Genomic DNA, 110,581 nt, shown 5'->3' with positions numbered 1-110,581 from the left:
CGGGACGGCTCCCGGCGCAGGGGCCCGGTGTGGTCGTCACCATCGAGGACGCGTCCGGCGGGCTCAAGGCGTCGCAGCTGTTCAACGTGCTCGAGGAGCTGCGCAACGCCGGGGCGGAGGTCGTCCAGGTCAACGAGGTTCGCCTCGTGACGTCCACCTGGTTCCGGGACGAGGACTCGGGCATCGTCGTGGACGGGACGCCGCTGGAGTCCCCGTACGAGTGGACGGTGATTGGCGACCCGGAGACGGTGGACCGCGCCCTGGAGATCCCCGGCGGCGCGCTCGCCACCGTGCGGACGGCGGGGGCGGACGCGACGACGGAGCGGCGCGACGAGGTGACCATCACCGCGGTGACCGATCCGCAGGAGCCGGAGTACGCGAAGCCGGAACGGTCGCAGGAATGACGTGTCCGGGCATGCCCGCCGTGCCGTTACCGGGCTTCCCGGTCCTGCCATGCACGGGGTAGGTTTGTCGGACCACGGCGCACGTCGGACGCACTGCCGGCCATCCGTGGGCACCGAACATCGGGTCCGCGTCGGTGACAGCGTCGCTCGACTCACCCGGCCCGACCTCACAGGAGGACTGATGACGGACCCCCGCGCTCTTCCGCCGCACCAGGCGGGTGTGGACACCACCGCGCACCTGGGGCGCGTGGGCGCGCCCGCGGAGGAGCAGTCGTTCCGGATCCCGCTGACGGCGGAGGAAGCGGCCGCCGTGGCGGCGCTCCCGCGTCACTCGGCGCTCCTCGTGGTGCAGTACGGGTCGGGAGCGGTGGGCGAGCGGTTCCTCCTCGACTCCGACCGTGCCGTGGCCGGTCGCAGCGAGCACGCGGACATCTTCCTCGACGACGTGACGGTGTCGCGCAAGCACGTCGAGTTCGCGCGCGAGGGCGACCGGTTCGTGGTGCGGGACATCGGCTCCCTCAACGGGACGTACGTCAACCGCGAGCGCATCGACTCGGTCCCGTTGGCCACGGGCGACGAGGTCCAGATCGGCAAGTTCCGCATGTCGTTCCACGCCAGCCCGCAGGCGCCGCGGGACCCGCAGGCGCCCGCTTCGTGACGGCGGCGCAGGCCGCGCACGGCGAGGAGCCGGCGGGCCAGCAGGCGCCCGAGCCCTGGCCGCAGGGGATCTCCCGCAGGGCGACGATGCGGATCTCCGACGTCCTGGCACAGCTCGGCCCGCAGTTCCCGTCGGTGTCGCACTCCAAGCTGCGCTTCCTCGAGGACCAGGGGCTCATCGACCCGGTGCGCACCCCGTCCGGTTACCGCCAGTACAGCCCGGCGGACGTCGAGCGGCTCCGCTTCGTCCTGACGGAGCAGCGGGACTCATACCTGCCGCTGAAGGTCATCAAGGAGCGCCTCGCCGAGATGGACGCGGGGGAGCCCGCGCCCGGCCCGGTGCCCCGCCTCGCCGAGGAGGGAGCTGCCCCGGAGGTCGCGCGGCGTCGTTGGACCGCAGAGACGGTCGCCGAGGCGACGGACACCACGGTGGAGTTCGTGCGGCAGCTCGTGTCGTCGGGCGTGCTGCAGGCTCGGGCGGGGAACCAGCTGGACGCCGGGGCACCCGACGTCGTGCGCATCGCGGCGCGCCTCGCCGAGCACGGCATCGAGCCGCGGCACCTGCGGTCGTTGCGGGCGTCGGCCGATCGGCACGTCGGGCTCGTGGACCAGCTCGTGGCGCCGTACCGCAGCCAGCAGACTCCTTCGGCGCGCGCACAGGGCGCCGAGCTGGCCGTGGAGGTCGGCGAGCTGCTCGCCCGGCTGCACACGACCTGGGTCCGACAGGGCTCCGGCGACCTGGTCTGAGATCGGCCGGCCTCCCGGGCGACGTGCGGAGCACCACCGTCGTACCGTGGATCGGTGGACCCCAACGAGGCGAGCGACGCACCGATGGTCCCGGTCGAGGTCCTCGGTGTGCGCCAGCAGCAGCACGATCAAGAGATCGTCGTGCTGCTTCTCGATGCCGCCGCCAACCTCGCCGTCCCGATCGTGATCGGGGCACGTGAGGCGTCGGCCATCGCGATGGCTCAGGCCGGCCTGGTGACCCCGCGCCCGATGACGCACGACCTGCTGCGCGACCTGCTGCGCGCCGTCGGGGTGGAGCTCGAGCAGGTCGAGATCGTCGCTCTGGACGGTGGGGTGTTCTTCGCCGAGCTGATCCTGTCCAACGGCACACGGCTCGACTCGAGGGCGTCCGACGCGATCGCCCTGGCCGTCCGGACCGACAGCCCTGTGCTGTGCTCGGCGGAGGTGGTGGCCGTCGCCGGCGTGGAGGTCGTCGACGTCGAGCAGCAGCAGGAGGTCGAACGGTTCCGGGACTTTCTCGACCACGTCACCGCCAACGACTTCACCGCGCCTGGCGGTCCGCACGAGCCCGGGACGCCGCCGAACGGGGGGCGGCCGGACGATGCACCCCCTTGACTCCCGGGGGCGTCGCTCCCGCGTCCGCGCCACGCCGACGACAACCCTCGACCTCAGGTCGAGGTCCGACTCGGTGACCGTGTGCGGAGAACCTTCAAGTCAAGGTCGACAGTTGAGTTGAGCGCGAGGGTGGGCTGGAGCGGCCTCGGACGGCGCGACACGCGGTCCCGTTCGGAGCCGACGTCGTTGACGACCCCCTGAGGGCGACCTAGCGTGGACTCGACATACCAGGAGGCACAGTGAACAGCAGTGGTGAGGCCAGCGTCCCCACAGGTGCCGTCGTGCCGCACGGCGCTCAAGGGCTCCTCTTCGGCGAGGACCTCACGGAACAGGACGCTGCGACCGGATACCGTGGCACCACCGCGTGCCGGGTCGCCGGCATCACGTACCGGCAGCTCGACTACTGGGCGCGTACGGGGCTGGTTGAGCCTTCCATCCGCCCTGCGACCGGTTCCGGGACGCACCGCCTCTACAGCTTCCGCGACATCCTCGTGCTCAAGGTCGTCAAGCGACTCCTCGACACGGGCGTCTCGCTGCACCAGATCCGCAGCGCCGTCACGCACCTCCGCGAACGGGGCGTGGACGACCTCGCGCAGATCACGCTCATGAGCGACGGAGCGTCGGTGTACGAGTGCACGTCTCCGGACGAGGTCGTCGACCTCGTGCAGGGCGGGCAGGGCGTGTTCGGCATCGCCGTCGGCCGCGTGTGGCGCGACATCGAGGGCACGCTGTCGTCGATGCCCACGGAGTCGCTGGAGGACGAGGAGCCGGCCTCGACGGAGGGTGACGAGCTCGCCGCTCGACGCGCCGCGCGCAACGCCGGCTGACCGACCGGAGCCGCCAGGTCAGAGGAGTGGGCGCAGCGGGGACATCAGCCGCTCGGCCACCTTGGACAGCGGGTGGCGGCGCCGCCACTCGGAGAGCGTGAGCTCACGGGAGTTGGACTCGTCCATCCGGAATGCGGCCTCGAGCTGGGCAGCGAGCCCCTCGTCGACCACCTCGAGGTTGATCTCATAGTTCCCGGTGAGGCTCAGCCGGTCGATGTTGGCCGTGCCGACCGTGCTCCACCGGCCGTCGATCGTGGCCGTCTTCGCGTGGATCATCGCGCCCTGGTAGAGGAAGATCCGCACCCCGCCGCGCAGCAGCGTGGAGTAGTGCCCGCGCGCGAGCCAGTCCGCGACCACGTGGTTGGACCGCTCCGGCACCAGCACGCGCACGTCGACGCCACGGGTCGCGGCGGCCAGGAGGGCCGCCTGGATGTCCTCGTCGGGGATGAAGTAGGCCTGCGTGATGTAGGCGTGCGAGCACGCTCGGTCGATCGCGTCGAGATAGATGCCGCGGATGGGGAAGACCAGCTCCGAGGGCGCGTTGCGGGCCGCCCGCAGACCGGGGAGCCACAGCACCGAGCCGACGTCCTGGAGCACGGGCAGGCGCGGGCCGCGCCAGCGGTTCCAGAAGTCGACGAACGCGTTGCGCAGCTCCCAGGCGGACGGGCCGGAGAGGCGCAGGTGCGTGTCGCGCCACTGCGTGGCGTACAGGGAGCCGATGTTGTACCCGCCCACGAACGCGACCTCGTCGTCGACCACGAGGATCTTGCGGTGGTCCCGGCCCGAGCGGCGTACGTCGAGCATGAGGAGCCCGGGTCGCATCGCGGGGAAGCGCAGCACGTGCACCCCGGCGGGCATGTCGTAGAAGCGCCGGGGGATCACCAGGTTCGCGAAGCCGTCGAAGACGACGTACACGGAGACGCCGCGTGCCGACGCCTCGGCGAGCGCCTGCTTGAACTCCTGGCCGACCTCGTCGTTCTTCCAGATGTACGTCTCGAGGAAGATCTCGCGCTCCGCCCCGCGGATGGCATCGAGCATCGCGGCGTACAGATCGGCGCCGTAGGTGTAGACCGTCGCGGTCGTGTCCCCGATCTGGGTGGACGCCGGAGGAGCCGTGGGGAACGCCGCGTCCAGGGGGTACTGGTGGCGGCGGAACCGCTCGAGCGCCATCACGGTCGCGGCCGCGGCCACCGGCACGGCGGCCGCGAGCACCGCTCCGCGGGTGGCGTAGCGGCGCAGGGCCGGCCAGTCGATCTGGAGTCGGACAGGGTTGCGGAGACGGGTGAGGCGTGACGGCACGAGGCTCACGGTATCCAGCGGCCTGGGGCAGCGCGCGCCGAACTGTCGGGCTCGTCACTGATGTCACCCGCGCCGATGAACCGCGCTGGGCGGGGATAGCCTCTCCGTGCAGCCCATACGATCACGAGGAGCACGTGGTGTCCACGATCCACTGGACCGAGACGAACACCCTCCGTTCCGCCCGCTGGCACTCCGAGAGCGAGATGCCGCCACCCCGCCAGGTCGTCGACGCGGACGACGAGATGAGAGCCGATGCTGCCTACCGTCTGGCCTGCGAAGGAACCGCCCTGCTGTGGCGGGGCGACTTCCACAACGCACGTCAGCTGCTGCAAGCGCTGGGCCGCCGCATCGACCGGAAGGCGTCCCGGCCAGGCGACAACCCGGCAGAGTCCTTCCACCTGCACCGCAGGGCACGCAGCCACCGTGCCCGCGTGCTCGGGATGCTCCTCGTCCGGTTGGAAGACGACTACAGCCTGAACCTGCGCAGAGCCCCGGATGTGCGCCAGGCGTGCACCGAGGCGTACGGAGCTTCGTCCGAGCCGATGGCGATCTCGCTCACAGAGCTGTTGGGCGTGATCGGAGCCCATCAGTGGCGCACGAAGGGCGTGGAGGTTCCCTTCCTCGACGCTCGCATCTACCCGCACTACGGCGTGTTCTCCCCGGTCAGGGGCGAGTACATCGACCTCGTCGCCCGGGCAGCGCTCCCGGCGCCGGCGGCCCGTGGGGGTCGCCGTGCCGCGTTCGACCTCGGGACGGGGACAGGAGTGCTCGCCGCCGTTCTGGCCCGGCGGGGCTTCGACCCCGTCGTTGCCACCGACATCAGCCCGCGTGCCCTGGCCTGCGCACGAGAGAATGTCCGCCGACTGCAGTACACCGGGCGCATCGATGTCGTGGGCCCCGACCTCTTTCCCGAAGGGCGCGCGGACCTCATCGTCTGCAACCCGCCCTGGCTTCCTGCCCGGCCCACCTCGGCTGTCGAGCAAGGTGTCTACGACCCGGGCAGCAGCATGCTCCGCAACTTCCTGGACGGGCTTACCGCGCACCTCGAACCGGGAGGTGAAGGATGGCTCGTCCTGTCGGACCTGGCCGAGCACCTCGGACTCAGGACGCGCGGCGAGCTGCTGGACGGCATCGAGGCAGCGGGCCTGCGGGTGGTGGACAAGTCCGACACCCGGCCGCGGCATCCGCGAGCGAGCGACACCACCGACCCCCTTCACGCTGCCCGCGCCGCGGAGGTCACCTCGCTCTGGCGTCTCGCCAGATCATAGGATTCAGCGGTCCTCGACGCTCGTGCCCGCGGCGAGCCCGGCCGAGAGCGGGTGGGACCGGATCGCGGCGGCGAGCTCGCCCTCGATGCGGTCCAGGTAGACCCCGGTGGTGGCGATGGAGCGGTGGCCGAGCAGCTCGGCGACCACCTTGACGTCCCAGCCCTCGGCCACGAGCAGGGTGGCGGTCGTGTGGCGCAGGGCGTGCGGCGTGGCCGGGCGGCGGTATGTGACGGGCATCCGGTCGACGGCGCGCGCCAGGAGGGCACGGATCGTCTGGGTGTCGACACGGCGGCCCCGCCAGGTGAGCAGGAGGGCGCGCTGCGCGTCGGGGTCGTCGGGCCGGCGTGCCGCGAGGCGGGGCCTGAGGTCGCGGAGGTAGTCCTCCAGGGACGCCGCCAGGGGCGGTGAGAGCGCCACCGTGCGGGTAGCGCCGCCCTTGCCGACGATGCGCCACCGCGTCTCCTCGGGCTCGCGGGTGAAGTCCGCGACATCGGCGCGGGCGAGCTCGGAGACCCTGGGCCCGAGGACGAGGAGGAGAGCGATCACGAGCCGGTCGCGCTGGGCCAGCGCCTGGTCGGCCCGCTGTCCGCGACGCGGCACACCGGACGACGCTCCGCCGGCCCCGATGGACGGCGCCGTCGTGGTCGCCTGCAGCAGAGCGCCGGCCGCGGACGCCGACAGCGCCGTGCGCTCGACGCGCAGGCGGTCCCGCGACCGGGCCGGCGGCGCCGCCCACTGCATCGGGTCGGCCTGCACCCAGCACTGACGGGCGGCGTGCGCGAAGAACCGGCTGACCGACTGCCGGAAGCGGTTGACCGTAGCGACCGACCGGCCCGGCGCGCCCTTCCGAGCGGGGTCGGCGAAGCGCAGGTCAGGACTGGACTGGTACCGCACGAGGGCGTCATCGACGTCGTCGCCCGTGATGTCGTCGAGGACGCGACCGCCCCCGACGAGGCGGGCGAGCTCGGCGATGTCGCGCTCGTAGCTGCGGGCGGTGGCGGGGGAGAGGACCCCCCGGATGCTCTCCACGCGGACCGTGGCGAGGTAGCGATCGACCGCCATGTCGACGCCGATGCGATCCAGCCGGGGCGGGGCAACCATCTCGTCCTCCTGCGCGCATGATCCTCCGCCGCTCCGCCATGTCCGCGCGCGCCGGTGACCTGCGGCGACGCTCGCCGCACGGCCCGGGACCAGGGTAGGCGCGGGTACCGACACGCCCTGTGCCCGTCAGAGGTCGAACAGCGTGGGCTGCTCGAGATGGACGCCCTCGATCTCGAGCATCCGCAGCTTGGTGCGGCGGCCGCCGCGGGCGGAGAACCCGCCCACCTGCCGGCCCGCCGCGAGCACCCGGTGGCACGGCACGACCGGCGGGAACGGGTTGCGCCCCATCGCCTGACCCACCGCCTGCGCCGCTCCGGGCGAGCCGAGGCGCGCCGCGACCTCGCCGTAGGTGAGGGTCGATCCGGGCGGGATGGTGCGGACCACCTCGTAGACGTGCCGGTCGAACTCGGGCACGCCGCTCATGTCCACCTCGAGCTCCGCCAGATCGCGGGTGCCGCCGTCGAGCAGCTCGACCACGGCGGCGACGCCCTGCGCGCCCGGGCCTGCGGGGGCGATCTCCTGGGCCTCGGGATGCCACCGGGCGACGGCGCGTCGCGCGTCGGCGGGCGAGCCCTGGGGGAGTGCCGACCCGACGACGACGGACGGCTCGCGCCAGACGAGGGCGCAGTGGCCGATCGAGGTGGGGAACACGCTGAACGTGAGCCCGGCGCGGGTGGTGGACATGTCGTCACGCTATGGCGGGGGACCGACACGCGGTGCCGGCAGCAGGGGTGCCTCGCAGTCGTGGTAGGCCGCGACGTCCGCGGGGCCGTTCGCGTGACCTCGGAGCACTGTCGTGAGACCACTGTGTTGTGCCATACACAATGGTTTGCGAGCAATGTCCGATTCAGCGTAGCGCAACCGGGCGGCCGATGCGAAGGCCCGCTGCACGCCGGCACTGCCACACCGGTCCGAGAGCTATCGGTTCGCGGAGCCATCGGTTCCCGAGCTATCGGCGGCGTGACGTCGACCGTCACGTCGATGTATATCCATCCGGCGGGGGACGCGCGGGCGACGTCGAGCGCCATCCAGCGCGCCGGGCGCCGGAGCGGCGTGAGCAGGACGTGACGACAGCTGTCGGCGGCAGCGCGTGCTGAGGTGTGAGCCGACGTGCGAGCCGGCGTCGTCAGCGATGCGTCGCCGTCCGTGACATCGGGCGACGCACGCCGGGCTGCGCAAGGCGTCGTCCCAAGGCGAAACGCGCGAGCCGCGAACTATGTGTGAGGGCGTCGCGACGGTGTGGTCGTGCGTCGGCGAGGGTGCACGATGGGCGATCACGAGGGGCCGCCCGGAGGAGGGCTACACGGCCGATCCTTTCGCCGTAATGACATAATGTGCATTATCGGCTGATAACTAGTGCGAGTCGCTCGTGTGAGAGCATTCGTCCCTACCGCCGTTAGCGCGCCTTCGCCCAGGTGACGAACTCTCCCTCAACCTCGTCGAAGAACAGACTCTTCGCGCGCGTGTAGTCGTCGTAATCGTCCTTGCCGGCGTTCTGCGCGGCGAGCCGCCTCTTGATCCCCTCGTACCGAGCACGAGCAGCGACATCCTCACGAAGCCAGTCTCGGAACCAGACCGTGTACAGGCCCCACGGCGAATCTGCGCGTCGCACGTGCAGGATCAGGTTCTGCTCGGGATGGACGTAGAGACGCTTCTCCCACACCTCCAGAGGAAGCCGATCGTCGTCACCGCGCGGCACGTCGGTGTACACCCCCGGCGAGTCGGGCCGCGCGCCATGTGCACGCACGAGGCCCAACGGTTGAAGCCGCTCCCTGAGCGACTCTTCCCCCGGTAGCGGATCGATCCGCACCTGGAGGTCCACGAAGGGCTTGGCCGCAAGGCCGGCGACTGACGTCGAGCCGATATGGTCAAGAGCTGCCGCGCCACCACCAGGCAGGTCACTCAACGCGTACGCGATCCGATCCAGCCAGCTCTCCGCTTGGGACGCCCACCGAGGATTATGTGGACGTAGTGCAGCAGGGTTTGCGTCGGTCACGAGCCGACCCTAGCGAGCCCACACTCGCACCTCATGAGCACGCACCTCTACCAGCTCACGCCAGTGCCTAGAGAGCGCGCTCAGGGCGCTAGGGCGCTAGGGCGCTACCGAGTGCAGGAACCGTCGTAGCTCGCGGGTGACGTCGTCCGGCGCCTCTACGGTGCTGGCATGCCCCGGTCCCGTCAGCACGACGAGCTCGGACCGCGGCACCTGCTCGTGGATCGCCTCGCCGACGGAGACCGGTGCCCGGACGTCGCCGGTGGCGTACAGGAGCAACGTCGGCACGTCGATCTCCGGCAGCACGTGGCGCTGGTCGTCATGGCTGGCACGCGCCATCGCCCGGAACCCGGCGGGGCGTGTCGCGCGGACGCTGTCGAGGAAGGCGGTCACCCGCTCCCCCGTCGCCGACGGCGAGAACATGGACGGCCCCAGTGCGGCCACGAGCTCGTCGGGCGGGAGCCGCGACGCCTCCAGCGAGCGAGCGAGCCTCCGGTCGGCCTCCTCGGCCCCGAGCGAGCCGACCCAGCCTGCGTACCCGCTCACCAGCGCGAGCGACGACGCGAGCTCGCGACGCCGGTGGAACACTGCCAGCACCAGGGCCGCACCGAACGACAGACCGACGAGATGCGCCCGTCCCACGCGGAGCTCCCGCAGCAGGCCGGCGAGACAGTCGGCGTAGGCGGCCATGTCGAATTCCTCTGGGACGTCCGACGACGCTCCCCCGCCCGGCGCGTCCCACGCGATCACGGTGAACTCGTCGCTGAGCGCGTCGATCTGCGCGCCCCACGTCGACCGTGCGTTCCCGACGAAGCCGTGGGTCAGCACCACCGCGGGGCCCGCCCCGGCGCGCTCGACAGCGATGCTCAGGCCACCGACGTCGACACGCATCCCCTCACCGTAGGTGCGACTCCCTGGACACACGTGTCGATGGTCCTGCGTATGGTCGGTTCGCGGCAGCTCTCTGCGATGGACGCAGCGCGGGGCCCGTGACCGGTACTACCTCAGTATGCCCGGGCTGAGTCACACCATCACCGTCGCCGCCCCGCCCGAGCGGGTCTGGGCGGTGGTGATCGACGTCGAGCGCGTCACGAACACCGCCACGTACCTGATCGAGCCGCAACCGACGGGAGCCGGCTCACTCTCGCCCTGACCATGTCCGGTCCACTGTCCGGGATCGTCTGGCGGCTGACGCGGACGCTGATGAACAGTGATGTCGGGACGGAGGCCGCCTCGATCAAGCGAGCTGCCGAGGCCCCGAGCGCCTAGCGATCGTCACGTCATCGCCCGGGCCTGGCGCGCCAGTGACCGGCGACCGGCCGGCCGTCACGGGTGTGCGCGGGGACCCAGGTGCCCCCGCCTGAGGCTGCCGCCCCGTCGGCTCGGTCAGCAGGTACCCCCTCGGGCCCCGGGGCACGCAAGGTGCGCGCGACGTCCTCGGCCCGGCGTGCCGTGCGGTCGACGAACTCGGCCGCGACGGCGTCGTCGATGAGGTCCCGCTCCCCCGCGACGGCGACTCGCCGCCGAGCTTCATCGCGAGGCGACCCTTGTACCTGATCTCGTCGGGCGGCCACAGGAGGCTCGCGCCGACCAGGTCGTACAGGGGTGCCAGGACGGTGCGTGCCCCGACGTGCAGGAGCGCCACGTTCTTCGCGTGCGCGTCGGTGCCGGCCGCCACCCAGTTGAAGACGACGGCCCGGGCGAAGTCGTCGCGCGAGCGGATGAGGTCGCGGCGGTCGACCGTCCGCGCGAGCAGGGCCGCGATCTCGCGGACGCCGGGGCCGCCGTCCGCCTCATACTTGGCGGAGCGCCACAGGCCGAGGGCCTGGCACAGGTCCTCCTGGTGCAGCCGCCGCACCTGGCCGTCCGCCGTCGGCAGCCGGTCGAACCGCTCCACGACGACCGCGGCCTGGTCCTCGAACCAGGCCGACTCCACGTGCGCGACCGGGAGGCCGAGGGCCCGCGCGGCGCGCATCGTGACGAGCTCCGCGGCGTCCGAGTGCGCGACGCCGTCGATCCCGATCTTGAAGATGTGCGTGCTCGCGGCGCGGCCGGTGGGCTGGTGCCACGCGCCGTCGGGGCCGCGGGTGAGGGCGAACTTGCCCTGCTGCCCACCGAGCGAGAATCGGCCGCCGTGCTGCTCGAACGCCCACGAGCTGTCGTCCGCGCGCAGCTCGCGCAGGTGTGCCGCGACCTCCGCCTCCCCCAGCCGCCGGCTGCCCGCGCCGTCGGCGGGCGCGTCGCCCTCGGGCAGCACCTGCACGGCGCCCGCGCAGTCGGCGCCCATGTGCCGGAGCAGGTTGAACGCGGTCGGGCGGCGCTCGTCGAACTGCGCGGCCCACCGAGCCCGCACGCCGTCGTTGTCCGGCAGGAGGTTGTCGATCCAGGGCATGACGACGTCGGGCCCGTGATGGGTCACGTGCCGCGGCATGCTGACTGACAGCGACGCCGCGGCGCGCAGGCCCTGGTACGCGGCCGCGTACTCGAGGGCGACGTCGCCGCCCCGTCGGCGCTCGAGCGTCCCGGCGCGGTGCCCGTCGAGCCAGACGTCGAGGCGGTCAGCGGTGCGATCAGTCACGCGCACGCCCCAGCACCGTCTCCAGCGCGTCGTCGGGCTCGTCCGGGACGACGTCGACGGCGAGGTCGACGGCCCGCAGCGCGTCCAGCATCAGGTCGAGCCTGGCGGTCGGCGCGCCCGCCTCCGCGGCGATGACCCACTGGCGCGAGACGTCGACGGCGGCCGCGAGCGCCGCCTGCGTCATCCCCTTGTCCCTGCGGGCGCGGCGCAGCAGCGCGCCGAGCTGCTCGGCGTTCGTGACGATCACGGCTCTCCCCTCCCCCGGGTTCCTGGCGCCTCCGGTGTGGCGTGCGCGGCGGATGTCAACGCCAGGCGACATTCCGTGCGATGTCAACGCTAAGTAACATCCCGCAAGATGTCAACGATCAGTGACATCTTCGTCCGTGGGCGGCAGGTCGCGCCTGCTTCCGCCCAGCCCTTCGAAGCTCGCGAGCGGGCCAGCCAGGACCCCGCCGTCCACCGGGAGGGTGGTGCCGGTGATCCAGGACGCGTCGTCGGAGGCGAGGAAGGCGATCGCGGCCGCGACGTCCTCGGGCTCCCCCACCCGGCCGAGCGGGTACAGCACCGCGAGCCGGTCCGGGCCGCCCTGCGGCTCCCAGACCCGGGTGCGGATGGTGCCCGGCGCGACCACGTTGATCCGCACCCCGCGCGGCCCCAGGCGCACCGCGAGGTTCTGCGCCAGCGATACCAGGCCCGCCTTCGCGGCGGAGTAGTCCTCGTCGCCGAAGGCCTGCAGCCCGTTCACCGAGCCGACCAGCACGATGGATCCGCCCCGCGGCAGGTGCGGGGCCGCGGCCCGGACGCAACGGGCCGGGCCGGCGAGGTTGAGGTCCACCCCGGCCGCCCAGTCCTCGTCGCTCATCCCCTCGAGGAGGCTGGGGTGGGGCCCGGTCCCACCGGCGACGCCGACCAGAACGTCGAGCCGGCCATGCCGGCGCACCGTCGTCGCGACGGCGGCCTCCACCGACGCGGTGTCCGTGATGTCGCACGCGACGGCCGAGACGCGGTCGTCGGGGCCGCCGGCGTCGGTCGACAACCCGGCTGCGACGCGCTGCGCCGCCTCGGTGTCGACGTCGGCCAGGACCACCGTGGCCCCCTCGGCGTGCAGCCGGCGCGCGGCGGCTGCCCCGATCCCGTGCCCGCCGCCGGTGATCAGCGCGACGCGCCCCTCGAACCGTCCCGTCATCGTTCTCCTCCTTGAGTGGGCCCAGGCTGCCCCGGCCGGTGCCGGCGACGCGTCGGAGCGTGCGATGGCGGCAACCTACCGAAGCCCCGGACGGCGGCGTCGCGCGCCGCGCTCACAGCCCGGACGCGAGGTCCCGCACCACGACGGCGGCCGGGCCCTCGACGGCGTGGCGGAACCCCGCGCCCGCCCACAGGTGCAGCCGGTCCGCGTCCCCCGCGGCGGCGGCGCGACGGCGCAGCTCGCGCGTCAGGTGGTGCACCTGGGGGTACCCGACGGGCGCCTCGTCGCCGTGCCGGGCGGCGAAGCCGTTGCGCAGCGACCGGGCCGGCCGGCCGGTGAAGGCGCGGGTGACGACGGTGCGGTCGTACCGGGGGTCGGCGAGGGCGGCGCGGTGCGTCGCCGAGGCGCCGGACTCGTCGGTGCGCAGCAGCAGCGTCCCGACGGCGACGGCCTGCGCGCCGGCCCGCAGCAGCCGGGCGACCGCCCCGGACCCGTCGACTCCCCCGGCGGCGACCACCGGCAGCGTCGTGCGCGCCAGGACGGCGGACACGACGTCGTGAGTCGCGTCGTCGCGCACGACCCGAGCGGGGTCCCAGGTACCGCTGTGCCCGCCCGCGTGCGGGCCCTGGACCACGAGGCCGTCGGCGCCGACCTCCTGCGCGGCGGCCACCTCCGCCGGCGTCGTCACCGTGACCAGGACGACGGAGCCCGCGGCCCGCAGCGCGGCGACCTCGGCCGCCGGCGGGAGCCCGAACGTGAACGAGACCACCGGCACGGGGTCGGCGCGCAGCAGGTCGAGCTTGGCCGCCCACGCGTCGTCGTCGTGGATCGGGGTCGGGTCGAGCGTGACGCCGTGCGCCGCGGCCTCGGGCGCGATCCGCCGGGCGTAGGCCGCGAGCGCCGCGGGGTCGGGGGTGGCGCGGTCGGGGACGAAGAGGTTGACGCCGAACGGGCGCCCGGTGGCCCGCGCGTGCTCGATGTGTGCGGCGAGCGCCTCGGGGGCCTGGTAGCCGCCGGCGAGGAAGGCGAAGGCCCCGGCGTCGGTGACGGCGTCCACGAGGTCGTCGGTGGTGGCGCCGCCGGCCATGGGTGCGGCGACGAGGGGCAGGTCGGCGTCGAGCAGCCGGACGGGGGTGGTGGGGGCCATGCACGGCATGGTGCCACCCGGGCTGGGCGGAGCGTCTCATCGGGCCCTCATGTGTGCCTGGCAGCCTGGGCGCGGTGACTGGTACACGGACACGGAGGGATGAGCGAAGCGGATGACGACGACGGTCACGACCCGGGTGCCACCGCGGACGGGGCGTGCCAAGTTCGTGCTGGTGGGCGGCGTCCCCGGCGCGGGCAAGAGCACGGCCCTGGTCCGGGTGGCCGCACGACGGCCGCAGGTCCGGTTGCTGGACAGCGAGACGGTGCGGCACGACCTGGCCTGTCGGCTGCCGCGGGGGGTGCCGTACGCCCTCTACCGGCCGCTGGTGCACGGGCGTCACCTGGTGCGGGTGGTGCGGGAGGTGGCGGCGGGTCCCCCGCGCAACGGCGGCGCTCGCGGCGTCGTGGTGGTGCACGACCCGGCGACGTCGCCGCTGCGGCGGTGGCTGTGGGCGCGTCTGGCGCGGCGGTGCGGGTGGCGGCCGGTGCTGGTGATGGTCGGTGCTGGTGATGGTCGGTGCTGGTGATGGTCGACGCGGGCCGGTCCGAGGCACTGTCGGGGCAGTCGGCGCGGGGCAGGGTGGTGCGGGCCCGGTCGTTCGCCCGGCACTGGGGCCGCTGGGAGTCGCAGCGCGGCCGGTTCGTCGCGGCGTCGGGCGGACCCGCGGAGGGGTGGGACGGGGTGCACGTGGTGGACCGGGGGTCGGCGGTGCGGGTCCTGGTGGCCCTGCTGGACCGGTGGCACGGCGGCGGGGCGGGCGACGTGCCCCGCTAGGGTCCGACCATGACGTCCTCGGATCGTCCTGGCGGGCAGCAGGGACCGGAGCGGGGCCTGGACCTGGCGCGGGTGGTCGCGCACGTGCGTGAGCGGGGGGACGGCGTGGTCTGCACGCTGGGGCCCGCGGGCGCGCCGCAGGCGGCGTACCTCGCCCTGGCGGTCACGGAGCGGGGCGAGCTCGTGTTCGACGCGCGGGCGTCGTCGCGGAAGGTGGCGAACCTGGCGCGGGACGCGCGCGTCGCGGTGGTGGTCGGCGGCGCGGACGGCACGACGCTGCAGGCCGAGGGGGTGGCGGACGTGCCGGACGGCGCGGAGCGTGCCCGCTGCGCCGACGCCTACCGGGCGGCCTTCCCGCAGTTCGCAGCCTCGCTGGCAGACCCGGGGATCGTCGTGGTGCGGGTAGTGCCGTCGTGGGCGCGGTGGGGCGACTTCCGGGCCTCTCCCCCGGTGCTGCTCGAGACGTCCGGTGCCGCGCTGTCCTGAGGCGGTTCAGCGCCAGCCGAGGGCGGGCGCCACGTGCTGCACGACGTTCTCCATCACGTGCGCGTTGTACTCGACGCCCAGCTGGTTGGGCACGGTGAGCAGCAGGGTGTCGGCGGCGGCGACGGCCTCGTCGCCGGCGAGGTCGGCCACGACGTCGTCCACCTCGTCGGCGTAGGTCTTGCCGAACCGGGCGCGCACCCCCTCGAGCACGCCGACCTGGTCGGTGCTGGCGGCCTCCATGCCGAAGTAGGCGCGGTCGCGGTCGTCGGTGATGGGGAAGATGCTCCGCGACACGGACACGCGCGGTTCCCACCCGTGGCCCGCGGCCGCCCAGGCGTCCCGGAAGCGTTGGATCTGCTCAGCCTGGAGCTGGTGGAACGGCACGCCGGTGTCCTCGGTGAGCAGGGTGGAGCTCATGAGGTTCATGCCCTGGGCGGCCGTCCACTCCGCGGTGGCGCGGCTGCCGGCGCCCCACCAGATCCGCTCGCGCAGCCCCTCGGAGTGCGGCTCGACCCGCAGCAGCCCGGGCGGGTTGGGAAACATGGGCCGGGGGCTGGGTTCGGCGAACCTCTCGCCATCGAGCAGCTCGAGGAACCGGGCGGTGTGCCGGCGCGCCATGTCGGCGTCGGTCTCCCCCGGCGCCGGCTCGTGGCCGAAGTGACGGAAGCCGTCGACCACCTGCTCGGGCGACCCGCGGCTGATGCCGAGCTGCAGACGCCCGCCGGCGATGAGGTCGGCGGCGCCGGCGTCCTCCGCCATGTACAGCGGGTTCTCGTAGCGCATGTCGATCACGGCCGTGCCGATCTCGATGCGGTGAGTGCGCGCGCCGACGGCGGCGAGCAGCGGGAACGGGGACGCGAGCTGGCGGGCGAAGTGGTGCACCCGGAAGTACGCGCCGTCGGCGCCGAGCTCCTCGGCCGCGACAGCGAGGTCGATCGACTGCAGCAGCGCGTCCGACGCGGAGCGGGTGGCCGACTGCGGGTGCGGCGTCCAGTGGCCGAAGGACAGGAATCCGAGGTGCTTCACGCCCTCAGTCAAGCCCACGGGGCACGGGCACGCGCGGCGGTCGAGGCTCCGGGCCGCCGAGGTCGGCCCAGAGATCGCACTGGTGGTCGGCCGCGAACGACGTCGGGCCGATCCCCGTCGTCGAGAGCCCGATCACCGTCTGCTCGGGGCCGAAGCGGGGCCAGCGCGGACGGTCGGGCCCGTTGACGTCGCCGGTGCGCGCGAACGCCGCCCAGTAGTCGATCATCGTCGCGGACAGCCTCTGTTGCGCGGGGCCGAGCGGCGGATATTGGTGTTCCCCGATGAGGGCCCACAGGTACGGCAGCTCGAGGCCGTGAAAGGCCCCCCGGGGGAACCCGTCCTCGGGCGCCGGGCCGGCGTCCTCGGCGAACTCGTACACGTGGACGGGCTGGTGGGGTGCGGCGGCCTGGGCCGTGCGCAGCACCGGGCACGCCCCGATCTGCGCGCCCCAGTCGCCGAGCACGGCCGCGAGCGCCAACGTGGGGCTGTCGTGGTCGGTGAGCGGGTAGCCGTCCAGGACGGCCCGGGCGTCGGTGCCGAAGGCGTCCGCCAGGAGGGCTCGGTAGCGCTCGGCGGTGAGGCCGGGCTCCCGGCCGTGGACGAAGACGCGCATCTCGTCGCGCGTGCCGCCCACGAGGAGCGGGACCCGGGCGGCGGCGCCCCGGCGGAGCGCGTCGAGGGGTTGCTGCGGGAGGAACGGCGTGCCCGCGACGGGGTTCCACGGGCGGTCGCCGGAGGCCTCGGTGAGCCCGTACCCGACGCCCGCGAGCGCCGTGACGAGGCCGGGCAGGCTGGTGCGGCGCAGGCACGCGGCGACGTCGTCCGCGGCGGCGCACCCGAGGTGCGCGACGGCGCGGTCGCCGAACTCGCGGGCGCGGGCGCGGTCCGGGACCGGGTTGGCGCAGGCGCCGCTCTGCACGATCGCCCGGTCGAAGAGCGACTTCGACGTCGGGGCGGCGAGCTGCGCGCAGACGGACCGTGCGCCGCCCGACTGCCCCGCGAGGGTGACGTTGCGGGGGTCGCCGCCGAAGCTCGCGGCGTTGTGCCGTACCCATCGCAGCGCGGCGGCCTGGTCCATGAGGCCGTAGTTGCCGCGGAGCGGGCCCAGCGCCTTCGTCGACAGGAACCCGAGCGCGCCGAGGCGGTAGTTCACGGTCACCACGACCAGGCCACCCTCGGTCGCGAGCCGTGCCCCGTCGAAGCGGGCCGCTCCGCCGGAGTCCAGGCCGCCGCCGTGCAGCCACACGAGCACGGGCAGGCGCTCGCCGTGGCGGGCGTGGGCGGGCGCGGTGACGTCGAGCACCAGGCAGTCCTCCTGCCCGAGGACGTCGCCCGGACCGCCCTCACCACGCTGGGGGCACAGCGGGCTCGGGGCGGTCGCGTCCCGCACGCCCGCCCAGTCCCGCGGTGGTGCCGGCGGCCGCCAGCGGCGCTCGCCGACGGGCGGGGCGGCGTACGGGACGCCCGAGTAGGTGACGTGGTCGCCGTCCGCGTGCCCGCGCAGCCACCCGGAGTCGACCCGCACGACGGCGGGGCTCGAGGGCGGTGCGGGCACGGTCTCGGAGGTGGACGGGGACGCGGGCTGGGACGCCGCGGTGACGATCAGGGCGAGGGCCGCGGCCAGGGCGTGCGAGGTCACCGCCTGCGCGCTCACGGTGGGGCTCATCGGCGCGCCCGCCGGTGGATGGTGACCAGCACCCCGTCCCCGTACGTGGTGGCCTCGACGAGGCGCCACGCGGTCTTGTCCGGGGTCGGCGGCCACAGGGTGCGCCCGTGCCCCAGGACGACGGGGAACGTCATCAGGTGGATCTCGTCGACGAGGTCGTGCGCCAGCAGGCCCTGCACGAGCCGGATGCTGCCGGGCACGGAGATCTCGCCGTCGACGTCCTGCCGCAGGTGGGTGACGGCGTCGACGAGGCCGCCCGACAGCACGGACGTCCCGGACCAGCGGGGATCGGTGAGGGTGCTCGAGACGACGTACTTCGGCATGCCGTTGTACTTGTCGGCGAGCTCGCCCTCGTACTGCGGCCAGGCCTCGGCGAACCCTTCGTAGGTGCGGCGCCCCAGCAGGAGGGCGGCGGCCCCCAGCGCCTCGGTCTCCTTGAAGCGTTCGCCGTCGGGCCCGCGGTCGGCCTCGAAGCTCCAGTCCGGGTACCGGAAGTCCTCGCCGCCCGGCGCCTCGACCACGCCGTCCAGCGAGATGAACTCGGTGACCACGACGCTGCCCATGTCAGGCCTCCTCGTGTCGGTGCTGGTCGTACCGGTGCTGGGTGGCGAAGGCGCGCAGCGCGGCGGCGAGCACCTCGGGCGTCGTGGTGTGGTCCTCGCCCGGCACGGGGCGCAGGGTCGCGGTGGGCAGGTGCGCGCTGATGGCGCGGGCGGCGGACGCGAGGAACGGCCAGGTGCCGGTGCCGTGCATGACCAGCACGGGCACCTCGACCCGGTCCCACAGGTCCGGGCGCAGCGGCCGGCCCGACATCACATCGGCGACGTGGCGGCCGTCGTAGGCGATGGTGGGTGCGACCGCTTCCAGCCCGGACCACGTCCCGGCGTCCTGCCGCACCTCGGCGACGGCCTCCGGCGGCAGGCCCACGGCCGCGGTCAGGAACAGCGCGACTGCGTCCCCGGGCCGTCCGGCGGCGACGGCGTCGTCCAGTCGCTCGACGTAGTCCGCGGGCAGCGGCGGCCGGTCGGCGTCGACCACGGCGTTCGGCTCGAACAGCGCGAGGCGCGCCACGGGGACGCCCGCCTGGGCGGCGTTGAGCGCGAGGTTGCCGCCGGAGGACCAGCCGAACACCGTGGTCGCCGGGCTGCCACCGGCGGCCTGGTCGATGACCGCCGCGAGGTCCTCGAGCTCCCGCTCGACGGCGTAGGGCCGCGCGTCACCGCTCTGCCCGCGACCGCGGCGGTCGTAGTTGATCACGAGGAACTCGTCGGCCAGCAGCTCGGCCGTCGCGGCGTTCTCGGGGGTGGTGGCGCGATGGGCGGTCGCGCCGTCGACGATGACGATCGGGTCGCCGGAGCCCCAGGTCGAACAGGCGATCGGGGTGCCGTCGGGCGACGTGACGGTGCTGGTGGTCATGCTGGTGGTCACGACAGTGCCTCCCGGGTAGGGCGCTCGCGGCGGGAACCGCGACGCGTCCACGCTAGGAAGACGTCGGCCGCTCCGGCTTGTACAGGAGCGACATGGCGTGGGGCACGCCGCGGGCGAGGTCCACCGCCGTGGCGCGAGGCCGCACGAGCTGCGTCGCGGTGCGGCCGATGAAGCGCCGCAGGGACCGCGCGAGGTGCGGTTGGTCGAAATACCCGAGCCGATGCACGACGTCCAGCGGCTCGGCTCCCTCCCGGAGCAGCACCGCGGCGGCGCGGGCTCGGTCGATCTGCCGGATCATGCCCTGCGTGAGCCCGGTCGTCGCGGCGACGCGGCGCTGGACGGACCGCGAGCCCACCCTTGCGACCCCGCCCCACACGACCTCGTCGACCAGCGGGTCCCGCACGAGCACGCCGGCCCGCACCAGCCGGTCGACGAACAGCTCGGCGTCGTCGGCCCGTGGGATCGGCCATTCCTCGCCCCGCAGGACGAAGCTGCCGGCCGTGACGTGCGGGCTCTCCAGCTCGCCGTCGACGAGGCCGGCGGCCGGCAGGTGCGGCATCGTCGTGCCGTGCGCGAACGTGATGCCGAACGAGTCCGACTCGCCCGAGATCCGCGCCGTCGTCGCCACGGTCTCGGGGCCACGGACCGCGGCGTGCATCGCCGGGCCGTCCCGCCAGAAGACCAGCTCCCACTGCGACGTCGCGACCGACGTCATGGTCCCGGCGCCCGACGTGCGCCCGCGCCAGACCCGCGCGACGTAGCGCGAGTCCGAACCGCGGTGAACGCTCTCGACCGGCATGTCGCTCCTTCGGCGAGCCCGACCCCAATGTAGCGACGCCCGCGAGCACCTGCCGCTCGCGGCGTGCGTCATTCTGGCACCGGCGGTGCTCCGGGGCGGCGACCTGCAAGAATCGCCCGGTGGACATCACCCCGCTGCCGAGCCTGGCCCACGACGTCGCCGGCGACGCCGGCGCCCCCGCCGTCCTGCTGGTGCACGCCGGCGTCGCCGACCGTCGCATGTGGGACGCCGTCGCGCCGTCCCTCGCCCACGCGTTCCACGTGATCCGCCCCGACCTGCGCGGCTACGGCGACTCGCCGCTCGCCCCCGGCACGTACACGAACGCCGGCGACCTGGCGGCCCTGCTGGACGCGCTCGACGTGCCCGATGCCGTCGTCGTGGGCGCGTCGTTCGGCGGCAAGGTCGCGCTCGAGCTCGCCACCGCGCACCCGGAGCGGGTGCGCGAGCTGGTGCTGCTGTGCCCTGCCGCCCCGGGCGTGCCGGACACGGCGGACTCCGACGCCTTCGACGCCGAGGAGGACCGGCTCCTGACGGTCGGCGACGTGGAGGGGGCGGTGCGGCTCAACGTGGACACGTGGCTCGGGCCGGACGCCGACGACGCGGCACGGGAGGCGCTCGCGGCCATGCAGCGCCGCGCGTTCGAGGTGCAGCTGGCGGCCGACGCGGCCGCGAGCGCCGACGGCCTGCCGGAGCCAGGACCGGATCCGGTCGAGGTCGGCGACGCCGAGCTCGTCGCGATCCACGTGCCGACGCTCGTCGTCGAGGGCGCGCACGACATGGACTTCCTGCGCGCGTGCGCCCGGCACGTCGCCGAGGCCGTGCCGGGGGCGGAGCTCACCCTGCTGGACTGGGCGGGGCACCTGCCGGTGCTCGAGCGCCCCGACGCCATCCTGGCGCTGCTGCTCGACGTCCTGCGCGACGACCCGACCGTGCACTCCCCCTGACCTGCCGCTGCCCGGTCAGTTCGCCAGTCAGCCCGCCAGCCACTGGTCGTACACGAGCTTGACGACGAGCGTCAGGACCACGAGGAGCAGCACGACGCGCACGAACCCGGCGCCGCGGGCCAGGGCGGTGCGCGCGCCCACGATGCCGCCGGCCACGTTCGCCACCGCCATCCCCGCACCGAGCAGCCACAGCACGTGCCCGAGGGCGCCGAACAGCGCGAGGGCCCCGAGGTCGCTGCCCAGGCTCACGACCTTCGCCATCGCCGAGCCGCGCAGGAAGTCGGTGCCGAGCGCCGTGACGAACAGGGCCACCAGCAGCACCCCGGTGCCGGAGCCCACCACCCCGCTGTAGAAGCCGACGGCCGACGCGCCGACGGCGAGCACGAGCGTCGCCCGCCACGCGGGGGCGGGCGCGCCGTGCCGGGCCCGGTGCCCCGACCTGCGCCCTGAACCGCGCGGGCTCTGGTCGCCCGCCCGGGTCACGACGGCCCACACCCCCACGGCGACGAGGGTGACGGCGACGACCAGCACGATGACGTCGCGGGGCAGGTGGGACGCGGTGGCGGCACCGACCAGGGCGGTCGGCAGCCCCAGGGCGGCCGCGGCCAACGCCCGGCGCCGGTCCAGGCCGACGCGGGAGACGTACGTGAGGGCGGCGCCCGAGGTGCCGGTGATCGCGACGAGCTTGTTGGTGCCGAGCACCGTGGCGACCGGGGCGGTAGGCAGCGCCAGCAGGAGCGCGGGCACCTGCACGAGACCACCTCCCCCGACGACGGCGTCGAGCCACCCGGCCCCGAAGGCGACGGCGATCAGCAGGCACACGGAGGCCGGGTCGACGTGCAGGCCCATGGAAGCTCCTCGTCCGGGGGCGGCATCAGGAGGCTCCGGCCGCCGTACACCGAACGAGAGGGTGAGAAGGACGGCGACGACACCGGCGGCCGCGAGATTCGACGAGGGCGCAAACACGGGTGAGTGATGCCGCGGGCGACTAGCGTGGGCGGTCGAGACGGGGGTGGTGGCGCCATGCTCACGATCGACCTCACGGCCGAGGACCTGACCCGGTTGCGTGCGCCCGCGCACCCGGACCCGATGTGGGACACGGTGCTGAGCCTCCACCTGCTGCAGAACCGGCAGAGCGCGCTGGCGTTCGACCCGTGGCGGCGTCGGGTGCGGGCGCAGCTCGCGGCGTCGGGCCTGACGAGGACGGTGGCGGCCCTGGCGCGGCTCGCGCCCTGGGCGTCGTACTTCCCGGACTTCCTCACCCCGCTCCCGATGGACGGGGACGACGACGGCCTCGAGGGGGCCGTCGAACGGGTGGCGAGCACGCCGAGGCGGCGCCTGACGCGGGAGCTGGCGCTCACGTTCCCGGCGGGTGCTCCGCCGTGGGTGCGCCGCATCGCGAGCGGCGAGGTGGAGGCGATGCGGTGGCTCGCGGGCGCGCTGCGCCGCTACCACGAGGTGGCGGTGGCCCCGTATGCGCGGGTGACGGGCGCCGCGGTGGCGGCGGACCAGCAGGCGCGCGATGCCGCGCTACGCCGGGGTGGCATGCATGGCCTCATGGGCACCTTCGACCCGATGCTGCGCCGCGACGACGAGGCGTGGGTGGGCTGGTACCCGGTGACGCGATCCATCTGCCTGGACGACCGGCCGCTCACGGTGCTGCCGTCGTTCTTCTGCGTGCTGGCGCCGGTGGTGCTGGCCGACGACGCCCTGGACCCCGTCCTGGTGTACCCGATCGACCCGGCGCCGGGGTGGCTGGCTTCGGCCAGGCTCGACCGGCTCGACCCGGTCGACCCGGTCGACCCGCACGAACGGCCGCCCGTGGCGCAGCTCATCGGCCCGACGCGCGCCCGGGTGCTGGAGGTGCTGGACCGCCGCCGTACCACGACCGAGCTCGCGACCGCGCTGGGAGTCACCCCGGCCACGGCGAGCCGGCACGCCACCGTGCTGCGCGAGTCGGGCCTGGTCTCCTCCCGGCGAGAGGGCAACCGGATGCTGCACGCCCGCACCCGGCTCGGGGACGCCCTGCTCACCGGCCAGCTGGGCTGACCCGGCCGTCGCATGCCCGGCGCCCGTACGCGCGGTCCGCCGCCTAGCATCGCCGACATGATCGACGCCGCAGCCCCCGGGACGCTCCTCGACCAGCGCTTCACGTGGCGGGGGCGCGACGTGGCCTGGACCTCGTTCGGCTCGGGCCCGCCCCTGGTCTTCTGCCACGGCACTCCCTGGTCGTCGTGGCTCTGGGAGCCCTACGCGCGCGCCCTCGCCGCCGAGCACACCGTGCACCTGTGGGACATGCCCGGCTACGGGGCGTCGTCCAAGCGCCCGGAGCACGCCGTCGACCTGGGGGTGCAGGGCGAGCTTTTCGCGGCGCTGCTGGAGCACTGGGGCCGGTCGTGGTCGATTCCGTCCGGTGCCTCGGACCCGACCGAGGAGCCGTCCCGCCCGCACGTCGTCGCGCACGACTACGGCGGGGCGGTGAGCCTGCGCGCGGCGCTGCTGCACGGCGCGCGGTACGCGTCGCTGTGCCTGGTGGACGTGGTGGCGCTGCGCCCGTGGGGATCGCCTTTCTTCACGCTGGTGCGCGAGCACCCCGACGTCCTCGCGCGGCTGCCGGCCGCGGTACACCGCGGCGCCCTGGAGGCGTACGTACGCTCCGCGGCGTACCGCGACCTGCGACCGGAGCACCTCGAGGCCCTCGTCACGCCCTGGACCGGCGAGGAGGGGCAGACGGCCTTCTACCGGCAGATCGCGCAGGCCGACGAGCGGTACACGGCCCAGGTCGAGCCCCTGCTCGGTGGCCTGGACGTGCCCACCCGCATCCTGTGGGGCGAGCAGGACACCTGGATCCCCGCGGACCGGGCGCAGCGGCTGGCCGACGCCCTGCCGCACGCGGAAGCGCGCCTGCTGCCCGGCGCCGGACACCTGGTGCAGCTCGACGCACCGGTCGCCCTCGCCGTCGAGCTGCAGCGCTGGCTGGGCGAGGTCCGCGAGCGCCGGGATGCCCGACACGGCTGAACCCGCCGGCAGATCGGAGGACGGTCTGAGCGCGTCAGTACCAGCTGGCGCGGGCGTGCTGGAAGATCAGGTTGGTCTCGGTCAGCGCCACGTCCGGGTCGGTGGACAGGTGCTCGATGACGAACTCGTTGAGGGCGTCGGAGTCGGCGGCGGCCACGTGCACGAAGAAATCGTGCGCCCCGCCCAGCAGGAAGACGTTCAGCACCCCGGGCAGCTCCGTGAGGCGCTGCAGGTAGGTGCTCAGCCGGGTGCGCGCGGCCCCGCGCATCTGCACCGCGATCATGGCCTGCAGCGGGTGGCCGGCGCGCGCCGGGTCGACGTCGGCGTGGAACCCCCGGATCACGCCCCGCTCGCGCAGTTGGCGTACCCGGGTCAGGCAGGTGGACGGGGCGATGCCTGCCTTCGCGGCCAGGGCGTTGTTCGGGATGCGCGCGTCCTCGGCGAGCGCCGCCAGGAGTCGTTGGTCGACGTCGTCGAGCCGATCGGCCAGCTCGCTCCGCCGGTCCAGCCCCCACGACCCGGCAGGGCGAACATCCTTCGGCCGCGGCTGGCCCGCACCGGGGTTTGCTGAGCCTCGTGTCGACATTCGTTCAATCTACCGAAGGATCTTCGAGATTGTGGCGTGGTGCCGAATCGCTGCCTCAAACTGATGGGGTGAGCGGGATCACACCCACGATCCCGTCGTCACGCATCCGGCTCCCGGCCCACGAGCCGCGAGCCACGGTCACGACCTACGGTCATGAGCTACGAAGGCGGACTTTTCCCATGCGCATCGGCGTCCCGACGGAAGTCAAGAACCACGAGTACCGGGTGGCGATCACGCCTGCCGGGGTGCACGAGCTCGCCGTGCGCGGGCACGAGGTCACCGTGCAGGCGGGCGCCGGCCTCGGGTCCGCGGTGACCGACGACGAGTACCGCGCCGCGGGCGCGAGCATCGTGGCGGACCCCGACGCGGTATGGGCGGGCGCGGACACCGTCCTCAAGGTGAAGGAGCCCGTCGCCGGGGAGTACCACCGGCTGCGCGCCGGGCTGGTGCTGTTCACGTACCTGCACCTCGCGGCCGACAAGGCGCTCACGGAGGAGCTGCTCGCCCGTGACGTCACCGCCGTCGCCTACGAGACCGTGCAGACCGCCGACGGACACCTGCCGCTCCTCGCCCCCATGTCGGAGGTCGCGGGCCGGCTCGCCCCGCAGGTGGGCGCCGCCACCCTGCTGCGGGCGGCCGGGGGCCGCGGCGTGCTGCTCGGCGGGGTTCCGGGTGTCCCGGCGGGGCACGTCGTGATCGTCGGTGCCGGCGTGTCCGGGATGAACGCCGCCCGGATCGCCGTCGGGCTGGGCGCCCGCGTCACCCTCCTGGACACCAGCGCGGACGCCCTCAAGGCCGCCGACCGCGAGCTCGGCGGGCGCGTGCAGACCCTCGCGTCGAACACGCTCACGCTCACCGAGGCCGTGCTGGAGGCCGACCTGGTGATCGGCGCCGTGCTCGTGCCCGGCGCCAAGGCACCCGTGCTCGTGCCCAACGACGTCGTGGCCCGCATGCGCCGGGGCGCCGTCCTCGTGGACATCGCGATCGACCAGGGCGGCTGCTTCGAGGACTCGCGCCCCACCACGCACGCCGAACCCACGTTCCGCGTGCACGACACGGTGTTCTACTGCGTGGCGAACATGCCCGGGGCCGTGCCCCGCACCTCCACCTACGCCCTGACCAACGCCACGCTCCCCTACGTCGTGGCGCTCGCGGACCTCGGCTGGCACGAGGCCCTGCGCCGCGACCCCGCGCTGGCGCGCGGGCTCAACGTCCACGCGGGGCACGTGACCAACTCAGCCGTCGCCGAGGCGCACTCTCTCGAGCCCGCGGACGCGGCCGCGCTGCTGTGACGACGCCGTCGGTCGAGCTCGTCGAGACCGCGTCCAGTGGGTTTCGACAGGCTCAACCGACGGGACGGCGGCGGGGCGGCAACGGGATCCGGTCGAGGTCGGCGGCGACCGTGACGTCGCCGCCGAACACCTCGCGGGCCTCGCGCTCGAAGGCCTCCGGCAGCTCCTCGGGTACGCGGTAGCGCTGGGAGAAGTGCGTCAGCACCAGGTGCCGCACGCCCGCCCGTGCGGCCACGATCGCGGCCTGCCGGCAGGTGAGGTGCGCCCAGCGGGTCGCGAGGTCGGCGTCCCGGTGCAAGAAGGTGGACTCGATCACGAGCAGGTCGACGCCGTCGGCCAGGGCCTCCACGGCATCGCACAGGCGGGTGTCCATGACGAAGGCGACCGACTGGCCGGCACGGGGCACGGATACGTCCTCGACGCGTACCGTGCGACCGTCGTCGAGCACGAGCGATCCCTCGCGCTGCAGGCGGCCCACCGCCGGCCCGGTCGGCACGCCCGCGGCCGCGAGCGCCCCGGGGTCCAGGGAGACGCCGTCGGGCTCGTCGAGCCGGTAGCCGACCGCGTCGACGCGGTGCTCCAGCGGGCGGGCCGTGAGCACGGGCGCGCCGGGTCCCGCGCCGCGCTCGCCGTCCACCCGGGGCAGGACGGCGGCCTCGGTGCCTCGCGAGTCGCCGGGGAAGGCGACCGGTTGGAGCGTCACGCGCTCGCGGTGGTCGTAGGCGCTGGCGTCCAGCAGGTGGCGCACCCACGGCTCGCCCGAGGCCGGGAACGAGATCGGCACCGTGTGGCGCACCTGGTCGCCGGACAGCCGCTGCGCCACCCCCGCGAGCCCGAGGGAGTGGTCGCCGTGCAGGTGCGTGATCGCGATGCGGGTGAGGTCGGTGGCGGACACGCCCGCCAGGGTCATCTGCCGCTGCGTGCCCTCGCCCGGGTCGAACAGGATCGCCGTCTCGCCGAAGAACAGCACGTACCCGTTGTGGTTGCGCGTGCGGGTGGGAACCATGCTCGCCGTGCCGAGCACGACGAGCTCGCGGCGGGACACCCGGGCGCCCGGATCAGCGGCCCAGGGCGCGGCCGACCGCCCGCACCAGCCCCGTGGTGACGTGCTGCGCGGGGCGCCACAGGTCGCGCTCGAAGACGGCGATGCGGCGGGCGGGCCCCCGGCGCAGGCGACCGGACAGGCGAGGGGCGGCCACGACGTCCGCGCCGCGCAGGCCCCCGCCGTGCGGGCCCGGCATGCCCGCGAGCGCGGACGGGCGGTACCGGGCGCCGGGGTTCCAGCGCTGGTCAGGTCGCACGCGCGGGTCGTCTGGCATGACGACATCGTGACGCCGACAGTGGGCGGGCGCAAGAGGGTGCGTCAGGCCCCGGGGAAGCCGTGCGGGTTGGCGGTCTGCCAGCGCCAGGTGTCGGCGCACATGTCGTCGATGGTCTTGGTGGCGCGCCACCCGAGCTCGGTCTGCGCGCGGGTCGGGTCGGCCCAGAAGGCGGCGAGGTCGCCGGCGCGCCGGGGGCCGATCTCGTAGGGCAGCTCGCGGCCGACGGCGCGCTCGAAGGCGTGCAGCATCTGAAGCACGGACGTACCGGTGCCCGTGCCGAGATTGAAGGCGCGCACCGGCTCGGTCATCGCGTCCAGGTGCTCCAGGGCGGCGACGTGGCCGGCGGCGAGGTCTTCGACGTGCAGGTAGTCGCGCTCGCAGGTGCCGTCCGCCGTCGGGTAGTCGTCGCCGAACACCGTGAGCTTCTCGCGCTTGCCGACGGCGACCTGGGCGAGGAACGGCATGAGGTTGTTCGGGATGCCCTGCGGGTCCTCGCCGATCTGCCCCGACGGGTGCGCGCCCACGGGGTTGAAGTACCGCAGCAGCGCGACCTTCCAGCCCTCGCTGATGTGCGCGACGTCGGACAGGATGCGCTCCACCATGACCTTGGTCTGCCCGTACGGGGAGGACGAGGAGAGGAACTCGTAGTCCTCCCGGTACGGCACCGGCGCCTTCTCGCCGTACACCGTGGCGGAGGAGGAGAACACGAACTTCGTCACCCCGTACCTGTTCATGGCGTCGACCAGGGCGAACGTCGTGTCCAGGTTGTTGCGGTAGTACTCCAGCGGCTTGGCGACGGACTCCCCCACCGCCTTGAAGCCGGCGAAGTGGATCACGGCGTCGATCTGCTCGTGCGCGAACAGGCGCTCGGTCTTGTCGACGTCGGTGAGGTCGAACGAGTGCACCGGGATGTGCGCGCCGGACAGCGACTCCAGGCGCCCGATCACGGTGGGCTTGCTGTTGGAGAAGTCGTCCACCACGACGACGTCGTGACCGGCGGCGACCAGGGCGAGGACCGTGTGCGAGCCGATGTAGCCGGCCCCACCGGAGACGAGAACGCGCATGGGCCCAGCCTAGGGCGTCGGCCGCCGTGCCCCGGCGGCGTCCCGAGCTCTGACCGAGCCCCCGTCGGGCACTCCGGAGGAACGGCGGAACGGTCAGCTGCCGCCGAGCAGCTCGGTGAAGCTGGGCGTGGCAGCGAACGGGTCCGCCGGGCCGTCGTTCTCCCGGCGTGCCACGCGCTGCGCCAGCTCGCGCCCGGCGCGCGCGATGCGGCGCGGCAGCCCGCCGTCGGCGCCCCGTCCTGAGCCTGCCGAAGGGTCGGCGCTCGCGGCCCAGTCGTCGGTGGCGGCGAACACGCTGGTGGGCACGACGTCGGTGCGCAGGTAGGTGAACAGGGGCCGCATCGCGTACTCGAGGGCCAGCGAGTGGCGGGCGGTGCCGCCGGTGGCGCCCAGCAGTACGGGCATACCTGTCAGGGAGTCGGGCTCGAGCACGTCGACGAACGACTTGAACAGCCCCGAGTACGCGGTGGTGAACACCGGGGAGACGGCGATGAGGCCGTCCGCCCCGGTCACGGCTTCGAGGGCGCGCGCGAGGTCGCCGGTCGGGAACCGGGTGAGCATCGCGTCGACGATCGCGTGGGCGACCTCGCGCAGCTCGACGGTCTCGACCCGCACCGTGTGCCCGGCGTCCTCGAGCTCCCGGACCGTGGCGTCCGCCAGCCGGTCGGCGAGCAACCGCGTCGAGGACGGCTGCGACAGCCCGGCCGAGACGACGGCGAGGGTGCGCTCGCCGCCGGTCCCTGCGGGGGTGAACGGGGTGGTCATGCGCGTGCCTCCTGCTGGGTGGTGCGTGCCGTGCTTGTAGTGGAGGGTCGGGTGCCCTCGGCAACGGTACCGGTATAGGGGTCGGCGGTGTCGCCGACGTGCGTCGCCCCGGCCTCGCCGGCGGTCCGCGCCGCGGCGACCCGCTCGGCGTGCGTCGGCGGGTTCAGCGGGACGTCGTCGGAGGGCCGCTTGGCCTCGACGATCTTGCGCAGCTCGGGCACGACCTCCTCGCCGAGGAGGTCGATCTGCTCGAGCACCGTCTTGAGCGGCAGGCCGGCGTGGTCCAGGAGGAACAGCTGGCGCTGGTAGTAGCCCACCTCGTCGACGAACGACGCGTACCGGTCGATGACCTGCTGCGGGGAGCCCACCGTGAGCGGGGTCTCGCGCGTGAAGTCCTCCATCGACGGGCCGTGCCCGTACACCGGGGCCTCGTCGAAGTACGGCCGGAACTCGTTCCAGGCGTCCTGGGACCGCTTGCGCATGAACACCTGGCCGCCGAGGCCCACGATCGCCTGGTCGGCCCGCCCGTGGCCGTAGTGCTCGAAGCGCTGGCGGTAGTAGCGCACCATCTGCCGGGTGTGGTGCATGGGCCAGAAGATGTTGTTGTGCAGGAACCCGTCGCCGTAGTAGGCGGCCTGGTCGGCGATCTCGGGGCTGCGGATCGAGCCGTGCCACACGAACGGGGGCACGCCGTCGAGCGGGCGCGGGGTGGAGGTGAAGCCCTGGAGCGGCGTGCGGAACTTGCCCTCCCAGTCCACGACCTCCTCGGTCCACAGGCGGCGTAGCAGCGCGTAGTTCTCGACCGCGAGCGGGATGCCCTGGCGGATGTCCTTGCCGAACCAGGGGTAGACGGGGCCGGTGTTGCCGCGGCCCATCATGAGGTCCATGCGGCCGTCCGAGATCACCTGGAGCATCGCGTACTCCTCGGCCAGGCGCACCGGGTCGTTGGTGGTGATGAGCGTGGTCGCCGTCGACAGGGTGATGTGCTTCGTGACGCCGGCGAGGTAGCCGAGCATCGTGGTGGGGCTCGAGGCGACGAACGGCGGGTTGTGGTGCTCCCCCGTGGCGAACACGTCGAGACCGGCCTCGTCGGCGTGCCGGGCGATGGTGAGCATGTTGCGCACCCGCTCGGTGTCGTCCGGCGTGTGGCCCGTGGTCGGGTCGGTGGTGACGTCGCTGACGGAGAAGATTCCGAACTGCACGGCTGCGCTCCCTGCTCGCTGAGGCTCGCGTCGACCTGGGACGCGCGGTCCATGCGCATGCATGTACATGCGGGTGAACGGCGCTACCCTCTATGTTGTTCCCGCTTGCTCCCCGGCGACCCGGCGGCGGGCGTGACGTCGCGCACAAAGGGCGCCCGCACGGGGTCTCAAGTTGCGCGCGGCGCGCCGACTGGCCAGCCTGAGGGGCAACTGACACGTCCACCGCTACCGCGCCGCCTCGCCCGGCGCCGGTGTGATCGTGCTTCACGGGACCTTCACGGTCCGCCGGAACAACGACCGACGGGTCCGCGTTGGACCCTCAGGCCCCTTCCCACCGACCCCCAGGAGGACGACATGCCCGACCGGTCCCTGCGCGGCATGAGCATCGGCAGCAAGAGCATGGAGTCTGACGAGGGCGTGGACTTCGCCCCGCGCTTCCAGGCTCACTACGACTGCCCCAACGGTCACACCATCATCCTGCCCTTCTCCACCGAGGCCGAGGTGCCCCCGGTGTGGGAGTGCCGGTGCGGCGAGGAGGCGCTCCTGCGCGACGCGGAGAAGCCCGAGCCGAAGGCCACCAAGCCGCAGCGCACCCACTGGGACATGCTGCTCGAGCGGCGCACCGTCTCCGAGCTCGAGGAGCTCCTCGACGAGCGTCTCGAGCTGCTGCGCGCCGGAAAGCTGCGCCGCAGCGCCTGACGCACTCCCCCAGCACGACGAAGGGCGGGTACCCCACCGGGTGCCCGCCCTTCGTGCGTCCTGCCGTCGTCCTGCCGTCATGCGTCCTGAGTGCCCGCGTCGGTCAGGCGGCCGAGCGACGGGAGCGGCGCTCCCGCACGCTCGCGACCACGCCGCCCGCCACGCCGCCCACGACGAGGACCACGGCCGCTGCGCCCACCGCCCAGCCCGGCCAGTACCCGGCCCGCACCGCCGGCGTGAGCTCCGTGCGCAGCGGCAGGTCCGCGACCAGGCGGTCCGGCGTGAACAGCTGGGTGCGGGCCACCAGCGTGCCGTCCGGCGCCACCACGCCGCTCACCCCCACCGTGGAGACCTGCACCGCCGCACGCCCGGTCGTGATCGCCTGCAGCCGCGTCATCGCGAGCTGCTGCGTCGACTCCGCCGTGTACCCGAACGAGGCGTTGTTGGTCGGCACCACCAGCACCTGCGCACCCCGCTGCACCGCGTCCCGCATGATCTCGTCGTACGCCACCTCGAAGCAGATCACCGTGCCCATCGGCACGGTGGTGGCGCCCGGCTCGCGGCCGATGTCCGCGCCGTCCACGGGCAGGTCGATCAGCGCCGGCTCGGTGCCGGCGATCATGTCCGTCGAGACCCGGTCCACCTGGGCGCTGAACAGCCGCACGAAGCCGCGGATCGGGATGTACTCGCCGAACGGCGCCGGGTGCTGCTTGGCGTAGCGTTCGGTCACGCCAAGCCCCGGCTCCCACAGCAGCGCCACGTTGTACCGGCCACCCGAGTCGGGGAACTCCTGCGCCCCCACCAGGACGGGCGCGCCCACCGAGCCGGCGGCCTCGTCGATCGCCGCCCCCACCTCGGGGTTGGTCTGGGGGTCCAGGTCGGAGCCGTTCTCCGGCCACAGCACGACGTCGACGCCGTCGTCCTCGCCGTCCCCGTACGTGCCGGCGGCCTGCTCGTCCGCGATCGCGAAGGTGCCCTGCAGGTGGTTGTTCAGCACCTCGGCACGGTTCGCGAACGCGCCGTCGCCCGGCTCCGACACGTTGCCCTGCACGGCCCCGGCACGCAGCACCCCTGCCTCCGCGGTGGCCGTCCCCGCGTCCACGACGGTGCCTACGTGCCCCGGGTCCTGCGCGTCGGTCACCTCGCGCGCCGCCGGGTCGTGCGCCAGCGGCAGCATCCCCGGCCCGGCCGCGAGCACGTACGCGGCCGCGACGAGCGCCACGGCGCTCGCGGCCCTGCGCGCCCGGGCGCCGTCGGGCCGGCGCGCGCCGAGCAGCCTGCCCAGGGCCAGGGCGAGCAGCACGCCGGTCACCGCGATGAGCAGCGAGACGAGCGTGGTGCCGCCCAGCCAGGCCGCGCGCCCGGTCGGGGCGCCGGCCACCGTCCAGGCGAGCCGCCCCCACGGGAAGCCGCCGAACGGGAACTCCGAGCGCCACTGCTCGACGGCGGCGAACAGGACGCCGAACACGACCGCCTGCGTCGCCGCGTTCCGCCGCACCCAGCGCCAGCGCCGCGCCCACGTCCACAGGGCGCCGAAGCCGGCGAGGAACGCGGCCTCGAGCGCTGCGAGCACGATCCACGGGAGCGTGTCCGTGGCGAAGTTGGCCCACCAGATGTGCGGCAGCCAGAACGTCAGCCCGGCGACCAGGCCCACGAGCGCGTTCCACCCGGCCGCACGACGGCCGTCGCGGCGCAGCGCCGCGAACAGCAGGCCGACGCCCACGAACGCGAGCGGCCAGGCGCCGACGTCGGGGAACGACGCCCACAGCGCGACCCCCGCGGCGACGGCGAGGAGCAGGGTCGCGGGTCGGCTCGCCCAGCGGCCGACACCCGGGCTCGCCACCCGTACGGAGGCATCGGGGCCCTGGTCGGAAGATCCCTCGAGGGGAGTCGAGCTCACGTGCAACACCCCCGCAGGGTACGTGACCCCCGGCCCCTACAGCATCGGGGGTACGGTCGCGATCAGGCGAGCGCGTCGTGCAGCACGACGCCGTCACGCACGGTCTGCAGGCACTCCGGCTCGGCCTCGCCGGGCGACAGGTCGGGCAGCAGGGGCTGCCCGGCGCGCGCCTCGGGGTTCCACTGGGACAGGCGCCCTGCGGCGGCCTGGACGGCGAGCCGGTCCGCGCGCCACACGGCGAGGTGCGCCGGGGCCCCGATCCGCAGCTCCCCCGCGCCCGTGTGGTCGAGGCCGGCCAGCCGCCAGCCGCCGCGGGTGTGCGCGCGGAAGGCGGCGCGGGCGCCGATGCGCTGCGTGGCGTCCTCGTGCGTGAGGGTGGCGCGCACGGCCTGCCACGGGTCGAACGGGGTGACGGGCGTGTCCGAGCCGAACGCCAGCGGGACCCCGGCGCCGGCCAGGTCCGCGAACGGCGACAGCGTCGAGGCGCGGCCAGGGCCGAGGCGGGCCGCGTACATGCCGTGGCTGCCGCCGAACGCGGAGTCGAACGCCGGCTGCACCGACAGCGCCACCCCGTACAGCAGCAGCGCGGCCAGGGCCGAGGCGTCGACGAACAGGGCGTGCTCGATGCGGTGGTGACCCGAGCGCAGCAGGCTCGGCCCGTGCGCCTCGGCGGCCAGCTCGAGGCCGCGCACCACCTCGTCCATCGCGCGGTCCCCGATGACGTGGAACCCGCCCTGGGTGCCGGCCGCGGAGCACGCGGCGAGGTGGTCGGCGATCTCCTCGCCGCCCAGGAACAGCCGGCCGGCGGGGTCGGCCCCGGTGGGGCCGGCGAGGACGTCCGCGTACGGGTGGCGCAGGGCGGCCGTCCGCGAGCCGATCGACCCGTCGGCGCACAGGTCGCCCCCGATGCCGGTGAGGAAGGGCAGCTCGGCCAGCATCTGGCGGGCGTCGTCCGCGGTGGCGCACAGCTCGCCGCGGTACGCGACCACGTGCGGCAGGCCCCCGGAAGCCTGTGCGGTGAGCTCCACGAGCTCGCGCAGGCCCTCGCGGGTGTCCATGTTGGGCTCGCTCATCTCGTGCACGCCGACGATCCCGCGCGCGGCGGCGTCCGCCAGGGCGCGCCGGTAGGCGCGGGTGCGGCGGGCCGGCGAGACCTGCCGCACGACGGCCGTAGCCGTGTGGTGTGCGTCGGCCATGACCGTGCCCGAGGGGTCCCAGCCGGGCGCACGGTCGATGCCGGCGGAGCGGGCAAAGGATCCGGACACGACGGCCGAGTGGCCGTCCACCCGCGCGGCGTAGACCGGGCGCCCGCCGCAGGCGGCGTCGAGCTCGTCAGCCGTGGGGGCGCGGCGCTCCGGCCAGGACTGCTCGTCCCACCCGAACGCCAGCAGCACCTCCTCGCCGCCGGGGTCCGCGGCGGCCAGCTCCCGTGCCCCGCGGGCCAGGGCGCCGAGCGCGGCGGCCAGGGACGTCACGCCCGCTGCAGCCGTGAGGTCCACGGACTCGGCCGCAAGCCCGGTCTCGAGCAGGTGGACGTGCGCGTCGACGAAACCGGGGGCTACCAGGGCGCCGTCGAGGTCGATCACGCGGTCGGCACGCGCGGCGAGCCCCGCGGCCGTGTCCTCCGCGCCGAGCCAGGTCACGACCCCGTCGTCGATCAGCAGGGCCTCGGCGAACGGGTCGGCGGGCGAGTGGACGACTCCGTTGCGATACAGGGTGGACGTCACGGCCTGCACTCTATGGCACCGCGTGTGCCCCGGGCCGCCACGGGACCGTCACGTCTTCGTCACACCTTCCGCGCAGACGGCTCAGACGCTCGAGTAGGCGACGACGCCGCGCAGCACCGCCGCCTGCGCCTTGCGGGCCGTGGCACGCAGGGCCGGGCGCGGGGCGGCCTTGGCCAGCTGGTCCAGCACGTCGAGCACCTGCTTGCACCAGCGCACGAAGTCGCCTGCCGCGACGTCGGTGCCGCGCAGCACCGCGTCCAGGCCCTTGCCCGACGCCCACCGGTGCACCGGTGCCACCAGACCCAGGTCGAGCGGGCCCGTCACGTTCAGCTGGTGCTCCGCCTCGAGGTTCGTCACCTGCGACCAGACCCGCGTCGTGGCGGCCAGGGCCTGGGCGAGGCGTCCGTGCGGTCCGCCGGGCACCAGCGGCTCCGCGGCCTCCTCGCGGCGCCCCGAGTACACGACGGTCGACACCGCCGCGGCCAGGCCTGGCGCGTCCAGCTCGTCCCACGTGCCGCGGCGGAGGCACTCCGCCAGCAGCAGGTCGTCCTCGGCGTACAGGCGGCGCAGCCACCGCCCGTCGGGCGTGACGCGCAGCCCCCCGGGCAGCCCGTCCGACCCTTCTGATGCCTCCTCCGCCGCCTCCTCGACCGCCGGCTGGTCGCTCAGGTAGCCCAGCCGGGTCAGCAGGTCGCACGTGCGGTCGAACGTGCGGGCGATCGAGCCCGTGCGCCCCTCCACCCGGAGCACCAGCCGCTCGTGCTCCGCCCGCACCCGCTCCCACCGCTCGGCCCACCGCGCGTGGTCGTCGCGCTCCGGGCAGCCGTGGCACGGGTGCGCCCGCAGCGCGGACCGCAGCCGCTGCAGCTCGGCGTCCGACGCGGCGTCGGACCGTTGCCCCGCCCGGCCGCCGCCAGACCCTGCACCTGCCCCGCCCCGCTGGCGGCCCGGACCGCGCCCCGTGCCGGTGGGCCGTCCTGAGCCTGTCGAGGGGTCGTCGCGAAACACGCCGAGCGCGTTGCGCAGGCTCGACGCCAGGTCGCGCCGCTGGTCCGGCCGCCGCGGGTTGAAACCCTTCGGGATGCGGACCGTCGTGACCACCTGCACGCCATCGGGCGCGTCAGCGAGGGTCAGCTTCTTGACCTGCTTCTCCTGGGTGAGGATCGTCGGGCGCGGCCCGTCGAAGCCGCGGTCGTCGAGGCCCGGGTCCAGCACCACGACGTAGCCGCGCCGGCGCCCGCTGGGGACCTCGACGACGTCCCCACGCCGCAGCCGCTCGAACGACGCGACTGCGTCGGCCCGGCGCGCCCCGGACGACGCGCGGGACAGCTCCTTCTCCCGTTCCTTGATCTGCTGACGCAGCCCCATGTACTCGGCGAAGTCGCCCCGGTCGCAGGCCATCGCCTTCGCGTACCCGGCCATCGCCTCGACGTGGCCCTGTGCCTGCTTGGCCAGGCCCACCACGCCCCGGTCGGCCTGGAACTGGGCGAAGCTCGTCTCCAGCACGTCGCGGGCCCGCTCCCGGCCCACCTGACCCACGAGGTTGACCGCCATGTTGTACGTGGGGCGGAAGCTGGAACGCAGCGGGTACAGGCGCTTGGACGCCAGGCCCGCCAGCGCCACCGGGTCGAGGCCGGTGTGGTCGACGACGACCGCGTGCCCCTCGACGTCGATGCCGCGGCGTCCGGCACGACCGGTGAGCTGCGTGTACTCCCCCGGCGTCACCGGCTGGTGCGCCGTGCCGTCCCACTTGACCAGCTTCTCCAGCACCACCGACCGCGCGGGCATGTTGATCCCCAGCGCCAGCGTCTCGGTCGCGAAAACCACCTTCACCAGGCCCCGGGAGAACAGCTCCTCCACGGTCTCCTTGAACACCGGCAGCATGCCCGCGTGGTGCGCGGCCACGCCGCGGGCCAGGGCCTGCGACCACTCCCAGTACTTCAGCACCTCCAGGTCCTCGGTCGGGATGGTGGCCGTGCGCTCCTCCACGATCCGCCGGATCTCGGCCTCCTCGGCGGCGTCCGTGAGCCGGAGGCCGGCGCGCAGGCACTGCTCCACGGCCCCGTCGCACCCGGCGCGGGAGAAGATGAAGTAGATCGCGGGCAGCAGCGCGTCGGCGTCGAGGGAGTCCACGACGGCGAATCGCGGCGGCGTCCGGCGGTGCGGCACCAGGTCGCCGCCGCCGGGGCGGTGCCCGCCCCGGCCCCGGTACCCGCGGTCGCCCCGCCCGCGGTGCCCGCGGTGCTGGTCGCCGCCGCCGGAGCGCGCCGAGGCGCGGAACATCGCCTGCAGGTCCGGGTTGATCGGCGGGTTCGTCCCCGGGTCCGTGGGGTCGACGTGCCCGGGGTACAGGTCCACGAGGCGCGGCGCCCCGCGCGGCTCCGGCGCCGAGACCACGACGTGCTGCCACAGCGGCACGGGCCGGCGCTCGCTGACCACCACCGCCGTGTCGCCGCGCACGGTGGCGAGCCAGTCGCCGAACTCCTCGGCGTTGGACACCGTCGCCGAGAGGGAGACGAGCTGCACGTGGTCGGGCAGGTGGATGATCACCTCCTCCCACACCGGGCCGCGGAACCGGTCGGCGAGGTAGTGCACCTCGTCCATGACGACGTACGCGAGGCCGTCGAGCGCGGACGACCCGGCGTACAGCATGTTGCGCAGCACCTCGGTGGTCATCACCACCACCGGGGCGCCCGCGTTGATCGACGTGTCCCCGGTGAGGAGCCCGACGTTCGCCACGCCGTGCCGGGCGACGAGGTCGGTGTACTTCTGGTTGCTCAGCGCCTTGATCGGGGTCGTGTAGAAGGCCTTGCCGCCCTGGGCGAGGGCGAGGTGGACGGCGAACTCCCCCACCACCGTCTTGCCCGCGCCGGTGGGCGCGGCGACGAGCACGCCGCGGCCCTCCTCCAGCGCCACGCAGGAGTCCACCTGGAACGGGTCGAGCTCGAAGCCGACGACCTCGCGGAACCGGCGCAGCTCGCCCTGGGTGTCGGCGCGGTCACGCGTGCTGCGCGCCCGCGAGGCGGCGTACCGCTCGGCCGGGCTCAGTGCCTCCGATCCGGCATCATGGTTCGCGTCGGAGCGTGCGTCGGCGGTCATGCGGCCAGCCTAGGCTCCCGGTTCCACCTGCCGCGCCGCGCCGCCGTGCTGGTCCGGCGGGACCAGGACCTGCACCGCGCGGGCGCGGACCTCGACCCGCAGCGGGAGCGGCCCGAGGCGCTCACCGTCGCCGTACGCGACCGGCAGGGGGCGCTCGCCGGCGATCCAGGCCTCCGGTCCGGGCTCGATCGTCACGGCGCGGGCCCGCACCATGTGCACCTTGCGCCGGCGCACGTGCCGGCCGGTGAACATGGCGGGGTAGACGGCGAGGGCGCCCGCCCGCGACAGGTCGGTGGCGACGAGCACGTCGAGCAGGCCGTCCTCCAGCGAGGCGGACGGTGCCACCCGGACGCCGCCGCCGATCTGCGGGCCGTTCGCCGCCGTGACGAGCGCGCCCCGGCCCGACCAGGTCGACGTGCCCGCCGGGCCCGGGCGCAGGCGCAGCTCGGCGCTGCGGCCCCGCGACGGGTCGCCCGACGGGTCCGCGGCCTCGACGACCCCGTCGAACGTGAGCCGGTACGACCAGGGTCGGTAGCCCACGAGCTCGAGGGCGGCGGCCACCGTGTACCGGGCGCTGCCCCGCGGGTGGCGCAGCAGGTTGGCGCGCGCGTTCACCGCGGCGTCGAGCCCCGCCGACACCGCGCCCGCGACCCATCGGCCGCCCTGGGCCGGGCCCGAGGCACCGTCGGAACCGGCGGCCAGCCCGGGACCGGTGACGTGGGCGGCGTCGAGGGCGCGCCGCCCCGCGGACCCGGCGTCCAGGGCCTGGCACAGCGCGGACCCCGCCGCGGCGGGGTCCCGCACGGGAAGGCCGAGCGTAGCGGCGAAGTCGTTGCCGGTGCCGACGGGGATGATGCCGAGCGGCACGGCGGTGGCCGCCACCGCCTGCAGGCCCAGGTGCACCATGCCGTCGCCGCCCACGACGACGAGCGCGTCGATGCCGTCGAGGTGATCGGTGCCACCGGTGCCCGACGTCGCGGCGTCGACGGCCGCGCGGGCGTGCCCCAGCGCGGTCGCGGCGTCCGGGCCGGAGAGGTCGACGACGTGGTGCCCGGCACGCCGCAGGCCGGCGAGGACGCCCGTCCCGGCGTACGCGGCCCGCCCCTTGCCCGCCGTGGGGTTGACGACGACGCCCAGGCGCCGCGGCCCGGTCGGCCCTGTCGACTCAGACAGTGGGCGCGACCCTGCGCTTGTCGACGCGGCGGTCGTGCAGGATGCACAGCCCCAGGGCGCCGAAGTACAGCACGCAGATGGGCAGCGCCACGAAGATCATCGTCAGCGCGTCCGGCGTCGGCGTCATCACCGCGGCGAACACGAACGCGACCAGCACCGCCCAGCGCCACCCCTTGGCGAGGGCCTCGTGCCGCAGCAGGCCGGCCATGTTCAGGCCGACGAGGAACACGGGCGACACGAAGGCGATGCCGAACGCCAGCACCAGCCGCATGACGAAGCTCAGGTAGCCCTGGGCGTCCGTGAAGTTCACCGCGCCATCTGGCACGAAGCCGGCGAGGATGTCGACGGCGTGCGGCAGCACCCACCAGGCCAGGGCCGCGCCGCCCAGGAACAGGGGCACGGCCGCGGCCAGGAAGCCGTAGGCGTACCCCTTCTCGCGCCTCGTGAGGCCGGGAGTGATGAATGCCCACAGCTGGTACAGCCACCAGGGGCAGGACACGATGACACCGAGGAAGAGCGCGACCTTGATCTTCATGTCGAGCGCCGACGCCATGCCGGTGAAGTTCAGGGCGATCGTCTTGCCCTGCTCCTGCGCGGCGACCTCGAGCGGCGCCTGCAGCGCGGCCAGCAGCGGTTCGTAGAGGACCCAGCCCGCGATCGCACCCACGACGAGCCCGCACGCGGCGAGGAAGAGCCGCTTGCGCAGCTCCAGCAGGTGCTCGCGGAGGGGCATGCGCCCCTCAGAGTCCCGGGAGATTCCGGGCACCGCCTACGCCCGGGGCTGCTTCGGATCGGTAAGACCCGGGGTCTGCTCCGTGCCGGTACTCGTCCCTGCCTGTGCCGGTGGGGACGCCGGTGGGGGTGTTGTCGGTACGGGGCCCGGTGCGGCACTCGTCGGGGCGGAGCCGTACGACGTGCCGGTCGACGTCGTCGTCGTGTCCTCCGGCGGCTCGTTCGAGTCGTTGAACTTGCCGTCGTCGGTGAGGTCCTTGACCTCCTTCTTGAAGATCTTCAGCGACTGGCCGACGCTGCGGGCCAGGTCGGGGAGCCGGCGCGCCCCGAACAGCAGCAGGATCACGACCACCAGCACGATGACGTGCCAGGGCTTGAGCATGCCCATGAGAATGGCTCCTCGGTCTCGACCGCCTCGCGGGGCGGGGTCTCGTCGTCGTCGACTCTCGTCGTGGTCAACCCTAAGGGGTCCGCGAACCAGGGAGGTGACGTTCCGGTGACGACTGGTCAGTCGGAGTACCGCAGCCCCGAGACTAGACCGCGCGCCTCGTGCCCGCGCGGGCCGCCTTCTCGGCCGTGCGGCGCACGAGCCAGCTCTCCTCGTCCCACCGGCGCCACGTCGACGCCCGGCGCTCGCGGCGCGCGGCCGCGCGCTCGGACCTGCGACGACGCTGCGCGGCCGCGCGCTCGCGCAGCACGGTCGGATCGTCGAAGAGCGTCGGGGACGTGTCGGCCCGGTGCGTTTCGGCCTCGGCCACCGCCTCCGAGATACGGTCGCCCGCCGACCCGAGGGTCTCGCCGGCGCGGGAGGCCTCGCGCAGCAGCCGCATTCCGGCCCGCCACAGGTGGCGGCCCAGGAAGAACGCGCCGACGAGCATGCCGACGACGAGAAGAGTCCACACCCAGGCCCACATGACGGTCAGCCTACGGGGCCGTCGCTCGGGCCCTCGCCCGGGACAGTGCTGCCGGCCGGGGACGTGCCGGCCGTGCCCGCATAGGCGTCCAGCGCCGCGCGGGCGGCCTGTGCCACGTCGTGCGCCACGTCCGGCGGGTCCGCCGACACCACGTCGGGGGCGTTCGCAAGCAGGAGGCGCCGCAGCCACGCCGGGTTCGTCACGCGCAGCCGCACCTCGACCGTCCCGTCCGGCAGGTCCCGCACGGACTCGGCCGGCACCTCCTCCGCGACCCACCGGGCGGCGGAGGCGAGCACCAGCGTGGCCGCGGGGGCGCTGCGGTGCGCGACCGACGCCCACACGTCCGCTCCCAGGTCCCCGTCGGCGTCGACGGCATGGTCCGCCACCGGCGCGTCCAGCACGTGGGCATCCAGGATCCGGTCGACCCGGAAGGTGCGCCGGCCGTCCACGCGCAGGCACCAACCCACGAGGTACATGGCTCCGTCCTGCGTGAGCAGACGCAGCGGGTCGACGTCGCGCTCGGTCGTGACGTCCGCGGCGTTGACGTACCGCAGGTGCAGCCGCCGCCCCTCGGTCAGTGCCGACGTGACCGCCGCCACGACCTGCGGGTCGCCGTCGCCCGCGAGTTGCACGTCCACGGCGCCCGCGGCCTCGCCCGTCGCCGCGGTGAGCTTGTCCAGCGCCGACGCCACGACGGCCGCGCGGCGCCGGTCCGCCTGCACGGCCGGCGACGCGTGCATCGCGCGCAGTGCCGCGACCAGCGCCACGGCCTCCCGGGTGCCGAGCCGCAGCGGTCGGGTCATGCCGCGCGCCTGGATGAGGGACACGACGCCGTCCTCCAGGGAGAACGCGTCGAAGTCGATGAGGTCGTCCGGCATGTAGCCGGGGGTGCCGGACACCCACAGTGCGTCCACGTCCTCGCGCACCTGGCCCGGCGTGACGCCGAACCGCTCCGCGAGCTCCTCCACGCGCACGGGCCCCGCGCCGTCGAGGAACGCGACGAGTCCCAGCAGCCGCACCAGCCGGTCGTCGGCCCGCTCAGCCATCCGTGCCCCCCTCGTCGCTCTGCTCCTCGACCTGCTCGTCGGACTGGTGTGCCGTGCGTACCCGCGCGTCCAGCCCGGCCGCCGCCGTCAGCCGCCGCAGGACGTCGGCTCGCAGCTCCGGTGGCGCCAGCACCACGACCGCCGCCCCGTAGCCCGACACCTCGTCCGCGAACGCGGAGAGGCTGCGGAACTCCACCTCGACCAGGTCCCGCCCGTCGTCGCCGGTCGAGCCGGTCGAGACCCGGGTTTCGACAGGATCAACCGCCGGTGGTTCGACCACCGCGCGCGCCCGCAGCGCCTGCGCCCGCTCGGGCACGACGGCCAGCCGCGCTCGCTGCAGCGCCCCGACCCGCTCCCCCAGCATCGCGTCCACGTCCACGGTGTCCGGCACGTCGAACGCCCTCGCTTGCGGCCCGACACGCACCTTCCCGGTGATGCGCGAGAGGCGGAACACCCGCGCCGCGCCCCGCGCCCGGTCGAAGCCCACGAGGTACCAACCGCTGCCTCGTGCCGCGATCCGCCACGGCTCCACGTGCCGCGTCAGCTCCTGCCCCGTGCTCGCCGCCCGGTACCGGAACGACACGTCGCGCCGCTCCGAGACCGCCTCCAGCAGCGGCACGTACGCGTCGCCGGCCGCCCGCACGCGCGGCGCGAGGCCGGCCACCGCGTCCCACGCGATCTCCCCCGCCCCCGCCGCGCGCAGCTTCGTCATCGCCCGCGACATGTCCGTGCGCAGCGTCTTGTCCGACCACAGCTGCGCCGCCAGAGCGACCACGCCCAGCTCCGCCGGGGTCAGGTCCACCGCGCCCAGCGCGTACGCGTCGTTGTCGATCCGGTACCCGACCTCGTCGCTGTGCCCGCCCGCGTCCACCGTGACGATCGGGATGCCCAGCGCCCGCAGCGTGTCCTTGTCGCGCTCGAACATCCGCTCGAAGGCTTCCGTGGACGGTGCGTCGCCGTACCCGGCCACCCCGGCGCGCACCTGCTGCTTCGTCATGGAAGCGCTCGTGTTCACGAGGGCGATGACGAGGTTCAGGAGGCGCTCGGCGGGAGCGGTACCCCGCGCGGACGGCACGAGGTCCAGAGGGTTCGCAGGCATCAGGTCCACGGTAGTCGCCGGTAGCCTCGGGCGGGTGACGACAGCGCCGAACGACCCCCAGCACACCGACAGGAACGAAGGCGGGAACCCAGGCGGGAACCGGGCCAGGAGTTCGGCCAGGAACGACGCCGGTCATGTCACCTGGCGCACCGGCACGGTCCTCACCCGCGGCCGGACCTGGACCGGCGCGCGCGAGATCACCGTGCGGCTCGACACCCCCCTGCCCGCCCGCGACCTCACGACCGCCCCCTGGGAGGCCCGCGGCCTCGCGTACACCGCCCTCGTCGGCGACCCCGACGCCGGGGACCGCCTGCTGCTCAACGTCTCCGCCCTCGCCCGCGGGCTCGGCACCGGCGGCTACGCCCTCGTCGTCGGTCCCGCCGGTGAGGCCGGCGCCACCCTGCCCGCCGACCCGCCCCCCGGGCCCGGCCACCTCGTCAAGGCCCGCTACACCCCCCTGCAGGCCATGGTCCTCGGCGTCGACGAGCAGGAGTCCGTCCACCACGACACCCTCCGCGAGGCCGACGACCTCGACGGCTTGCCCGTCGTCGTCGCAGACCTGCACTCCGCGCTGCCCGCCGTCGTCGCCGGCGCCCGGCACGCCGCGGCGCTCGCGGGCCGCACCGCCCCCCGCGTGGCCTACGTGATGACCGACGGCGGCGCCCTGCCCGTCGCGTTCTCCCGCACCGTCGCCACCCTGCGCGAGGCCGGGTGGCTCGCCGCCACCATCACCGTCGGCCAGGCGTTCGGCGGCGACCTCGAGGCCGTCACCGTGCACACCGGCCTGCTCGCCGCCCGTCACGTCACAGGCGCCGACCTCGTCGTCGTCGCCCAGGGGCCCGGCAACCTCGGCACCGGCACCCGCTGGGGGTTCTCCGGCGTCGCCGCCGGCGAGGCCCTCAACGCCGCCGCCGTCCTGCGGGGCCGGCCCGTCGCCTCCCTGCGGGTCTCCGGCGCCGACCCCCGCGACCGCCACCGCGGCGTCTCCCACCACAGCCTCACCGCCTACGGCCGCGTGGCGCTCGCGGGCGCCGACGTCGTCGTCCCCCGACCCACCCCCGACGTCGAGGCCCTGCGCGGTTGGGGCCCCGACCTCACCCGGCAGGTGCACGACCAGGCCGCCGCGCTCGCAGGCACCCCCGCAGGGCACCGGATCGTCGACGTCGTCGCCGACACGCCCCTGCTCGACGCCCTGCGCGGCTCCCCCGCCCGCCTGTCGACCATGGGGCGCGGCCTCGACGCCGACCCCGCGTCGTTCGCCGCCGCCGCCGTCGCCGGAGTTCACGCCGCGACCCGATAGCGTCAGCGCATGGCAGCAGGTCGGACAGTACGTCGAGCGACGGCACGCGGCACGGGCGCCGCGCTGCTCGCCGTCGCGGCGCTCGCGGTCCTCGTCGTCCTCGGCGCCGCCACTGCCACCCCCTGGCGGCTGCGCGTACCGGGCGTCAACCTCCCCGAACCCGCCGCCGGCGACCCCGTCCAGCTGCAGCCGCCGGACCCCGTCGTCCCGGGAGACCGGCCGGGACCCTCGTACGACGCCGTCACCTGGGTCGTCGTCGCCCTCAGCATCGCCGGCGCCATCCTCGTCGTGGTCCTGCTCGTCCTCCTCGGGCGCCGCATCATGCGCGCCCTCGCCCCCCTCGACGACGAGGACGACGCCGACGATCTCCCTGGCGGTACCGCCACCGGGAACGCCCCCACCACCATCTCCCTGCCCGAGCTGCAGGACGCCGTCGCCACCGCCCTGGCCCGCATCGACCACGCCACCACCCCGCACGACGCCGTCGTCGCCGCGTGGGTCGCGCTCGAGGACGCCGCCGCCCGCCACGGCACCGTGCGCGACCCGGCCCAGACCTCTACCGAGTTCACCGCGGCGCTCCTCACCGGGCACCGCGCCGAGGGGAACGCCGTCCCCGCGGACGACGTCGACACCCTGCGCCGCCTGTACCAGCGCGCACGCTTCACCGACCGGCCCGTCGGCCCCGACGCCGTCGCACGCTCCCGCGCCGCGCTCGAGCACATCGCCCGTGCGCTCGGCCCCATGGACGGCCCCGCGCTCGGCCCCGTGGTCGCGGACCGCGACGCATGACCCGCCGCCCGCTGCTACGAGCAGCGCTCACCACCGCCCTCCCGGCGCTCGCGGCCGGGGTGGTCCTCGTGGCGACGGGCGTGCTCGACCCGGTGCACGCGGGGCTGCTCGTGGTAGTCGTCGCCACGACGACGCACCTGTGGCGGACGCTCGACGACGGCGCCGAGTCCCTGTGGCCGGACCCGCCGGAGGACCGCCGGGACGGCGCCCGCAGCGACGTCAGCGAGCTCGGCTGGGCCACGTTCACCCGCAGCGGGCAGGTCGGCGACCGCATGCTGCGGCGCGTGCGCGAGCTGGCCGCGGCGCGTCTCGCCGAGCACGGTATCGACCTCGCTGCCATGGGGAACGGCGAAGCTGACGGAGGTGCCGACAGGGGCGACGCGGACGCCGCGAGGCTGCTCGGCGCCGACGTCGTCGCCGGGCTCACCGCCCGCCGTCCCGTCGGGCGCGCCGAGGTGCACCGCTGGTTGGACGCGATCGAGGCGCTGGCCCCGCCCACGACCGGGCGGCCCGCGGCGGCCGGGCCACCGCCGCCGACGGCGCCCGTGCATGCGACCACGACGAACCCGACCCCGCCCGTACCGCACACCGCCGGGAGGCACCGCCCATGACGACCGATCCGCCCACCGTCCCGACCACCGCACTGCCGGCCCACCCCCTCCCCGTCCCCGAGGTGGCCGCGCTCGGCCGGCGCGTGCTCGAGGAGGTCGGCACGGCCGTCGTGGGGATGCGCGACGCGCTCGAGCTCGCGCTGGCCACGGTGCTCGCGGGCGGGCACGTGCTGTTCGAGGACGTCCCCGGGCTGGGCAAGACCCTCGCGGCCCGCTCGCTGGCCACTGCGCTGGGCCTCGACTTCGCCCGGCTCCAGTGCACCCCCGACCTGCTGCCCAGCGACATCACCGGGTCCTCGGTCTTCGACCCGGCCTCGCGCGAGTTCGTGTTCCGCCCCGGACCCGTGTTCACGGGCCTGTTCCTCGCGGACGAGATCAACCGCACCCCGCCCAAGACACAGTCCGCGCTGCTGGAGGCGATGGCCGAGCGGCAGGTGTCGGTCGACGGCGCCAGCCGGCCGCTGCCCACCCCGTTCCACGTCATGGCCACGTCCAACCCCGTGGAGTACGAGGGCACGTACCCGCTGCCGGAGGCCCAGCTCGACCGGTTCATGGTGCGGCTCGCGGTGGGCTACCCGGACCGGTCGCAGGAGCAGGAGGTGCTGCTGCGGCGCGTGGCACGGCGCCGGGAGGCCGCGCCGGTGTCGGCCGTGGTCGACGCCGCGACGGTGCTCGCGATGCAGGCGGGCGTCGAGACCACGGAGGTGGACCCGGACGTCGCGGGCTACTGCGTCGACCTCGCCGCCGCGACGCGCGCCCACGCGGCGCTGGAGGTGGGCGCCTCCCCGCGCGGATCGCAGAACCTGCTCCTGCTCGCCCGTGCGGTTGCCGTGCTCGACGGGCGCGACTTCGTGCTGCCCGAGGACGTCAAGCGGGTCGCCGTCCCGGTGCTGGCCCACCGCCTCACCCTCACGCCCACCGCGTGGGCGTCGGCCGTGCGGGCGGAGGACGTGGTGGCGGAGCTGCTCGCCTCGGTGCCCGGCCCTGCCACGGTGGGTCGCGAGGGGTGAGGCCCCCCGTGTGGCGGCGGACCCCGCAGGCGGCCGCGGGCGTCGGGGCGGGGGTGCTCGTCCTCGGGCTCGGGCTGCTCGTCGGGCGGGCCGACGTCGCGCTGCTGGGCCTGGCCCCCCTGCTTGGCGCCGCATGGTCGGGACGCCCGGGCGCGTGGGGTGCCGGCACGCCCTCGCGGCCGACGTCCGCCGTGATCGAGCCGACCGTGGGCACCGCGCCGGGCGAGGTCTCGGCCACCCTCGGCCTGGACCCGCCGCGCGGCGCCGAGCTGGTCCGGACGCGTATCGCCGCGCCGGGGCACCGCCCCACCGCCGTCGTGGTCGCCGCGACCGCCCGGGAGCTCCCGCTGACGCTCCGCACGGTGCGCACCGGGCCGCAGCGAACCTTCCACGCGGACGTGCGCGGATTCGGGGCCGGGGGCACCGCCGCCGAGGACCCGGTCCCGGTCACCGCGCCCGACCGTCTGATCCTGCCGACGGCCATGCCGCTGGGCCGGGTGCCGGTGCCGCGCCGCCTGCGGGGCCTCACCGGGCCGCACACGTCGCGACGGCTCGGCGACGGGAGCGAGCTGCGCGACGTGCACCCGTTCACCCCGGGCGACCGGCTGCGCCGCATCGACTGGCGCACCACCGCCCGCCGGTCGCCCGACCTCAGCACGCTCTACGTGCGGCGCACCTATGCCGTGGCGGAGGCGACCGCGGTGCTCGTGGTCGACTCGCGCGACGACGTCGGGTCGGACCTGCGCACGTGGCGCGGCACCGGCCCGCAGCGCGTCGACGAGCCCACGTCCCTGGACCTCGCCCGGCACGCCGCCGCGTCCGTGGCGGGCGCCCTGATCGCAGGCGGGGACCGGGTGGGCGTCGAGGACCTCGGGCGGCGCCGCCGACCCCTGCCGCCGGCCGCGGGCCGACGGCACCTGCGGCGCGTGCTCCACGCCCTCGCCCTGAGCCGGCCCGTCGGGGCGCCCGAGCGCCGGCTGCGGGCACCGCGGGTCCCCGCCGACGCGATCGTCTACCTGTTCAGCACGGTGCTCGACGACGAGCCGCTGGACCTCGTGCGCGCCTGGCGCGCGGCGGGGCACGCGGTGGTGGTCGTGGACACCCTGCCCGATGTGCGCCCCGTGCGGGAGGAGCACATGCGCCTCGCCTGGCGGGTCGGCCGGCTCGAGCGCGAGGACCGGTTGCGCCACATGACCGCGGAGGGCGTGCCCGTCGTGCGGTGGGCGGGCGGCGCCCGGCGGGAGGCGCCGCTGGAGCTCGAGGCACTGGTGCGGGCCGCCGAGCGCCACCACGGTGCGGCGGGGCCGCGATGATCGCCACCCCGGTCGCGGCCGTCCGGTCGTGGTGGCGACGCCGGCACGCCACGGGCCGCCCTCTGCCGGCCGTCCGCGTCGGCCTCGGCCGGACCGTGCCCGGCTGGCTGCTCCGCGCCGCGTTCGTCGTGGCCGTACCCGCCCTTCTGCTCGCCGCCGCCTCCCGCACGACCCTGGCGCCCGAGCTCAGCGTGACCCTCGCCGTCGTCATCGCCGTCTGGGCGGCGCTGCGGCCGGGTGCCGCCCCGGCCCACGTCGCGCTCGTGACCGCCGCCGTGCTGCTGCTCGGGTCGACCGCGGCTCCCTTCGACCCGGCGGCGCTGTGGCTCGCCCCGCTGGCGCACGTCACGACCCGTCTGGGCTGGTGGGCCGCGCACGTGAGCGCGCGCGACCGGGTCGAGCTCGCGGCCCTGGCACGGGCGGGTGGGCGCGACGCCCTCCTCGTGGCCGCGGCGGTGGCGGTCGGTGCGGCAGCCTGGGCGATCGCCGGCCGGCCGCTCGAGTGGCTGGTCGGAATCGGGGTCGCGGCGCTGGCTGCGCTCGCGTGGACGGTCGTGCGGCGTGACGATGGCGGGGCGCGCTGATATCGCTCGTGGACCGCGCGCCGATCCGACGAGACGGAGAAACCCGATGGCCGATCGCAAGACGCCCCGCTACACCGTTCCCTCGTTGACGCCTACCCAGGGCGGCAAGGTGTCCGTCATCCTGCAGGAGCGTCTCAACGCCCTGACCGACCTCCATCTCACCCTCAAGCATGTGCACTGGAACGTCGTCGGCCCCCACTTCATCTCCGTGCACGAGATGATCGATCCGCAGGTCGACGTCGTGCGGGACATGACGGACGCCATCGCCGAGCGCATCGCGACGCTCGGGGTCGCACCCGTCGGCACCCCGGGCGCACTCGTCAAGGCGCGCACGTGGAACGACTACGCGCTGGGCCGCGCCTTGGCCATCGAGCACCTCGGCGCGCTGGACGAGGTCTACCAGGGAGTGATCCTCGCCCATCGGAAGGCGGCGAAGGACACCGAGGCGCTCGACGACGTCACCAACGACCTCCTCATCGGCCACCTCCACGACCTGGAGCTGTTCCACTGGTTCGTCCGTGCCCACCTCGAGAGCGTCGGCGGCGAGCTGTCGACGGCCGGCGCCACGACCGAGAAGGGCGCCGCGCGCAAGGCCGCGGGCACCAAGCGATCGACGACGACGCGGGCGACGACCAGGAAGAAGGCCAGCTGACCGGCCGGCATCCGGCCCGCTCGCGAGGGGCGCAGCACGCGACCGGCGTGCTGCGCCCCTTCGGCGTGTTGGGCCCGTGATCCGCCCGTCCGTCCGATCGGGCCGTGGTACACCGAGGTCCGGTCGGCGGGCCCACGCGACGTCGCGTGGCCCCCCTCGTTCTGTGCTGGCCCGTGAGGTGTGAGCGACAGCACCTGGGGATTCTTGGAGCGCTTGGCACACTATTTTGCTTCGGAAGGAGCATCTGGCGAAGGAGCCAAGGCCTCCGCCGTCGGCACGTCCCTCCCGAGGTCCGGTGTCCCCGCGTCGATCCAGGCCCGGCGCACCTGCTCGAACCGGGTCGGCAGCGGCGAACGCACGGCCCCGTACCGCGCATTCGTCCGATGGGTGAAGCGTCGCCACGACAGCACCAGCCCCTGCCGCGTGATCGGGAGGCCGCTCGCCACGGTGGTGCCGTGGTCGTGCGTGTGGTGCACCGTGAGCAGCAGGGCGCGGGGCACCGAGCCCTCGAGCTCCGCGGCGAGCTCGGTCCGCACCACCATCCAGTGCCGCAGGAGCAGCACCACCTCGGGCGGCAGCCGGTGCTCCCGGACGGCGCGGTGCTTGCCGTGCCGCAGCACGACCCTCCCCTCCCCCGGTTCCCGCGCTCCCCCGACCCGGCCCCGCCGGCTGGCCGCGTCGGGCTCCGGCCCCAGGTCCAGGTCCTCGGCCCGCGCGCGCAGCAGGTCCCCGTAGCGCGCCCCGGTCGCCCGGGTGAGCCCCGCGATCACCGCGAGGCGCACCACCTCCGGCTTGCCGCCCGGCCGCAGGGCCTCCACCGATAGCTCCCGCCAGACCCACTCGGCCTCCTCCAGCGTCACCGGCGGGCGTGGGTAGCGGCCCGGCGTCCCACCCGGCGGGCTCCCCTCGCCGGAGGGATCGTTGCGGGTTTCGGGTGCTGGGATGCCCTCGACGTCGGCTGCCATGGGTCCATCTTGGTGCTTGGCACACTTTTTTCGGGGAGGAGATCGGCGTGTCGCCCGACGACGTAGCCTCGTCCGGTGAGCCGCTCAGACAGACCCGCCGCCGGTCGCCCCCGGCCGCCCCTGCTGCCGGGGACGCTCGCCTCCCGGGTCGACCACGAGCTGGTGATCAAGAAGTCGCGCTTCCTGGCGCACGTCGCGCCGGCCCGCAGCGTCGCGGAGGCCGAGGCCGTCGTCGCCCGGGTGCGCAAAGAGCTCTGGGACGCCCGTCACCACTGCGTCGCCCTCGTGGTCGGCACGCACGCCGACCAGCAGCGCTCCTCCGACGACGGCGAGCCCTCCGGCACGGCGGGCGTGCCCATGCTGGAGGTGCTGCGCCGGCGCGGGCTGACGGACGTCGTGGCGGTGGTGAGCCGGTACTTCGGCGGGGTGCTGCTCGGCGCGGGCGGCCTGGTGCGCGCCTACTCCGGCGCCATCGCCCAGGCCCTCGACGTAGCGGCCGACGCGGGGCTCCTGCGCCGCCGCGAGACGCTCACGGAGGTCACCGTCGACGTCCCGCACGCCGACGCGGGCCGCGTCGACCACCTGCTGCGAGACTGGTCCGCCACCTACGGCGCGGTGCTCGAGGAGCCGTCGTACGCCGCCGCCGCGCGGCTGGCCCTGCTGGTGCCTCCCGCCGAGCTCCCCCGGCTCCGCGCCGACCTGGCCGCCGCGTCGGCGGGCACCCTCACGCCCGTGCTGGGCGCCGACCGCGTCGTCGACCTCCCCGGTTGACACATTCGCTGGTTGAGCTGGTCGAAGCCGCTGCCGGGTTTCGACGAGCTCAACCAGCGGGTTGCCGGGTTTCGACGAGCTCAACCAGCGGGTTGCCGGGTTTCGACGAGCTCAACCAGCGGATCAGGGCTGGACACCGGCCGCGGTGATCGTGGCGCCGTCGGGCACGGTCGCGGGCTCGCCGGCGTCGGGCAGCGCGGCCTCGCCCTGGGCACGGACGCCAGCGCCGAAGGCCCAGTCGCCCTCGACGGTCAGCGACGACGCGCCACGCAGGGACGGGGCGCCGGCGGCGAAGCGCTCGTCGAACGCCGAGATCGCCTTATAGGTCTTCGAGAGCTTCACCAACGGGGCCTCGACCTGCGCGACGAGCCGGTAGTCCGCCGTGAGCTCGTAGACGTCGGAGCGCATGAGCAGCAGGTCGCCGGTGGTCTTCACCGGGAGGAAGCGCTCGCGCCCCACCTCGATCGCCGTGGCGCCCTCGAATACCGCCACCGCCGCGCCCATCGCCGACTCGATCTGCACGACCGGCGTCGACGACGGGTCCGTCGGGTCCACCGTCTTCTCGTTGCGGATCAGGGGCAGCTCCAGCACTCCCCCGGTGCGGTCGAGCTCGGCCGCCAGCGCCTCGAGGTCGAACCAGAGGTTGTTGGTGTGGAAGTACGGGTGCACCGACGGGTCGAGGGACACGTCCACGTCGTCCGGGTGCGTCTGGGCCGTCTCACGCTGCACGATGCGCCCGTCGCTCTGACGGACCACGAGCTGTCCGCCCTTGACGTCGGCGGGGGTCTTGCGGCACATCTCCGCGGCGTACGGGGCGCCGGACGCGGCGAACCAGGCGGCGATGGCGGCGTCGGGCGCGGCGCCGAGGTTGTCGGAGTTGGAGACGCTGGCGTAGCGGAAGCCGGCATCGAGCAGGGCGCACACGACCCCGGAGGCGTGCAGCGCGGGGTAGAGGTCGCCGTGGCCGGGCGGGCACCACTCGAGGGACGGGTCCGCGGGCCACTCGACGGGTTCGAGGTCGTCGGCGCGCAGCTTGGGCTCGCGGTTCTGCAGGAAGTCGACCGGAAGGTCGTCCACGGCCAGGTCGTCGTAGGGCGCGAGGGCCTCGAGGGTGTCGGCGCGGGTGCGGAACGAGTCCATCAGCACCAGCGGCAGGCGCGCACCCGTGGCGGCGCGGGCCGCCCGAACCTGGCGGACGATGACGTCGAGGAACGTCAGCGCGGTGCCGGCACCGTCGGGGCCGGCACCGCCCTCGGGGGCGTCGTCGCGCACCGTGAGCAGGGACTTGGCCTTGTCCATGCCCATCGACGTGCCGAGGCCGCCGTTGAGCTTGATGATCGCGGTCTGCGCGAGGGCGGTCTGCGCGTCCTCGGCGGAGACGTCGAGGTCGGCATGCCGCAGGAGGTCGGTGAGGGGCTCGACGTCGGCCTCGCGCACGAAGCCCGACTCGCCGGACTCCAGCAGGTGGTAGAAGCGGGTGAAGGTCTCGATCGCGGCGGGGGCTACGCCGTCCGCCGACATCTTCTCTCGGGCCAGGGCCAGTCCGCGGTCGCTCATGACCAGCACCCTAACCGCGCCGGACTCGCGGTGGCCCGCCCGCGGCCCGAGCGGGCGTGTGGCTCACTCGAAGCGGGACGGGTCGCCCGCCCCGACGCGGACGACGTCAGGGTAGCCCTCGGACCAGTCGACGACGGTGGTGGGCGACGCCAGGACCTCGCCGCCGTCGACGACGGCGTCGACCGCGTGGTCGAGCTCCTCCTTGACCTGCCAGCCGTCCGTGAGCGGCTGCTCCGACCCGGGCAGGATCAGCGTGGAGGACAGCAGCGGCTCGCCGAGCTCGCGCAGGATCGCCTGCACCACCCGCGAGTCGGGGATGCGCACCCCGATCGTCTTCTTCTTCGGGTGGGCCAGGCGACGCGGCACCTCGGCGGTGGCGGGCAGGATGAAGGTGTACGGGCCGGGCGTGGACGCCTTGATGGCCCGAAACGCGCTGTTGTCGAGCCGCACCAGCTGGCCGAGCTGAGCGAAGTCCGCGCACACGAGCGTGAAGTGGTGGTGCGCGTCGAGGTGGCGGATCTGGCGGATCCGCTCGGTGCCGTCGTGCTGCCCGGCCCGACACCCGAGCGCGTAGCCGGAGTCCGTCGGGTAGGCGATGAGAGCGCCGTCGGTGAGCATCCCGACGATCTGCCCGATCAGCCGGGGCTGGGGGTCGACCGGGTGCACGTCGAAGTAGCGGGCCATGCCCGGCAGCGTATCCCCGGGCGACGCCCCCGCACCCGCCGACGCCTCAGCCGGCGAGCGCCCTGCGCAGCTCGGCCTCGCTCGCGTTGCCCCCCGAGCACACGACTCCGACGCGTGCGCCGGCGAACGCCTCGGGACAGGTGAGCACCGCCGCGAGGGCCGCGGCGCCGGCGCCCTCGGCCACGGTGCGGGCGCCGGTGAGATAGGCGCGCTGCGCGGCCGCGATGGCGTCGTCGTCCACGAGGAGGAAGTCGGCGAGGTGCTCGCGCAGCACGGCCTGGGTGAGCGCGAAGCCGCACCCGACGGCAAGCCCCTCCGCGCGGGTGGTGTTGGCCGCGGTGCGCAGGTCGCCCGCACGCCAGGAGTCGTGGGCCGCCGGGGAGGCGCCGGCCTGCACGGCGATCACCCGCAGGCCGGGGGCGAGCGCCGAGGCGACCAGACAGGCGGCGGCGGCGCCGGAGCCGCCGCCCACGGGCACGACGAGGACGTCGAGGTCCGGAGCCTGCTGCAGCAGCTCGAGGGTGGCCGTCGCGACGCCCGCGACGAGCAGGGGCTCGTTGGCGGCGCCCACGAGCCGGGCACCGGTGTCCTCGGCGACCTGTGCGGCGTGCGTGCGGGCGTCGTCGAAGGTCTCGCCCCGCAGCACGACGTCGGCCCCGAGCTCGCGCACCGCGCGCTCCTTGAGGGGGTTCGGGTGGTAGGGCATGACGATGGTGCAGCCGGTGCCCGTGCGCCGGGCCGCGTGGGCGAGGGCCTGCGCGTGGTTCCCCGTCGAGTACGCGACGATGCCGCGGCGCCGTTCGTCGTCGTCGAACCCGAGGAGCAGGTTGAGGGCGCCGCGCACCTTGAAGGCCCCCGTGTGCTGGAGGTTCTCGTGCTTGACGACGAGGGTCGTCCCCCGCGCCCCGGCGTCCGCGGCGGCGCGGTCGAGCTCGGGATGGCGCTCGGCGGGAGTGCGCACCACCAGGCCGTCGATCCGGCGCGCCGCGGCGAGCACGTCGCGCATGGTCGGGGCCGCCGCCACGTCGTTCGCCACGTCGCTCGCGCGGGGGGAGTTCGTCATCTCAGCAGGATGACCGCCCCAGGATCGATAGGTCCAATGCCAGTTCCCGCCGCCGAGCATCGATCGCGTCGATGAGTGGCCGTAGGCTGGCGGCATGTCCGTCGAGCCCGCTCCCCCGCCCCACTTGGACCTCACCCGGCTGCGCGTGCTCGCCGCCGTCGCCCGCACCGGATCGGTGACGGCGGCCGCCCGCGAGCTGCACTACGCACAGCCGTCCGTGAGCCATCACCTCGCCCGACTGGAGGCCGAGGCCGGCATCGCGCTGCTGCAGCGCGCGGGCCGCGGGGTGCGCCTCACGGAGGCCGGCCGCCTGCTGGCCGCCCGGGCGGAGGAGATCCTCGGGCGCGTCGAGGGCGCGCAGCGCGAGCTGGACGCCCTGGCAGGCTTGCGGGCAGGGCGTGCCCGGCTGGCCGCGTTCCCCTCCGCGCTGGCGACCCTCGTGCCCGCTGCGGTGGCCAGCCTCCGCACCGACCACCCCGGCGTCCGCGTCGGCCTCGTCGAGGCCGAGCCGCCCGAGGCGATCACAGCCCTGCGGGCCGGGGACGTGGACGTGGCGCTGGTCTTCCAGCACGCCGACTCCCGCCATGCCCGCCCCGGCACGGACCTGTCGCGCTTCGAGGTCACCCTCGTGCACGAGGAGCCGATCGCACTGGTACGCCGGGCGGAGCAGGCTCTCGAGGGCGACGCGCCGGGCGACGGGCCTCCGGACCTGGCCGAGCTCCGGGACGCCGCGTGGATCGCGGGGTGCGAGCGGTGCCGGGCCGACCTCGTCGCACGGTGCGCGGCCGCGGGCTTCGCGCCCCGCATCGCGTTCGAGACCGACGACTACGTGGCCGTGCAGGCCCTGGTCGCCTCCGGCGCGGGCGTCAGCCTGCTGCCCTCCCTCGCGCTGCGCGCCCACCGGCACCCCGACGTCGTCGTCCAGGACCTGCCGGGCGCCACCCGCCAGGTGCTGGCCCTCACGGTGGGCGCCCCCACCCCGCCGGCGCGCGCGCTCGTCGAGCGGCTCGTCGAGGCCGGCGGGCACCACACGCTGACGGGCACCGCGGACGAAGGGCCCGACGCGGGTCCCGAGGGCACGCCCGACGGCGCGGCGGGCGGTTCGCCCCGCGGCTAGCGTGAGGTCGTGCCTCTCCAGCTGCGGGCCTGGCTGCCACCATGGCTCGACGGGTGGCTCGACGGGTGGCTCGACGGATGGTGGGCCACAGGCGACTACGACGTCGCGCGCGAGGTGCTGCAGCGCGGCGTCGGTGCACTGCTCTGCCTCGCGTTCGTCCAGGCGCTGGGCCAGTTCCGCCCGCTCCTCGGGGAGCGCGGGCTGCTGCCCGTGCCGCGCTACATCGCACGTGTGGCCTTCCGCGACGCGCCGTCGGTCTTCCACGTGCACTACTCCGACCGATTCCTCGCGGCCGTCGCGGGCACCGGGGCCGTCGGCGCCGCCGCGGTGGTCGCGGGGCTCCCGCAGGCGGGCCCCTGGTGGGTGACGACGCTCGTCCTGCTGGTGCTGTGGGCCGCGTACCTGTCGATCGTGACCGTGGGCCAGCGGTTCTACGCCTTCGGCTGGGAGACGCTGCTGTGCGAGCTGGCGTTCCTCGCCGCCTGGTTCGGCTCCCCCGCCGTGCCCGTGCCGTTCCTGCTCGTCCTCGCCGCGCGGTGGCTGCTGTTCCGGCTGGAGCTGGGCGCGGGGCTCATCAAGTGGCGCGGCGACCCGGCGTGGCGCCACCTCACCGCCCTCGACTACCACCACGAGACGCAGCCGATGCCCGGGCCGTTCAGCTGGCACGCCCACCACCTGCCGCGGTGGTGGCACCGCACCGAGGTGGTGGGCAACCACGTCACACAGCTCCTGGTGCCGTGGCTGCTGTGGCTCCCGCAGCCGTTGCCCAGCGTCGCGGGGGGCGTCGTCGTGCTCACGCAGGGCTGGCTCGTGCTCACCGGCAACTTCGCCTGGCTCAACTGGGCCACGATCGTGCTCGGCGCGGCGATGGTCTCCGACGGCGTGTGGCGCGCCCTCCTGGGGTGGGTCCCCGGCGTCCCGTCCGGCGCCGACGCCGGTGCCGCAGCGGCGCCCGGCGCCGTGCCGACGGGCTATCTCGTGGCCGCGTCCGCCGTCGCGCTGGTCCTGGCCGTGCTGTCCGTGCGCCCGGCGCTCAACCTGGCGTCGCGCCACCAGCGGATGAACGCGAGCTTCGAGCCGCTGCGGCTGGTCAACGCCTACGGGGCCTTCGGCAGCGTCACACGGCGCCGGGACGAGGTGATCGTCGAGGGCACCGCCGCCACCCGCCCCGGCCCCGGTGACTGGCGCGAGTACGGGTTCCGCGGCAAGCCGGGCGACGTGCGTCGCCGCCCGCCGCAGGTGGCGCCGTACCACCTGCGGCTCGACTGGGTGCTGTGGTTCATCCCGCTCGGCGCCTCGGGCCCGTGGATCCCGCGGCTCTGCCTGCGGCTGCTGGAGGCCGACCCCGCCACCCTGCGGCTGCTACGGCTCGACCCGTTCGACGGCGCACGGCCCCACTGGGTGCGCGTGCGGCTGTTCCGCTACCGGTTCACCACGCGCGACGAGCGGCGCCGCTCCGGCGACTGGTGGGTGCGCCGCGAGCTCGAGACGATCGTTGACCCCGTCCGGCTCACCGACCTTCCCGCCGGCCCGGTCCTCCCGCGGTAGGGCCGGGGCCCGGCGCCGATCAGGCCCGGCGTGCCAGCCGCAGGTATCGCAGGCCGACGGCGAGGCCGCTGACGAGCAGGGTGCCGCCGATCGCGACCATCACGGCGACGGTCGGCCACCCGAGGCCGGGTGGCACGTGCAGGGCGAGGAACCACGACGGCGAGACCTCGTGCGGCCCCACGCCGGCCGTGAGCAGGATCGCCGGGACCACGCCCTGGGCGGCCAGAGGTACCCAGCACACCGTGAGGCTCACGAGCACGTAGGCGCGCCACCGCGCCGGCGCACGGTCGAGCCCGAGGCGGACGAGCTGGTCCGCGGCGGCCTGCGCCGGATGCCGCGGCGCCGCCCGCGGGGAGAGCAGGGCGCTCCCCGCGGGACGAGACGGCGGCGCCATCCCGGGTCGCGGCCGGGGCTCGCGTGCCCCGGTGCGCAGCGCGAGCAGGATGCGGCTCCCGGTGGCCTCGAGACGTGTCGCAGCGAGGCCGCCGAGCGCCCACGCGAGGAACGTCCCGCTCGCGACGCCCGCCACGGCCCCGGCCCACGAAGGGCCGTACGCCACGACCAGCGCCGCGGGGACCGCCGTCGCGGCCGTCAGGACGAGGACGGCGAGCACCTGCGTGAAGTCGACCCCGTTCTGAAGCAGGTTGCCGCCGCGGCGGTGCGGGTCCGGCAGGCGCACGGGCCGCAGCACCGAGACCAGCACGACGACGCCGGCTCCGCCGCCCAGCACCGCGGGCATGAGCGCGGCCAGCCACGGCCACACCCCGGCCTGGCCGGACGCCGCCGCCCCGGCGACGCTCAGCACCAGGGTCGGCGGCGCGGCGACCACCAGCCACGCGAGCTGGCGACCCCGCACGTCGTGCGCGAGCCCACCTGGCACGACCAGCTTGAGCCACAGCTCCGTGCCGTCGTCCCCGTACAGGTTGGCCGACACGGCGGCGAGCCAGGTCGCCAGCACCAGCCCCGCCCACGGGACGAACACCCACGCTCCCACCGTTACCGGCAGGAGGCACAGCACCAGGGCGTAGCACACGGCGAAGCAGGCGAGGTGCACGCGCAGCAGGTCGCGCGACCAGGTGCGCAGCTCGCGCGCCACGACCGCAGTCACGGGGCCGCGTGCGCGCCGCCCCGCGCCCCCGACCCGCCCCGACGCGCGACGGGCCGGCGGCGCGGTCAGCCGCCGTCCCACCAGGAACGACCATCCCCACCAGGACCCGACCGCGAGTGCCCCGAGCCCGCCGACCGCCGCAGCGGCGCCGAGCAGGTCGCCGCGACCCGCCGCCTCGACCGCGGCGAGCCCCCAGCCGGACGCCGGGCAGGTCGCTGGCGGCGCGGACCTCGAGCTCGCGATGGCCACCCTCTCCGGACCGCTCTACTACCGCTTCCTCGTGACGCAGGAGTCGGTGACTCACGACGTCGTCGATCGCATCGTCGACGCCTTGTTCGAGGGCCTGCGTCCGCGGTCGTGACACGCACGGGACGGACGAGCGACCGCGGACGTCAGACGAGCGACTTCTGCCAGGCGTCGTTGAGGGCGGCGTAGTGCCCGTCCCCGGCGGCCAGGTCCGCGGGCGTCCCGTCCTCGATCACCCGGCCGTGCTCCATGACGAGCACCCGGTCCGCGATCGCGACGGTCGACAGGCGGTGCGCGATGATGATCGCCGTCCGGTCGGCCAGCAGCGTCTGGAGCCCGTGCTGCACGAGCCGCTCCCCCGGGATGTCGAGGGACGACGTGGCCTCGTCGAGCACCAGCACCGCCGGGTTCGCGAGGAACGCCCGTGCGAACGACAGCAGCTGCCGCTGGCCGGACGACACCCGCCCTCCGCGCTTGTTGACTTCGGTGCCGTACCCCTCGGGCATGTCCATGATGAACTCGTGGGCCCCGACAGCGCGGGCCGCGGCTTCGATGTCCTCCTGCGGGGCCCCGGGCCGCCCGAGGGCGATGTTCTCCCGCACCGACCCGCTGAACAAGTACGCCTCCTGCGTCACCATCACCACGGCCCGGCGCAGGTCGGTCGTCGACAGGTCGCGCACGTCGACGCCGTCGAGCAGGACCCTCCCCTCGCTCGCGTCGTAGAAGCGGGTGACGAGCTTGGCCAGGGTGGACTTGCCCGCGCCCGTGGTGCCGACCAGCGCGATCGTCTGCCCCGCCGGGACCGACAGGTCCAGGTCGGGCAGCACCACGGGGCCGTCCCCGTAGCGGAACGTCACGTCCTGCAGCCGCAGGGCGCCGCGCGCGTGCGGCAGCTCGACCGGCCGCCGCGGCTCGGTGACGGTGGGTTCCTCGGACAGCAGCCCGGACACCTTCTCCAGCGCCGCCGTGGCGGACTGGAGCGAGTTGTAGAACATGCCCAGCTGCTGGATCGGCTGGAAGAACCGCTTCACGTACAGCAGCGCGGCCACGAGCACGCCGACGTCGAGCGACCCCTGCACCACGCGCCACCCGCCGACCGCGAGCGCCGCCGCGACCGCGACGTTGCCGATCAGCACCAGGCCAGGCTGGTACTTGCCGTTGACGCTGAAGATGCTCAGGTTCGCGTCCCGGTACTCCTCGCCGAGCTTCTCGTACTCCGCCTCGGTCGTGGACTCGCGGCGGAACGCCTGCACCGCGCGCATGCCCGTCATCGTCTCGACGAACTTCACGATCAGCCGCGCGGAGGTGGTGCGCTGCTGGCGGTAGAACAGCTGCGAGTGCTTCTGGAACCAGCGCGTGAGGAGCCAGGCCGGGATCAGGGCGGCGGTGAGCACCAGACCCGACTGCCAGTCGAGCAGGAACAGGACCAGCCCGGTGAAGATCATGAGCATCAGGGACGAGACGACGCCGGTGAGACCGCCGTCGAGCAGCTCGCGCAGCGCCTCGAGGTCCGACGTCTGGCGGCTGATGATGCGTCCGGACGTGTACGACTCGTGGAACTCGAGCGAGAGCAGCTGGGTGTGCCGGAAGACGCGCCTGCGCAGGTCGAGCAGCACCCCCTGCGCGATGCGCGCGGCCTGGCGCACGTAGGCCCCGGCGCACACGCCGCCGATGATGGCGGCGACCAGGTATGCGGAGCCGACGACCACGAGTGTCGTGACGTCCCCGTCCATGAGGTCGGGCACCGCGGAGTCGATGGCGACGGACACCAGCCACGGGCCGGCGACCTGGCCGAGCGTGGAGAGGACGACCAGCACGCCCGCGACGGCGAGCGCGCGCCGGCGTGGCCGCAGCATCTCGCCGAGCAGACGCATCGACCGCGACCGGACGGCGCGCGACGTCGCCTTGTCGAGGCGGGTGGCGTCGTCGGAGTTCGCGTCGGTGGGGCGCCGGCGCTCGCCGTCGGCCGACGACGCAGGTGACGGGGTGGACGGGGTGGACGGGGTGGGCGTGTTCGGGCGGCTCACCGCTCGACCTCCTCGGTCTCGACCTGCTCGGGACGGTCGGCGTTCTCCCAGTCCTGCTCGAGGCTGGAGATGACGTGCCGGTAGTGCGCATCGGTCGCGAGCAGGTCGCGGTGCGTGCCGATGGCGGTGATCCGCCCGTCCTGCAGCACGGCGACCCGGTCCGCGAGGGCCACCGTGGAGGGGCGGTGCGCGATGACGAGGCTGGTGGTGCCGGAGAGCACGGAGCGCAGGCGCGTGGTCACGGCCTCCTCGGTGGTGACGTCGAGCGCGGAGAGCGGGTCGTCGAGCACGAGCACCGCGGGCCGGGCGGCGATCGCCCGGGCGAGGGCGAGGCGCTGGCGCTGCCCGCCGGACAGGGACAGGCCCTCCTCGCCGATCCGGGTCTCGATGCCGTCGGGCAGGTCGGCGACGAACCCGGCCTGCGCGACCTCGATCGCCTCGTGCAGCCGGCGCTCCCGCTCGGCCTCCGGCACGGCGTCGGGCCCGGACTCGGGGACCCCGAGCAGGACGTTGTCGCGCACCGAGGCCGAGAAGAGGGTCGGGTCCTCGAACGCGACCGCGACGGCGCGCCGCACGTCGTGGCGGCGCATGCGGCGCACGTCCACGCCGTCCAGGAGCATCTCGCCGCCCGTGACGTCGAAGATCCTCGGCACGATCATCGCCAGGGTGGACTTGCCGGAGCCGGTCAGGCCGACCAGCGCCGTCGTGGTGCCGACCGGCAGCTCGAGGTTCACGTGCTCCAGCACCGGGTTCGCGGAATCCTCGTACCGGAAGCTCACGTCGCGCAGCTCGACCTCGCCGCGGGGCTCGCCCACCTCGACGGGATCCGCGGGGTCGGCAAGCGGGTTGGGCGTCTCCATGACCTCGCAGAAGCGGTCGACGGCGGTGCGGGCGTTGAGCGTCATCGACAGGGTCATGCCGAGGTCGACCACCGGGCCGTTGATCACCGCGGCCGTGAGGAAGAAGGCGACGAGGTCGCCGAGGGAGATGTCGCCGCGGGCGGCCAGGACGGAGCCGAGCACGAGGCACACTGCCAGCGTGACCTCGGGGATGAGCTGCAGCGACGTCGTGACGGTCGCCTGGTTACCCGCCTTGCGGATCTCGGTCTGGCGCAGCTCCTCGGCCTGCCCGGTGAACGAGGCGAGGGCGTCGCGCCCCCGGCCGAACGCCTTGAGGACGCGGATCCCGTGCACGGACTCCTCGACGGTGGTGGCGAGGTCGCCCGACTGGTCCTGCGAGAGCCGCGCGATCACGCGGTAGCGGCGCGAGAAGCGGAAGGCGATCACCGTGACGGGGATCGCGCCCGCGAGGTAGACGAGGCCGAGCCAGCCCGCCGTGCTGAGCAGTATCCCGACGCCGACCACGATCGTCACTGCGCTCACGACGAGCTGCAGCAGGCCGAAGATCAGCCAGCGCCGCAGCAGCCCGAGGTCGCCCATGATGCGGCTGAGGAGCTGGCCGCCCGGCCACCGGTCGTGGAACGCGACGGGCAGGTCCTGCAGGTGACGGAACAGCGCCATCCGCATCTCCGCCTCGATCCTCGTGCCCGGGTACATCACGAGGTTGCGGCGCAGCAGGACGAAGCCGGCCTCCGCGACGCCCAGCAGCAGGACGGCGACCAGCGGGACGACGAGGGAGCCCATGTCGTGGGCCGCCGCGCCGTCCGCGAGCGGGCCCTCCACCAATGCCTGGAGAACGCGCGGGATCGCCAGCGCCGCGAGGCTCGCGCCCAGCGCGGACAGCAGGCCACCGATCAGGCGGGGCACCGCGGGACGAACGTACGGGTACAGCCTGCGCACGGACGCGATCGTCGAGAGCTCCGAGCCCGCCGGGGGTGGGGGCCCGGCGGCGTCGCCCGGGGGCGTGCCGGGGGCGTGTGTCGGTGGGGACTCGGAGGAGCCGGAGCTCCTCCGGGGGCTGTCGGAGGGTTCGGCGCTGTTGGCGCCTTTGCTGCTGCGCGTGGCGCTGGTCGTGTCGGGCATCACACCCATTCTGTCACCGACCACCGACACACTTGCCTTGGTCATCGACATGTGGGCAAGCGCTCACCGAGACCCGGGTTTCGACCGGCTCAACCGGCGGAACTGGATTCGACCGGCTCACCCGGCGAACGCGTCGTCGGCGTAGGTGCCCAGCCATGCGGAGTACGGGTGTCCCGGCCGGTCGCGGGCCGCGAGCCGCTCCCCCACGTCCTGGTAGATCCAGTAGCAGGGCAGGACGGCGGCCACGAGGGTCGCGTAGTCGCCCCCGGCCGCGCGCAGGTGGTCGAGGTAGGCCGTCGTGGCCGGGCTCGCCGCCACGTCCGGGCGGCTCGTCGCCGGGCCGCCCGCCCCCGAGCACCCCGCCCCCGAGCCACCGCGTGTGCAGGTCGAGCTCGGTGACCAGGGCGCCGTGCGCGCCGCCGGCCCAGAACGCCTGCTCCGCCCGCGTGGGTGCGAGCTGGCTCGCGCGGGCCAGCGCCCGGGGCGACGTCGGCGCGACTCCCGCGGCGAGGTCGGCGGTGTGGACGGCGGTGTGGTTCGCGTCGTCGTCGAGCCGTGCGCGCACGCTCATGTCGACATCCCTTCGCTAGTGCGAGCTAGATCAGGTTCGACGGGTGTGATCTCAGCGTCCCGGTACCGGCGGTAGCCGGGCCGGGACGCACCCCGTGTCTCGGCGCCACCGTAGACCAGGCCCCGCCGCGGCGGATCGACGATCCGGGCCGTGACCCGACTGCTGAACCCGGGCGATAAGGTGGCCGGGTGCCCGTGGTCGTCCGTCGTGTGCGCGAGCTCCTCGTCGCCGGCACGACGCTCAGCATCGCGGCCGCCGCGCACCTCCTGGCCGGCGGCGCGCTTCCCGGGGCACCCCTCGGCTGGCTGGTCGTCGCGGCGCTCACGGCGCCGTTCGCCGTGTGGACGTCACGCCGCCGGCTGACCCTCCGCCGCCTCCTGCCCGCCATGGTCGCGATGCAGGTGGTGCAGCACTCCACCCTGTCGTTCATGGCCGCCGCGGACTCCGGCCGCTCGCTCTCCGCTGCCGGCCAGGTCGGCCAGGCTGGCCAGGCTGGCCAGGTCGGGCACACGCTGCACGAGCTGGGCCCCGGTGCTCTGCCCCCGGCCCAGGCGGGCCTGACGCACCTGCACGGCGACGGGGCGGGCACCTCGGCATGGATGCTCGCCGCGCACGCCGCCGCCGTCCTCGCCACGGCGCTCCTGCTCGCGGCGGGCGACCGGGCGGCGACCGACGTCGTGGAGCACCTGCGAGGCGTGGGGGTGCTGGTCCAGGGCCCGCCCCCGCTGCCCGTGGTCCGGCGGCGCGGGCACGTCGTCACCGGCCGCGCCTGGCGGCCACACCCCTGGCACGGGCTGGGTCGCCCCCGGCCGCGCGGCCCGCCGCTGCTCCCGGGCGCCATCGTGCGCCCCGCCTGAGCCTGCCCGGTCCGACGTCGGACGAGGGCGGGTCCCTCGTCGTCCACGACAGTCGAACCACGACGCGAACCAGCAGGAGCAGACAGCCATGCCCACGACCCACCACACGACCCACCACGACCCGACCGACCACGACCCGACTCCGACGAACCGCCCCGCCCGCGGCTCCCGCCGGGCGCGCACCCTCGCCGGCGCCGCGGCGCTCGCCATCCCCGCCCTCGTGCTCGGCGCGGGCGCCGCATCGGCACACGTCACCGTGACGCCGGAGTCCGCCGCGGCCGGCAGCTACGCCACCCTGATCGTCAAGGTTCCCAACGAGTCGGACACGGCGTCCACGACCGGCGTCAAGGTCATCCTGCCCGCGGACACGCCGTTCACCAGCGTGTCCGTCGAGCCGGTGCCCGGGTGGACGGCCGAGGTCACCGACGCGCCCCTGCCCGAGCCGGTCGACGTGCGCGGCACCCAGGTGACCGAGGCTCCGGCCACCGTCGAGTGGACGGCTGACGACCCCGACGCCGCGATCGCCCCCGGCGAGTTCCTCCGCTTCACCGTCTCCGCAGGCGCCGTGCCCGAGGGTGCCGAGCAGCTCGCCCTGCCCGCCACCCAGACCTACTCCGACGGCGAGGTCGTCGCGTGGGACGAGGAGGCCACCGACGGCGCGGAGCTGGAGCACCCGGCCCCCGTGCTGCAGGTGACCCCCGCCGAGACGGACTGGCACGACGCGGACGGGCACGACGCGGCCGCGTCCGGCGGCTCCGGCGACGGGCCGGCCGGCGGCACGACCGAGGCCACCGGTTCCGACGGCAGCGACACCCTGCCGCTCGCGCTCGGCGCCGCCGGCCTGGGCCTCGGCCTGGTCGGGGCCGTGACGGGCGTCGTCGCGCTCGTCCGCGCCCGTTCGGGGCAGGCGTGACGCGCCGGCCGGGCCGCCGCCGCGCGAGGACGCGGCGCGCCGGGGCGGGCGTGCTCGTCGCCGGGATCGCCGGGATGGCCGGGCTGGCCGGCCTCGCGGGGACGGCCGGCACCATGGTCGCCGCTGCCCCCGCGAGCGCGCACAACGTCGTCGTGGACACCTCCCCGGCGGCAGACTCGTCCGTGTCCGAGGCGCCCGAGACCGTCGACATCACGTTCGACGACGTGGTGCTGAACCTGTCGGCCGACGGCACGAGCACCGTGGTCACGGTGACGGACGCGGACGGGGCGGAGCACGCCACCGGCTGCGCCACCACGCAGGACCGCACCGCGTCCGTGCCGGTGGCGCTGGGCGCGGCCGGCGTATACACCGTCGACTGGCGGATCGTCTCCGCCGACGGGCACCCCACCAGCGGCCGGTACTCGTTCACGTACTCCCCCGCGGCAGGCGCGCCGAGCGAGTCGGCACCGCCCGCGGAGGCCGCCGGCTGCGAGGCGGCCTCGAGCACGTCCGACGGGTACGCGGGGTCGGAGGCTGGGTCGGAGGCTGGGTCGGAATCTCACGCCGGTGCGGCGTCCGGCACCGAAGCCGGGGGTGACGACCCGCTCGTCGTGCTCGGCATCGCCGGCGGCGTGGTCGTCCTCGCCGGGGCGTCCGTGCTGATCGCCCTGCGCGTGGCGCGCCGCCGAGGCTGAGCGGGTGCACGGGCGGTGTCGTCGGGCCGCGGGCCCGGCGACACCGCCCCGCAGCATCGCCGCGCCGGCCGGTGCGTCACCGGCAGATGCCCGGAACAGCGCCGGCGCCGCCTACGATGCCCACCATGGATGCGGGGCAGATCGTCGGGATCGTGACGGGCCTGGTCGTCGTGCTGGTGCTGGTGGCGGCGGTCGCCGTCTGGGTGACGCGCCGCCGTCGCGCCGCCCGGGAGCACACGCGGACGCACGCGGCGGAGCTGGAGCGGCTCGGGATCGAGGCCGGCTCGGCGTTGGTGCGCGCCGACGAGCGCGCACGGCTCGCCGAGGACGAGCTCGCATTCGCCGTGGCGGAGCTGGGCGACCGCGAGACGCAGGACCTCGCGCCGACGCTGCGCCGGGCGCGCGAGCGTCTCGCCGAGGCCTTCCACCTCAACCAGCTCCTCTACGATCACGTGCCGGACACGGACCAGCAGCGGCGCGAGTGGTCGGCCCGCATCGTCGACCTGTGCCGCTCGGCCGGCGGATCCCTCGACGAGCTCGACAGCGGCCTCGCCGCCCTGCGCCGGACCGTGCGCGCCACGCCGGACGCCGTCGCCCGGGTCGACGACGAGCTCGGGCGGGTGCGCGCCGCCATTCCCGGGGCGCGCGCCGACCTGGACCGCCTGCGCAGCCAGTACGCCGAGCGGGCGCTGCTCTCGGTGGCAGACAACCCCGACCAGGCGGAGCGGCTGCTCGAGTTCGCGGGGCGCAGCGCCGCCGCCGCGCGCAAGCGGCTCACGACGCAGCAGGTCGCCGAGGCCGGCGCCGCCGCACGGGCCGCGGAGGAGGCGGTGCGCCGCGCCGAGGGGCTGCTGCGCGCCGTCGACGACTACGAGGCGGAGGCGCTGCGCGCCGAGGCCGCCCTCGGCGCGATCGTCGCGGAGTCGCGCACCGAGCTGGCCGCGGCGCGGGCCCTGCCCGCCGCCCAGCGCTCGGGTGCCGTGGACGGCGCGGTCACCTCGCTCGAGGAGGCCCTCGCCGCCCTGCCCGCCGCGGGCGAGCCGGGCGACCCGGTGAACGCCCTGACCCGGGTGCGGGAGGCGAACACGGCGCTGGACGACGCGGTCGCGGAGCGCGCGGAGCAGGACGAGCGCACCCGCAGGGCCACCTCTCGCCTCGGCCCGGCCCTCGACGACGCCGAGCGTCAGCTCGCGGCCGCCCGGTCGGTGGTGGACGACTACCGCGCCCCCGTGGGCCCGGACGCCCGCACGCGGCTGGCCGAGGCGGAGCGCGAGGTGGCGCAGGCGCGGGCCGCCGAGGACCCCGAGCGCGGGGTCGCCGCCGCGCGACGGGGCGCCGCCCTCGCCGCCGAAGCCGCGACGCTCGCCCACCGCGACCTCGCCCGCGGGGGCCACGGCCAGCGCTGGGACGGTGGCTACAACGACGGTGGCTACAACGACGGTGGCTACGACGGCGGCTGGCAGGGCGGCCGCGGGCGTCGGCCCGGTCGCGGTGGTGGTTCCGGCTCGGACGTCTTCGGCGCCGTGCTCGGCGGCATGGTGCTGGGCGGGCTCCTCGACGACATGGGTGACATCGGCGACCTGTTCGACTGACGCGACGGGTTCACGGCTGTGTGGGAGGGCGGATGAGCGGGACGGTGCGGCGGCGGGTCGTGGTGCACGGCCGCGTCCAGGGCGTGGGGTTCCGCTGGGCGGCCGCCGACGCGGCCGCGCGGCTCGGCGTCGGGGGCCAGGTGCGGAACCTGGCGGACGGCACCGTGGAGGCCGAGGTCGAAGGCACCCCGGCCGCGGTGGACGCGATGCTCGCGTTCCTGCGCGAAGGGCCCGCGGCGGCGGTGGTCAGCGGGATCGACGTCGAGGAGGTGTCCCCGCGCGGGGACACCGACAGCTTCGTGACCCGCTGACCCCCTGAACCGCCCGACCCCTGAAGCGCCGGGCCCCTGAAGCGCCGGGCCCCTTGACCGCCCGACCCCCGACGTCGGACCGAGCGGTCAGCCCGCCCGCGCCACCACCCGCTCGACGACGCCCGCCCGGGTGCGCTCGTGCTCCTCGACGACGAGGCCGTGCTCGCGCACCCACACCAGCGGGCGGCGGCGGAAGTGCTCGCCCGCCAGCGGCACGCTCACCAGGTCCGCGACCGCCTGCAGCACCCGCAGCGGCCACGAGCTCGACACCACGTGGTCGGCCAGCAGCAGGCGCCCGCCGGGGCGCAGCACCCGCACCATCTCGGCGAGCGCCGCGCGGTCGTCGGGGATGGCGCACAGGGAGAAGGTGCACACCACGGTGTCGAAGGCGTCGTCCGGCAGGTCCAGGGCCTGCGCGTCGCCAAGCCGTAGGTCCGTGTCCGGGTCCAGGCCTAGCCCCAGGCGGGCGGCCCTCCGCCGTGCCACGTCGAGCATGCCCGGGCTCCACTCGACGCCCGTGAAGCCGCCGCTCACCACCTCGCGCGGGTAGTGCTCGAGGTTGAGCCCGGTCCCGACGGCGACCTCGAGCGTGCGGCCCTCGGCGCGGGCGCACAGCCGCTGCCGCACGTCGGGGAACATCCGCCGTTCGGCCGCCGCGAACGCACGGTCGTACCCCGACGCCTCGCGGTCCCACCGCCGGCGCAGCCGCGCGGCGCGCCCCGATCCCACTCCGTCGTCGCTGGTCACCGCTCCAGCGTCCCACGTCCCGGCCGTGGGGCGCCCGCGCCGGACGCGACCGCGCCCGCGTGCCGCGGGGCCTGCGGAGACCACGTAGCATCGCGCACGTGACCAGTCCTGCCCACGCTCGCCCCGTCCGACGCCGAGGCACCGGCAGCGGCGTCGTGGGCGGCGTCGGCGAGGTGCTCATCACGCTCGGGGTGGTGCTCGGCCTGTTCGTCGTCTGGCAGCTGTTCTGGACGTCGGTGGAGGCAACCGCCCAGGCGGACAAGGTCATGTCGGAGTTCTACGACACACTCCCGGCTCCCAACCCTGCGCCCGCCGAGCTGCGCACCGACGAACCCCCGGTGCCGGATCAGACGCCCTACGGCGAGACGATCGGCACGCTCATCGTGCCGGCCTGGTACGGCCTGACGACCAACGCGATGCCCATCGCGGAGGGCACCGGCATGGACGTGCTCGACCAGGCGATGGCCGGGCGCTACGAGACGTCGCAGCAGGTGGGCGAGGTGGGGAACTTCGCCCTCGCCGGGCACCGGCGCACGCACGGCAACTCCTTCCGCCACGTCGACGTCCTGGAGAAGGGCGACCAGATCATCGTCGAGACGGCGAAGACCTGGTACGTCTACGAGGTCACGAGCGACGAGCTCGTGACGCCCGACCAGGTGGACGTGGTGGCCCCTGTGCCGCACCATCCGGACCAGGAGCCCACCGAGCGGCTGCTGACGCTCACGACCTGCCACTCGCTGACCCTGGGCGAGTACGGCAACGACCACCGCTGGATCACCTACGCGAAGTTCGTCGGGTGGATGGACCGCGCGGACGGCACCCCCGACCAGGTCCGCGAGGAGGGCGACTGATGTACGCGTGGATCTTCCGGCACCTGCCCGGCAACCTGTTCTGGCGCATCCTGGTGTCGCTCGTGCTCGTCACGGCCGTCGTGGCGGTGCTGTTCCTGTGGGTGTTCCCCGCGATCGCGCCGTACCTGACGCTGCTCGAGGGCGACCCGGCCGTCGGATGACGCCGCCTCACTGCACCCACCCTCACTGCCCCCACCCGTCGCGCTGCCCCCCGCGCTGACACTCCCGAGCACCGGTTCAGCTGCTGGACCGCACCACCAGCTCCGGGTCGAAGAGGACCTCCTCGCTCGGCGCGTCCGGCTGGGCGATCTCGCGCAGCAGGATCTCGGCCGCCGCGGTGCCGATCGCCCGGCTGGGCTGGCGCACGGTGGTGAGCGGCACGGCGCCCGTGGTCGCGAACGGGATGTCGTCGTACCCCACGAGCGCGACGTCCTCGGGCACCCGCACCCCGCCGTCGAGCAGGGCACGCACGAGGCCGAGCGCGTGCATGTCGTTGCCCGCCAGCACGGCGTCCGGCCGCTCGTCGGGCGCGGCGGCGGCGATCCGCCGCCCGACCTCCGCGCCCTCGGCGAGCCCGAGGTCGTCCGCGTGCGCCACCCGCAGCGTCGCGCCCGGCGTCCGGCCGACCACCTCCCGGACTCCGTCGAGGCGGCGCCTGATCTGCTGCACCCGGGGCGCACCCGTGGCCACGAGCAGGCGGCGCCGGCCGCGGTCCACCAGGTGCTGCGCGGCGACGCGCCCGCCCTCGTGGTGCCGCAACGACACGGTCGACAGGCGGCGGGTGGGGTCCTGCTGGTCCACCACGACCACGGGGGTGCCGCGCTCCTTGCGGGCCGCGAGCGCCGCCATCTGCGCGTCGGACGGCGCGACCACCATGCCGTCGAAGCGCAGCTGCTCGAACAGCGCGACGAGCCGCTCCTGCTGGTCGCCCGACTCGTGGGTGCTGCCCGTCACGAGCGTCAGGTCCGCCGCGGCCAGCACCTGCTCGACGGCGTTGACCACGTCGGCGAAGAACGGGTTGGATGCGTTGATCACCGAGACGCCGACGATCCCCGACCTGCGCCACCGCAGCTGGCGGGCGGACAGGCTCGGGACGAAGCCGAGCTGCTCGACGGCGTCCCGGATCCGCGCCGTCGTCGCGGGCGCCACCTTCTCGGGGCGGTTGAGGTAGTTCGACACCGTGGCCGCGGACACCCCGACGTGCCGTGCGACGTCGTGGATGGTCACCATGTGCGCTCCCCCGTGTCGGCCCCGGTCTCGTCGGCGTGGCCGCCTGCCGCCAGGATGGTCCCATGACATCTGGACCGACATCTGGACCGACATCTGGACCGACGCTCCGCTTCGGGATCAAGCTCACGCAGGACGCGCCGATCGGGACGTTCCGCCAGGTGTGGCAGGCCGCCGACGAGTCGGGGTTCGACCACGTCTGGGTGATGGATCATCTCGCCTCCCTCGGAGCGGACGACTCGCGTCCGATCTTCGACGCGTGGGCCATGCAGGCGGCGATGGCGGTGGCCACGTCGCGCGTGCGGATCGGCTGCATGGTCTCCGGCAACACCTACCGCCACCCGGTGATGCTCGCGAAGCTCGCCACCACGGTCGACCATCTCTCGGGCGGCCGCCTCGAGCTCGGCATCGGCGCCGGGTGGAACGAGCACGAGCACGCGATGTACGGGTTGGACCTCGGCACGGTCCGGTCCCGCATGGACCGGCTCGAGGAGTCGCTGCAGGTGCTCACGTCGCTCTGGACGCGGCCCCGCACCACGTTCGCCGGGGAGCACTACCGGCTCACGGACGCCGTGGCCGAGCCCGCGCCGGTGCAGCGCCCGCACCCGCCGATCTGGGTGGGCGGCTCCGGGCCGCGGCGCACCCTGCGCCTCGTGGCGCAGTACGCCGACGCGTGGAACGACACCTCGAGCACCCCGGAGCGGGTCGCCGCCCTCAGCGAGGTGCTCGAGCGGCACTGCGCGGACGTCGGCCGGGACCCGGCCGAGATCCGCCGCACCGTGCAGCTGCGCCTGCGCGAGCACGACGTCGCGGACCTGCCGGGGCTGGTCGGGCGCTACGCGGCCGTGGGCGTCACGGAGTTCGTGGTGGTGCTGAGCTCCGGGGACGCCGCGCTGCCCGAGCTCGACGAGGTCGTGCGCGCCCTCCCCCGGTTGCGCGCCGCAGCCTGACCCGGGCGCTGACACGGCGGCTGATCCGGGCACTACTCCGGGCACTGCTCCGGGCACCACGCCGCCCCCGCCTGCGCGGCGTGCAGCGCCGCGTACCGGGCGCCGCGCGCGAGCAGCTCGTCGTGGCTGCCGACCTCGATGACGCGCCCGTGCTCGAGCGCAACGATGCGGTCGGCCGCGCGGACGGTGGACAGCCGGTGGGCGACCATCAGGGTGGTCCGCGACGCCATGAGCCGGTCGAGCGCCTCGCGTACGGTCGCCTCAGCCTCGGGGTCGAGCGCGCTGGTGGCCTCGTCGAGGAAGAGGATGCGCGGGTCGCACACCAGCGCCCGGGCGATCGCCAGGCGCTGCCGCTGGCCGCCCGCACCTGCTCGTCGGACGCGTCGTCGAGCCCGTAGGCCACGTTCTCCCTGATCGAGCCCTCGAAGAGCACCGACTCCTGCGGCACCACCGAGACCGAGCGCCGCACCGTACGGAGGTCGAGCTCGGCCATGTCCGCGCCGTCGAGCAGGATCCGGCCCGCCGTGGGCCGCACGAAGCCGAGCACGAGGTTGAGCAGGGTGGACTTGCCGGAGCCGGACGACCCCACGAAGGCGACGGTCTCGCCCTCGCGCACCTCGAGGTCGACGTCGTGCCGCGAGTCCTCGGACGCGTCGGCGTAGCGGTGCGAGACATGCGCGAGGCGCAGGCTGCCCTGTACGTGGTCCACGTGGCGGCGTCCCTCGTTCTGCTCGAGGTCGAGCTCGGCGAGCACCTCCGCGATCGAGCGCACCGATTCGATCCCGCGCGCGGTGACGGGCACGAGGTTGAGCAGCGGATGGGTGACCTGCTGCAGCATCAGCTCGACGTTCTCGACGTCGCGCACCACCTTGCTCTGCACCACCCCCGAGCTGGCGCGCGAGTAGTACCCGATGGACAGCGCCTGCAGCCGCTCCACCAGCGCGTTGCGCAGCGTGGCGCCGCGCCGCGCACCACGGTCATGAAGTTGCGGGTGTACACGATGTGGTTCGGGTAGTGCGGCGCCAGGAGCACCACGGCGAGGGCGAACCACATCAGCACGGAGGTCACCGTGCCGGCGCATCGAGTACAGCCAGCCCGTCTTCTACAGCCATTTCCGCGGTAAGCGCGAGATCATCGGCGCCGTCGCACTCCAGGGCGCCACCGAGATGGCCTCGGCGGCGCGGGCCGCGACCGCCGCCGTGGACGGCCCGCACGAGGGGGTCGCGGCTCTCGCGCGCGCCTCCCTCGACTTCGCCGAACGCAGCACGGCGGTGTTCGACGCCATGTTCCAGCTCGACGGCGGCCTCGCGTACGCACAGGAGGGCACGCCGGAACCCCTCAAGGATGCCTTCGCCGCGCTGCTGGAGCGTCTCGGCGAGGTCGCCGGCGACGGCATCGACCCGGAGACGTTCACCGAGGTGTTCTGGGCGTCCTTGCACGGATTTTGGTGCAGGCTCGGGCCATGACCAACTATGCCCGCCTGTATCGGCTCGGCGTCCGTCCCTGGGAGGGGTACGCGGAGGCCGCGGCACCGAGCATCGCCGCCCTGCTCGATCGCGAGGAGGCCGACCGGCCGCATCCCCCCGGGCGGGTGCTCGACCTCGGCTGCGGCCGCGGCCAATTCACCCCGACCCTCGCGCGGCGAGGCTGGGACGCCGTGGGCGTCGACGTCGTACCGCAGGCGATCGAAGAGGCGCGCCGGCGCGACCGGGACGGGGTCACCTATGTGGTCGGCGACGTCACCGACCTGGAGGCCGGATCCGACGAGCTCGGCGCCTTCGACCTCTTCCTCGACGTCGGCTGCCTCCAGGGTCTCGACACCGAGCAACGCCGCGCCGAGGGCCGCGGAGTCACCGCCCTCGCCAACCCCGGCGCCACGCTGCTCGTGCTGGCGTTCCAGCCCACGCGGCTGCGCCGGCTCGTGGAGGGCGTCGCGCCCGAGGAGGTCGTGGCGGCCTTCGAGGGCTGGGAGCTGCTCGACGTCCGGGCCGCCGAGACCGCCGGACTGGGCTGGCCGATGAACCGCACCCGCCCGCAGTGGTACCGGCTGCGGGTGGACGCATGAGCGCCCCGGGGATCACCGCCGCGCCGCAGGCTCCGGCCTGGGTGCGCGACGCGGCCGCGGACGCCGGCGCCCGACAGGTGCCACCCGGGCCGGAGACCGAGGGCCTGCTGTGGTTCGGCGGCGCCGTGACCGACCTCCGGGAGGCCCTCGCGGCCGCCCCGCGCACCCGGTGGGTGCAGCTCCCCTCGGCGGGGGTCGACGCGTACGCGGACGCCGGTCTGTTCGCCGGCGACGGCATCACCTGGACGTCGGCCAAGGGGTCGTTCTCCCGCCCCGTGGCCGAGCACGCGCTCGCCCTCACGCTGGCGTCGCTGCGCCACCTGCCCGAGCGGGCCCGCGCCCGGTCGTGGGGCGAGCCGGCCGGCACCACACTGTTCGGAGCGAACGTGCTCGTCCTCGGCGCCGGCGGCATCGCCCGGACGTACCTCGACCTGCTCGCTCCGTTCGGCACGCGCAACGTCGTGGTGCGCCGGCGCCCCGAGCCGGTGCCGGGCGCCGACCGGACCGTCACCGCGGACGACCTGACCGCGGAGCTGGCCGAGGCGGACGTCGTCATGATCGCCGCCGCGCTCACCTCGCGGACGCGGGCCCTGATCGGCACGGCCGAGCTCGCCGCGGTAAAGCCCGGCGCCGTGCTGGTGAACATCGCGCGCGGCGGGCTCGTCGACACGGACGCCCTCGTGGACGCCCTGTCCTCGGGGCACCTGGGCGCCGCCGCGCTCGACGTCACCGACCCGGAACCCCTGCCCGACGGCCACCCGCTGTGGGACGCCCCGCGGGCTCTGATCACCCCCCACACCGCCGACACGGCCGAGATGGTGGCGCCGCTGCTGCGCGCGCGGATCGAGGAGAACCTCTCCCGGTTCGCCTCGGGACGGGAGCTCACGGGGGTCGTGGACCGGCACGCGGGGTACTGAGACCCGGCCCCCGTCGTGTGGTCCTCGCCGCAGTCGGGGCCCGGGCGTCGGGGAGGCCCTCCGGACGCGACTAACCTGAGACCGTGGCTACCTTCTCGAGCGTGACCCGTCAGCACATCCTTAAGGCGATCGAGGAGGCCGACGACCGAGGGGTCGACGCCTTCGTCGGCGTGTACGGCTTCACCCCCAACCCCGGGCACACGTTCGTGCACTCCGGCCAGACCTACGACTCCAAGGCCGTGCTGGGGGTCGCGCACAAGTACGCGACCGGCCAGCTCGCCACGACGGATGACCTTGTCGATGCCAAGTGCGACGACGCCGCCATCCTGACCAAGCACGGCTTCGTGGCCACCGCGCCGGCCTCCGCCGCCGCCCCGGCGGCCACGAAGAAGCCCGCCGCACGCCGCAAGGCCGCGAGCGCCGCCCCCGTCCGCAAGCCCGTCGCACCCGAGCCCGTCCTCGCCATCTGCCCGACGTGCAACACCGCGCTCCCCGCCACCGGCGTCTGCGACGAGTGCGGCTGAGTGTCCCGCGTCACCCTCCCGCGTGGTGCAGCCGCGCCGCCTGCTTCACCAGGTGCGTCCGCTCCGGGGAGCTGAGCGACGCCTCGGCCGCGGCGGCGTAGAGCCGGGCCGCCTCCGCGAGGTCGCCGGCGCGCTCGTGCAGGTAGGCGGCCGCAGCGTCGCGCCGCGGAAGGTCGGGAGCCAGGCCCTCCACCACGCGCAGGCCGGCGAGCGGACCGTCCACGTGCCCCACGGCGACCGCGCGGTTGAGCGCCACCACGGGGTTGCGTGGGTCGAGCGTCGCGAGCTCGTCGTACCACCCGAGGATCTGCGGCCAGTCCGTCTCCTCGGCCGACGCGGCGTCGTCGTGCAGTGCGGCGATCGCGGCCTGCGCCTGGTAGGCGCCGAGCCGGTCGCGGGCGAGCGCGCCCTGTAGCAGGGCGACGCCCTCGGCGATCGTCGCGGTGTCCCACAGCGCACGGTCCTGCTCCGCGAGCGGCACGAGCTCCCCCGACGGCGACGTGCGGGCGGGACGGCGGGCGTCGTGCAGCAGCATGAGGGCCAGCAGGCCCGCGGCCTCGGCGTCGTCGGGCACGGCGGCGACCAGCTGCCGGGCGAGGCGGATCGCCTCGTCCACGAGGTCCACGCCGTCGGTCGCGCCGTCGGTCGCGCGGGCGTTCGCGCGGGCGTTCGCGCGGGCGTTCGCGCGGTCGGTCGCGTGGTCGGTCGCGTGGTCGGTGAAGCCCTCGTTGAACATCAGGTACAGCACGCGCAGCACCGCGTACACGTCGCCCGGCTCCCGGAAGCGCTCCCCCGTCACCGTGCGCTTGGCCCGCGAGATGCGCTGGGCCATCGTCGCCTCCGGCACGAGGAACGCCCGGGCGATCTGCGCCGTCGTCAGGCCGCCCACGGCGCGCAGCGTGAGCGCGACGGACGACGCCGGCGTGAGGGCCGGGTGGCAGCAGCGGCTCAGGAGCAGCAGGGTGTCGTCGGCCTGTTCCGTAGGTCCGGACGCCGGTTCGAGGCTCACCTTGACCTCGCGCAGGGCGCGGGAGGACGCGGAGCGCCGGGCGTCCAGGAACTTGCGCCACGCCACCGTGACGAGCCAACCCTTTGGGTCGTCCGGCATCCCGCCGTTCACCGCGTCGCTCGGGCCGTCTGACCCCTGCCACCGGCGCACCGCCTCCAGGAGCGCCTCCTGGACGGCGTCCTCGGCGTCGCCGAAGGCCGCCCCGCGGCGGACGAGGACGCCGAGGACCTGGGGTGCCACGTCCCGCAGCACCTGGTCTCTGAGCACCTGGTCTCTCAGTACCGGGCCTCTCAGTACCGGGCCTCTCGACGCCTCGTCCCGCCGGGGGTCGTTCACCCCGTGACCTCGGCCGCGTCGGTGAGGAACGGGCGCACCTCGATCCACTCGTGGAGCGGGCGTCCGCCCGGGCCGGGCGCCGAGGACAGGTACGCGGCAGCCTCGTGCGCCCGCTCCTGCGAGTCCACGTCGATCACCATCCACCCGGCGATGAGGTCCTTCGTCTCCGCGAACGGGCCGTCCGTGACCGGGGGCTTCCCTTCGCCCCCGTACCGCACGAACTCGCCGCGCGGGGAGAGCGCCTGGGCATCGACGAACTCGCCCCGCTCGCGCAGGTCGTCGATCACCGAGTCCATGAAGGCGATGTGGTCGCTCACCTCGGCGGGCGTCCACCGGTCCATCGGCACGTCGGTGCCCGGCACCGGCTCCGGGATCCCGCGGTAGTGCTTGAGCAGCAGGTACTTGGCCATGGGTCCATCCTCCAATGCGGGGCGATGCGTGTCACCGCCTCTCGCCCCGGGGACGGAGCCGACCCGCGGTTCTCGACACGTTCTCGACATGAATCTCGACACGAATCTCGACGTCGAACTCCGAAGACCTCGCCCTCGACCGCCCGCCCTGCCGGATCCGGCATGCCGACCTACGCTGAAACCCACCTGCGAAAGGGGCGACATGCCCACGCACCAGCCCGCACACGCGGACGTCCACGTCGATCCCACGCTCGCCGACCTGTACAAGGACCTGCACCGCCATCCAGAGCTCGGGTTCGCCGAGCACCGCACCGCGGGGATCGTCGCGGACCGGCTCCGCGCGTCGGGCTTCGACGTGACGACCGGGATCGGGACTACCGGCGTGGTCGGCGTGCTGAAGAACGGGCCCGGCCCGGTCGCCCTGCTGCGCGCCGACATGGACGCCCTGCCCGTCAAGGAGGACACCGGGCTGGACTACGCCAGCACGGAGACGACCACCGACGCCGCCGGCAAGACCGTCCCCGTCGACCACGCGTGCGGCCACGACCTACACACGACGTGCCTCCTGGGCGCCGCCGACGTGCTGGCGAAGGACACGGCCAGCTGGTCCGGCACGCTGCTGGCGGTCTTCCAGCCCGCCGAGGAGCTCGGGGCGGGCGCGCAGGCGATGGTCGACGACGGCCTCTACGAGCGCTTCCCGAGGCCCGACGTCGTCCTCGGCCAGCACGTGGCGCCCCTGCCCGCCGGGAAGATCGCCGGGCATGCCGGTGCGTCCTACGCAGGCTCGGACTCGCTCCGTGTCCGGCTCGTCGGTCGCGGGGCCCACGGCTCCACGCCGCAGGCGTCGATCGACCCGATCGTCATGTCGGCGGCGACCGTACTGCGCCTGCAGACCGTCATCTCCCGGGAGATCCCGAGCACCGCGACGGCCGTCCTCACCGTGGGCTCGATCCACGCCGGCGACGCCGCGAACGTCATCCCCGGCGAGGCCGAGGTGCAGCTCAACATCCGCAGCTACGACGAGGCGACCCGGCAGCAGATCCTCGCCGCGGTCGACCGCATCGTCAAGGGCGAGGCGGCGACGGCGGGCGCCCCCGAGGAGCCCACCGTCACGCCGATCGAGCGGTTCCCCGTCGTCGTCAACGACCAGGCCGCGCTCTCGCGCACGCTCGACGCCTTCGCCGCCTGGCTGGGGCCCGACAAGATCATGGACCCGGGTGCCGGCGCCGGCAGCGAAGACGTGGGGATCCTCGCCACCGCGGCCGGGGCGCCCCTGTCCTACTGGCTGCTCGGCGGCACCGACCCGTCGCTGTTCACCACCGGCGACATGACCGACCCCGCGCTGCTGAAGGTGCCGTCCAACCACTCGCCCCACTACGCCCCGATCATCGAGCCGACCCTCACGAACGGCGTCACGGCCCTCGTCACGGCGGCCCGCACCTGGCTGCCGCCCGCGTGACGGACGCCGAACCGACGCCGGGCGGAGGGCGGCGGCAGATCGGTCGTAGCGTGCAGACGTGACGACCGACTCGTACGAGCCCTTCACCCCGCGCACCGACCCGGCGGTGGTCGACGACCTGCGTGCCCGGCTGCGGGCGACGCGCTTGCCGGACGCCCCGGCGGGCGCCGGCTGGTCGCTGGGGGCCGACGCGGGCTATCTCCGTGAGCTGGTCGAGTACTGGGCCGAGGATTTCGACTGGCCGGTCCAGGAGGTGGCCCTTCGAGGAGCCCGAGCTCTACGCCGCGGAGCTGCGGGACTTCTTCCGCCCGTACCGCGCGGCCGTCTGACCCCCGGCGCGCCCCTCCCCCTCGCGGCGCCGGTAGCGACTCGCTGACGCGCCGACGCGCCGTCCGCGAGCGCCGCCCAGTAGCGGGTGACTGCCTGGCCGCGGCGATCGGCCGGTTCGACGCCGACGTCGAGGTGATCGGGCCGCCCGAGCTCGCCGCGGCCTTAGGCCGCCTCGGCGTGCGGTTCACGGCGGCCGCCCGTCAGCAGCCGTCGGGGCCCTGAGCATCCTCGGCGTCGGTGGCAGCGTCCGTGGCCGACAGCGGCGTCGCGATGTCCTCCAGCGACTTCTGCTCGGCCCCGACGCCGAGGAACATCGCCACCACTCCCCCGCCGATCATCAGCGCCGCGCCGAGGTAGTAGCCCACCGCGATGCCCGTGATGTCGCCGGCCTGGCCCGCGGACTCGATGAGGCGCCCGAAGAGCAGCGGACCGGTGATACCGCCCACCGCCGTGCCGATCGCGTAGAAGAACGCGATGCACAGCGCCCGGGTCTCCATCGGGAACACCTCGCTCGCGGTGAGGTACGCCGAGCTCGCTCCGGCCGACGCGATGAAGAAGATCGCCATCCCGAGGAACGTCAGCGTCCACGCGGTGAGCCCGCCGAGCAGGAGACCCGCGACGGCGAGCAGGACGCCCGAGACGATGTACGTGCTGGAGATCATGCGCACGCGGCCGACCTTGTCGAACAGCGGCCCCAGCGCGAGCGCCCCGAGGAAGTTGCTCACCGCGAACAGGGCGATGTATGCACCGGTCTGGCCGACGCCGAGGAACGTCTGCAGCGTGTCGCCGAACGTGAAGAAGAACGCGTTGTAGAGGAACGCCTGGCCCACGAACAGCGAGAGGCACAGCACGGTGCGGCGTGGGTAGTCCGCGAAGACGGTGCGCGCCACCCGGGCGAGGCTCACGGTGTGGCGCTGCTTCACGGTGAGGGTGCCCTCGGGCTCGGGGAGCTCGACGCCGTCCTCCTGCGTCACGCGCTGCTCGATGCCGGAGACGATCCGCTCGCTTTCCTTCTCCCTGCCGTGGATGAAGAGCCAGCGCGGGCTCTCCGGCACGTTCCGGCGTACGAACAGCACGGCGAGCCCGAGCACCGCGCCGAGCGCGAAGCACAGCCGCCAGCCCAGCCACGCGGGGACGAGCTCCGGGTTCAGCAGCGGGATGGTCAGCAGCGCGCCGCCCGCGGCGCCGATCCAGTACGAGCCGTTGATCGCGATGTCGATGCGGCCGCGGAACTTCGCCGGGATCAGCTCGTCGATCGCGGAGTTCACGGCCGCGTACTCGCCGCCGATCCCGAGGCCGGTGACGAACCGCATCGCGAAGTAGTACAGCGGGTTCATCGAGAAGGCCGTCAGCACGGTGCCCGTGAGGTACACGAGCAGCGTGAGGATGAACAGCTTCCTGCGCCCGAACCTGTCGGTGAGCTGCCCGAACACGAGCGCCCCGAGGCACGAGCCCGTCACGTATACCGCGCCCGCGAGGCCGATGTCCGCGCTGGTGAGGCCGAGACCCGTCTCCCCCTTCAGCGCGTCGGACAGGTTGCCGACGATCGTCACCTCGAGGCCGTCGAGGATCCACACCGTGCCAAGGCCGATCACGATCAGCCAGTGCCAGCGCGCCCACGGCAGCCGGTCCAGCCGGGCCGGGATGTCGGTGGTGATGGTCCGCAGCGTCGCCGCTTCGCTCCCCGTCGAGGACATCTTCCGGTTGTACGCCCGGCGCGCCCGGAGCGCAGCCTGACGGCGCTCCGCTCGGGGGCTTGTACATTCGGTCACATGGTTGATCACAGGAACAGTCCGGGCGACCGCGCCCGGACCCCGCACCGGGCGGCATACCTGGTCAGCGCCGCGGCGCTCGCCGCCCCGCTCGCCCTGGCGGGTGCCGCGGCGTCCGCCGCGGAGGCCAGCACCCCCTCCGGCCTCGCACCGCGCGCCTCCCCCGCCACGGCGTCGCACATCCATGGCCCCGACGCCACGGGTGGCATCGACGGCGAGGCCATGCGGCACCGGCTGGTGCACGAGGGGCCGGACCCGGACGCACCGGGGCTCCGCGCCGCAGACGACACCCCGCGCGTGCAGGAGAAGGGCTCCGGCGACAGTGTCGACGACGGCGGCGAGGGAGCCCAGCGCCTCCCCGCACCTCGGGCGGCGAGCGGCTGGGACCTGCGCGTCGAGGGCAGTCTGGGCACGACGACCATCACCGGGGAGAAGGTCGCGCCGAACGAGGAGGACGACGGCGCCATCCCGCTGGCTCGCGACCTGGACCTCGGCGCGGAGCGCCGCGGGGTCACGACCACCGGCGTCATCGGCGACGGGCCGCACGGGTCGGACGGCGGCCAGACCGGCGACTACGACTTCTACCGCGTCGACGCCGCGAAGGGCGAGACCCTCACCGTGGACCTCGCCCCGGAGGGCGAGCTGACGCCGAACGCGCTCCTGTACGACGCCGACGGGAACCTCCTGGTCGGCACCCAGGACATGACCGGCGACGGCGCCGTGCATCTCTCCCAGCGGATCGAGCAGCGGGGCACCTACTACGTGGCGGTCGGCAACCTCTTCCCCGAGGACCCCTTCGACCCGGCGTCCGGCCTGGCCGTCTTCACCGAGGGCCCGTACGAGCTCGACGTCACGCTGCACGCGCGGGGCACCGCCGACACGGACGTGTACGCCGTCCCGCTGCGCCAGGGCGACGTGCTGGGCGCCTCGGTGTCCGGCGCCGCCCGGCAGGTCGCGATCCACGAGCTGGACGGCGACCTGGTGCAGGCCTCCGCCTTCGACTCCGGCGTCGTCTACCCCGACGACTCGCCGCTGCCCCGTGGCGGCAACGCCACCGCCAACCATGTCGTCGACAAGACCGGGCTGTACCTCGTCTCGGTCGCCGACGGCGCCGGCGACTACGAGCTCACCGTGGGGTCGCACCGCGCGCCGTCGACCCAGGGCGAGACCACGCACACGGTACTGCTCGACTTCAGCGGCCCGTCGTTCGACAACCGGATCTTCAAGTCCTTGGCCCTCGAGCCCGGGGTGCGGGAGATCAGCCCCCTGCGCGACTTCCTGCCGCACTGGGGACTCACGGCGTCCGACGAGCGCGCCGTCATCGAGGCCACGACCGAGCGCGTCCGCGAGACGTTGCACGACGAGATCCCCGGGTCCGAGGTGCGCGTGACGAACGACCTCGAGGACCCCGACCTCTTCGGTGAGCCGGGGGTCAGCCGCGTGATCGTGGGCGGCACGATCGCAGAGACCGGCCTCCTGCCCGCGTTCGGGCTGTCGGAGTCCGTCGACCCGGGGAACTTCGCCCGCGAGGAGACGGCGGTCGTCATGCCGGAGCTCATGATCGGCGACGACAACCCGATTTCGCTCAGCCGGTTCCTCACCGACGACAGCGACCGGTTGCAGGCGGTCGGGCAGGCGCTGGGCAACACCACCGCCCACGAGATCGGGCACTTCCTGGGCAGCTTCCACACCGACGACCTCGACGACCCCACAAGCGTGATGAACACCGGCAACCGGCTGCACACCTACGCGATCGGCCCGGACCAGGTCGCCGGCACCGCCGACGACGACCACATCGCGATGCAGCCAGCGTTGTACGACCGGATGCAGGGCCTCGCCGGCATCGAGGACACGATCAGCCGCACGGCCGTCGCGCTCCGATGAGTTGAAGGCTGAGGTGACGGCGCAGGACGGCGGAGCCCGTGCGGGGTCCCGCCGTCCTCGTGCCTGCACCGAACCCGCATGGTCACGACATCGACACGATCCGTGTGGTCCGTTGACGCTGCGCCGACGGGGCGAATAGCGTGCAGTGGCATCGATCTTGAATCGTTTTAGGAATCGCTCACGACAACGACGTCGGAGGGAGAGAGCCTGTGGCGAGCCCGCCCCTGGCCCCCGTTCTCGAGCTGCTGGACGTCCGCAAGGCGTTCGGCCCCGTGGTCGCGCTGCGCTCCGGCGCGCTACGCGTCGACGCCGGGTCGATCCACGCGCTCGTCGGCGAGAACGGGGCCGGAAAGTCGACCCTGGTGAAGATCCTCTCGGGCCTGTATCGCCGCGACGGCGGGACGTTCCGGCTGCACGGCCAGGACGTCGACTTCACGACGACGTCCGAGGCGAAGGTTGCGGGCGTCGCGGTCATCTATCAGGAACCCACCCTGTTCCCGGACCTCAGCGTCATGGAGAACATCTTCATGGGCCGCCACCCGCTGAAGCCCGGGCGCCGCGTCGACCGCCGGGTGATGCGCGAGGAGTCGGCACGGCTGTTCGCCCGGCTGGGCGTGGGGATCGACCCGCTGCGGCCCGCGGAGGGCCTGTCGATCGCCGACCAGCAGATCATCGAGATCGCCAAGGCCATCTCGCTGGACGCGAGCGTGCTCGTCATGGACGAGCCCACCGCGGCGCTGTCCGGGCACGAGGTGCGCCGGCTGTTCCAGGTCGCGCGGAGCCTGCGCGACGAGGGCAAGGCCCTGGTGTTCATCTCGCACCGGCTCGACGAGGTCGTCGAGCTGTGCGACAACGTCACCGTCCTGCGCGACGGCGAGTACGTGTCCACCGCCGCCGTCTCCCACACCTCGATCTCACAGATCGTCACCGACATGGTCGGGCGGGCCGTCGACGACCTGTTCCCCAAGACGCCGGCCGCCGTCGGCGACGTCCGGCTCGAGGTCCGGGGCCTGCAGCGCGCCGGGGTGTTCCACGACGTGTCGTTCCGCGTGCGGTCCGGGGAGATCGTCGCGCTGGCCGGGCTCGTCGGGGCCGGCCGCAGCGAGATCGCCCGAGCCGTCTTCGGCGTCGACCCGTACGACGCCGGCGGCGTGCACCTCGACGGGCGGCCGGTGCCGCCGCACAGCCCGCGGGCTGCGGTCCGAGCGGGGATGGCCCTGATCCCCGAGGACCGGCGCCAGCAGGGCCTGGTCACCGACGCCTCGGTCGCCCGCAACGTCACCGCCGTCATCCGGTCCCGGATCTCCCGGCTCGGCCTGCTCACCACGCGGCGCGAGAGCGACGTCGCCGCGCCCTGGGCCTCGCGCCTCGAGGTGAAGACCAACGCCCTCGACATGACCGGCGCCACGATGAGCGGCGGCAACCAGCAGAAGGTGGTCATCGCCAAGTGGCTCGCCACGACCCCGACACTGCTGATCATCGACGAGCCCACGCGCGGCATCGACGTCGGCACGAAGGCCGAGGTGCACCGCCTGCTGTCGGAGCTCGCCGGCCAGGGCATGGCGATCCTCATGATCTCCTCCGAGCTGCCCGAGGTGCTCGGGATGGCCGACCGCGTCCTCGTCGTCGCGGAGGGCCGCATCACCGCCGACCTGCCGCGCGACGAGGCCACCGCCGAGGCCGTCATGCACGCCGCGACCGCGTCCCTGGAGCACCACCCGTGACCGAACAGCTCGTCGAGCCCAGCCGGCTCTCCCCCGCGCGGCGCGCCTGGCGCACGGTGCTGCGCTCGCGCGAGCTCGCCGTCGCGCTGGTGCTGCTCGTCGTCATCGCCGCCGCCACCGTCGCGACCGAGAGCTTCCTGTTCAGCCCGAACAGCTGGCGCGACCTGCTCCTGACGCCGTCGGTGCTCGTCGTGCTGGCCGTCGGCCAGGCCGTCGTGATCGTCACGCGCAACGTCGACCTGTCCGTCGGCTCGATCCTCGCCCTGACCGCGTACCTCAGCGGGCGGCTGTTCATCGCGAACCCCGGCCTCCCGATCCCGGTCGTGTTCCTCGTCGCCGTCGCCGCGGGCGCCGCGCTCGGCCTGCTCAACGGCGTCCTCGTCGGGTTCGGCAGGGTGCCCGCCCTCGTCATCACCCTCGGCACCCTGTACATCTACCGCGGCGTCGTCCTGTCGTGGGCCGGCAGCAACCGCGTGAACGCCTCCGACCTGCCGGGCGAGTTCCTGGCGCTCGGCACGAGGACCGTGCTCACGATCCCGGTGCTGACGATCCTCGCCGTCGCCGTGCTCGCCGTCGTCGGCTACTACCTCCACACCGCCCGAGGGGGTCGCGAGCTGTACGCGATCGGCTCCGACCCCGACGCCGCGGTCCTCTTCGGCCTGCCCGTGCGCCGCCGCGTGCTCGGCGCCTTCGCCCTCTCGGGCGCCCTGGCGGGGATGGCCGGCATCATGTTCGCCGCGCGTTACGGCACCATCAGCTCCGGCGCCGGGCTCGGCGTAGAGCTGCAGGCGGTCGCGGCCGCCGTCATCGGCGGGGTCGCCATCTTCGGCGGCAGCGGCACCGTGTGGGGCGCCGCCCTCGGCGCCGTCCTGCTGATCACCATCAACCGCGCCCTGCCGATCCTCGGCATCCCCGACTTCTGGCAGCAGGCCGTGGTCGGCGTCCTCATCATCGGCGCGATCGTCCTCGACCGCGTGCTCGCCGCACGCAACGCCCGCAGGCTCGTCGAAGCGAGGGATGCCCGATGACGAGCTCCGCCCGCACGTACGCCGCCCACGCCCGGCCGTGGTGGCGGCGCGTCCTGCTCACCCGCGAGGCGGGCACCATCGCCCTCCTCGTCGTGGTGGTCGTGGCGTCGCTGCAGTACGTCGACAACTTCCGCAGCCCGCTCACGCTGCCCTACCTGGTGCTCGACACCACGCCGATCCTGCTCATCGCGCTGCCGATGACGCTCGTGATCATCACCGGGGAGATCGACCTGTCGGTCGCCAGCGTCGTCGGACTCAGCAGCGTCACCCTCGGCGTGCTCGTGGAGGGGGGCTGGTCGGTGCCGGCCGCCGCGGGGGTCGCGCTGCTCGTCGGCGTGGTGTGCGGGCTGCTCAACGGCTTCCTCGTCGCCCGGGTCGGGCTGCCGTCGCTCGCCGTCACCATCGGCACGCTCGCCCTGTTCCGCGGCGTCGCGGTGGGATTGCTCGGCACGAAGGCCGTGACCGACTTCCCCGACCGCTGGACCGACCTCGCCACCGCACGCCTCGGGGAGACCCAGCTCCCCCTGGTCCTGGTCCCCATCGTCGTGCTCGCCGCCGCGTTCGTCGTGCTGCTGCACTTCACGCCGTTCGGCCGCGGCGTCTACGACATCGGCCTCAGCAAGGACACCGCGCACTTCAGCGGGGTGGGCGTCGCACGCACCAAGCTGCTCCTCTTCGTCCTCACGGGCACCGTGTCCGCGTTCGCCGGGGTCTACTTCACGCTCCGGTACGGCAGCGCGCGCGGCGACAACGCCAGCGGGTTGGAGCTCCAGGTCGTCGCCGCCGTGCTCCTCGGCGGGGTGTCGATCTTCGGCGGCCGCGGCGCCCTGCCCGGGGTGCTGGCCGGCGTCCTGCTCATCGGCGTCGTCTCCAGCGCGCTGCGCCTGGAGAGCGTCACGGTCAACGTCATCAACATCATCATCGGCGCGCTCCTCGTGCTGTCGGTGATCTCCCCGAGCGTTTTCGGCTGGTTCGTCCGACGCCGGCGCACCACCGTGCCCGACCCACCCGCGCGCGTCCGAAAGGAAGAACGATGAAGATGAAGTTCACGACCCGGCGGTCGGCTGCCCTGGCAGCCCTCGCGATGACCGCAGCACTGGCACTCGCAGGATGCTCCTCGGAAGACGACGGCGGATCCGGAGGCGACGACACCGGGGGCGGGGGCGGCGACGTCTCGGTGGTCATGCTGCCGAAGAACCTCGGCAACCCCTACTTCGACACCAGCACCAAGGGCGCGAAGTCCGCCACCGAGGAGTTCGGGGGCACCTTCTCCGAGGTCGGCCCCGACACCGCGTCGCCCGACGCCCAGGTGTCGTTCATCAACACCGCGGCGCAGCAGGGCACCAAGGCGCTCATCGTCTCGGCGAACGACCCGCAGGCGATCTGCGACGCGCTCGACGAGGCCCGGCAGGCCGGGACGAAGGTCGTCACCTTCGACTCCGACACCGACCCGGCGTGCCGCGACCTGTTCATCAACCAGGCGTCCCCCGAGGGCATCGCCAAGGTCCAGGTCGACATGATCGCCGAGCAGATCGGCGACGCCGGCGAGATCGCGATCCTGTCCGCGAGCGCCAACGCCACCAACCAGAACGCCTGGATCGAGCTCATGGAGCAGGACCTGGCCGACAACCACCCGGACATCACCCTGGTGGACACGGTCTACGGCAACGACGACGACCAGACGTCGTTCGACAAGACCGCCGCCCTCCTGCAGTCCCACCCGGACCTCAAGGGCATCGTCTCGCCGACCACCGTGGGCATCGCCGCGGCGGCCCGCTACGTCTCGACCTCCGACGCCAAGGGCGAGGTCGCCATCACCGGCCTCGGGACGCCGAACCAGATGCGGGAGTACATCGACGACGGCACCGTCACCGAGTTCGCGCTGTGGAACCCGGAGGACCTCGGCTACCTCGCAGCGTTCGCGGCCGACGCCCTGGTCGAGGGCACCATCACCGGAGAGGAGGGCGACACGTTCACCGCCGGCGACCTCGGCGACTTCACCGTCGACGCCGACACGACCGTCCTGCTCGGCGACCCGTTCCGGTTCACCAAGGACAACATCGGCGACTTCGACTTCTGAGGAGGTCGGTAGGTTGGCGGGGTGAGCGCACCGGAAGACGCACGGCACGACGAGGCGGCTCCCCGGCGCGGCTACGCCAAGGGGGCCGCCCGCCGAGCGCAGATCCTCGACCAGGTGATCCGGATGGTCGCAGAACAGGGCGTCGACGCGTCCTCGCTCCGGTCGATCGCCGAGGCGCTGGGGATCTCGCACGCCGCGCTGCGGCACTACTTCCCCACCCGCGACGACCTCCTCGTCGCCGTCTACCACGAGCACGAGGCGCAGCGCGGTGGCTCCGGCACGTCGCCCGCGTCGGCGGTCGGGGGCATGCGCGAGAGCGCGGTGCTGAACCGGGAGGTCCCCGGGCTGGTGCAGCTCTACACGACCCTCGCCGGGGACGCGGTGCAGGAGAGCCACCCGGTCACGCGGGAGTTCTTCCGGGCCCGTTTCGCGCGCCTGCGCGCGGACCTCGCGGAGCGCGTCCGGGCCGACCAGGAGGCCGGGCGGATCGACCCCGACGTCGACGTCGGCGAGCTCGCCGCGCTCGCCATCGCCGCGTCGGACGGCATCCAGGTGCAGTGGCTGCTCGACCCGGAGGCCGTCGACGGCGCGCGGGTGCTGCAGCTGCTCGAGCGGCTGGTGCCGCCCCCGGCTACGCCCGCTGATTGAGCCTGTCGAAACCCGCCCGCCGGTAGAGCCCGTCGAAACCCGCCCGCTGGTTGAGCCTCTCGAAACCCGCCCCGCTAATTGAGCCCGTCGAAACCCGCCCCGCCGGTTGAGCCTCTCGAAACCCGCCCCGCTAATTGAGCCCGTCGAAACCCGCCCCGCCGGTTGAGCCCGTCGAAACCCGGTTCGTGGTTTCGACAGGCTCAACCGGCGAAACCCGGTTCGTGGTTTCGACAGGCTCAACCGGCGAGCGCTCAGACGGACGCCGACGCCGGGTCGAAGTCCTCCGGCAGCGGCGGGATCGGGTCGACCCTCGAGGCGATCTCGACGGCCGTCCCGGACTCGGCCGCGTCGCGGATCCCGAGGAGCACGTCGAGGACGTGCAGCGCGACGGCGCCGGAGGCGCGCTCGGGGCGGCCGTCGCGGATCGCGCGGGCCAGCTCGACGACGCCGGTACCGCGGCCCCAGGTGGAGCCGGTGGCCTCGAGCGTCGTGGGCTCGTCGCTCCCGTAGCGCCAGAGGGTCGAGTCACCGTCGAAGTTGTTCGGGTCCGGCAGCACGATGGTGCCCAGCGTGCCGTTGATCTCGACGAAGCCGGCCCGCGGCAGGGCGTGCTGGAACGAGAACGTGGACTGCGCCGACTGGCCGCCGCGGAACGTGATGAGCGCGGCGTGGTGGGTCGGCACCTCGACCGGGAACGTGGCCCCGGCGCGCGGGCCCGACGCGATCGTCCGCTGCTCGACGGACTTGGACGACACGGCCTGCACCCGGGACGCGCCGCCGAGCGCGTGCACCAGGGTCGTGACGTAGTACGGCCCCATGTCGAACAGCGGGCCGGCGCCCGTGGCGTACAGGAAGTCGGGGTCCGGGTGCCAAGCCTCGGGCCCGGGCACGTGGAACATCGTCGTTGCGGTGAGCGGCTCGCCGATGTCCCCGCGGGCGATGGCCCGCAGAGCCGTCTGGATGCCCGCGCCGAGCACGGTGTCCGGCGCGCACGCGACGCGGAGGCCCTTGGTCTCGGCGGCGGCGAGCAGCTCGGCGGCCGACGCGTGGTCGGTCGCGATCGGCTTCTCGCTCCACACGTGCTTGCCGGCCGCGACGATCTGCTGCCCGACCTCGGCGTGCACGGCCGGGACCGTCAGGTTCAGCACGATCTCGATGTCGTCGCGGGCGAGCAGCTCGTCGACGGTGCCGGCGGACGGTACCCCGTACGCCTCCGCCTGCGCCTGGGCCCGGTCGAGCCGCAGGTCGGCGACCATGCGGACCTCGACGTCGGCGAACTTCGTGAGGTTGCCGAGGTACTGCGTCGAGATGTTCCCGGCACCGATGATGCCGACGCCCACCCCGCTCACTTGTCGTTCTCCCGCAGCCAGACGAAGGAAGAGGCGATGCCCTCGAAGATGTCGCCCGCGTAGGAGTCGAACTCGACCACGCGGATCGCCTGCGGCGCGGCGGCGAGGATCGCCGGCACGTCGACGTCGCCCTGACCGGCCGGCACCTGGTTGTCGAAGGCGGCCTTGAGGGCCTCCGGCACCACCAGGGCGCTCTCGCTGGACGGCAGCACCGTGGCGATGTCGCCGGACACGGTGCCGTCCTTGACGTGGATCGCGACGACCCGGTCCCCCAGGGTCTTCAGCACGGCCGCGGCGTCGGCGCCGCCGACGGTCGCCCAGAACGTGTCGACCTCGAGTACCGCCTCGGGGGCGAGCTGCGCGACGAAGAGCTCGTAGACGGGCCGGCCGTCGACCTTGTTGGCGAACTCCCACTGGTGGTTGTGGTAACCGAAGCGCAGGCCGTGGGTGGCGGCACGGGCGGTCAGCTCGTTGACGCGGTCCGCGATCTTCTTCGCGTCGTCGGCGGTCTGCCAGCGGTCGGTCGGGACGAACGGGTCGATGACGATCCCGATCCCGAGCCGGGCGGCGGCGTCGAACACGACGTCCGGGTCGACGGCGTCGATGACGGCGGCGTGACCGGACGGCGCGGTCAGGCCGTTCGCAGCGAACGCGCGCTCGAAGTCGGCGACGCGCTCGACGAACGCGTACGGCTCGACCTGCTCGTACCCGATCTCGCGGACACGGGCCACGGCGCCGTCGAGGTCGGCGGCAATGGCATCGCGCAGCGAGTACAGCTGCACGGACGTGGTGGACATCTGGAGCTCCTTTGGCGTGGTCGTTGGGGCGACTTCCGTCGCCCCGCATGCAGAAGTACGCCGCGGTGCGCCGGAAGCCTTCGCAGAGCCTACTCCCAAAACCTCACAGTGGAAGGTTTCTCTGGGAGCCCGCCCCCGACGTCGACGCCCGTCCATGACCGGACTGAAGACGCCACGTTGCATCACTCCTCGAGCACCGACACGTTCACCCCGCCGCGCCGCGCTGGCGGCCGTCGGCGGTATGAGCGCCGCGCCCGCGCTGGCCGTGGCGCCCGACCTGGTCAGTGATCGACGGGCCCGCGGCTGGACAACCCGTTCGCGCCCAAGGTCTGAGCACTCCCGATGAGTTCGGCTCCGGTCACGGGTCTCCCCTCGTGACCGGAGCCACCCGTCAGGAGAAATCATGGGCCTCATCCATCTCGAGGTGTTCGCCACCCTCGATCTCGTCGCGCAGGCGCCCGGCGGCCCCGAGGAGGACCCGCAAGGGTTCGCCTTCGGCGGCTGGCAGGCACCGCTGCTCGACGAGGTCGCGGGGGCGCAGATCGCCGCCGCGTACGCGGAGGGGACGGACGCCCTTCTGCTCGGACGGCGGACCTACGACATCTTCGCCGCCTACTGGCCGCACCAGGAGGACGACTTCGGCACCCTCTTCAACCGCATCCCGAAGTACGTCGCCTCCCGCGGCACCCCCGACCTCACCTGGGCCGGGTCCTCCCGGCTGGGGCCCGACCTGCCCGCCGCCGTGCGCGAGATCCGCGACCGGCACGAGCACGTACGCGTCGTCGGCAGCCTCGACCTGGTGCAGACCCTCCTGCGGGAGAAGCTCTTCGACCGCCTCGACCTCTGGGTGCACCCGATCGTGCTCGGCGAGGGCAAGAAGCTCTTCGACGGTGGCGAGGTGCCCACGAACCTCCGGCTCCTGGAGCCACCGGCCGCCAGCCCCCTGGGCGTCGTGTTCCTGCACTACGGCCTCGCCGACGGCGTTCCCGCCACGGGCGACATGGCCCAAGGCTGAGGCCCGGGCCCCACGACGAGGGCCGTCACCGCCGCCGTGCGCCCGGCGGCGGGTCAGTCCTGCGGCGGACGCCGCATCCGCTTGACCCCCGCACGGCGCTTCTTCCCCTCGATCCGCCGCTGGACGGACCCGCGGCTCGGCCGCGTCGCACGGCGGCGCGGCCCGGGCGGGGCGAGCGCGTCGGCGACGAGGGAGGTCAGCCGATCCCGCGCGGCCTCCCGGTTCCGCAGCTGCGCGCGGTGCTCCGACGCCACGACGGTCAGCACTCCCCCGACCAGGCGGCGCTCGAGTCGCTCGACGATCCGGGCGCGCTGCGCGTCGCTCAGGACCCTCGAGGCCTCGACGTCCCACGACAGCTCGACGCGCGAGTCGGCCGTGTTGACCCCCTGACCGCCGGGACCCGACGAGCGGGAGAAACGCCAGGAGAGCTCCGTCTCCGGGATGGCCAGCGTGGGCGTCACTCGCAGACCGGGGCGGGCGTCGTCAGGCACGCGACCATCATGCCCGGCGCGCGGCAACGATCGCGCGCCGCACCCGGCAGCACGGCTCAGAGGCCGCCTCCCCAGCCTCTCGCAGGACAACACGATCTACGCCCACAACGGCATCTCCGCTTCGGCGTCCCCACTGCTGGACCGGCTCGTCGACCGCGGTGATCTCGGGCAGCGGGACGCTCCCGCAGTTCCACCGCGAGATTCCCTGGAGCAGCCCCGTCATCGCGCGGGCCCAGGAGCTCGAGCGAGTCCACTGGGGAGCCCCGCGCCGCGGCCGAGGCCGTGGCGCGGACCGTCACCGCCACGATCGTCAGCAACGTCGTCATCGCCGCGACCGTGCTGACGCGTGCCTGACGCCACCCACCCGTTCCATCCTCGAGCACGACGAAGGCCCGGACCCGCTCACGGAGCTCCGGGCAACCACCTGGAGCGATTCGTCCGAGGGGTCGCGACCGGCTCCTGCGCACGGCATGATCGTTTCGTCTTGCTGACTCGACCACGGTGACAACCACCCGCACCACAGGTGAGTCGTCGCCAGACGGGAGAAGGCACTGTGCGCACAAATGCTCGTCGCAACGTCGCGACCGGCGCAGCGGCCGCGCTGTTGACAGTCGCGTTCGTCACCACCGGACAGGCGTCCACCACGGACGACCCACCTCCGGACGACAGATTTCAGAAGGTCACGCTCAACGACCGGCCCGGCGAGCCGATGGACCTCGCCGTGCTCCCCAACAACGACGTCCTGCACGTCACTCGGGCCGGCGAGGTCTGGCTCAACGAAGCGGCCACCGGGGTCAACCGCATGATCGCCGAGCTCGACGTCTACCAGCACGACGAGGAGGGACTGCAGAGCATCGCCCTCGACCCGAACTTCGACGGCAAGACCAACCGCTGGATCTACATGTACTACTCGCCGCCGTTGGACACCCCGGTCGACGACCCCTCGACCCCCGACGTCAACGAGGGCGACGCGCCCGCGACGGGGACGCCGGAGGACTTCGCGCCGTTCGAGGGACTCATCCGGTTGTCGCGGTTCCAGTACCACCGCGGCGAGATCGACCTCGGCTCGGAGCAGCAGATCATCGACGTCCCGGTCGACCGCGGCATGTGCTGCCACGTCGGCGGCGACATCGTGTTCGACTCCGACGGCAACCTGATCCTCTCGACCGGGGACGACACCAACCCGTTCTCCTCGGACGGGTACACCCCGATCGACGACTCCCCCGGCACCAACCCCGCGTTCGACGCGCGCCGCACGGCGGGCAACACCGACGACCTGCGCGGCAAGCTCCTGCGGATCACGCCGAAGCGCGGCGGGGGCTACACGATCCCGAAGGGCAACCTGTTCAGGCCCGGCGCTCCGGACACCCGTCCGGAGATCTACGCGATGGGGCTGCGCAACCCGTTCCGCATCGAGATCGACCCGGACACGGACGCCGTCTACGTGGGGGACTACTCCCCCGACGCCGGCGAGGCCGACCCCGCGCGCGGTCCGGCAGGGCACGGCAAGTGGACGATCGTCGACAGGCCGGCCAACTACGGCTGGCCGCTCTGCGCGACGGCGGAGCTGCCCTATGTCGACTACGACTTCGCGACGGGGCAGTCCGGCGAGCCGTTCGACTGCACCCGCCCGGTCAACGACTCCTCGCACAACACCGGGAGGACAGTGCTCCCACCGGTCCTGCAACCGGATGTCTGGTACTCCTACGGCGTGTCCGCCGAGTTCCCCGAGCTCAGCGTCGGCGACGACGACGGCATCGGACCGATGGCCGGCCCTGTGTACCAGTTCGACCGGAAGGACGCCCAGCGGCCGCGGGCGGTCGCGTGGCCGTCCTACTACGACGGCGTCCCGCTGTTCTACGAGTGGACGCGCGACTACGTCAAGGCCATGCACCTCGACAGGCGCGGCGGGCTGGCAGAGATCGAGCCGGTGCTGCCCTCGTTCGTGTTCGACAACCCGATGGACATGGAGTTCGGGCCGGACGGCGCGCTCTACGTCCTCGAGTACGGCGACGGGTACTTCGCAGAGAACCCCGACGCACAGCTCGCGCGGTACGACCACATCGGCCGCGGCGGGAACCACAGCCCGGTCCCGGTCATCGGTGCCGACGTCACCTCCGGCCTCGACCCGCTGACGGTGACCTTCTCCAGCGCGGGGACGACCGACCCGGACGGCGACCGGCTCCGTTACGCGTGGGACTTCGACGGTGACGGCGACGTCGACGCGCGTGGACCCGACGCGACCCACACCTACGACGAGCCCGGCGTGTTCCGCGCCACCCTGACCGTCACCGACGTCGGCGGGCGGGACCGCGGACGGCACGCCTCGGCCGACGTCGACATCGTTGTGGGCAACGAGACCCCGCAGGTGAGCTTCGTGACCCCGGTCGAGGGCCAGGAGTTCTCCTTCGGGGACACGGTGACCTACGAGGTCGCGGTCACGGACGACCAGCCGGTGGACTGCGCCCTGGTCGAGGTGACCTTCGTCGTCGGGCACGACGACCACGGCCACCCGCAGACCACCGCGTCCGGTTGCACGGGTTCGATCGTCACCACGGTGCCGTCGGGCCACGACCCCGGGAACGACACGCTCCGCGGCGTCTTCGTCGCCGAATACACCGATCCCGGGACCGATGGCCTCCCCGGCCTCACCGGCAGCGACGAGGTGGTGCTCGTGCCCACCGAGTGACGGCACGACGGGTGCCCGGCCGGCGACGGCCGGGCACCCCCCTTTCCTGATGCCTCAACGAAGAGGAGTCGAATCATGTGTTACGGCTACGACGGCGACGAAGCGTTGCGCCGTTCGCTCGACACCCCGGGCGCGCCCGAGCCCGCTGGCCCGTCCCGTCGCGCGTTGCTGCGGGTCGCCGCCACCGGAGCGGCCGGGCTCGCCCTGACGGGCGCCGCCGCGGGGACCGCGGCCGCGCACCCGCACCAGCACCGGTGGCCCTCCAGGGGCCGCCGGGTTCCGCCCGGGCGCATCAGCCTCCAGCTGTGGACGGTGCGCGAGGGCCTCGGCGAGCCGTGGGGACCCGGCGTCTACGACGAAACCCTCACCGCCGCCGCCCGGACCGGCTATCCACGGGTGGAGCAGGCGCTCGGCTACTTCGGCAGGACGGCGAGAGAGCTCCGCGCCTTCTACGACGACATCGGTCTGCGAGCGACGTCGTCGCACGACGGCATCTCCGAATCCCGGGCGGCCATGCATGAGAAGTTCCAGAACGCCGTCACCCTCGGCCAGCGCTACGTCGTGGTGCCGTTCCTGGACTCGGCGTCCCTGTCGGACTGGACGCAGTGGGCCGACCAGATGAACCGGGAGGGCCGCGTCGCACGGCAGTACGGACTCGCGTACGGCTACCACAACCACGCCCACGAGTTCACCACCGATCTCGGCGGCGGCATCACGCCCTGGGACGTGCTGACGTCTAGGCTCGACCGCCGATACGTGCACCTCGAGATCGACATCTACTGGGTCGTGACCGGCGGCGTGAACCTTGGGCTGTCCAACGACGCCGCCCAGCGGTTCGCCATCCGCACCATCCGCAGGTCACCGCTCCGCGTGCGGCAGTACCACGTCAAGGACCGCCACACCACAGGCCCCGAGGAGACGAGCCACGCCGACCTCGGCACGGGCTTCATCGACTTCGAGCGGTTCTTCCGCGCGCAGGAGGTGGAGGAGTACATCGTCGAGAACGACACCCCGGACGTGACGTACCTCCAGACGGCGGACGTCGGGTACGACTACCTCAGGAGGATCCGCTTCTGATCACCGATGCACGGCGGCGCCGATTGCAGTCAGATCAGCTCGATGTCGAACTGGCCGTCCTCGACGACGAGCGGCCCGCAGGCGACGTCGAGCTGCGGCACGGTGTTCTGGCTGACGGGAAGGCCCCCGATGATCTGCGCCGCCTCGGTCGGCTTCAAGCCCGCGCCCGCGGTGTTCACCGTCTGGACGTAGAGGTAGTGCTTCCACTCGCCGAGCGGGACGTCGATCGCCTGCATCGCGCCGGTGTACAGGCAGCCGTGACGCAGGATCCGCACCGCGCGCTCGATGAGCTTCGGGTCGTCGATGCGCTGCAGGGTCGCGACGAGTCCCGTGAGCGCCTCCTCCTTCTGCGCCCGGACGGGCTCGCGGAGCACGACGGGATAGGTGCTGTCGATCCCGCTGGGGGCCAGCAGGGCAGTCACCTGGAAGCTGGAGCAGCGGCAGCGCTTGACGATGATCGCCCGTGCCGACGCCGTCGTGCTGCCGGCAGTGTCCCGCCCCTCCGACGCCGGCCCGGGCTGTTCGCTCGTCACCTCGGGCGGTGCGCTCACGAACTGGCCGAGCCGCACCGGCGCCGGGCCCGTGCGCCGGGAGAACGCGGCGATCTCCTCGGGGGTGAGCTCCACGTGCTCGTCGGGCTGGTCGCCGCGGGGTGCGCAGCGCTCGGGGAGGATGAGCGCATAGAGCCGGATGGTCTCGCCGGGCGCGTAGTGCGTCCGGTCGGTGAGCAGCAACTTGTCCGTGAGGACGTGCGGGTTGACCTTCGACTCGCTCACCTCGTGGGTGAGGTCCGCCGCCGTCGTGTGCCGCGTGTACTCCCAGTCCGTGTCGACGGCGAAATGCGTACCGGGAACGGGCAGTGTGGGGTACTTGAGCGCGACCGATGTCGACTCGCGCACCGTCAGCGCTCCGGCGGGTGGCACCGTCGCCTCTTGCCCGCGCCGGGTCGGGTCGATCTCGTCGCTCAGTGCCGCCGCGACCACGGCCGCGACCGCTGCCCCCGCGAGCACGGTGCCGACGGTGGTGTTCGGTGAGTCCAGCCGGAAGAAGTGCAGCGGGTTGCACACGTCGAGCTGGAACCCGATCTCGAGCGAGTCGTCCAGCCCGACGGGGGACGGCTGCACCACCGGCGTGCCGGGCGCGCCGTCGAGCACGTGTTGGTTGCTCAGGACGAGCGGGTCGCCGCTGGTTCGGTCGAAGACGACCGACCCCAGGGTCCCGTACCAGAACGGCTTCGTGTTGACACCGACGGTGATCCCACCGACAAGTGGGTCCTTGCGGTCGTCCCGCGACCCCGACGCGCCGGTCGGGCGCAGCTGCGGCAGTTCCCGGACGTCGGTCGGAACGCCGTCGATCTCCCGCGGCACCTCGCGAAGCTGACGGCGTTCGAGCTGCTCGCCCGTGAGCTTGCGCGCCACGAAGAAGGTCAGGGCGACGGTCCGGTAGTCGGTCGTCCCGCCCGTGACCTTGTAGGCCACGCCGATCCCGGTGACGTTCGGCTCGGCCAGCCACTCCTCGCGGATCCGGTCGAGGGCGGCAGCCGCGGCAGTCTGGGACGCGACGATCTCGGGGGCCTCGGCCGGGGCACCCTGCTCGACGACGTCCACCGGGACACCGCCGAGCTCGTGGGGAAGCGCGGGCACGTCGTCGGCCTCGAGCTCGTCGGGGCTGCGCTTGGTCCTGACCGTCACGACGACGGCGAACTCGTCGGTGACGACGCCGCCTCGTCGTCGCGGCCCGACACCGACAGCGATCACGCCCGGGATCCTGAGCAGCTCGGTCTCGTGCGCCTCGGCGGCGGCGATCGCGGCGGCTACGGCGTCGTCGAAGGTGTTCATGGCGGGTCCTCCGAACGTGGGTGCGGGTCAGGTGTTGAACCGGATGCCGAGGCGGTCGACCACCTCGGTCAGGGGGTTGCCGACGGCGGAGACGCCCAGGTCCTCGGTGTCGCCGGCGAAGTTCAGGGCGACCGGGCGCTTCGTCGCTAGGTCGACCCATGCGGAACCGGAGTCGCCGCCCTGGGACAGCGGCTGCTCCATCCCTACGATCTGCTCCACGAGCACCTGGTTCGTGAAGCTGACCGTGCCTGAGATGGTGTCGTGGGCGTCGTAGGGGACGTTGGTCGCATAGGTCACGCTCGTCACGACGCCGCGCGTCGTGCCGCTGCGGCCACCGGACTTCCAGACGACGTTGCCCACGGTCGGCGGTTCGACACCGAAGGCACCGTTGTCGGTGCGGTCGAGAGAGATCACGCCTCCGAGCGCCTCGATCGGCCGGCCGTTGTTGACGTCGTCGCCCTGCGCGTCCTGCGATCCGAGGTCGACGCCGCGCGAGCCGTTGAGGCTGCTGACCGCGGCGTCGACCCCGTTGGTCATGGCGTCGCCGTTGCGCAGGACGGAGCCGATGACGTACTGCGGGTCCTGGCCGGCGCTGACGTAGTCGTAGACCAGGGAAGCGATCGCCAGCAGCACCGCGACGATGATCAGCACCACCTTCCACCACGGGTCCTCGAACGCCAGCGGCCCGAGCTGCCCCGCGTAAGCAGGGTTGGGCTCGATCGAGTACTCGATGGCGAACGGGAGCCAGCCGACGGGCTTGACCCGGCACCAGCCGTCGCTCCCGCTGCCCCCGCCCCAGCCGCCGTCGTCGTGGTCGCCGTCCCCGTGGTCGCAGGGGATGCACGGGCCGCCGGGGCGGTCGCAGCGGCCTCGGCAGGGGTCCTGCCCGCCGCAGTCGCAGCACTTCGTGTCCGACGGTGCTCCACAGCATGCCAGCACGAGGTCGCGCAGGCGGGAAAGTTCGTCGCCCTCGCCTGAGCCGTGGCCGGACGTTCCGGGCCTTCCGCGGCCGGGCCGGGTCGCCGCCTGCCGGCCGGCCGCGACCTGGTTCAGGCAGGCGATGAGGTCCTTTGCCGCGTCATTGGCGGCCTTGAGGTCGACCACCATGGAGGTCACCCGCGCCCGCAGGCGGCCCTCGGGTACGTCGCAGACGAGCTCCTTGGTCACCGGGTCGAACGAACTGCGGCTGATGAAGATCTGCTTGCGCACCACGCGCGAGGGCTCGTCGAAGCGCGGGTCGAAGGCTGCCCGCTGGGCGACGAACCCGATGGTGGGTTTGGACGGCCCCGCGGCCGCGACGTCGAGCTTGAAGTAGACCGTTGTCGTCTCGCCGACGTCGAGATCCGGCACCAGGACGTAGCCGCCGTCCACCACCTGGCCGAACGCCTCTTGCTCGCGGGGCTGCCAGTCGTCGTGCACCACGATGCCTTGGGCGGCCAGCGAGGCACGGGACTGCGGCGAGATGCCGATCTTCATCCCCGTCGCGGGGAAGGTCGACTGCCAGTCGAAGAACCAGGAGTTGCGCACGGTCACGCCCATGTACTGCACGCCCTGGGAGGTATCGAAGACCCCGTCGGGGAGCATCACCTTGCTGCCGCGCTCGACGGCGAACGGCCGCTGGTCCACCGCGAACGGCGCATCAAGGCACTCGAACCTCACCGTGAGGTCGTCGAAGTCGCCGTCGCGCTTGTCGGGAAAGTTGTCGTCCGCCCTGAGGAAGCGTGCGATCACCAGCGGACTGGTCTGGCCCACCGCACTGATGACCCCGCTCGGCTGCCAGCCGGAACCCTCGCCGTCGTTCCACTGCAGCTCGACCTGCGCGTCCGAGAACTCGAAACTGTTGCCGACGACGCCGTTGTAGGCGCCGTTGCCGCTCCCACCGCTGGTGACCAGCACCCGCTGGCCGAAAAGAGCCGTCCTGCCGGTGACCGTTCCGCGCCACCGACCCTTGAAGAACTCAGCCATCGTCGTGCCTTCCGCCAGCGTGAGTCATGCGGCCGGCTTGCCGGGGACGGCTAGGCCGACGCGTCTACAAAGAAGAGAGTTGCTGGGTTCTCCGAGTGATACAGGCCGGGCGGGCTCGAACGCAGGCGAACCGGCTCCTCGCCGATCCGGCCCGGGGGCGTACCGTCCAGGGCCAACTCCTCTTCCGCCGCCCGCGACCTTCCGGTCGGCCGACGCGGCGATGTGGACCTCTCCGACGGTCGACTCCAGGGAGGTCTCGGTGTTGGTCTCGCCGAGGCCGCCAGGTGCCCCAGGTGCCTTTGTCGGAGGTGGCCTCTTCGGAGGGCCCAGTCGTGGGAGCGCCAGTGGCGCCTTCAGTCGCCTCACCGACAGGAACTGAGGGGCGAGGTGTGCACCTCGGTATCGGCGGCGACATGACGAAGGCCCGGGATCGGCTTCATCCCGGGCCTCGCATCTGTCGGGCTGACAGGATTTGAACCTGCGACCCCCTGACCCCCAGTCAGGTGCGCTACCAAGCTGCGCCACAGCCCGCCGGCCCTCAAAGTCGTGACACCAGCAAGGATGTCACCCGGAGGGCCGACGGAAATACTACCCCAGGTCGGACGCTGCTTCTGCATCGACCAGGGCCGCGTCGGGGCGTGCTCCGCGCACCTCGCCGAGCACGCGCGCGGTGGCCAGCGCGGCGGCGGCGGCCTCGTAGCCCTTGTCCTCGTGCGAGCCCTCGAGGCCGGCGCGGTCGAGCGCCTGCTGCTCGTCGTCGCACGTCAGCAGCCCGAAGCCCACGGGCACGGTGTGGTCGAGCGCCACGCGGCTGAGACCGTCGGTCGCGGCGGCGCACACGTAGTCGAAGTGCGGCGTGCCGCCGCGGACGACGACGCCCAGCGCCACGACGGCGTCGTACCCGGCGGCCGCGAGCGCCTGGGTGGCGACGGGCAGCTCGAACGAGCCTGGCACGCGCACGACGCGCGGCTCGACGACCCCGTGGTCCGCGCACGCCCGCAGCGCGCCGTCGAGCAGGCCGTCCATGACCGTCTCGTGCCAGCTCGCGGCGACGACGGCCACGCGCAGGTGCGAGCTGTCGACCGGCGCGGTCGCCGGCGCCCCCGCGCCGCTCATCGGGCGGTCCCTGCGGCGGTGGTCAGCGGGTGCTGCGTCATCGTTCCTCCAGCGGTGTCGAGCTCGGTGTCGAGTCCGGTGTCGAGTCCGGTGTCGCGCGGGGCGCCGCCCAGGTGCGGCAGGTCGTGACCCATGCGGTCGCGCTTGGTGCGCAGGTAGCCGAGCGTGCGCGGGTCGGTGGGCACGGCGAGCGGCAACCGCTCGACGACCTCCACTCCGCCGTCCTCGAGCCCCGCCTGCTTGGCCGGGTTGTTGGTGAGCAGACGCACGGCGCCGACGCCGAGGTCGCGCAGCCCGTGCGCGGCGGCGGTGTAGTCGCGGGCGTCGGCGGGCAGGCCCTGTTCGAGGTTGGCGTCCACGGTGTCGAGGCCCGCGTCCTGCAGGGCGTACGCAGCGAGCTTGGCCGCGAGGCCGATCCCCCGGCCCTCGTGACCCCGCAGGTAGACGACGACCCCACGGCCCTCGGCAACGATCCTGCGCAGCGACTCGTCGAGCTGCGGCCCGCAGTCGCAGCGCAGGCTGCCGAACGCGTCGCCCGTCAGGCACTCGGAGTGCACGCGCGTGAGCACGGGGCCGGCGGAGGGGTCCGTCAGGGCGTCGAGCTCACCGGCGACCAGCGCCACGTGCTCGTCGCCGGTCCGCGTGTCCCGGTAGGCGACGGCGGTGAGCTCGCCGTGGGTCGTCGGCAGGGTCGTGACCGCGACCCGCTCCACGAGCATTTCGGTGGCCCGCCGGTACGCGACGAGGTCGGCCACGCTGATCAGCGTCAGCCCGTGCTCGGCGGCGAACTCCCGCAGCGCGGGCAGCCGCATCATCGTGCCGTCGTCGTGCACCAGCTCGGCAAGCACCCCGGCAACGCCGCGCCCGGCCAGGCGGGCCAGGTCGACGGCGGACTCGGTGTGCCCGCGGCGCTCCAGCACCCCGCCGGGCCGGGCCCGCAGCGGCAGCACGTGCCCCGGCCGGGTGAGGTCGCCGGCCGCGGACGAGGGGTCCGCGAGCACCCGGGCGGTCAGCGCCCGGTCGGCCGCCGAGATGCCCGTCGTCACGCCCGCGGCGGCGTCCACGGTCACCGTGTAGGCCGTGCGATAGGCGTCCTGGTTCTCACCGACCATCAGCGGCAGCCGCAGCCGGTCGAGCGTCCGGCCGGACGTCCCGACGCACACCAGCCCGCTCGAGTGCCGCACGAGGAAGCCCATGAGCTCCGGCGTCGCGGCGTCGGCAGCGAAGATGAGGTCGCCCTCGTTCTCCCGGTCCGCGTCGTCCGCGACGACGACGGCCCTCCCGGCGGCGACGTCCGCGATCGCCCGCGCGACACGCTCCCGTGCCGCCGTCGCCTCCCGAGCCGTCCCCGCGCTCATCGGTCCGCCCCGCTCCCGGCGGGGGCGCGCAGGCCCTGCACAGCGCCGTACGACAGGTGCCGCTCCACGTACTTGCTCAGTACGTCCACCTCGAGGTTCACGGCCTCGCCCGCGCCGCGGCGCCCGAGGGTCGTGCGGGCCAGCGTCTCGGGGATGAGGCTCACCGTGAACGACTCGTCGCCCGCGTGCACCACGGTGAGGCTCACGCCGTCGACGGCGATCGACCCCTGCGCCACGACGTACCGCGCGAGGTCCACCGGCAGCGCGATCTCCACCACCTCCCACCGCTCGCCGGGCGTCCGCGACAGCACGGTGCCGACGCCGTCGACGTGCCCCTGCACCACGTGCCCGCCGAGCCGCCCGTCGGCCGCGAGCGCCCGCTCCAGGTTCACGCGGTCGCCGGGCTCGCGGGTGCCCAGGCTGGTGCGCTTGAGCGTCTCGGCCATGAGGTCGGCGGTCCATTCCCCGCCCTCGACGGAGGTCACGGTCAGGCAGCAGCCGTCGACGGCGATGGAGTCGCCGAGCCGGGTGCCCCCCACCACGGTCTCGGCGGCGACGGTCAGCCGCGCGCCGTCGGCGTCCTCGCGCACTGCGACGACGGTGCCCAGCTCCTCCACGATCCCGGTGAACATGGCTCAGCGCTCCTTCCGCGGCCGCAGGGTGAGCCGCACGGTGGTGGTGTCGGTGGGGTCCGCTGCGTCGCCGGCCGTGGGGGCGGGCAGCACGGTGACGTCGATCAGGTCGAGGCGAGCGGCGTCCGCGATGGTGCCGATGCCCAGGTCGGCGACGGCGGGGGCTCCGAGGCCGAGCAGCACGGGTGCCACGTAGGCGACCACCTGGTCGACGAGCCCGGCGCGCCAGAAGGCGGCGGCGAGCGCGGGGCCGCCCTCCAGCAGCACGTGCCGGTGCTCGCGGTGCCAGAGCGCGTCGAGCACCGCGTGCGGGTCGTGGGTGCGCAGGTGGTGCACGGCCTCCCCCGCCGCGGCGGCGCGCGCAAGGCGGGACGACGACGGCAGGTCGCGCAGGCCGACGACGACGCGGTCGGGCTGTGGCCCGCGCAGGTGCCCGTGCCGCACGGTGAGGTCGGGGTCGTCCGCCAGGGCGGTGCCCGTCCCGACCAGCACGGCATCGACGCCGGCGCGCAGCCTGTGCACGTCGCGGCGCGCCGCCCGGCCGGTGATCCAACGCGACGTGCCGTCGGCGGCGGACGATCGCCCGTCGAGGGTGCTGGCGAGCTTCCAGGTGACGACCGGGCGGCCGAGCTCGAGCGCCCGCGTCCAGGTCTCGTTGAGGGCGCGCGCCTCGTCGGCGAGCAGCCCGCTCGCGACGTCGACGCCCGCGGCGCGCAGCCGGGCGCCGCCGCCGGAGGCGGCGGGGTTGGGGTCGCGCTGGGCGTGCACGACGCGCGCCACCCCGGCCTCGCGCAGCGCGTCGGCGCACGGGCCGGTACGGCCGCGGTGGGCGCAGGGTTCGAGGGTGACGACGGCGGTCGCCCCGCTGGCGGCATCCGGACCGTGGGCCTCGCGCGCCCGCAGCAGCGCATCGACCTCGGCGTGCGCGGTGCCCGCGCCACGGTGATATCCCTCGGCGAGCACGCGGCCGTCGGGGCTCAGCAGCACGCACCCGACCCGCGGATTCGGCCCGCGGGCGGGGCCCTGCCTCGCGAGCTCCAGCGCCCGCCGCATCGCGGCGTCCTCCGCCGCGCTCGCCCCCGCCAGGGCACCCGTGGTGCCGGCCGGCTGTGTCATTTCCCTGCCTCCGTCGTCCGGTCGCGGACCCCGGAGACAGGAAGGCTGGGTCGGACGTGCTCACGACCGGCCGGGCCGCGAACGCCACCACGAGGGGGCGCCGGCCCACAAGGGACCGGGAACGGACCGGACGGGGAGCCCGCCGCGTGCGCTTCCCATCCGGACTTTGACCGTCGGTCCAGGAGTTCCACCTGGTCAACCGGTCACAGGATGTGACCGGGTCGCGGACTTTCACCGCCGGCTCGGATTTTCACCGACCCCAGAGCACGCGAGCTTCTCGCTCGTCATCGCTGACCGTGCCACGGAGCCCACGGCACTGCAAGCCCGAGTGACAGACGTCTCACGCAGCGGCACGACGGCGGGCGACCCGTCGTTCGTCGTCGCGACCGAGGGCCACCTCGAGGGCGGCGAGCACCAGCAGGTCCACGGCCAGCCCGGACACGGCCACCCACTGCACGGCGCGGAACGCGAGCAGCTGCGTGACGAGCAGGCTGACGAGGACCCCGCGCCGCACCCATACCGCGCCCGAGCGGTGGTCGCCGCGCCCGACGAAGATCCCCGTGACCACGCAGGCCACCGTGCAGGCCGCCGCGGAGAGGATCCCGACGCCCACCCAGCCGGGCACGTCGAGGGCGCCGGTCGCCGCCCGCAGCCCCACCACCAGCGACCCCGCGGCCGTGCCGAGCACCACAACCGCCACGACGGTGGCCGCCCACCGGTGCTCCATCGCGTCGGCGAACCACGCCGACCCCCTGCGCACGAGGGCGCGCACCGGGTCAGGCACCGCGACGTCGTCCCGCGGCACGGCCTCGACGAGGGCCGAGACCTCCGCCGCCAACGGCTCGTCGCGCCCGCGCTCCACGAGGGCGCGGGCCTCCGCGCGCTCTGCGCCCGTGAAGCCGCCGGCCACCCCCGCCACGGCGCGGTCGGTGGCGACGGCCAGGTACTCGGCGGGGTGGCGCTCCCGACGCCCGTGCAGCGCCTCCACGAGCAGCACGAGCACGACCACCACGGCGTAGATCAGGGCGGCCGTCGGCTCGTAGAAGTAGTCGTTGTCCGACGTGACGAACTTGCCGATCTCGTCGACGAACAGGCCGAAGCCGATCCCGCCGAGCACCGCGCCCAGCGAGCGCAGCGCCGGGCCCACCCACGACAGCAGGACCACGACCGCGAGCGCCATGCCGAGCCCGCCCCACAGCACGTGCGCCACGTGCAGCCCCCCGCCGCCCACCTGCGGGTAGCCGGAGGCGGCGAGCAGGAACCGGGTGACCAGCACGGTCGCCACGGTGAGCACGAGGAAGGTCACCAGGTGCCGCACGGCCGAGGTGTCGCGCGCCGCGCCCAGGCGCAGCAGGCGCCCCCTCCTGACGAGCGGCTCCGGCTTCATCGACGGCTCACCGAGGTGCGCACCGCCCGATCACCGCCGCCGCTTCTCGCGCACGCGCACGCTGATCTCGATGGGCGTGCCCTCGAAGCCGAAGGTCTCGCGCAGGCGGCGCTCGATGAACCGGCGGTACCCGGCCTCGAGGAAGCCGGTGGCGAAGATGACGAACCGCGGCGGCCGCGTGGCCGCCTGGGTGCCGAACAGGATGCGTGGCTGCTTCCCGCCCCGCAGCGGGTGCGGGTGCGCGGCCACGAGCTCGCCGAGGAACGCGTTGAGCCGTCCGGTCGGGATGCGGGTGTCCCATGATGCGAGCGACGCCTCGAGGGCCCGCTCCAGCTTGTCGGTGTGCCACCCCGTGCGCGCCGAGACGTTGACCCGCGGCGCCCACTGCACCTGCACCAGGTCCTTCTCGATCTCGCGCTCGAGGTACGGACGACGGTCGTCGTCCATGAGGTCCCACTTGTTGTAGGCGATGACGAGCGCGCGCCCGGCGTCGACGGCCTGCGAGATGACGCGCGTGTCCTGCTCCGTCATCGGCTGCGAGGCGTCGACCAGCACCACGGCCACCTCGGCCTTCTGGATCGCCGCCTGCGTGCGCAGGGAGGCATAGAAGTCAGCGCCGCGGGTCTGGTGCACGCGTCGGCGGATGCCTGCCGTGTCGACGAACCAGTAGGGCACGCCCTTGATCTCGACGAGCTCGTCGACCGGGTCGCGCGTGGTACCCGCCACCTCGTCGACGACGACGCGTTCGGAGCCGGCGATCTTGTTCAGCAGCGACGACTTGCCGACGTTCGGGCGCCCGACGAGCGCGACGCGGCGCGGGCCGGCCGGGCGCAGCTCGCCGTGCTCGGAGACCTCGGGCAGCAGCTTCATGGCGGCGTCGAGCAGGTCGCCCGTGCCGCGCCCGTGCAGCGCGGAGACCGGGTGCGGCTCCCCCAGGCCCAGGGCCCAGAGGTAGGCGGCGTCGGCCTCGCCCGACGGGCCGTCCACCTTGTTGGCGCACAGGATCACGGGCTTGCCCGAGCGGCGCAGCAGCTCGACCACGCGCTCGTCGGTCGAGGTGGCGCCCACTGTCGCGTCGACGACGAAGAGCACGGCGTCGGCCAGCTCGACGGCCACCTCGGCCTGCTCCGCGACCTTGGACTCGATCCCGGCGACGTCGACTTCCCAGCCGCCGGTGTCCACGAGGGTGAACTCCCGCCCAGCCCACTCACCGGGGTAGCTGACGCGGTCGCGGGTGACACCCGGGGTGTCCTCGACGACGGCCGCGCGGCGCCCGAGGATGCGGTTGACCAGGGTCGACTTGCCGACGTTAGGGCGGCCGACGACGGCCAGCACGGGCAGCGGAATCTCGCCCGGCCCGAAGCCGTCGGAGTCCCAGTCCGCGTCGAGGAGCGCACGGTCGGCCTCGTCGAGCTCGAACTCCTCCAGGCCGACGCGCAGGGCGCGCTCGCGCGCCTCGTCGTCGCCGTCGTCCTCGAGGACCTCGGCCACGGCGTCGCGGGTCGGCTCGTCGGTGGGCGCGTCATCGAGCTCGGGGCCGGCGCCTGCGATGGGGTCGTCGGTGGGCTCGGCAGCGGGCACGGAGCCGTCGGCGGGAGGGGTCATGGAGTCCATTCTCCCAGGCCTGGGCAGGTGTCACGAACGAGACCCCCGTCACGCGGTGCGCGGCGGGGGTCCCGCCGTCCGGCGCGGGGTCTCGTCAGGCCGTGACCTGGGCGACGACCGCGAGCACGGCGTCGACCGTCTGGTCGAAATCGAGGTCGGACGAGTCCACGGTGGCGACGCCGTCGGCGGCCACCCGGAACTCGCTCACGGTGGAGTCGTCGCGGTCGCGGCGCAGCACCTGGTCGCGGGTCGCCTCGACCGCGGAGTCGTCCGCCGCGCCGTGCACCTCGAGCGAACGGCGGCGCAGGCGCGCCTCCTCGCTCGCGGTGAGCAGCACGCGGGCGTCGGCGTCGGGCGCGACCACGGTGGTGATGTCGCGGCCCTCGGCCACGATGCCGTGGCCGCCCGAGAAGCCGCCCGGGACGTTCTCCACCTCGATGATATGGCGCTGGCGGCGGCGCAGCTCCGCGCGCACGTCCAGGTTGGTCGCGATCTGCGAGACCGCCGTCGACACCTCGGTGGTGCGGATGGCCTCAGCCACGTCGCGGCCGTCCAGGCGCACCGTGGGCTCGCCCGGGTCCACGCCCATCTCGAGCGGCATCGCGCGCACGGCGTCGGCGACGGCGGCCTGGTCCGCGAGGTCCGTGCCCCCCTCGACGCACCACAGCGTCGCCGCCCGGTACATCGCGCCCGTGTCGAGGTAGGCGAGCCCGAGCCGGGCGGCCACCGCCTTCGAGACGCTGGACTTGCCGGACCCGGAGGGACCGTCGACGGCGATGACGACCACGTGAGAGCTCACCTTCTGTTGTCGCACGGCCGGGCCGCGCAGCGCTTGCGGAGGACGGGGGCGGGACGGCGGACGGCAAGGCCCGCCGTCGGATCACATGTCGACGGCCCGCATGAGCGTGCCGAGCTCGATACGGCCGAGCACCCGCGTGCGCCCGACCCGCAGGTCGCCCAGGGCGATCGGCCCGATGCGGGTGCGCACCAGGCGCGCGACGGGGAAGCCGACGGCGTCGAACATGCGGCGCACGATGCGGTTGCGGCCCTCGTGCAGCACCACCTCGAGCATCGTGGAGCCGGGCACCGAGTCGACCACGCGCACCTTGTCCACGCGGGCGAGCCCGTCCTCGAGCTCCACGCCGTCGAGCAGCTGCTTCGCGTGGCGGGGGTAGAACTCGCCGCCCTCGACCGTCACCAGGTACGTCTTGCGGATCTCGTGGCTCGGGTGCGCGAGGCGGTTGGCGAGCTCCCCGTCGTTGGTGAGGAGCAGCAGGCCCTCGCTGTCGGCGTCGAGGCGGCCCACGTGGAACAGGCGCTCGGGCCGGTCCTTGACCAGGTCCGCCAGCGTGGCGCGACCCTCGGGGTCGCTCATCGTCGACACGACGCCGAGCGGCTTGTTGAGCGCGAGCGTCACCTTCGTGGTGTCGAGCTGGATGCGCAGCCCGTCGACGTGCACGACGGCCTTGGCCGGGTCGACGCGCACGCCGAGCTCCGTCACCAGCACCCCGTCCACCTCGACGTGGCCCTCGGCGATGAGCTCCTCGCACTTGCGGCGCGACCCGAGCCCGGCCTGCGCGAGCACCTTCTGCAGCCGCACGCCGTCGGCCACGTGCACGTCGCGGACGGGCTCCGCGGGACGTGCGGCGGCGGGGCGTGTCCGGCCGGACCGGTTGCCCGTCTGGTTGCCGCGCGACTGCGTCGGGCGGCGGGTGGTGGGGCCCTGCGGGCGGTTGGTGCGGCGGCTCCCGCCGCGGCGTTCGGTGCTCATGGTGCCCGATTCTCTCAGGTCGGGCCGGTCTCGCCGCACCGGGCCGCGACGCACGGGCCACTCCACCCGGGCCATTCCGCGCGGTCAGCGGCGGGCGGCGGGCGCCCGGTGGGCGGCCAGGACGGCGGCGAAGGCCGACGCGAGGCGCGGGCCCACCGCGGCCGCGTCGCCGACGTCCCCGCACACCATCGCCCCGTCGCGCAGCATCATCAGCTCGGCGGCCGCGGCCTGCGGGTCGCGCGCCCCCGCGGCGCGCGCGACGTCGGCGAAGAAGCCCTCGTACCAGGCGCGATGGCGCGCGACCGCCCTGCGCACGGGGTGGTCCGGGTCGGCGAACTCCGCCCCGGCGTTGACGAACGCGCAGCCGCGGAACCGGTCGCTCCGCGCCACGCCACCGAGGGTCTCGGCGAGCGCCGCGAGCGTGCCGTCCGGGTCGCCGGCGTGCTCCTGCCGGAGCCGCTCGAGCTGGTCCTGCTCCTGGGCGGCACTCGCGTCCAGGTAGGCCACGACCAGGTCGTCCTTGGTCGGGAAGTGGCGATAGAACGTGACCTTGGACACGCCCGCCGCGGCGATCACCTTGTCCGCGCTCACCGCGCGGATCCCGTCGGTGTAGAAGAGCGCGCCCCCCGCGTCGAGGATCCGACCGCGCACGTCCCCGCGTGGCGCGGGCGCAGGCACGGGTGTGGCCGGTGTTGCTGCCCTGGTTCCCATCGGTCCAACCTCTCACGGTCATCGCTCACGGCCATCGCTCACGGTCATCGGCCACGTCGCTGGCCGCATCATCGGCCGCATCATCGGCCGCATCATCGGCCGCATCGTCGGCCGCATCGTCGGCCGGAGTACCGGCTGCTTGCGGCAGCCGTCACGACATGGTTTAGTAGACGAACTAGTAACTCTACCTGAGGAGCACCCATGAGCGCGATCTACACCGCCGTCGCCACCGCCACCGGCGAGGGGCGCGACGGCCGCAGCACCACCGACGACGGGATCCTGGACGTCGACCTCGCCGTCCCCAAGGAGATGGGCGGCGCGGGTGGCGCCACGAACCCCGAGCAGCTGTTCGCCGCCGGGTACGCGGCCTGCTTCCACTCCGCGCTCAAGCTCGTCGCACGGCGGCAGAAGGCGGCCGTCGCCGACTCCGCGGTCGTGGCGGAGGTCTCGGTGCTGCCCACCGACGAGGGCGGCTTCCGGCTCGCCGTCGCGCTGCACGCCGAGATGACCGGCGTCGACCAGGCCACCGCCGACGCCCTGGTCCAGGCCGCGCACCAGGTGTGCCCGTACTCGAACGCCACGCGCGGCAACGTCGACGTCACGGTCGACGCCACCATCGCCTGACGCCGCCTTCCGGTGCCACCGGTCTGCTTGCCGGTCCGGTCACCGGTCTAGTCGCCAGGCTCGTCCACTGCGCCGAGCGTGAGCCGCGTCGAGGAGGGGTCGAGACCGACCGCCTCCTCGACGCCCGGCAGGTGGGGAGCGAGCGGCGGCAGCGCGTCGAGGGACGACCAGCCCATCCGGTCCAGGAACTCGCTCGTGGTGCCGAACAGCACCGCGCCGGTCATCGGGTCCTGGCCGGTCTCCGCGATCAGCCCGCGCGCCAGCAGGGTACGCACGACGCCGTCCACGTTGACGCCGCGCACGGCCGACACCTGACCACGCGTCACCGGCTGCCGGTAGGCGACCACGGCGAGCGTCTCCAGCGCGGCCTGGCTCAGCCGCGACGACTGCCCCTCCAGGACGAACGCGCCCACCACGTCGGCCTGCGCCCGCGCCGAGTAGACGCGCCAGCCGTCGGCACCCTCGCGCAGCTCGAACCCCCGGGGCCGGCCCCCGAGCTCGCCGCGATACTCCGCCGCCAGCTCCTGCAGCGTGCCGGCAACCTCCCGCACCGTCCGCGCGACCCCGGCCGCCAGGCGCTCCACGGTCACCGGCGAGTCGGTCACCATCAGCACGGCCTCCAGCGCCGCCGAAAGGCCCCCGGGCAGGTCGTCGACGTCGACCACGGCCGGGGGCGGCGCCCCCTCCGCGTCGGCCGCGTCCGTCCCTGTGTCCGCCGCCGTGTCCGCCGCCGTGTCCGCCGGCACGCCCGCCTCCTCCGTCATGCCACGACCTCCGTCGCGCCGTCGAACTCCTCGAAACCGGCCGCGAAGGCGGGATCCTCGTCGGGGTCCCCACCGTCCTCCGCCGTCCACCGCACCGTCAGCTCGCCCAGCGCCGTCACCTGCTCGAACGCCACCTGCCCGGACCGGAACAGCTCCAGCAGGGCGAGAAACCGGGCCACGGCCACCAGCCGCTCCTCCCCGGCGACGAGGGCGCGGAACGTCGCCGCGTGGTCCCGCCGCAGCCGGCGCGCCAGGATGCCGGCCTGCTCCCGCACGCTCACCGTGGAGGCGTGCAGGTGGTCGAGCCCCACGACCGGCGGAGCCTTCGGCTCCAGCGCCTTGGCCGCGAGCGTGGCGAGCCGTGCGCCGTCGAGCGTCCAGACGAGCTCCGGCAGGAGCGCCGCGAGACCCGGCTCGAGCGTCACCGCCCGCGGCACCCGGCGGCCCTCGGTCTCGAATCGCTCCGCGAGGACGCCGGAGATCTCCTTGTACGCGCGGTACTGCAGCAGCCGCGCGAAGAGCAGGTCGCGGGCCTCGAGCAGCTCCAGGTCGTCGGCGTCGTCCTCCACGACGCCGGGCAGCAGGCGCGCGGCCTTGAGATCCAGCAGCGTGGCCGCCACGACGAGGAACTCGCTCGCCGTCCCGAGGTCCCAGGACGGGTGTTCCTCGCCGCGCGCCGTCGCGGCACGCGCCTCCTCGTCCGCCGCGCGGATGTGCGCGATGAACTCGTCGGTCACCGCCGCGAGCGCCACCTCCGTGACGTCCAGCTCGTGCTTGGCGATCAGCGACAGGAGCAGGTCGAACGGACCCGTGAAGTTGTCGAGGTGCACCTCGAACCCGGGCCGGCCACCCGACGTCGCGGCGTCAGGCTCCGACGCGACGTCGTCAGCCTCAGGCAGCGTCACCACGGGCGACGAGCTCGCGCGCGAGCTGCCGGTACGCGGCGGCGCCGGCGTGCGCCGGGGCGTAGTTGGTGATGGGCTCCGCGGCCACGGACGCGTCCGGGAACTTCACGGTGCGACCGATGGTGGTGTGCAGCAGGGTGTCGCCGAACGCCTCGTGCACGCGGGCGACCACCTCGCGCGAGTGCAGCGTGCGGGAGTCGTACATCGTGGGCAGGATGCCGTCGACCTCGAGCGCCGGGTTGAGCCGGTCGCGCACCTTCTCGATCGTCTCCACGAGGAGGGCGACGCCGCGCAGCGCGAAGAACTCGCACTCCAGCGGGATGAGCACGCCGTGCGCGGCGGTGAGCGCGTTGACGGTCAGCAGGCCCAGGGACGGCTGGCAGTCCACGAGGATGACGTCGTAGTCGTCCAGGGCCGGGCGCAACGCCCGCGCGAGGACCGACTCGCGGGCGACCTCTCCGACGAGCTGCACCTCCGCCGCCGACAGGTCGATGTTTGCGGGCAGCACGTCCATGCCCTCGATCCTGGTGGGCTGGAGCACGTCCTGGAAGCTCACGTCCC

General features: G+C 74.0%; 111 protein-coding genes, 1 tRNA gene, 1 pseudogene and 2 riboswitches (2 of these 115 running past the window's edge). Of the genes and pseudogenes, 50 read left to right on the top strand and 63 right to left on the bottom strand.

The genetic code is table 11. The features are described from left to right. From AC1C2V_RS09440 to AC1C2V_RS09420, 5 genes are all read left to right on the top strand, one after another. On the top strand, positions 1-404 hold the 3' portion of the coding sequence (locus tag AC1C2V_RS09440) for a DUF881 domain-containing protein (protein ID WP_495389334.1). It extends 835 nt beyond the left edge of the window; only the last 404 of its 1,239 coding nucleotides appear in the window; the start codon falls outside the window, past its left edge; the stop codon is at positions 402-404. Between the two features lie 181 nt (positions 405-585). Next, a complete protein-coding gene (locus tag AC1C2V_RS09435) occupies positions 586-1,062 on the top strand; it encodes an FHA domain-containing protein (protein WP_495389333.1) in 477 nt (158 codons plus the stop codon). Further along, the gene (gene ftsR, locus AC1C2V_RS09430; RefSeq protein WP_495389332.1) at positions 1,059-1,808 is read left to right on the top strand and encodes a transcriptional regulator FtsR; all 750 of its coding nucleotides are present in this window, start codon (positions 1,059-1,061) and stop codon (positions 1,806-1,808) included. The genes AC1C2V_RS09435 and ftsR overlap by 4 nt, the downstream gene beginning before the upstream one ends. Before the next feature lie 84 nt (positions 1,809-1,892). Further along, positions 1,893-2,423, top strand: a complete 531-nt coding sequence (locus AC1C2V_RS09425) for a bifunctional nuclease family protein (RefSeq protein WP_495389502.1) — start codon at positions 1,893-1,895, stop codon at positions 2,421-2,423. Between the two features lie 239 nt (positions 2,424-2,662). After that, positions 2,663-3,250 carry a MerR family transcriptional regulator gene (locus tag AC1C2V_RS09420; protein ID WP_495389331.1) on the top strand — a complete coding sequence of 196 codons (588 nt, stop codon included), beginning with the start codon at positions 2,663-2,665 and terminating at the stop codon, positions 3,248-3,250. 18 nt (positions 3,251-3,268) lie between these two features. On the opposite strand, the gene AC1C2V_RS09415 is transcribed toward AC1C2V_RS09420, so the two are convergent. After that, the gene (locus AC1C2V_RS09415) at positions 3,269-4,549 is read right to left on the bottom strand and encodes a phospholipase D-like domain-containing protein (RefSeq protein ID WP_495389330.1); all 1,281 of its coding nucleotides are present in this window, start codon (positions 4,547-4,549) and stop codon (positions 3,269-3,271) included. Between the two features lie 137 nt (positions 4,550-4,686). On the opposite strand from AC1C2V_RS09415, the gene AC1C2V_RS09410 reads away from it, so the two are divergent. After that, positions 4,687-5,817, top strand: coding sequence for a methyltransferase (locus AC1C2V_RS09410; RefSeq protein ID WP_495389329.1), 1,131 nt, complete (start codon positions 4,687-4,689; stop codon positions 5,815-5,817). A gap of 3 nt (positions 5,818-5,820) precedes the next feature. Here AC1C2V_RS09410 and AC1C2V_RS09405 read toward each other — a convergent pair whose 3' ends face one another. From AC1C2V_RS09405 to AC1C2V_RS09390, 4 genes are all read right to left on the bottom strand, one after another. Further along, a complete protein-coding gene (locus AC1C2V_RS09405) occupies positions 5,821-6,918 on the bottom strand; it encodes a tyrosine-type recombinase/integrase (RefSeq protein WP_495389328.1) in 1,098 nt (365 codons plus the stop codon). Between the two features lie 126 nt (positions 6,919-7,044). Beyond that, on the bottom strand, positions 7,045-7,602 hold the full coding sequence (locus AC1C2V_RS09400) for a methylated-DNA--[protein]-cysteine S-methyltransferase (RefSeq protein ID WP_495389327.1): 558 nt from the start codon (positions 7,600-7,602) through the stop codon (positions 7,045-7,047). A gap of 712 nt (positions 7,603-8,314) precedes the next feature. Continuing rightward, positions 8,315-8,914, bottom strand: coding sequence for a GrpB family protein (locus tag AC1C2V_RS09395; RefSeq protein WP_495389326.1), 600 nt, complete (start codon positions 8,912-8,914; stop codon positions 8,315-8,317). Positions 8,915-9,010: 96 nt separating this feature from the next. Beyond that, positions 9,011-9,802 carry an alpha/beta fold hydrolase gene (locus tag AC1C2V_RS09390; RefSeq protein ID WP_495389325.1) on the bottom strand — a complete coding sequence of 264 codons (792 nt, stop codon included), beginning with the start codon at positions 9,800-9,802 and terminating at the stop codon, positions 9,011-9,013. A 118-nt stretch (positions 9,803-9,920) separates the two neighbouring features. Between AC1C2V_RS09390 and AC1C2V_RS09385 the strand changes: the two genes are divergently transcribed. Then, positions 9,921-10,064 (top strand): hypothetical protein, encoded by a 144-nt coding sequence (locus AC1C2V_RS09385; protein ID WP_495389324.1) that lies wholly within the window; start codon positions 9,921-9,923, stop codon positions 10,062-10,064. 84 nt (positions 10,065-10,148) lie between these two features. Here the strand turns inward: AC1C2V_RS09385 and AC1C2V_RS09380 are convergent, their stop codons facing one another. The 4 genes from AC1C2V_RS09380 to AC1C2V_RS09365 all read right to left on the bottom strand — a co-directional run bounded on the left by AC1C2V_RS09380 (position 10,149) and on the right by AC1C2V_RS09365 (position 13,822). Next, a complete protein-coding gene (locus AC1C2V_RS09380; protein WP_495389323.1) occupies positions 10,149-11,489 on the bottom strand; it encodes a HipA domain-containing protein in 1,341 nt (446 codons plus the stop codon). Continuing rightward, the gene (locus AC1C2V_RS09375; RefSeq protein ID WP_495389322.1) at positions 11,482-11,736 is read right to left on the bottom strand and encodes a helix-turn-helix transcriptional regulator; all 255 of its coding nucleotides are present in this window, start codon (positions 11,734-11,736) and stop codon (positions 11,482-11,484) included. Before AC1C2V_RS09375 ends, AC1C2V_RS09380 begins: the two co-directional genes overlap by 8 nt. 111 nt (positions 11,737-11,847) lie before the next feature. After that, positions 11,848-12,675: an SDR family NAD(P)-dependent oxidoreductase gene (locus AC1C2V_RS09370; RefSeq protein WP_495389321.1), complete on the bottom strand. Its 828-nt coding sequence runs from the start codon at positions 12,673-12,675 to the stop codon at positions 11,848-11,850. Between the two features lie 112 nt (positions 12,676-12,787). Next, the gene (locus AC1C2V_RS09365) at positions 12,788-13,822 is read right to left on the bottom strand and encodes a nitronate monooxygenase (RefSeq protein WP_495389320.1); all 1,035 of its coding nucleotides are present in this window, start codon (positions 13,820-13,822) and stop codon (positions 12,788-12,790) included. 112 nt (positions 13,823-13,934) lie between these two features. Here AC1C2V_RS09365 and AC1C2V_RS09360 point away from each other — a divergent pair, with 112 nt between their 5' ends. The 3 genes from AC1C2V_RS09360 to AC1C2V_RS09350 are packed head-to-tail and all read left to right on the top strand — an operon-like array spanning position 13,935 to position 15,082. Then, on the top strand, positions 13,935-14,348 hold the full coding sequence (locus AC1C2V_RS09360; RefSeq protein ID WP_495389319.1) for a P-loop nucleotide/nucleoside kinase family protein: 414 nt from the start codon (positions 13,935-13,937) through the stop codon (positions 14,346-14,348). Further along, the gene (locus AC1C2V_RS09355) at positions 14,345-14,596 is read left to right on the top strand and encodes a hypothetical protein (protein WP_495389318.1); all 252 of its coding nucleotides are present in this window, start codon (positions 14,345-14,347) and stop codon (positions 14,594-14,596) included. Before AC1C2V_RS09360 ends, AC1C2V_RS09355 begins: the two co-directional genes overlap by 4 nt. Before the next feature lie 9 nt (positions 14,597-14,605). Next, entirely contained in the window at positions 14,606-15,082 is a 477-nt protein-coding gene (locus tag AC1C2V_RS09350) for a pyridoxamine 5'-phosphate oxidase family protein (protein WP_495389317.1), read from the top strand. A gap of 6 nt (positions 15,083-15,088) precedes the next feature. Here the strand turns inward: AC1C2V_RS09350 and AC1C2V_RS09345 are convergent, their stop codons facing one another. The 5 genes from AC1C2V_RS09345 to AC1C2V_RS09325 form a co-directional block, all read right to left on the bottom strand. Then, a complete protein-coding gene (locus AC1C2V_RS09345) occupies positions 15,089-16,108 on the bottom strand; it encodes an LLM class flavin-dependent oxidoreductase (protein ID WP_495389316.1) in 1,020 nt (339 codons plus the stop codon). Between the two features lie 4 nt (positions 16,109-16,112). Next, on the bottom strand, positions 16,113-17,762 hold the full coding sequence (locus tag AC1C2V_RS09340; protein ID WP_495389315.1) for a carboxylesterase/lipase family protein: 1,650 nt from the start codon (positions 17,760-17,762) through the stop codon (positions 16,113-16,115). Between the two features lie 8 nt (positions 17,763-17,770). After that, positions 17,771-18,337: a dihydrofolate reductase family protein gene (locus tag AC1C2V_RS09335; RefSeq protein WP_495389314.1), complete on the bottom strand. Its 567-nt coding sequence runs from the start codon at positions 18,335-18,337 to the stop codon at positions 17,771-17,773. 1 nt (position 18,338) lies between these two features. Continuing rightward, positions 18,339-19,190, bottom strand: coding sequence for an alpha/beta fold hydrolase (locus AC1C2V_RS09330; RefSeq protein ID WP_495389313.1), 852 nt, complete (start codon positions 19,188-19,190; stop codon positions 18,339-18,341). 64 nt (positions 19,191-19,254) lie between these two features. Further along, a complete protein-coding gene (locus tag AC1C2V_RS09325) occupies positions 19,255-20,001 on the bottom strand; it encodes a helix-turn-helix transcriptional regulator (protein WP_495389312.1) in 747 nt (248 codons plus the stop codon). Positions 20,002-20,120: 119 nt separating this feature from the next. Here AC1C2V_RS09325 and AC1C2V_RS09320 point away from each other — a divergent pair, with 119 nt between their 5' ends. After that, the gene (locus AC1C2V_RS09320; protein ID WP_495389311.1) at positions 20,121-20,945 is read left to right on the top strand and encodes an alpha/beta fold hydrolase; all 825 of its coding nucleotides are present in this window, start codon (positions 20,121-20,123) and stop codon (positions 20,943-20,945) included. Between the two features lie 27 nt (positions 20,946-20,972). On the opposite strand, the gene AC1C2V_RS09315 is transcribed toward AC1C2V_RS09320, so the two are convergent. Then, positions 20,973-21,794, bottom strand: coding sequence for a TSUP family transporter (locus tag AC1C2V_RS09315; protein ID WP_495389310.1), 822 nt, complete (start codon positions 21,792-21,794; stop codon positions 20,973-20,975). A 174-nt stretch (positions 21,795-21,968) separates the two neighbouring features. Between AC1C2V_RS09315 and AC1C2V_RS09310 the strand changes: the two genes are divergently transcribed. Continuing rightward, positions 21,969-22,994 (top strand): ArsR/SmtB family transcription factor, encoded by a 1,026-nt coding sequence (locus AC1C2V_RS09310; RefSeq protein ID WP_495389309.1) that lies wholly within the window; start codon positions 21,969-21,971, stop codon positions 22,992-22,994. Positions 22,995-23,051: 57 nt separating this feature from the next. Next, positions 23,052-23,963 carry an alpha/beta fold hydrolase gene (locus AC1C2V_RS09305; protein ID WP_495389308.1) on the top strand — a complete coding sequence of 304 codons (912 nt, stop codon included), beginning with the start codon at positions 23,052-23,054 and terminating at the stop codon, positions 23,961-23,963. A 34-nt stretch (positions 23,964-23,997) separates the two neighbouring features. On the opposite strand, the gene AC1C2V_RS09300 is transcribed toward AC1C2V_RS09305, so the two are convergent. Beyond that, on the bottom strand, positions 23,998-24,549 hold the full coding sequence (locus AC1C2V_RS09300) for an Lrp/AsnC family transcriptional regulator (RefSeq protein WP_495389307.1): 552 nt from the start codon (positions 24,547-24,549) through the stop codon (positions 23,998-24,000). A 179-nt stretch (positions 24,550-24,728) separates the two neighbouring features. On the opposite strand from AC1C2V_RS09300, the gene ald reads away from it, so the two are divergent. Next, complete coding sequence (gene ald, locus AC1C2V_RS09295) at positions 24,729-25,841, top strand: alanine dehydrogenase (protein WP_495389306.1); 1,113 nt, start codon at positions 24,729-24,731, stop codon at positions 25,839-25,841. A gap of 52 nt (positions 25,842-25,893) precedes the next feature. Here ald and AC1C2V_RS09290 read toward each other — a convergent pair whose 3' ends face one another. From AC1C2V_RS09290 to AC1C2V_RS09270, 5 genes are all read right to left on the bottom strand, one after another. Then, positions 25,894-26,886: a ribonuclease Z gene (locus tag AC1C2V_RS09290; RefSeq protein ID WP_495389305.1), complete on the bottom strand. Its 993-nt coding sequence runs from the start codon at positions 26,884-26,886 to the stop codon at positions 25,894-25,896. A gap of 13 nt (positions 26,887-26,899) precedes the next feature. Next, complete coding sequence (locus AC1C2V_RS09285; protein ID WP_495389304.1) at positions 26,900-27,160, bottom strand: hypothetical protein; 261 nt, start codon at positions 27,158-27,160, stop codon at positions 26,900-26,902. Between the two features lie 44 nt (positions 27,161-27,204). Beyond that, positions 27,205-28,227, bottom strand: coding sequence for a UDP-glucose 4-epimerase GalE (gene galE / locus AC1C2V_RS09280; protein ID WP_495389303.1), 1,023 nt, complete (start codon positions 28,225-28,227; stop codon positions 27,205-27,207). Between the two features lie 93 nt (positions 28,228-28,320). Then, positions 28,321-28,992, bottom strand: a complete 672-nt coding sequence (locus AC1C2V_RS09275) for an FMN reductase (protein WP_495389302.1) — start codon at positions 28,990-28,992, stop codon at positions 28,321-28,323. Continuing rightward, a complete protein-coding gene (locus AC1C2V_RS09270) occupies positions 28,989-30,194 on the bottom strand; it encodes an LLM class flavin-dependent oxidoreductase (RefSeq protein ID WP_495389301.1) in 1,206 nt (401 codons plus the stop codon). The genes AC1C2V_RS09275 and AC1C2V_RS09270 overlap by 4 nt, the downstream gene beginning before the upstream one ends. A gap of 354 nt (positions 30,195-30,548) precedes the next feature. Between AC1C2V_RS09270 and AC1C2V_RS09265 the strand changes: the two genes are divergently transcribed. Then, entirely contained in the window at positions 30,549-30,893 is a 345-nt protein-coding gene (locus tag AC1C2V_RS09265) for an RNA polymerase-binding protein RbpA (protein WP_225566476.1), read from the top strand. A gap of 103 nt (positions 30,894-30,996) precedes the next feature. Here AC1C2V_RS09265 and lnt read toward each other — a convergent pair whose 3' ends face one another. The 9 genes from lnt to AC1C2V_RS09220 form a co-directional block, all read right to left on the bottom strand. Then, positions 30,997-32,793 (bottom strand): apolipoprotein N-acyltransferase, encoded by a 1,797-nt coding sequence (gene lnt / locus AC1C2V_RS09260; RefSeq protein WP_495389300.1) that lies wholly within the window; start codon positions 32,791-32,793, stop codon positions 30,997-30,999. Between the two features lie 62 nt (positions 32,794-32,855). Continuing rightward, positions 32,856-34,520, bottom strand: coding sequence for an amidohydrolase (locus tag AC1C2V_RS09255; RefSeq protein ID WP_495389299.1), 1,665 nt, complete (start codon positions 34,518-34,520; stop codon positions 32,856-32,858). Between the two features lie 81 nt (positions 34,521-34,601). Continuing rightward, a complete protein-coding gene (locus AC1C2V_RS09250) occupies positions 34,602-37,619 on the bottom strand; it encodes a DEAD/DEAH box helicase (RefSeq protein WP_495389298.1) in 3,018 nt (1,005 codons plus the stop codon). Positions 37,620-37,628: 9 nt separating this feature from the next. Continuing rightward, the gene (locus tag AC1C2V_RS09245) at positions 37,629-38,756 is read right to left on the bottom strand and encodes a diacylglycerol/lipid kinase family protein (RefSeq protein ID WP_495389501.1); all 1,128 of its coding nucleotides are present in this window, start codon (positions 38,754-38,756) and stop codon (positions 37,629-37,631) included. A 28-nt stretch (positions 38,757-38,784) separates the two neighbouring features. Next, complete coding sequence (gene tatC / locus AC1C2V_RS09240; protein WP_495389297.1) at positions 38,785-39,525, bottom strand: twin-arginine translocase subunit TatC; 741 nt, start codon at positions 39,523-39,525, stop codon at positions 38,785-38,787. Positions 39,526-39,561: 36 nt separating this feature from the next. Then, on the bottom strand, positions 39,562-39,912 hold the full coding sequence (gene tatA / locus AC1C2V_RS09235; RefSeq protein WP_495389296.1) for a Sec-independent protein translocase subunit TatA: 351 nt from the start codon (positions 39,910-39,912) through the stop codon (positions 39,562-39,564). 145 nt (positions 39,913-40,057) lie between these two features. Then, positions 40,058-40,438, bottom strand: a complete 381-nt coding sequence (locus tag AC1C2V_RS09230; protein WP_495389295.1) for a hypothetical protein — start codon at positions 40,436-40,438, stop codon at positions 40,058-40,060. A 5-nt stretch (positions 40,439-40,443) separates the two neighbouring features. Further along, on the bottom strand, positions 40,444-41,484 hold the full coding sequence (locus AC1C2V_RS09225; RefSeq protein WP_495389294.1) for a helix-turn-helix transcriptional regulator: 1,041 nt from the start codon (positions 41,482-41,484) through the stop codon (positions 40,444-40,446). Further along, complete coding sequence (locus AC1C2V_RS09220) at positions 41,477-42,583, bottom strand: helix-turn-helix transcriptional regulator (RefSeq protein WP_495389293.1); 1,107 nt, start codon at positions 42,581-42,583, stop codon at positions 41,477-41,479. The genes AC1C2V_RS09225 and AC1C2V_RS09220 overlap by 8 nt, the downstream gene beginning before the upstream one ends. A gap of 196 nt (positions 42,584-42,779) precedes the next feature. Between AC1C2V_RS09220 and AC1C2V_RS09215 the strand changes: the two genes are divergently transcribed. The 7 genes from AC1C2V_RS09215 to AC1C2V_RS09185 are packed head-to-tail and all read left to right on the top strand — an operon-like array spanning position 42,780 to position 48,842. Then, positions 42,780-43,883: a DUF3866 family protein gene (locus tag AC1C2V_RS09215; RefSeq protein WP_495389500.1), complete on the top strand. Its 1,104-nt coding sequence runs from the start codon at positions 42,780-42,782 to the stop codon at positions 43,881-43,883. A gap of 9 nt (positions 43,884-43,892) precedes the next feature. After that, entirely contained in the window at positions 43,893-44,672 is a 780-nt protein-coding gene (locus AC1C2V_RS09210) for a DUF4129 domain-containing protein (RefSeq protein ID WP_495389292.1), read from the top strand. Further along, the gene (locus tag AC1C2V_RS09205) at positions 44,669-45,283 is read left to right on the top strand and encodes a hypothetical protein (protein ID WP_495389291.1); all 615 of its coding nucleotides are present in this window, start codon (positions 44,669-44,671) and stop codon (positions 45,281-45,283) included. Before AC1C2V_RS09210 ends, AC1C2V_RS09205 begins: the two co-directional genes overlap by 4 nt. Further along, positions 45,280-46,293 carry an AAA family ATPase gene (locus AC1C2V_RS09200; RefSeq protein ID WP_495389290.1) on the top strand — a complete coding sequence of 338 codons (1,014 nt, stop codon included), beginning with the start codon at positions 45,280-45,282 and terminating at the stop codon, positions 46,291-46,293. The genes AC1C2V_RS09205 and AC1C2V_RS09200 overlap by 4 nt, the downstream gene beginning before the upstream one ends. Beyond that, positions 46,290-47,606 (top strand): DUF58 domain-containing protein, encoded by a 1,317-nt coding sequence (locus AC1C2V_RS09195; protein ID WP_495389289.1) that lies wholly within the window; start codon positions 46,290-46,292, stop codon positions 47,604-47,606. Before AC1C2V_RS09200 ends, AC1C2V_RS09195 begins: the two co-directional genes overlap by 4 nt. Then, positions 47,603-48,190 (top strand): hypothetical protein, encoded by a 588-nt coding sequence (locus AC1C2V_RS09190; RefSeq protein ID WP_495389288.1) that lies wholly within the window; start codon positions 47,603-47,605, stop codon positions 48,188-48,190. The genes AC1C2V_RS09195 and AC1C2V_RS09190 overlap by 4 nt, the downstream gene beginning before the upstream one ends. Before the next feature lie 46 nt (positions 48,191-48,236). Beyond that, on the top strand, positions 48,237-48,842 hold the full coding sequence (locus tag AC1C2V_RS09185; RefSeq protein WP_495389287.1) for a Dps family protein: 606 nt from the start codon (positions 48,237-48,239) through the stop codon (positions 48,840-48,842). A 221-nt stretch (positions 48,843-49,063) separates the two neighbouring features. Here the strand turns inward: AC1C2V_RS09185 and AC1C2V_RS09180 are convergent, their stop codons facing one another. Then, on the bottom strand, positions 49,064-49,807 hold the full coding sequence (locus tag AC1C2V_RS09180) for a site-specific integrase (protein ID WP_495389286.1): 744 nt from the start codon (positions 49,805-49,807) through the stop codon (positions 49,064-49,066). Positions 49,808-49,882: 75 nt separating this feature from the next. Between AC1C2V_RS09180 and AC1C2V_RS09175 the strand changes: the two genes are divergently transcribed. Continuing rightward, complete coding sequence (locus tag AC1C2V_RS09175; protein WP_495389285.1) at positions 49,883-50,578, top strand: IMPACT family protein; 696 nt, start codon at positions 49,883-49,885, stop codon at positions 50,576-50,578. Positions 50,579-50,701: 123 nt separating this feature from the next. Here the strand turns inward: AC1C2V_RS09175 and AC1C2V_RS09170 are convergent, their stop codons facing one another. From AC1C2V_RS09170 to AC1C2V_RS09160, 3 genes are all read right to left on the bottom strand, one after another. After that, positions 50,702-52,135: a UTP--glucose-1-phosphate uridylyltransferase gene (locus AC1C2V_RS09170; RefSeq protein WP_495389284.1), complete on the bottom strand. Its 1,434-nt coding sequence runs from the start codon at positions 52,133-52,135 to the stop codon at positions 50,702-50,704. Between the two features lie 63 nt (positions 52,136-52,198). Continuing rightward, positions 52,199-52,819 carry an L-threonylcarbamoyladenylate synthase gene (locus tag AC1C2V_RS09165; RefSeq protein WP_495389283.1) on the bottom strand — a complete coding sequence of 207 codons (621 nt, stop codon included), beginning with the start codon at positions 52,817-52,819 and terminating at the stop codon, positions 52,199-52,201. A 46-nt stretch (positions 52,820-52,865) separates the two neighbouring features. Beyond that, complete coding sequence (locus AC1C2V_RS09160; protein ID WP_495389282.1) at positions 52,866-53,882, bottom strand: threonine ammonia-lyase; 1,017 nt, start codon at positions 53,880-53,882, stop codon at positions 52,866-52,868. A gap of 94 nt (positions 53,883-53,976) precedes the next feature. Between AC1C2V_RS09160 and AC1C2V_RS09155 the strand changes: the two genes are divergently transcribed. Beyond that, on the top strand, positions 53,977-54,999 hold the full coding sequence (locus AC1C2V_RS09155; protein WP_495389281.1) for a LysR family transcriptional regulator: 1,023 nt from the start codon (positions 53,977-53,979) through the stop codon (positions 54,997-54,999). A gap of 9 nt (positions 55,000-55,008) precedes the next feature. After that, the gene (locus AC1C2V_RS09150; protein WP_495389280.1) at positions 55,009-56,547 is read left to right on the top strand and encodes a lipase maturation factor family protein; all 1,539 of its coding nucleotides are present in this window, start codon (positions 55,009-55,011) and stop codon (positions 56,545-56,547) included. Between the two features lie 19 nt (positions 56,548-56,566). Here the strand turns inward: AC1C2V_RS09150 and AC1C2V_RS09145 are convergent, their stop codons facing one another. Beyond that, the gene (locus AC1C2V_RS09145; RefSeq protein WP_495389279.1) at positions 56,567-57,904 is read right to left on the bottom strand and encodes a hypothetical protein; all 1,338 of its coding nucleotides are present in this window, start codon (positions 57,902-57,904) and stop codon (positions 56,567-56,569) included. Here AC1C2V_RS09145 and AC1C2V_RS09140 point away from each other — a divergent pair. Continuing rightward, positions 57,897-58,016 (top strand): hypothetical protein, encoded by a 120-nt coding sequence (locus AC1C2V_RS09140; RefSeq protein WP_495389278.1) that lies wholly within the window; start codon positions 57,897-57,899, stop codon positions 58,014-58,016. The genes AC1C2V_RS09145 and AC1C2V_RS09140 overlap by 8 nt on opposite strands. A gap of 31 nt (positions 58,017-58,047) precedes the next feature. On the opposite strand, the gene AC1C2V_RS09135 is transcribed toward AC1C2V_RS09140, so the two are convergent. From AC1C2V_RS09135 to AC1C2V_RS09125, 3 genes are all read right to left on the bottom strand, one after another. Continuing rightward, complete coding sequence (locus AC1C2V_RS09135) at positions 58,048-59,928, bottom strand: ABC transporter ATP-binding protein (RefSeq protein WP_495389277.1); 1,881 nt, start codon at positions 59,926-59,928, stop codon at positions 58,048-58,050. Next, positions 59,925-61,910 carry an ABC transporter ATP-binding protein gene (locus tag AC1C2V_RS09130; protein WP_495389276.1) on the bottom strand — a complete coding sequence of 662 codons (1,986 nt, stop codon included), beginning with the start codon at positions 61,908-61,910 and terminating at the stop codon, positions 59,925-59,927. The genes AC1C2V_RS09135 and AC1C2V_RS09130 overlap by 4 nt, the downstream gene beginning before the upstream one ends. Positions 61,911-62,027: 117 nt before the next feature. Beyond that, the gene (locus tag AC1C2V_RS09125) at positions 62,028-62,228 is read right to left on the bottom strand and encodes a thiaminase II/PqqC family protein (protein ID WP_495389275.1); all 201 of its coding nucleotides are present in this window, start codon (positions 62,226-62,228) and stop codon (positions 62,028-62,030) included. A 243-nt stretch (positions 62,229-62,471) separates the two neighbouring features. Then, a riboswitch (TPP riboswitch) is annotated at positions 62,472-62,586 on the bottom strand. An 83-nt stretch (positions 62,587-62,669) separates the two neighbouring features. Here AC1C2V_RS09125 and AC1C2V_RS09120 point away from each other — a divergent pair. The 5 genes from AC1C2V_RS09120 to AC1C2V_RS09100 all read left to right on the top strand — a co-directional run bounded on the left by AC1C2V_RS09120 (position 62,670) and on the right by AC1C2V_RS09100 (position 66,849). Next, complete coding sequence (locus AC1C2V_RS09120; RefSeq protein ID WP_495389274.1) at positions 62,670-63,338, top strand: hypothetical protein; 669 nt, start codon at positions 62,670-62,672, stop codon at positions 63,336-63,338. An 88-nt stretch (positions 63,339-63,426) separates the two neighbouring features. Next, a complete protein-coding gene (locus AC1C2V_RS09115; protein ID WP_495389273.1) occupies positions 63,427-64,251 on the top strand; it encodes a YcnI family copper-binding membrane protein in 825 nt (274 codons plus the stop codon). Beyond that, positions 64,248-64,946 carry a copper resistance CopC family protein gene (locus tag AC1C2V_RS09110; protein WP_495389272.1) on the top strand — a complete coding sequence of 233 codons (699 nt, stop codon included), beginning with the start codon at positions 64,248-64,250 and terminating at the stop codon, positions 64,944-64,946. Before AC1C2V_RS09115 ends, AC1C2V_RS09110 begins: the two co-directional genes overlap by 4 nt. Positions 64,947-65,071: 125 nt before the next feature. Beyond that, complete coding sequence (locus AC1C2V_RS09105) at positions 65,072-66,538, top strand: hypothetical protein (protein ID WP_495389271.1); 1,467 nt, start codon at positions 65,072-65,074, stop codon at positions 66,536-66,538. Between the two features lie 32 nt (positions 66,539-66,570). After that, on the top strand, positions 66,571-66,849 hold the full coding sequence (locus AC1C2V_RS09100) for an acylphosphatase (protein ID WP_495389270.1): 279 nt from the start codon (positions 66,571-66,573) through the stop codon (positions 66,847-66,849). Positions 66,850-66,936: 87 nt separating this feature from the next. Here the strand turns inward: AC1C2V_RS09100 and AC1C2V_RS09095 are convergent, their stop codons facing one another. Further along, a complete protein-coding gene (locus AC1C2V_RS09095; protein ID WP_495389269.1) occupies positions 66,937-67,596 on the bottom strand; it encodes a class I SAM-dependent methyltransferase in 660 nt (219 codons plus the stop codon). 98 nt (positions 67,597-67,694) lie between these two features. Here AC1C2V_RS09095 and AC1C2V_RS09090 point away from each other — a divergent pair, with 98 nt between their 5' ends. Continuing rightward, the gene (locus AC1C2V_RS09090; protein WP_495389268.1) at positions 67,695-68,447 is read left to right on the top strand and encodes a class E sortase; all 753 of its coding nucleotides are present in this window, start codon (positions 67,695-67,697) and stop codon (positions 68,445-68,447) included. After that, positions 68,447-68,608, top strand: coding sequence for a hypothetical protein (locus AC1C2V_RS09085; protein WP_495389267.1), 162 nt, complete (start codon positions 68,447-68,449; stop codon positions 68,606-68,608). The genes AC1C2V_RS09090 and AC1C2V_RS09085 overlap by 1 nt, the downstream gene beginning before the upstream one ends. 76 nt (positions 68,609-68,684) lie before the next feature. On the opposite strand, the gene AC1C2V_RS09080 is transcribed toward AC1C2V_RS09085, so the two are convergent. Further along, complete coding sequence (locus AC1C2V_RS09080) at positions 68,685-69,677, bottom strand: LacI family DNA-binding transcriptional regulator (protein ID WP_495389266.1); 993 nt, start codon at positions 69,675-69,677, stop codon at positions 68,685-68,687. Between the two features lie 62 nt (positions 69,678-69,739). Here AC1C2V_RS09080 and AC1C2V_RS09075 point away from each other — a divergent pair, with 62 nt between their 5' ends. Continuing rightward, positions 69,740-70,624, top strand: coding sequence for an LLM class F420-dependent oxidoreductase (locus AC1C2V_RS09075; RefSeq protein WP_495389265.1), 885 nt, complete (start codon positions 69,740-69,742; stop codon positions 70,622-70,624). Between the two features lie 32 nt (positions 70,625-70,656). Here AC1C2V_RS09075 and AC1C2V_RS09070 read toward each other — a convergent pair whose 3' ends face one another. Both AC1C2V_RS09070 and AC1C2V_RS09065 read right to left on the bottom strand, forming a co-directional pair. Continuing rightward, complete coding sequence (locus AC1C2V_RS09070) at positions 70,657-70,833, bottom strand: hypothetical protein (protein ID WP_495389506.1); 177 nt, start codon at positions 70,831-70,833, stop codon at positions 70,657-70,659. A gap of 132 nt (positions 70,834-70,965) precedes the next feature. After that, positions 70,966-71,462 (bottom strand): annotated as a pseudogene (locus tag AC1C2V_RS09065) (ATP-binding cassette domain-containing protein); the annotation flags it as partial. A gap of 328 nt (positions 71,463-71,790) precedes the next feature. On the opposite strand from AC1C2V_RS09065, the gene AC1C2V_RS09060 reads away from it, so the two are divergent. The 4 genes from AC1C2V_RS09060 to AC1C2V_RS09045 all read left to right on the top strand — a co-directional run bounded on the left by AC1C2V_RS09060 (position 71,791) and on the right by AC1C2V_RS09045 (position 74,130). Beyond that, complete coding sequence (locus AC1C2V_RS09060; RefSeq protein ID WP_495389264.1) at positions 71,791-72,090, top strand: TetR-like C-terminal domain-containing protein; 300 nt, start codon at positions 71,791-71,793, stop codon at positions 72,088-72,090. Further along, the gene (locus tag AC1C2V_RS09055; protein WP_495389263.1) at positions 72,087-72,689 is read left to right on the top strand and encodes a class I SAM-dependent methyltransferase; all 603 of its coding nucleotides are present in this window, start codon (positions 72,087-72,089) and stop codon (positions 72,687-72,689) included. Before AC1C2V_RS09060 ends, AC1C2V_RS09055 begins: the two co-directional genes overlap by 4 nt. Then, on the top strand, positions 72,686-73,606 hold the full coding sequence (locus tag AC1C2V_RS09050) for a D-isomer specific 2-hydroxyacid dehydrogenase family protein (protein WP_495389262.1): 921 nt from the start codon (positions 72,686-72,688) through the stop codon (positions 73,604-73,606). Before AC1C2V_RS09055 ends, AC1C2V_RS09050 begins: the two co-directional genes overlap by 4 nt. Positions 73,607-73,707: 101 nt before the next feature. After that, the gene (locus AC1C2V_RS09045) at positions 73,708-74,130 is read left to right on the top strand and encodes a ScoMcrA-related endonuclease (protein ID WP_495389261.1); all 423 of its coding nucleotides are present in this window, start codon (positions 73,708-73,710) and stop codon (positions 74,128-74,130) included. Positions 74,131-74,140: 10 nt separating this feature from the next. On the opposite strand, the gene AC1C2V_RS09040 is transcribed toward AC1C2V_RS09045, so the two are convergent. Both AC1C2V_RS09040 and AC1C2V_RS09035 read right to left on the bottom strand, forming a co-directional pair. Beyond that, on the bottom strand, positions 74,141-75,406 hold the full coding sequence (locus AC1C2V_RS09040) for an RNA polymerase sigma factor (protein WP_495389260.1): 1,266 nt from the start codon (positions 75,404-75,406) through the stop codon (positions 74,141-74,143). A gap of 65 nt (positions 75,407-75,471) precedes the next feature. Continuing rightward, on the bottom strand, positions 75,472-75,885 hold the full coding sequence (locus AC1C2V_RS09035) for a YciI family protein (protein ID WP_495389259.1): 414 nt from the start codon (positions 75,883-75,885) through the stop codon (positions 75,472-75,474). 202 nt (positions 75,886-76,087) lie between these two features. Between AC1C2V_RS09035 and AC1C2V_RS09030 the strand changes: the two genes are divergently transcribed. Continuing rightward, a complete protein-coding gene (locus tag AC1C2V_RS09030) occupies positions 76,088-77,344 on the top strand; it encodes an amidohydrolase (RefSeq protein ID WP_495389258.1) in 1,257 nt (418 codons plus the stop codon). 58 nt (positions 77,345-77,402) lie between these two features. After that, positions 77,403-77,720 carry an epoxide hydrolase N-terminal domain-containing protein gene (locus tag AC1C2V_RS09025; RefSeq protein ID WP_495389257.1) on the top strand — a complete coding sequence of 106 codons (318 nt, stop codon included), beginning with the start codon at positions 77,403-77,405 and terminating at the stop codon, positions 77,718-77,720. A 154-nt stretch (positions 77,721-77,874) separates the two neighbouring features. On the opposite strand, the gene AC1C2V_RS09020 is transcribed toward AC1C2V_RS09025, so the two are convergent. Beyond that, complete coding sequence (locus tag AC1C2V_RS09020; protein WP_495389256.1) at positions 77,875-79,371, bottom strand: MFS transporter; 1,497 nt, start codon at positions 79,369-79,371, stop codon at positions 77,875-77,877. A gap of 75 nt (positions 79,372-79,446) precedes the next feature. Here AC1C2V_RS09020 and AC1C2V_RS09015 point away from each other — a divergent pair, with 75 nt between their 5' ends. The 6 genes from AC1C2V_RS09015 to AC1C2V_RS08990 all read left to right on the top strand — a co-directional run bounded on the left by AC1C2V_RS09015 (position 79,447) and on the right by AC1C2V_RS08990 (position 86,810). Beyond that, positions 79,447-81,330: a hypothetical protein gene (locus AC1C2V_RS09015; RefSeq protein WP_495389255.1), complete on the top strand. Its 1,884-nt coding sequence runs from the start codon at positions 79,447-79,449 to the stop codon at positions 81,328-81,330. Between the two features lie 209 nt (positions 81,331-81,539). Beyond that, the gene (locus AC1C2V_RS09010; RefSeq protein WP_495389254.1) at positions 81,540-83,054 is read left to right on the top strand and encodes a sugar ABC transporter ATP-binding protein; all 1,515 of its coding nucleotides are present in this window, start codon (positions 81,540-81,542) and stop codon (positions 83,052-83,054) included. Next, on the top strand, positions 83,051-84,082 hold the full coding sequence (locus tag AC1C2V_RS09005; RefSeq protein ID WP_495389253.1) for an ABC transporter permease: 1,032 nt from the start codon (positions 83,051-83,053) through the stop codon (positions 84,080-84,082). Before AC1C2V_RS09010 ends, AC1C2V_RS09005 begins: the two co-directional genes overlap by 4 nt. Next, on the top strand, positions 84,079-85,119 hold the full coding sequence (locus tag AC1C2V_RS09000) for an ABC transporter permease (protein ID WP_495389252.1): 1,041 nt from the start codon (positions 84,079-84,081) through the stop codon (positions 85,117-85,119). The genes AC1C2V_RS09005 and AC1C2V_RS09000 overlap by 4 nt, the downstream gene beginning before the upstream one ends. 2 nt (positions 85,120-85,121) lie before the next feature. Continuing rightward, a complete protein-coding gene (gene rhaS / locus AC1C2V_RS08995; RefSeq protein ID WP_495389251.1) occupies positions 85,122-86,162 on the top strand; it encodes a rhamnose ABC transporter substrate-binding protein in 1,041 nt (346 codons plus the stop codon). Positions 86,163-86,183: 21 nt separating this feature from the next. Further along, positions 86,184-86,810, top strand: a complete 627-nt coding sequence (locus AC1C2V_RS08990) for a TetR/AcrR family transcriptional regulator (RefSeq protein ID WP_495389250.1) — start codon at positions 86,184-86,186, stop codon at positions 86,808-86,810. Between the two features lie 251 nt (positions 86,811-87,061). On the opposite strand, the gene AC1C2V_RS08985 is transcribed toward AC1C2V_RS08990, so the two are convergent. Together AC1C2V_RS08985 and AC1C2V_RS08980 are read right to left on the bottom strand one after the other, a co-directional pair. Continuing rightward, on the bottom strand, positions 87,062-88,159 hold the full coding sequence (locus AC1C2V_RS08985; RefSeq protein ID WP_495389249.1) for a Gfo/Idh/MocA family protein: 1,098 nt from the start codon (positions 88,157-88,159) through the stop codon (positions 87,062-87,064). Further along, positions 88,156-88,956, bottom strand: coding sequence for a sugar phosphate isomerase/epimerase family protein (locus tag AC1C2V_RS08980; protein WP_495389248.1), 801 nt, complete (start codon positions 88,954-88,956; stop codon positions 88,156-88,158). Before AC1C2V_RS08980 ends, AC1C2V_RS08985 begins: the two co-directional genes overlap by 4 nt. 403 nt (positions 88,957-89,359) lie before the next feature. Here AC1C2V_RS08980 and AC1C2V_RS08975 point away from each other — a divergent pair, with 403 nt between their 5' ends. Next, positions 89,360-89,971, top strand: a complete 612-nt coding sequence (locus AC1C2V_RS08975) for a dihydrofolate reductase family protein (protein WP_495389247.1) — start codon at positions 89,360-89,362, stop codon at positions 89,969-89,971. Positions 89,972-90,024: 53 nt separating this feature from the next. Here AC1C2V_RS08975 and arfB read toward each other — a convergent pair whose 3' ends face one another. Then, complete coding sequence (arfB, locus tag AC1C2V_RS08970; protein WP_495389246.1) at positions 90,025-90,462, bottom strand: alternative ribosome rescue aminoacyl-tRNA hydrolase ArfB; 438 nt, start codon at positions 90,460-90,462, stop codon at positions 90,025-90,027. A 553-nt stretch (positions 90,463-91,015) separates the two neighbouring features. On the opposite strand from arfB, the gene AC1C2V_RS08965 reads away from it, so the two are divergent. Then, complete coding sequence (locus tag AC1C2V_RS08965) at positions 91,016-93,151, top strand: PQQ-dependent sugar dehydrogenase (protein ID WP_495389245.1); 2,136 nt, start codon at positions 91,016-91,018, stop codon at positions 93,149-93,151. 75 nt (positions 93,152-93,226) lie between these two features. Then, positions 93,227-94,228, top strand: a complete 1,002-nt coding sequence (locus tag AC1C2V_RS08960; protein WP_495389244.1) for a sugar phosphate isomerase/epimerase family protein — start codon at positions 93,227-93,229, stop codon at positions 94,226-94,228. A gap of 29 nt (positions 94,229-94,257) precedes the next feature. On the opposite strand, the gene AC1C2V_RS08955 is transcribed toward AC1C2V_RS08960, so the two are convergent. The 12 genes from AC1C2V_RS08955 to AC1C2V_RS08900 form a co-directional block, all read right to left on the bottom strand. Beyond that, positions 94,258-96,066, bottom strand: a complete 1,809-nt coding sequence (locus AC1C2V_RS08955; RefSeq protein ID WP_495389243.1) for a hypothetical protein — start codon at positions 96,064-96,066, stop codon at positions 94,258-94,260. 27 nt (positions 96,067-96,093) lie between these two features. Beyond that, entirely contained in the window at positions 96,094-98,031 is a 1,938-nt protein-coding gene (locus AC1C2V_RS08950) for a hypothetical protein (RefSeq protein ID WP_495389242.1), read from the bottom strand. A gap of 457 nt (positions 98,032-98,488) precedes the next feature. Further along, a tRNA-Pro gene (locus tag AC1C2V_RS08945) sits at positions 98,489-98,562 on the bottom strand. A gap of 57 nt (positions 98,563-98,619) precedes the next feature. Beyond that, positions 98,620-99,147 carry a 6,7-dimethyl-8-ribityllumazine synthase gene (gene ribH / locus AC1C2V_RS08940; RefSeq protein ID WP_495389241.1) on the bottom strand — a complete coding sequence of 176 codons (528 nt, stop codon included), beginning with the start codon at positions 99,145-99,147 and terminating at the stop codon, positions 98,620-98,622. Beyond that, the gene (locus AC1C2V_RS08935) at positions 99,144-100,505 is read right to left on the bottom strand and encodes a bifunctional 3,4-dihydroxy-2-butanone-4-phosphate synthase/GTP cyclohydrolase II (RefSeq protein WP_495389240.1); all 1,362 of its coding nucleotides are present in this window, start codon (positions 100,503-100,505) and stop codon (positions 99,144-99,146) included. Before AC1C2V_RS08935 ends, ribH begins: the two co-directional genes overlap by 4 nt. After that, a complete protein-coding gene (locus AC1C2V_RS08930; RefSeq protein WP_495389239.1) occupies positions 100,502-101,137 on the bottom strand; it encodes a riboflavin synthase in 636 nt (211 codons plus the stop codon). Before AC1C2V_RS08930 ends, AC1C2V_RS08935 begins: the two co-directional genes overlap by 4 nt. Positions 101,138-101,140: 3 nt before the next feature. After that, positions 101,141-102,253 carry a bifunctional diaminohydroxyphosphoribosylaminopyrimidine deaminase/5-amino-6-(5-phosphoribosylamino)uracil reductase RibD gene (gene ribD, locus AC1C2V_RS08925; protein WP_495389238.1) on the bottom strand — a complete coding sequence of 371 codons (1,113 nt, stop codon included), beginning with the start codon at positions 102,251-102,253 and terminating at the stop codon, positions 101,141-101,143. A 142-nt stretch (positions 102,254-102,395) separates the two neighbouring features. After that, positions 102,396-102,525, bottom strand: a riboswitch (FMN riboswitch). A 68-nt stretch (positions 102,526-102,593) separates the two neighbouring features. Next, positions 102,594-103,640 carry a hypothetical protein gene (locus tag AC1C2V_RS08920; RefSeq protein WP_495389237.1) on the bottom strand — a complete coding sequence of 349 codons (1,047 nt, stop codon included), beginning with the start codon at positions 103,638-103,640 and terminating at the stop codon, positions 102,594-102,596. Between the two features lie 30 nt (positions 103,641-103,670). After that, positions 103,671-105,245, bottom strand: a complete 1,575-nt coding sequence (gene der / locus AC1C2V_RS08915) for a ribosome biogenesis GTPase Der (RefSeq protein ID WP_495389236.1) — start codon at positions 105,243-105,245, stop codon at positions 103,671-103,673. 94 nt (positions 105,246-105,339) lie between these two features. Further along, the gene (gene cmk / locus AC1C2V_RS08910) at positions 105,340-106,044 is read right to left on the bottom strand and encodes a (d)CMP kinase (protein WP_495389235.1); all 705 of its coding nucleotides are present in this window, start codon (positions 106,042-106,044) and stop codon (positions 105,340-105,342) included. 81 nt (positions 106,045-106,125) lie between these two features. Further along, positions 106,126-107,016, bottom strand: coding sequence for a pseudouridine synthase (locus tag AC1C2V_RS08905; RefSeq protein WP_495389234.1), 891 nt, complete (start codon positions 107,014-107,016; stop codon positions 106,126-106,128). Between the two features lie 84 nt (positions 107,017-107,100). Next, entirely contained in the window at positions 107,101-107,667 is a 567-nt protein-coding gene (locus tag AC1C2V_RS08900; RefSeq protein WP_495389233.1) for a TetR/AcrR family transcriptional regulator, read from the bottom strand. 261 nt (positions 107,668-107,928) lie between these two features. Between AC1C2V_RS08900 and AC1C2V_RS08895 the strand changes: the two genes are divergently transcribed. Then, positions 107,929-108,351, top strand: coding sequence for an organic hydroperoxide resistance protein (locus AC1C2V_RS08895; protein ID WP_495389232.1), 423 nt, complete (start codon positions 107,929-107,931; stop codon positions 108,349-108,351). A gap of 47 nt (positions 108,352-108,398) precedes the next feature. Here the strand turns inward: AC1C2V_RS08895 and scpB are convergent, their stop codons facing one another. The 3 genes in view from scpB to AC1C2V_RS08880 are tightly spaced (each overlapping or abutting the next) and all read right to left on the bottom strand, a layout consistent with a single transcriptional unit that may run on beyond the window. Next, complete coding sequence (gene scpB / locus AC1C2V_RS08890) at positions 108,399-109,115, bottom strand: SMC-Scp complex subunit ScpB (protein WP_495389231.1); 717 nt, start codon at positions 109,113-109,115, stop codon at positions 108,399-108,401. After that, on the bottom strand, positions 109,112-110,014 hold the full coding sequence (locus AC1C2V_RS08885) for a segregation and condensation protein A (protein ID WP_495389499.1): 903 nt from the start codon (positions 110,012-110,014) through the stop codon (positions 109,112-109,114). The genes scpB and AC1C2V_RS08885 overlap by 4 nt, the downstream gene beginning before the upstream one ends. After that, positions 110,007-110,581, bottom strand: partial view of a ParA family protein gene (locus tag AC1C2V_RS08880; RefSeq protein ID WP_495389498.1) — the 3' portion only. It continues 241 nt past the right edge of the window; 575 of the gene's 816 nt are visible here — the last part of the coding sequence; its start codon lies off the right edge, out of view — the gene reads right to left on this strand; it ends in the stop codon at positions 110,007-110,009. Before AC1C2V_RS08880 ends, AC1C2V_RS08885 begins: the two co-directional genes overlap by 8 nt.

The organism is Isoptericola sp. Y541 (assembly GCF_059445465.1).
The sequence above is the reverse complement of the archived record's forward strand: the minus strand, read 5'-3'. Positions and strand labels throughout refer to the sequence as shown.

Excerpts from the sequence above, each read along its gene's own strand:
- AC1C2V_RS09435 (WP_495389333.1), top strand. The coding sequence starts at position 586 with ATGACGGACCCCCGCGCTCTTCCGCCGCACCAGGCGGGTGTGGACACC.
- AC1C2V_RS09425 (WP_495389502.1), top strand. The coding sequence starts at position 1,893 with ATGGTCCCGGTCGAGGTCCTCGGTGTGCGCCAGCAGCAGCACGATCAA.
- AC1C2V_RS09405 (WP_495389328.1), bottom strand. The coding sequence starts at position 6,918 with ATGGTTGCCCCGCCCCGGCTGGATCGCATCGGCGTCGACATGGCGGTC.
- AC1C2V_RS09400 (WP_495389327.1), bottom strand. The coding sequence starts at position 7,602 with ATGTCCACCACCCGCGCCGGGCTCACGTTCAGCGTGTTCCCCACCTCG.
- AC1C2V_RS09390 (WP_495389325.1), bottom strand. The coding sequence starts at position 9,802 with ATGCGTGTCGACGTCGGTGGCCTGAGCATCGCTGTCGAGCGCGCCGGG.
- AC1C2V_RS09385 (WP_495389324.1), top strand. The coding sequence starts at position 9,921 with ATGCCCGGGCTGAGTCACACCATCACCGTCGCCGCCCCGCCCGAGCGG.
- AC1C2V_RS09370 (WP_495389321.1), bottom strand. The coding sequence starts at position 12,675 with ATGACGGGACGGTTCGAGGGGCGCGTCGCGCTGATCACCGGCGGCGGG.
- AC1C2V_RS09365 (WP_495389320.1), bottom strand. The coding sequence starts at position 13,822 with ATGGCCCCCACCACCCCCGTCCGGCTGCTCGACGCCGACCTGCCCCTC.
- AC1C2V_RS09360 (WP_495389319.1), top strand. The coding sequence starts at position 13,935 with ATGACGACGACGGTCACGACCCGGGTGCCACCGCGGACGGGGCGTGCC.
- AC1C2V_RS09350 (WP_495389317.1), top strand. The coding sequence starts at position 14,606 with ATGACGTCCTCGGATCGTCCTGGCGGGCAGCAGGGACCGGAGCGGGGC.
- AC1C2V_RS09335 (WP_495389314.1), bottom strand. The coding sequence starts at position 18,337 with ATGGGCAGCGTCGTGGTCACCGAGTTCATCTCGCTGGACGGCGTGGTC.
- AC1C2V_RS09330 (WP_495389313.1), bottom strand. The coding sequence starts at position 19,190 with ATGACCACCAGCACCGTCACGTCGCCCGACGGCACCCCGATCGCCTGT.
- AC1C2V_RS09325 (WP_495389312.1), bottom strand. The coding sequence starts at position 20,001 with ATGCCGGTCGAGAGCGTTCACCGCGGTTCGGACTCGCGCTACGTCGCG.
- AC1C2V_RS09315 (WP_495389310.1), bottom strand. The coding sequence starts at position 21,794 with ATGGGCCTGCACGTCGACCCGGCCTCCGTGTGCCTGCTGATCGCCGTC.
- AC1C2V_RS09310 (WP_495389309.1), top strand. The coding sequence starts at position 21,969 with ATGCTCACGATCGACCTCACGGCCGAGGACCTGACCCGGTTGCGTGCG.
- AC1C2V_RS09305 (WP_495389308.1), top strand. The coding sequence starts at position 23,052 with ATGATCGACGCCGCAGCCCCCGGGACGCTCCTCGACCAGCGCTTCACG.
- AC1C2V_RS09300 (WP_495389307.1), bottom strand. The coding sequence starts at position 24,549 with ATGTCGACACGAGGCTCAGCAAACCCCGGTGCGGGCCAGCCGCGGCCG.
- ald (WP_495389306.1), top strand. The coding sequence starts at position 24,729 with ATGCGCATCGGCGTCCCGACGGAAGTCAAGAACCACGAGTACCGGGTG.
- AC1C2V_RS09285 (WP_495389304.1), bottom strand. The coding sequence starts at position 27,160 with ATGCCAGACGACCCGCGCGTGCGACCTGACCAGCGCTGGAACCCCGGC.
- galE (WP_495389303.1), bottom strand. The coding sequence starts at position 28,227 with ATGCGCGTTCTCGTCTCCGGTGGGGCCGGCTACATCGGCTCGCACACG.
- AC1C2V_RS09275 (WP_495389302.1), bottom strand. The coding sequence starts at position 28,992 with ATGACCACCCCGTTCACCCCCGCAGGGACCGGCGGCGAGCGCACCCTC.
- AC1C2V_RS09265 (WP_225566476.1), top strand. The coding sequence starts at position 30,549 with ATGCCCGACCGGTCCCTGCGCGGCATGAGCATCGGCAGCAAGAGCATG.
- AC1C2V_RS09250 (WP_495389298.1), bottom strand. The coding sequence starts at position 37,619 with ATGACCGCCGACGCACGCTCCGACGCGAACCATGATGCCGGATCGGAG.
- tatC (WP_495389297.1), bottom strand. The coding sequence starts at position 39,525 with ATGCCCCTCCGCGAGCACCTGCTGGAGCTGCGCAAGCGGCTCTTCCTC.
- tatA (WP_495389296.1), bottom strand. The coding sequence starts at position 39,912 with ATGGGCATGCTCAAGCCCTGGCACGTCATCGTGCTGGTGGTCGTGATC.
- AC1C2V_RS09230 (WP_495389295.1), bottom strand. The coding sequence starts at position 40,438 with ATGTGGGCCTGGGTGTGGACTCTTCTCGTCGTCGGCATGCTCGTCGGC.
- AC1C2V_RS09225 (WP_495389294.1), bottom strand. The coding sequence starts at position 41,484 with ATGGCTGAGCGGGCCGACGACCGGCTGGTGCGGCTGCTGGGACTCGTC.
- AC1C2V_RS09220 (WP_495389293.1), bottom strand. The coding sequence starts at position 42,583 with ATGCCTGCGAACCCTCTGGACCTCGTGCCGTCCGCGCGGGGTACCGCT.
- AC1C2V_RS09210 (WP_495389292.1), top strand. The coding sequence starts at position 43,893 with ATGGCAGCAGGTCGGACAGTACGTCGAGCGACGGCACGCGGCACGGGC.
- AC1C2V_RS09205 (WP_495389291.1), top strand. The coding sequence starts at position 44,669 with ATGACCCGCCGCCCGCTGCTACGAGCAGCGCTCACCACCGCCCTCCCG.
- AC1C2V_RS09200 (WP_495389290.1), top strand. The coding sequence starts at position 45,280 with ATGACGACCGATCCGCCCACCGTCCCGACCACCGCACTGCCGGCCCAC.
- AC1C2V_RS09190 (WP_495389288.1), top strand. The coding sequence starts at position 47,603 with ATGATCGCCACCCCGGTCGCGGCCGTCCGGTCGTGGTGGCGACGCCGG.
- AC1C2V_RS09185 (WP_495389287.1), top strand. The coding sequence starts at position 48,237 with ATGGCCGATCGCAAGACGCCCCGCTACACCGTTCCCTCGTTGACGCCT.
- AC1C2V_RS09180 (WP_495389286.1), bottom strand. The coding sequence starts at position 49,807 with ATGGCAGCCGACGTCGAGGGCATCCCAGCACCCGAAACCCGCAACGAT.
- AC1C2V_RS09170 (WP_495389284.1), bottom strand. The coding sequence starts at position 52,135 with ATGAGCGACCGCGGACTGGCCCTGGCCCGAGAGAAGATGTCGGCGGAC.
- AC1C2V_RS09165 (WP_495389283.1), bottom strand. The coding sequence starts at position 52,819 with ATGGCCCGCTACTTCGACGTGCACCCGGTCGACCCCCAGCCCCGGCTG.
- AC1C2V_RS09160 (WP_495389282.1), bottom strand. The coding sequence starts at position 53,882 with ATGACGAACTCCCCCCGCGCGAGCGACGTGGCGAACGACGTGGCGGCG.
- AC1C2V_RS09155 (WP_495389281.1), top strand. The coding sequence starts at position 53,977 with ATGTCCGTCGAGCCCGCTCCCCCGCCCCACTTGGACCTCACCCGGCTG.
- AC1C2V_RS09140 (WP_495389278.1), top strand. The coding sequence starts at position 57,897 with ATGGCCACCCTCTCCGGACCGCTCTACTACCGCTTCCTCGTGACGCAG.
- AC1C2V_RS09130 (WP_495389276.1), bottom strand. The coding sequence starts at position 61,910 with ATGCCCGACACGACCAGCGCCACGCGCAGCAGCAAAGGCGCCAACAGC.
- AC1C2V_RS09115 (WP_495389273.1), top strand. The coding sequence starts at position 63,427 with ATGCCCACGACCCACCACACGACCCACCACGACCCGACCGACCACGAC.
- AC1C2V_RS09105 (WP_495389271.1), top strand. The coding sequence starts at position 65,072 with ATGGATGCGGGGCAGATCGTCGGGATCGTGACGGGCCTGGTCGTCGTG.
- AC1C2V_RS09100 (WP_495389270.1), top strand. The coding sequence starts at position 66,571 with ATGAGCGGGACGGTGCGGCGGCGGGTCGTGGTGCACGGCCGCGTCCAG.
- AC1C2V_RS09085 (WP_495389267.1), top strand. The coding sequence starts at position 68,447 with ATGTACGCGTGGATCTTCCGGCACCTGCCCGGCAACCTGTTCTGGCGC.
- AC1C2V_RS09080 (WP_495389266.1), bottom strand. The coding sequence starts at position 69,677 with ATGGTGACCATCCACGACGTCGCACGGCACGTCGGGGTGTCCGCGGCC.
- AC1C2V_RS09075 (WP_495389265.1), top strand. The coding sequence starts at position 69,740 with ATGACATCTGGACCGACATCTGGACCGACATCTGGACCGACGCTCCGC.
- AC1C2V_RS09070 (WP_495389506.1), bottom strand. The coding sequence starts at position 70,833 with ATGGTCGCCCACCGGCTGTCCACCGTCCGCGCGGCCGACCGCATCGTT.
- AC1C2V_RS09060 (WP_495389264.1), top strand. The coding sequence starts at position 71,791 with ATGGCCTCGGCGGCGCGGGCCGCGACCGCCGCCGTGGACGGCCCGCAC.
- AC1C2V_RS09055 (WP_495389263.1), top strand. The coding sequence starts at position 72,087 with ATGACCAACTATGCCCGCCTGTATCGGCTCGGCGTCCGTCCCTGGGAG.
- AC1C2V_RS09050 (WP_495389262.1), top strand. The coding sequence starts at position 72,686 with ATGAGCGCCCCGGGGATCACCGCCGCGCCGCAGGCTCCGGCCTGGGTG.
- AC1C2V_RS09035 (WP_495389259.1), bottom strand. The coding sequence starts at position 75,885 with ATGGCCAAGTACCTGCTGCTCAAGCACTACCGCGGGATCCCGGAGCCG.
- AC1C2V_RS09030 (WP_495389258.1), top strand. The coding sequence starts at position 76,088 with ATGCCCACGCACCAGCCCGCACACGCGGACGTCCACGTCGATCCCACG.
- AC1C2V_RS09020 (WP_495389256.1), bottom strand. The coding sequence starts at position 79,371 with ATGTCCTCGACGGGGAGCGAAGCGGCGACGCTGCGGACCATCACCACC.
- AC1C2V_RS09015 (WP_495389255.1), top strand. The coding sequence starts at position 79,447 with ATGGTTGATCACAGGAACAGTCCGGGCGACCGCGCCCGGACCCCGCAC.
- AC1C2V_RS09000 (WP_495389252.1), top strand. The coding sequence starts at position 84,079 with ATGACGAGCTCCGCCCGCACGTACGCCGCCCACGCCCGGCCGTGGTGG.
- rhaS (WP_495389251.1), top strand. The coding sequence starts at position 85,122 with ATGAAGTTCACGACCCGGCGGTCGGCTGCCCTGGCAGCCCTCGCGATG.
- AC1C2V_RS08980 (WP_495389248.1), bottom strand. The coding sequence starts at position 88,956 with ATGTCCACCACGTCCGTGCAGCTGTACTCGCTGCGCGATGCCATTGCC.
- AC1C2V_RS08975 (WP_495389247.1), top strand. The coding sequence starts at position 89,360 with ATGGGCCTCATCCATCTCGAGGTGTTCGCCACCCTCGATCTCGTCGCG.
- AC1C2V_RS08960 (WP_495389244.1), top strand. The coding sequence starts at position 93,227 with ATGTGTTACGGCTACGACGGCGACGAAGCGTTGCGCCGTTCGCTCGAC.
- AC1C2V_RS08955 (WP_495389243.1), bottom strand. The coding sequence starts at position 96,066 with ATGAACACCTTCGACGACGCCGTAGCCGCCGCGATCGCCGCCGCCGAG.
- AC1C2V_RS08950 (WP_495389242.1), bottom strand. The coding sequence starts at position 98,031 with ATGGCTGAGTTCTTCAAGGGTCGGTGGCGCGGAACGGTCACCGGCAGG.
- ribH (WP_495389241.1), bottom strand. The coding sequence starts at position 99,147 with ATGAGCGGCGCGGGGGCGCCGGCGACCGCGCCGGTCGACAGCTCGCAC.
- AC1C2V_RS08935 (WP_495389240.1), bottom strand. The coding sequence starts at position 100,505 with ATGAGCGCGGGGACGGCTCGGGAGGCGACGGCGGCACGGGAGCGTGTC.
- AC1C2V_RS08930 (WP_495389239.1), bottom strand. The coding sequence starts at position 101,137 with ATGTTCACCGGGATCGTGGAGGAGCTGGGCACCGTCGTCGCAGTGCGC.
- ribD (WP_495389238.1), bottom strand. The coding sequence starts at position 102,253 with ATGACACAGCCGGCCGGCACCACGGGTGCCCTGGCGGGGGCGAGCGCG.
- AC1C2V_RS08920 (WP_495389237.1), bottom strand. The coding sequence starts at position 103,640 with ATGAAGCCGGAGCCGCTCGTCAGGAGGGGGCGCCTGCTGCGCCTGGGC.
- der (WP_495389236.1), bottom strand. The coding sequence starts at position 105,245 with ATGACCCCTCCCGCCGACGGCTCCGTGCCCGCTGCCGAGCCCACCGAC.
- AC1C2V_RS08905 (WP_495389234.1), bottom strand. The coding sequence starts at position 107,016 with ATGAGCACCGAACGCCGCGGCGGGAGCCGCCGCACCAACCGCCCGCAG.
- AC1C2V_RS08895 (WP_495389232.1), top strand. The coding sequence starts at position 107,929 with ATGAGCGCGATCTACACCGCCGTCGCCACCGCCACCGGCGAGGGGCGC.
- scpB (WP_495389231.1), bottom strand. The coding sequence starts at position 109,115 with ATGACGGAGGAGGCGGGCGTGCCGGCGGACACGGCGGCGGACACGGCG.